This window comes from Lactobacillus sp. ESL0791, assembly GCF_029433255.1.
Taxonomy (GTDB): Bacteria; Bacillota; Bacilli; order Lactobacillales; family Lactobacillaceae; genus Lactobacillus.
The window spans coordinates 2,017,053-2,132,395 of sequence record NZ_JAQTHU010000001.1 but is presented as its reverse complement, the minus strand read 5'-3'; the positions used below and the strand labels follow the sequence as shown (position 1 = coordinate 2,132,395).

General features: G+C 41.8%; 94 protein-coding genes and 2 pseudogenes (2 of these 96 cut by a window edge). 81 read left to right on the top strand and 15 right to left on the bottom strand.

All coding sequences use genetic code 11. The features are described from left to right. The 3 genes in view from PT285_RS10120 to PT285_RS10110 are tightly spaced (at most 8 nt apart) and all read left to right on the top strand, a layout consistent with a single transcriptional unit that may run on beyond the window. Nucleotides 1-560 carry the 3' portion of a PTS system mannose/fructose/sorbose family transporter subunit IID gene (locus tag PT285_RS10120; RefSeq protein ID WP_277150236.1) on the top strand. It extends 283 nt beyond the left edge of the window, so 560 of the gene's 843 nt are visible here — the last part of the coding sequence; its start codon lies beyond the left edge, outside the window; its stop codon occupies nt 558-560. 8 nt (nt 561-568) lie between these two features. Beyond that, the gene (locus tag PT285_RS10115; RefSeq protein WP_277150233.1) at nt 569-1,366 is read left to right on the top strand and encodes an alpha/beta hydrolase family protein; all 798 of its coding nucleotides are present in this window, start codon (nt 569-571) and stop codon (nt 1,364-1,366) included. A gap of 6 nt (nt 1,367-1,372) precedes the next feature. Then, entirely contained in the window at nt 1,373-2,194 is an 822-nt protein-coding gene (locus PT285_RS10110; protein ID WP_277150231.1) for an alpha/beta hydrolase, read from the top strand. Nucleotides 2,195-2,318: 124 nt separating this feature from the next. On the opposite strand, the gene PT285_RS11485 is transcribed toward PT285_RS10110, so the two are convergent. After that, complete coding sequence (locus PT285_RS11485) at nt 2,319-2,591, bottom strand: PTS sugar transporter subunit IIA (RefSeq protein WP_374211477.1); 273 nt, start codon at nt 2,589-2,591, stop codon at nt 2,319-2,321. After that, nucleotides 2,567-2,995 (bottom strand): hypothetical protein, encoded by a 429-nt coding sequence (locus tag PT285_RS10105; RefSeq protein ID WP_277150229.1) that lies wholly within the window; start codon nt 2,993-2,995, stop codon nt 2,567-2,569. Before PT285_RS10105 ends, PT285_RS11485 begins: the two co-directional genes overlap by 25 nt. Before the next feature lie 14 nt (nt 2,996-3,009). Between PT285_RS10105 and PT285_RS10100 the strand changes: the two are divergent. Then, nucleotides 3,010-4,009, top strand: a pseudogene (locus PT285_RS10100) (mannitol-1-phosphate 5-dehydrogenase); the annotation flags it as partial. A 229-nt stretch (nt 4,010-4,238) separates the two neighbouring features. Here the strand turns inward: PT285_RS10100 and PT285_RS10095 are convergent. Continuing rightward, entirely contained in the window at nt 4,239-5,867 is a 1,629-nt protein-coding gene (locus PT285_RS10095) for a peptide ABC transporter substrate-binding protein (RefSeq protein WP_277150228.1), read from the bottom strand. Nucleotides 5,868-5,881: 14 nt separating this feature from the next. Then, the gene (locus PT285_RS10090) at nt 5,882-6,778 is read right to left on the bottom strand and encodes a proline iminopeptidase-family hydrolase (RefSeq protein ID WP_277150226.1); all 897 of its coding nucleotides are present in this window, start codon (nt 6,776-6,778) and stop codon (nt 5,882-5,884) included. A gap of 523 nt (nt 6,779-7,301) precedes the next feature. On the opposite strand from PT285_RS10090, the gene PT285_RS10085 reads away from it, so the two are divergent. The 16 genes and pseudogenes from PT285_RS10085 (at nt 7,302) to PT285_RS10025 (ending at nt 18,848) form a co-directional block, all read left to right on the top strand. Next, nucleotides 7,302-7,856, top strand: coding sequence for a TetR/AcrR family transcriptional regulator (locus PT285_RS10085; RefSeq protein WP_277150224.1), 555 nt, complete (start codon nt 7,302-7,304; stop codon nt 7,854-7,856). Next, nucleotides 7,825-8,886, top strand: a complete 1,062-nt coding sequence (locus PT285_RS10080) for an ABC transporter permease (protein WP_277150222.1) — start codon at nt 7,825-7,827, stop codon at nt 8,884-8,886. Before PT285_RS10085 ends, PT285_RS10080 begins: the two co-directional genes overlap by 32 nt. Before the next feature lies 1 nt (nt 8,887). Further along, nucleotides 8,888-9,562: an ABC transporter ATP-binding protein gene (locus PT285_RS10075; RefSeq protein ID WP_277150221.1), complete on the top strand. Its 675-nt coding sequence runs from the start codon at nt 8,888-8,890 to the stop codon at nt 9,560-9,562. A gap of 901 nt (nt 9,563-10,463) precedes the next feature. After that, entirely contained in the window at nt 10,464-10,598 is a 135-nt protein-coding gene (locus PT285_RS11480; protein ID WP_374211476.1) for a hypothetical protein, read from the top strand. Then, the gene (locus PT285_RS11475) at nt 10,582-10,686 is read left to right on the top strand and encodes a hypothetical protein (RefSeq protein ID WP_374211475.1); all 105 of its coding nucleotides are present in this window, start codon (nt 10,582-10,584) and stop codon (nt 10,684-10,686) included. Before PT285_RS11480 ends, PT285_RS11475 begins: the two co-directional genes overlap by 17 nt. A 398-nt stretch (nt 10,687-11,084) precedes the next feature. Next, nucleotides 11,085-12,287: an SLAP domain-containing protein gene (locus tag PT285_RS10070; protein ID WP_277150219.1), complete on the top strand. Its 1,203-nt coding sequence runs from the start codon at nt 11,085-11,087 to the stop codon at nt 12,285-12,287. A 168-nt stretch (nt 12,288-12,455) separates the two neighbouring features. Beyond that, a complete protein-coding gene (locus PT285_RS11470) occupies nt 12,456-12,683 on the top strand; it encodes a hypothetical protein (protein WP_374211474.1) in 228 nt (75 codons plus the stop codon). Between the two features lie 63 nt (nt 12,684-12,746). After that, the gene (locus tag PT285_RS10065; RefSeq protein ID WP_374211495.1) at nt 12,747-13,508 is read left to right on the top strand and encodes a helveticin J family class III bacteriocin; all 762 of its coding nucleotides are present in this window, start codon (nt 12,747-12,749) and stop codon (nt 13,506-13,508) included. Between the two features lie 8 nt (nt 13,509-13,516). Continuing rightward, nucleotides 13,517-13,658: pseudogene (locus PT285_RS10060) on the top strand (IS3 family transposase); the annotation flags it as partial. 271 nt (nt 13,659-13,929) lie between these two features. Continuing rightward, nucleotides 13,930-14,655 (top strand): hypothetical protein, encoded by a 726-nt coding sequence (locus tag PT285_RS10055; RefSeq protein WP_277150217.1) that lies wholly within the window; start codon nt 13,930-13,932, stop codon nt 14,653-14,655. Nucleotides 14,656-14,889: 234 nt separating this feature from the next. Further along, entirely contained in the window at nt 14,890-15,111 is a 222-nt protein-coding gene (locus tag PT285_RS10050) for a hypothetical protein (protein ID WP_277150215.1), read from the top strand. Nucleotides 15,112-15,231: 120 nt separating this feature from the next. After that, nucleotides 15,232-15,852: a TetR/AcrR family transcriptional regulator gene (locus PT285_RS10045; RefSeq protein WP_277150213.1), complete on the top strand. Its 621-nt coding sequence runs from the start codon at nt 15,232-15,234 to the stop codon at nt 15,850-15,852. 80 nt (nt 15,853-15,932) lie between these two features. Then, the gene (locus PT285_RS10040; protein ID WP_277150212.1) at nt 15,933-16,472 is read left to right on the top strand and encodes an NADPH-dependent FMN reductase; all 540 of its coding nucleotides are present in this window, start codon (nt 15,933-15,935) and stop codon (nt 16,470-16,472) included. Between the two features lie 11 nt (nt 16,473-16,483). Next, nucleotides 16,484-17,032, top strand: a complete 549-nt coding sequence (locus tag PT285_RS10035; protein WP_277150210.1) for an NADPH-dependent FMN reductase — start codon at nt 16,484-16,486, stop codon at nt 17,030-17,032. 84 nt (nt 17,033-17,116) lie between these two features. Continuing rightward, on the top strand, nt 17,117-17,905 hold the full coding sequence (locus PT285_RS10030) for a tyrosine-protein phosphatase (protein ID WP_277150208.1): 789 nt from the start codon (nt 17,117-17,119) through the stop codon (nt 17,903-17,905). Nucleotides 17,906-17,918: 13 nt separating this feature from the next. Continuing rightward, complete coding sequence (locus PT285_RS10025) at nt 17,919-18,848, top strand: FAD:protein FMN transferase (RefSeq protein ID WP_277150206.1); 930 nt, start codon at nt 17,919-17,921, stop codon at nt 18,846-18,848. Between the two features lie 72 nt (nt 18,849-18,920). Here the strand turns inward: PT285_RS10025 and PT285_RS10020 are convergent, their stop codons facing one another. After that, entirely contained in the window at nt 18,921-19,562 is a 642-nt protein-coding gene (locus tag PT285_RS10020; RefSeq protein ID WP_277150204.1) for a nitroreductase family protein, read from the bottom strand. 507 nt (nt 19,563-20,069) lie between these two features. On the opposite strand from PT285_RS10020, the gene PT285_RS10015 reads away from it, so the two are divergent. The 4 genes from PT285_RS10015 to PT285_RS10000 all read left to right on the top strand — a co-directional run bounded on the left by PT285_RS10015 (nt 20,070) and on the right by PT285_RS10000 (nt 24,048). After that, on the top strand, nt 20,070-20,819 hold the full coding sequence (locus PT285_RS10015; protein ID WP_277150203.1) for a CAP domain-containing protein: 750 nt from the start codon (nt 20,070-20,072) through the stop codon (nt 20,817-20,819). Between the two features lie 19 nt (nt 20,820-20,838). Beyond that, nucleotides 20,839-21,720: a C39 family peptidase gene (locus PT285_RS10010; RefSeq protein ID WP_277150201.1), complete on the top strand. Its 882-nt coding sequence runs from the start codon at nt 20,839-20,841 to the stop codon at nt 21,718-21,720. Between the two features lie 72 nt (nt 21,721-21,792). Continuing rightward, nucleotides 21,793-22,851, top strand: coding sequence for a C39 family peptidase (locus PT285_RS10005; RefSeq protein WP_277150199.1), 1,059 nt, complete (start codon nt 21,793-21,795; stop codon nt 22,849-22,851). A gap of 87 nt (nt 22,852-22,938) precedes the next feature. After that, nucleotides 22,939-24,048: a C40 family peptidase gene (locus tag PT285_RS10000; protein ID WP_277150197.1), complete on the top strand. Its 1,110-nt coding sequence runs from the start codon at nt 22,939-22,941 to the stop codon at nt 24,046-24,048. A gap of 118 nt (nt 24,049-24,166) precedes the next feature. Here PT285_RS10000 and PT285_RS09995 read toward each other — a convergent pair whose 3' ends face one another. After that, entirely contained in the window at nt 24,167-25,222 is a 1,056-nt protein-coding gene (locus PT285_RS09995; protein WP_277150195.1) for a C40 family peptidase, read from the bottom strand. A gap of 130 nt (nt 25,223-25,352) precedes the next feature. Here PT285_RS09995 and PT285_RS09990 point away from each other — a divergent pair, with 130 nt between their 5' ends. The 10 genes from PT285_RS09990 (at nt 25,353) to PT285_RS09950 (ending at nt 32,836) form a co-directional block, all read left to right on the top strand. Then, a complete protein-coding gene (locus PT285_RS09990; protein WP_277150193.1) occupies nt 25,353-26,534 on the top strand; it encodes a D-alanyl-D-alanine carboxypeptidase family protein in 1,182 nt (393 codons plus the stop codon). An 11-nt stretch (nt 26,535-26,545) separates the two neighbouring features. Further along, complete coding sequence (locus PT285_RS09985) at nt 26,546-27,115, top strand: L,D-transpeptidase (protein WP_277150191.1); 570 nt, start codon at nt 26,546-26,548, stop codon at nt 27,113-27,115. A 157-nt stretch (nt 27,116-27,272) separates the two neighbouring features. After that, entirely contained in the window at nt 27,273-27,710 is a 438-nt protein-coding gene (locus tag PT285_RS09980) for a hypothetical protein (RefSeq protein ID WP_277150189.1), read from the top strand. A 17-nt stretch (nt 27,711-27,727) separates the two neighbouring features. After that, the gene (locus PT285_RS09975; protein ID WP_277150188.1) at nt 27,728-28,219 is read left to right on the top strand and encodes a hypothetical protein; all 492 of its coding nucleotides are present in this window, start codon (nt 27,728-27,730) and stop codon (nt 28,217-28,219) included. A gap of 310 nt (nt 28,220-28,529) precedes the next feature. After that, nucleotides 28,530-29,069 carry a hypothetical protein gene (locus tag PT285_RS09970; protein ID WP_277150186.1) on the top strand — a complete coding sequence of 180 codons (540 nt, stop codon included), beginning with the start codon at nt 28,530-28,532 and terminating at the stop codon, nt 29,067-29,069. Between the two features lie 44 nt (nt 29,070-29,113). After that, nucleotides 29,114-29,287, top strand: a complete 174-nt coding sequence (locus PT285_RS11465; RefSeq protein ID WP_374211494.1) for a zinc-ribbon domain-containing protein — start codon at nt 29,114-29,116, stop codon at nt 29,285-29,287. Next, on the top strand, nt 29,259-29,516 hold the full coding sequence (locus PT285_RS09965; RefSeq protein ID WP_277150184.1) for a hypothetical protein: 258 nt from the start codon (nt 29,259-29,261) through the stop codon (nt 29,514-29,516). The genes PT285_RS11465 and PT285_RS09965 overlap by 29 nt, the downstream gene beginning before the upstream one ends. 27 nt (nt 29,517-29,543) lie before the next feature. Next, nucleotides 29,544-30,065, top strand: a complete 522-nt coding sequence (locus tag PT285_RS09960; RefSeq protein ID WP_277150182.1) for a hypothetical protein — start codon at nt 29,544-29,546, stop codon at nt 30,063-30,065. Nucleotides 30,066-30,515: 450 nt separating this feature from the next. Then, complete coding sequence (locus tag PT285_RS09955; RefSeq protein ID WP_277150180.1) at nt 30,516-31,562, top strand: SLAP domain-containing protein; 1,047 nt, start codon at nt 30,516-30,518, stop codon at nt 31,560-31,562. A 260-nt stretch (nt 31,563-31,822) separates the two neighbouring features. Then, entirely contained in the window at nt 31,823-32,836 is a 1,014-nt protein-coding gene (locus tag PT285_RS09950) for a serine hydrolase (protein ID WP_277150691.1), read from the top strand. Between the two features lie 76 nt (nt 32,837-32,912). On the opposite strand, the gene PT285_RS09945 is transcribed toward PT285_RS09950, so the two are convergent. Beyond that, entirely contained in the window at nt 32,913-33,449 is a 537-nt protein-coding gene (locus PT285_RS09945) for a CvpA family protein (RefSeq protein WP_277150179.1), read from the bottom strand. 159 nt (nt 33,450-33,608) lie between these two features. On the opposite strand from PT285_RS09945, the gene rsmG reads away from it, so the two are divergent. From rsmG to PT285_RS09900, 9 genes are all read left to right on the top strand, one after another. Further along, on the top strand, nt 33,609-34,331 hold the full coding sequence (gene rsmG / locus PT285_RS09940) for a 16S rRNA (guanine(527)-N(7))-methyltransferase RsmG (RefSeq protein WP_277150177.1): 723 nt from the start codon (nt 33,609-33,611) through the stop codon (nt 34,329-34,331). 13 nt (nt 34,332-34,344) lie between these two features. Next, nucleotides 34,345-35,193: a nucleoid occlusion protein gene (gene noc / locus PT285_RS09935; RefSeq protein WP_277150175.1), complete on the top strand. Its 849-nt coding sequence runs from the start codon at nt 34,345-34,347 to the stop codon at nt 35,191-35,193. Between the two features lie 15 nt (nt 35,194-35,208). Beyond that, entirely contained in the window at nt 35,209-35,988 is a 780-nt protein-coding gene (locus PT285_RS09930) for a ParA family protein (RefSeq protein ID WP_277150689.1), read from the top strand. Next, nucleotides 35,966-36,853, top strand: a complete 888-nt coding sequence (locus PT285_RS09925; RefSeq protein WP_277150173.1) for a ParB/RepB/Spo0J family partition protein — start codon at nt 35,966-35,968, stop codon at nt 36,851-36,853. The genes PT285_RS09930 and PT285_RS09925 overlap by 23 nt, the downstream gene beginning before the upstream one ends. Further along, on the top strand, nt 36,846-37,103 hold the full coding sequence (locus PT285_RS09920) for a DUF951 domain-containing protein (RefSeq protein ID WP_277150171.1): 258 nt from the start codon (nt 36,846-36,848) through the stop codon (nt 37,101-37,103). The genes PT285_RS09925 and PT285_RS09920 overlap by 8 nt, the downstream gene beginning before the upstream one ends. A gap of 20 nt (nt 37,104-37,123) precedes the next feature. After that, a complete protein-coding gene (ychF, locus tag PT285_RS09915; RefSeq protein WP_277150169.1) occupies nt 37,124-38,224 on the top strand; it encodes a redox-regulated ATPase YchF in 1,101 nt (366 codons plus the stop codon). Nucleotides 38,225-38,233: 9 nt separating this feature from the next. Next, a complete protein-coding gene (locus PT285_RS09910) occupies nt 38,234-39,025 on the top strand; it encodes a DUF1129 family protein (RefSeq protein WP_277150167.1) in 792 nt (263 codons plus the stop codon). 134 nt (nt 39,026-39,159) lie between these two features. Next, nucleotides 39,160-40,884 carry an ABC transporter ATP-binding protein gene (locus PT285_RS09905; protein ID WP_277150165.1) on the top strand — a complete coding sequence of 575 codons (1,725 nt, stop codon included), beginning with the start codon at nt 39,160-39,162 and terminating at the stop codon, nt 40,882-40,884. 10 nt (nt 40,885-40,894) lie between these two features. Then, nucleotides 40,895-42,757: an ABC transporter ATP-binding protein gene (locus PT285_RS09900; RefSeq protein ID WP_374211473.1), complete on the top strand. Its 1,863-nt coding sequence runs from the start codon at nt 40,895-40,897 to the stop codon at nt 42,755-42,757. 136 nt (nt 42,758-42,893) lie between these two features. Here PT285_RS09900 and PT285_RS09895 read toward each other — a convergent pair whose 3' ends face one another. Then, on the bottom strand, nt 42,894-43,820 hold the full coding sequence (locus PT285_RS09895) for a LysR family transcriptional regulator (protein ID WP_277150163.1): 927 nt from the start codon (nt 43,818-43,820) through the stop codon (nt 42,894-42,896). A 126-nt stretch (nt 43,821-43,946) separates the two neighbouring features. Between PT285_RS09895 and PT285_RS09890 the strand changes: the two genes are divergently transcribed. The 5 genes from PT285_RS09890 to PT285_RS09870 all read left to right on the top strand — a co-directional run bounded on the left by PT285_RS09890 (nt 43,947) and on the right by PT285_RS09870 (nt 50,190). Continuing rightward, nucleotides 43,947-45,716, top strand: coding sequence for an FAD-binding protein (locus PT285_RS09890; RefSeq protein ID WP_277150162.1), 1,770 nt, complete (start codon nt 43,947-43,949; stop codon nt 45,714-45,716). A 259-nt stretch (nt 45,717-45,975) separates the two neighbouring features. Further along, nucleotides 45,976-46,662, top strand: a complete 687-nt coding sequence (locus PT285_RS09885; protein ID WP_277150160.1) for a response regulator transcription factor — start codon at nt 45,976-45,978, stop codon at nt 46,660-46,662. 3 nt (nt 46,663-46,665) lie between these two features. Continuing rightward, nucleotides 46,666-47,820 carry a cell wall metabolism sensor histidine kinase WalK gene (locus tag PT285_RS09880; RefSeq protein ID WP_277150158.1) on the top strand — a complete coding sequence of 385 codons (1,155 nt, stop codon included), beginning with the start codon at nt 46,666-46,668 and terminating at the stop codon, nt 47,818-47,820. Nucleotides 47,821-47,872: 52 nt separating this feature from the next. After that, a complete protein-coding gene (locus PT285_RS09875) occupies nt 47,873-49,438 on the top strand; it encodes a UDP-N-acetylmuramoyl-L-alanyl-D-glutamate--2,6-diaminopimelate ligase (RefSeq protein WP_277150157.1) in 1,566 nt (521 codons plus the stop codon). Between the two features lie 2 nt (nt 49,439-49,440). Further along, complete coding sequence (locus PT285_RS09870; RefSeq protein ID WP_277150154.1) at nt 49,441-50,190, top strand: aspartate/glutamate racemase family protein; 750 nt, start codon at nt 49,441-49,443, stop codon at nt 50,188-50,190. A 38-nt stretch (nt 50,191-50,228) separates the two neighbouring features. Here the strand turns inward: PT285_RS09870 and PT285_RS09865 are convergent, their stop codons facing one another. Further along, entirely contained in the window at nt 50,229-51,440 is a 1,212-nt protein-coding gene (locus tag PT285_RS09865) for a L,D-transpeptidase family protein (protein ID WP_277150152.1), read from the bottom strand. A gap of 129 nt (nt 51,441-51,569) precedes the next feature. On the opposite strand from PT285_RS09865, the gene PT285_RS09860 reads away from it, so the two are divergent. The 3 genes from PT285_RS09860 to PT285_RS09850 all read left to right on the top strand — a co-directional run bounded on the left by PT285_RS09860 (nt 51,570) and on the right by PT285_RS09850 (nt 53,723). Continuing rightward, nucleotides 51,570-52,370, top strand: coding sequence for a DUF4931 domain-containing protein (locus PT285_RS09860; protein ID WP_277150686.1), 801 nt, complete (start codon nt 51,570-51,572; stop codon nt 52,368-52,370). 135 nt (nt 52,371-52,505) lie between these two features. Beyond that, nucleotides 52,506-53,474: a nitronate monooxygenase family protein gene (locus PT285_RS09855; RefSeq protein ID WP_277150150.1), complete on the top strand. Its 969-nt coding sequence runs from the start codon at nt 52,506-52,508 to the stop codon at nt 53,472-53,474. An 87-nt stretch (nt 53,475-53,561) separates the two neighbouring features. After that, nucleotides 53,562-53,723: a hypothetical protein gene (locus PT285_RS09850; RefSeq protein WP_277150148.1), complete on the top strand. Its 162-nt coding sequence runs from the start codon at nt 53,562-53,564 to the stop codon at nt 53,721-53,723. Nucleotides 53,724-53,774: 51 nt separating this feature from the next. Here PT285_RS09850 and PT285_RS09845 read toward each other — a convergent pair whose 3' ends face one another. Beyond that, nucleotides 53,775-54,620, bottom strand: coding sequence for a hypothetical protein (locus PT285_RS09845; RefSeq protein ID WP_277150146.1), 846 nt, complete (start codon nt 54,618-54,620; stop codon nt 53,775-53,777). Nucleotides 54,621-54,727: 107 nt separating this feature from the next. On the opposite strand from PT285_RS09845, the gene PT285_RS09840 reads away from it, so the two are divergent. The 17 genes from PT285_RS09840 to PT285_RS09760 all read left to right on the top strand — a co-directional run bounded on the left by PT285_RS09840 (nt 54,728) and on the right by PT285_RS09760 (nt 96,912). Then, entirely contained in the window at nt 54,728-56,329 is a 1,602-nt protein-coding gene (locus PT285_RS09840; RefSeq protein WP_277150144.1) for an ABC transporter ATP-binding protein, read from the top strand. A 295-nt stretch (nt 56,330-56,624) separates the two neighbouring features. Then, on the top strand, nt 56,625-57,710 hold the full coding sequence (locus tag PT285_RS09835; RefSeq protein ID WP_277150142.1) for an ABC transporter ATP-binding protein: 1,086 nt from the start codon (nt 56,625-56,627) through the stop codon (nt 57,708-57,710). Further along, entirely contained in the window at nt 57,710-58,576 is an 867-nt protein-coding gene (locus PT285_RS09830) for a carbohydrate ABC transporter permease (protein ID WP_277150140.1), read from the top strand. The genes PT285_RS09835 and PT285_RS09830 overlap by 1 nt, the downstream gene beginning before the upstream one ends. A gap of 2 nt (nt 58,577-58,578) precedes the next feature. After that, nucleotides 58,579-59,403, top strand: coding sequence for a carbohydrate ABC transporter permease (locus PT285_RS09825; protein WP_277150138.1), 825 nt, complete (start codon nt 58,579-58,581; stop codon nt 59,401-59,403). Continuing rightward, nucleotides 59,387-60,682, top strand: coding sequence for an MBL fold metallo-hydrolase (locus PT285_RS09820; protein ID WP_277150136.1), 1,296 nt, complete (start codon nt 59,387-59,389; stop codon nt 60,680-60,682). Before PT285_RS09825 ends, PT285_RS09820 begins: the two co-directional genes overlap by 17 nt. A 48-nt stretch (nt 60,683-60,730) precedes the next feature. Continuing rightward, nucleotides 60,731-62,023: an extracellular solute-binding protein gene (locus PT285_RS09815; RefSeq protein WP_277150134.1), complete on the top strand. Its 1,293-nt coding sequence runs from the start codon at nt 60,731-60,733 to the stop codon at nt 62,021-62,023. Nucleotides 62,024-62,239: 216 nt separating this feature from the next. After that, nucleotides 62,240-63,448: an ATP-binding protein gene (locus PT285_RS09810; protein ID WP_277150132.1), complete on the top strand. Its 1,209-nt coding sequence runs from the start codon at nt 62,240-62,242 to the stop codon at nt 63,446-63,448. A gap of 1,089 nt (nt 63,449-64,537) precedes the next feature. Next, complete coding sequence (locus PT285_RS09805) at nt 64,538-66,067, top strand: hypothetical protein (protein ID WP_277150130.1); 1,530 nt, start codon at nt 64,538-64,540, stop codon at nt 66,065-66,067. 30 nt (nt 66,068-66,097) lie between these two features. Next, entirely contained in the window at nt 66,098-79,096 is a 12,999-nt protein-coding gene (locus PT285_RS09800; protein WP_277150128.1) for a Rib/alpha-like domain-containing protein, read from the top strand. A gap of 330 nt (nt 79,097-79,426) precedes the next feature. Continuing rightward, entirely contained in the window at nt 79,427-79,630 is a 204-nt protein-coding gene (locus PT285_RS09795) for a hypothetical protein (RefSeq protein WP_277150125.1), read from the top strand. A gap of 127 nt (nt 79,631-79,757) precedes the next feature. Then, nucleotides 79,758-79,985 carry a hypothetical protein gene (locus PT285_RS09790; protein ID WP_277150124.1) on the top strand — a complete coding sequence of 76 codons (228 nt, stop codon included), beginning with the start codon at nt 79,758-79,760 and terminating at the stop codon, nt 79,983-79,985. A gap of 27 nt (nt 79,986-80,012) precedes the next feature. After that, nucleotides 80,013-92,471 (top strand): Rib/alpha-like domain-containing protein, encoded by a 12,459-nt coding sequence (locus tag PT285_RS09785; RefSeq protein WP_277150122.1) that lies wholly within the window; start codon nt 80,013-80,015, stop codon nt 92,469-92,471. Nucleotides 92,472-92,579: 108 nt separating this feature from the next. Continuing rightward, a complete protein-coding gene (locus PT285_RS09780) occupies nt 92,580-93,767 on the top strand; it encodes an amidohydrolase (RefSeq protein WP_277150120.1) in 1,188 nt (395 codons plus the stop codon). A 7-nt stretch (nt 93,768-93,774) separates the two neighbouring features. After that, on the top strand, nt 93,775-94,350 hold the full coding sequence (locus PT285_RS09775) for a GDSL-type esterase/lipase family protein (RefSeq protein WP_277150118.1): 576 nt from the start codon (nt 93,775-93,777) through the stop codon (nt 94,348-94,350). Nucleotides 94,351-94,555: 205 nt separating this feature from the next. Continuing rightward, nucleotides 94,556-95,158: a MarR family winged helix-turn-helix transcriptional regulator gene (locus tag PT285_RS09770; protein ID WP_277150116.1), complete on the top strand. Its 603-nt coding sequence runs from the start codon at nt 94,556-94,558 to the stop codon at nt 95,156-95,158. Nucleotides 95,159-95,176: 18 nt separating this feature from the next. Next, nucleotides 95,177-96,607, top strand: a complete 1,431-nt coding sequence (locus PT285_RS09765; protein ID WP_277150115.1) for an MFS transporter — start codon at nt 95,177-95,179, stop codon at nt 96,605-96,607. Then, nucleotides 96,604-96,912, top strand: coding sequence for a hypothetical protein (locus PT285_RS09760; RefSeq protein ID WP_277150113.1), 309 nt, complete (start codon nt 96,604-96,606; stop codon nt 96,910-96,912). The genes PT285_RS09765 and PT285_RS09760 overlap by 4 nt, the downstream gene beginning before the upstream one ends. A 1,118-nt stretch (nt 96,913-98,030) precedes the next feature. On the opposite strand, the gene PT285_RS09755 is transcribed toward PT285_RS09760, so the two are convergent. The 3 genes from PT285_RS09755 to PT285_RS09745 form a co-directional block, all read right to left on the bottom strand. Beyond that, entirely contained in the window at nt 98,031-98,546 is a 516-nt protein-coding gene (locus PT285_RS09755; RefSeq protein ID WP_277150111.1) for a hypothetical protein, read from the bottom strand. A gap of 141 nt (nt 98,547-98,687) precedes the next feature. After that, nucleotides 98,688-99,206 carry a hypothetical protein gene (locus PT285_RS09750; RefSeq protein ID WP_277150109.1) on the bottom strand — a complete coding sequence of 173 codons (519 nt, stop codon included), beginning with the start codon at nt 99,204-99,206 and terminating at the stop codon, nt 98,688-98,690. A gap of 33 nt (nt 99,207-99,239) precedes the next feature. Continuing rightward, on the bottom strand, nt 99,240-100,058 hold the full coding sequence (locus PT285_RS09745; RefSeq protein ID WP_277150107.1) for a hypothetical protein: 819 nt from the start codon (nt 100,056-100,058) through the stop codon (nt 99,240-99,242). Between PT285_RS09745 and PT285_RS09740 the strand changes: the two genes are divergently transcribed. From PT285_RS09740 to asp2, 11 genes are all read left to right on the top strand, one after another. Further along, complete coding sequence (locus PT285_RS09740; protein ID WP_277150105.1) at nt 100,051-100,737, top strand: SLAP domain-containing protein; 687 nt, start codon at nt 100,051-100,053, stop codon at nt 100,735-100,737. The two genes, PT285_RS09745 and PT285_RS09740, sit on opposite strands and share 8 nt — an antisense overlap. A gap of 123 nt (nt 100,738-100,860) precedes the next feature. Next, nucleotides 100,861-101,586: a hypothetical protein gene (locus PT285_RS09735; protein WP_277150103.1), complete on the top strand. Its 726-nt coding sequence runs from the start codon at nt 100,861-100,863 to the stop codon at nt 101,584-101,586. Between the two features lie 12 nt (nt 101,587-101,598). Beyond that, nucleotides 101,599-102,384, top strand: a complete 786-nt coding sequence (locus PT285_RS09730) for a hypothetical protein (RefSeq protein ID WP_277150101.1) — start codon at nt 101,599-101,601, stop codon at nt 102,382-102,384. Next, on the top strand, nt 102,371-103,153 hold the full coding sequence (locus PT285_RS09725; RefSeq protein WP_277150099.1) for an accessory Sec system protein Asp3: 783 nt from the start codon (nt 102,371-102,373) through the stop codon (nt 103,151-103,153). Before PT285_RS09730 ends, PT285_RS09725 begins: the two co-directional genes overlap by 14 nt. A gap of 11 nt (nt 103,154-103,164) precedes the next feature. Next, entirely contained in the window at nt 103,165-104,619 is a 1,455-nt protein-coding gene (locus tag PT285_RS09720; RefSeq protein WP_277150097.1) for a glycosyltransferase, read from the top strand. Next, nucleotides 104,600-105,454 carry a hypothetical protein gene (locus PT285_RS09715; RefSeq protein WP_277150095.1) on the top strand — a complete coding sequence of 285 codons (855 nt, stop codon included), beginning with the start codon at nt 104,600-104,602 and terminating at the stop codon, nt 105,452-105,454. The genes PT285_RS09720 and PT285_RS09715 overlap by 20 nt, the downstream gene beginning before the upstream one ends. After that, nucleotides 105,451-105,648: a hypothetical protein gene (locus PT285_RS09710; protein ID WP_277150093.1), complete on the top strand. Its 198-nt coding sequence runs from the start codon at nt 105,451-105,453 to the stop codon at nt 105,646-105,648. Before PT285_RS09715 ends, PT285_RS09710 begins: the two co-directional genes overlap by 4 nt. A 9-nt stretch (nt 105,649-105,657) precedes the next feature. Beyond that, complete coding sequence (gene secA, locus PT285_RS09705) at nt 105,658-108,009, top strand: preprotein translocase subunit SecA (RefSeq protein WP_277150091.1); 2,352 nt, start codon at nt 105,658-105,660, stop codon at nt 108,007-108,009. Nucleotides 108,010-108,027: 18 nt separating this feature from the next. After that, a complete protein-coding gene (locus PT285_RS09700) occupies nt 108,028-109,239 on the top strand; it encodes a hypothetical protein (RefSeq protein WP_277150089.1) in 1,212 nt (403 codons plus the stop codon). Between the two features lie 35 nt (nt 109,240-109,274). Further along, a complete protein-coding gene (asp1, locus tag PT285_RS09695) occupies nt 109,275-110,741 on the top strand; it encodes an accessory Sec system glycosyltransferase Asp1 (protein ID WP_277150087.1) in 1,467 nt (488 codons plus the stop codon). Further along, entirely contained in the window at nt 110,734-112,290 is a 1,557-nt protein-coding gene (gene asp2 / locus PT285_RS09690) for an accessory Sec system protein Asp2 (RefSeq protein ID WP_277150085.1), read from the top strand. The genes asp1 and asp2 overlap by 8 nt, the downstream gene beginning before the upstream one ends. 285 nt (nt 112,291-112,575) lie before the next feature. Here the strand turns inward: asp2 and PT285_RS09685 are convergent, their stop codons facing one another. Beyond that, nucleotides 112,576-113,763: an MFS transporter gene (locus PT285_RS09685; protein WP_277150083.1), complete on the bottom strand. Its 1,188-nt coding sequence runs from the start codon at nt 113,761-113,763 to the stop codon at nt 112,576-112,578. Between the two features lie 24 nt (nt 113,764-113,787). Further along, nucleotides 113,788-114,708 carry an NAD(P)/FAD-dependent oxidoreductase gene (locus tag PT285_RS09680; protein WP_277150081.1) on the bottom strand — a complete coding sequence of 307 codons (921 nt, stop codon included), beginning with the start codon at nt 114,706-114,708 and terminating at the stop codon, nt 113,788-113,790. A gap of 199 nt (nt 114,709-114,907) precedes the next feature. Between PT285_RS09680 and PT285_RS09675 the strand changes: the two genes are divergently transcribed. Both PT285_RS09675 and PT285_RS09670 read left to right on the top strand, forming a co-directional pair. Further along, entirely contained in the window at nt 114,908-115,210 is a 303-nt protein-coding gene (locus PT285_RS09675) for a co-chaperone YbbN (RefSeq protein WP_277150080.1), read from the top strand. Nucleotides 115,211-115,225: 15 nt separating this feature from the next. Next, nucleotides 115,226-115,343, top strand: the start of a protein-coding gene (locus PT285_RS09670) for an aryl-sulfate sulfotransferase (RefSeq protein WP_277150078.1). The gene runs 1,307 nt beyond the window's last position; 118 of the gene's 1,425 nt are visible here — the first part of the coding sequence; its start codon is at nt 115,226-115,228; its stop codon lies off the right edge, out of view.

Here is a 115,343-nt window from a genome sequence, read left to right as displayed (position 1 = left end):
CTAGGGGACTTGAGGTTCCTGATGAGGCGATTATTGGTACAAAAACTGGATTGATGGGAGCCTTAGCAGGTGTTGGTGACACAATTGATTGGGGAATGTGGCTACCAATAATTTTTAGTTTATTTATCCCTGTAGCTAAGCAAGGAAATGGTATTGCCGGTATTTTACCGGTGCTGATTTTTATGGTAGTTACATTGATTGAAAGCTACTTTTTATTCCACTTAGGTTATAAATCCGGGATGGCTTCAGTTGAAAAGGTATTATCTGGCGGCGCTGTTAATAAGTTGATTAATGGGGCCAGTGTTATGGGTCTATTTATGATGGGTGGCTTAGCTGCATCATATGTTAAAGTGACAACTCCTCTTAAAATTGTTACAGGTGTTAAAACATTAGCTGTACAGAAAAACATTTTAGATGCAATTGCTCCTGGGATTTTGCCATTAATAGTTGTTGTCAGTGTTTATTTCTATTTAGATAAAGTTGATAAAAATATTACTAGGGTAATGTTACTATTAATTGTTATTTGTTTAGTTTTAGGTGGCTTTGGAATTTTAAGTTAGGAGAGAAAATGGCTTTAATTCATGTTGATTTTAAATCAGGTGTTTTAGATAAATCTACTTCTTTATATGCGATAACGCCAGAACCAGCTAAATTGTCAGAATGGGATAATTTTCAAATTTTGTATTTGCTTCACGGTGTTGGAGACGATCATACAAAGTGGATACGTCGCAGTAATGTTGAACAATGGGTAAAACCCTATAAGTTAATCGTCGTTAGTGCCCAATTTGAAAAAAGCTTTTATTCTAATATGGTTTATGGAGAAAGGTATTGGGACTTCTTAACTGAAGAACTTCCGCATGTCATTAACCGCTTATTTCCAATATCTAAAGATCGTGTGGATCATTTTGTTGCTGGGCTATCAATGGGAGGATTTGGTGCATTTAAATGGGCACTTAATTATCCCGAAAAGTTTAGTAATGCTGCCAGCTTTTCAGGTGTGTTAGATCTGCAAGATTATTTTCAAGCTTCTGATGAGATGGTTTTACATAAGCTAAATCACAAAAATATAGCTTCATTTCGCAATATCGGACAAGCAGCTATGGGTGAGGATTTAAATTTAAAAGATTCGATTAATGATTTAGCAGGTTTAATAAAAGAAAAATCGCAGCAAGATTTACCTAAGTTATATCAATTCTGCGGGAAACAAGATCCCATCACTAATTTTAATCAGAAATTTAGACAGGTTGTCCAATCTTATCCAAAGATTCAGTATAAATATTTGGAGAGTGATGGCAATCATGATTGGGACTTTTGGGACAAAAGCTTATTTCAATATTTAAAATCCTTGCCACTTAAAAGGATATGATAAATCATGATACATAAAACTATACCAATTACTATTGGTAATAGAGGAAATGGCGCAACTTTGACCACTTATATTTTAGAAAATTTTTCTGAAATTGATAATTCGCGTAAAAGACCTGCGATCTTAATTTGTCCTGGTGGAAGTTATCGTTATATCACTGAGAGAGAGACCGAAGCTGTAGCGATTAAAATGAATAGTTTAGGGTTTCATGCTTTTATATTAAGATATACTGTTACGCGTGGCGCTTTTCCGCAATCTTTGTATGAATTAGCTGCATCAGTTAAAACAGTTAGAGATAATTGTGTAAATTGGATGATAGATCCTAATAAAATTATTGTTGCTGGATTTTCAGCTGGCGGTCATTTGGCTGCAAGCTTAGGAGTTTTTTGGAAAAATCATTTTTTACAAGCGGAATTGAAAGGTAATGCAGACGCATGGAAGCCTAGTGGCTTAATGTTAGGCTATCCCGTGCTAAGTAGTGGACGCTATGCACATTCTAAATCTTTTCGAACATTGCTTGGAGATAATTATGATAAGTATAAGGAAAAGGTTTCCTTGGAAAAACAAGTGAATTCTGCTGTACCACCAACTTTTTTGTGGCACACAGTATCTGATGCACAAGTACCTGTTGAAAATAGTCTGCTTTTTGCTCAAGCCTTGAGTCAGCATGGTATACCATTTGCATTACATATATTTTCTACTGGTCGTCATGGCATTAGCTTAGCTACCTCTGAAACTAGTCATGACAAAATAGATATTAATTCTGAGGTTCAGATTTGGCCTAGTTTATTTGCAACTTGGGTTAATGAACAATTTAATAAGAGTTAAGTTACAAGATAGCGCGTAAACTTTAGCTGCTTGAATAATGTAAATAGAATTTAACTGAAAAAAATAGCCCTAGCAGAAGGAAAATTTCTGTTAAGGCTATTTGTTTTAAGTTGCCTTTTGTATTTTAATTATCAACATTTTTATAGAAATTGATAATTGATTTCATGAAACTTTCGTAAGTTGAATCTTTTAGAATTTTATTTACTTGTGACTGGTCTTTAATAAGATACGAAAGATATTGCCAAATTTTTAAAGCCTTTTGTGTCGAATTGTCTTTATTGATACATATTAAAAATACTATTTTGATTTTTTCGTTTTCGTTCCATACTATTGCCTTTTTTGGTATACCTACGCAAATATAACTTTTTTTAGTTAATTGTTCATCAGGGTGTGGCATAGCAAATTGATTTCCAAAATAAGAATCAACTTTTTTTCATGTATAAGAACAGACTTAATTAATTGATTATTTGTTGGACAAATTTTTTCTACTTTTGCGCATAAAATTTTTAAGAGCTCATCTTTGTTTTTTACATTACCACAGAAGAATAGACTTGGATCAAAAAAGTTTAAAATTTCTTCTGCTTTTACATTTTTAGTTAAAGCGCTCTTAATTTTAAGACGATCGTTTTCTGTTGGAAATAAGTCTATTAAGATGACATTCGGATGTTGTTGAACGAATTTAGTTTCTGTCGATAAAACAAGAGAATATTTGCTTGCTAAATCTTTGTTATATTTAAAAATATTTAAAAAATCAATTGTTAGAGTGTTGTTAAACCATTGCTGCAATTGCATCTGAATCAAAAAATTATTGCTTCTTCGGTGTTGGCTTCGTTGATGTCAATGAGACCATTATTGGCGAGCTGAATAAGCGCGGTGAATATGAGATTGAGTTAGCGGCGCCGGGCAAGAAGCAGATCCACGTGACGAACGTTGACGGGATTAATAACGGCAAGGAGCCGGAAAAGGTGATCAACGCGATTAAAACAACCGACATGATCACAACTGCTGGATGTGATTGCGTGTGAGAACATGATCGGCGGCTCGCAGCACTTAAAGGAAGATGTCTACAGTCATTTAGATGAAGAAATCAAACCTAAAGTTGACCAGTATATTGGTTTCCCGAATGCCGCTGTTGGCCGGATTGTGCCGATTCAGCATCATGATGATCCGCTCTTTGTTTCGGTTGAAGATTTCAAGGAATGGGTCATTGACAAGAGCCAGATGAAAAATCAAGCGATCATGCTTAAAGGTGTTGCTTATGCGGAAGATTTGGAACCGTATATTGAAAGAAAATTGTTTTCTGTCAATACTGGGCACGCCACGGTTGCCTATACCGGCAAGAACCTAGGTTACAAAACAATTGGGGATGCGATTAAGGATCCGCAGGTTTTGACGCAGGTTAAAAAGGTCTTGAGTGAAACACGGGCGCTTCTTTTCAGTAAGTGGCACGAAATCTTTACGGAAAAGAGCCTGGAAGATTACCACGAAAAGATTCTGCACAGATTTCAGAATCCGTATATTTCGGATGACATTGCTCGGGTGGGCAGGACACCAATCCGCAAGCTTGGCTACGATGAACGGTTCATCCGGCCGATCAGGGAGCTGAAAGAACGCGACCTTGATTACAGTGCTTTGGTTGAAACTGTCGGCAGGATTTATTTGTTTGATGAGCCAAGTGACAGCGAGAGTCAGAAATTGCAGGAGATGCTGCGGGATAAGGACCTAAATCAGGTGATTGTTGCCACGACAGGTCTAAAAGATGATCAAGAATTGGTCAATGAAATCGCTGTGGCTTATCAGAAAGCTAAGAAGTAAAGAAAATATTTTTAAGTTAATATATGAAAAAGTCTATCATTGTAAGTTGTTAAAAACTTGTAATGATAGACTTTTCTAGTTTTTGAGATAAAGAAAATACTTTAAGCGCAATTGCCTTATTTCTCATCAACAGAATTTCTTATAGCATGTCAAGTATTAATTTGACATTCAGCCTAAAAAACAGGTAAAAATTTTTCTTCATCTGTTTTAGTTAGAGAATATTTTAAAATTATTTCAAATAGGCGCGTGTGTAATCATCCTCACCGACTGGATGCCGCAGCACGCCTTTTAATTTAGGATTGACTAAGTGGCTTTCGACCATTTGGTAAAGCGGAATTACCGGCATTGTTTGGTTTAAATGCTGTTGCAATTGCCGCATCTTTTGCCAATAAACCTTAGAGGAGCTGGTCAAACTGGCTGCTTGGTATTCTTCATCGAATTCCTTGTCCTTATATTGACCGTAATTTTGGGGATTAGTGCTAGTTAAAATACCCATGAAACTGATAGGGTCAGAGAAGTCTGCCAGCCACAGTGTCTGTCCGAGGTCAAACTTGCCGGCATGGGATTCGCTGGAACTTGTTTTTTCGGGAACATTGCGGATGGTCACTTTAACTTTAGGCAGGTTCTTTTCCAAGGCATCTTGCAGGAATTGAGCAACGTTTTTGGTAATTGTTTGGTCATCGCCTAGAATTTCTAGGTTAACCGTTTTGGTTAGGTGGCTTTCAGCACATCCACTTCGCCAAAGCTTCTTTGCCTTAGCAACATTGTAAATTTCTTTAGGCATTGTTTCGGTGGCAAAATCTTTCTTAGTGGTTGGATCGACGGCTAGGTCTTTGGAAGTGTAAGTATAAGCGGGCAGGGAACCATCGGCCAAGATGTTTTTGGTTAATGCTTTGCGGTCTAATAATAGGTTGATTGCCTGGCGCATTTTGTTGTTTGTTAATGGTCGACCACCGCGCAGGTTGACCCGCAGATAATAGTTGCCGGCTTTACGTTCATGAACCAAGTTTTTGGCACCCTGCAGTTCTTTGGCGGTTACGCCAGTGATCGTTGCATCGTCCAATTTATTCTGCTCAAATAATTCGTGCGCCGTGTTTGCATCCTTAACGACCAGATACTTCAGGGAAGCTAGGTGAATCTGCTTTTTGGCGTAATAATACTTATTGGGCTTCAAGACCCAGCTGTCATTGGTGCCATCCCACTGTGTAACTTTAAACGGCCCGTTGTAATAAAAATATTGCGATTTGGTGCCAAAACGGGACTTGAACTTCTTTAGTGCAGTTCGGTTCTCTGGGAAGAAGGCGGGCATGACCATCATTTTGTTGAAATACGGCATTGGGTGTTCCAGTTGAACTTGAAGCGTGTTTGCATCTAGAGCTTTGACACCTAATTGGCTTACTGGCTTTTTTCCGCTGGTGATATCATTGGCGTTTTCGATTCCGGAGAAAATGTAGTTATAGCCTGACTTGGAATCGGGTGAAACGGACCGCCGCCAAGATGTAACGAAATCTTGTGCAGTCACGCTTTCGCCATCGCTCCACTTCGCGTTTTTACGTAAATGAAAGGTATAAGTAAGCCCATTGTGGGTCGGCTTAACCACTTTTGTTGCCATTGCTGGCGCTGGTTGATTTTTGCCGTCTGACTTGTATAAGCCTTCCATTGAATTTTCCAGTGTGTTCCAGGTGGTTAAATCGGCATGTTCAGAAACATCTAAGGACAATAGGTCACTGGTTTGCATTAATGTGATGTGCTGACCTGCGTTATTGCTGCTGGTTGTTTTGCTTTGATTACTGCCGCAACCAGCTAGAAAAACCAGTGCTAGGCTGGAAACTAACGGCAAGAATAATTTATGTTTCATAATGTAATTTCTCCTTAAAATCGTCCAGTTTGAACATCAGTTAAAAATTCGCCTAGGGTTTGGAAAAAGGCCTGAGGATTATCAACGCTGTGGCAGTGCCCGCCATCTGGTGTTAAGACAAAGCGTGAATGCTTGATTTCTTTGTGCATCCGTTCAGCTGCATCTAGCGGCATAGTATCGTGATCACCAAAAGTTAAAAGGGTCTTGTTGGTAATCTTGTGCGTGTCCGCGCGGCGGTCCCAATCTTTTAGGATGCCTGTCATGACAAACTCATTGTTGCCCTGGAAGTAGTTGTAGACAGGGGTGGCATTGGTTGAAACAGTATGACGGCCTGAATTTTCGGGGTGACGCATAACATAAACTTTATAAAGTTTAACGACCAGTTCGTTGTATTTGGGATCGTCGAACCGTTCCTGCTCTTCAACTTCTTTCATGTAATCAACTTCGAATTTGGAAAACATCTCGTCGCGCAGACGGTTGATATTGGTGATATATTCGGGAATGTTGTCGACCATGCTCATGATAATCAATCCTTTGAGATGGCTGCCGTATTTCAAGGCATATTCTTGTGCCAATAAACCGCCCCACGAATGGCCCAATAGGTAAAAATTGTCGAGTCCCAACTTTTGCCGTACTTCTTCTAATTCGGATAAGTAGTAATCAATTGTGAGGTACTTTTTGTTAGCGGGATCAGAGAAGTCCGGCTGGTCGGAATAAAAAGATCCTAATTGGTCATACATGGAGACCTGAACGTGATAATTGGCTAATTCTTCGCCAAAATTTTCAAATTCCTCGTGATTACTGCCGGGGCCGCCGTGCACGCATAATAATTTGATATCGCCTTCTCCCACAGTCCGGGTAAATAAGTGAAATCCATTGTCTAAAGTTAAAATTTTGCTTCCTGTTGTCATTTTTCTGTTCTCCTTTTTATTTTTTGATAATAAAAAAGCGCCCCTATTTAAGAATTAATCTTAAATAAGGGTGCGATCGGCGCTGTACCACCTGTTTTTTGCTTTTATAAAAAAGCCTCTTTTCACAAACAGCAATTAACTTGCGATTTGCTGCGAGGATAACGGGTGCATGCCGGCAATGCTTACTATTTTTCAGCTTGCAGCTTAAAAGTGATATTCAACAACCAGCCTTTGCACCTGCTTGCACCAAACCAGGTTCGCTAAGCAAAAACTCGTGTTTACTTACTTTATCGTTGCTTTTTAATTTTATCATCTTTATTTAATGCTGATGATAAAACTAATTTCAAACCTTGTCAAATACTTTTTTAGTGAATATGTAAAAATTATTAAAAAATATTTTTTAATAATAAAAATGTCTAATCGTATGAGTAGCTTATACAATTGCATAAAAATTGACACTGCGTCACTTGAAGAGTAATATTTTGCAAAGTGACGTTCTGTCACCGAAAGGAGCGAATGTAAAATGGTCAAACAAACTTTTATAAATTTACCGGAGAAAAAAAGGCAGCGCGTAACCGCTGCTCTGCTGAAAGAATTCAGTCAATACCCGCTTAAGGACGCTGAGGTTGCGCACATCGTCAGAGATGCGGGAATTGCTCGTGGTGCTTTTTATAAATACTTCATTGACCTTATTGATGCATATCGTTACCTTTATAGGATAGCACTCAGTAAAATACATACTGATGTAAAAATCACCGATACCTTTCAGCCGGAAATCTTTTATGAGCAGGTGGTAAACTTTCTTGATCAGACTGAGCATAGTGAGTATGCGCCGCTAATCAGAATGCACATTCTTTATAATGAGAGTGTACTGCCGCATGCATATAAAAATTTGGCTAAGCTGCACCATTTATCAGCAGAAATCTGGACAGCAATGGTTTTGAGCCATGATGTAATCAGGTTGGTTTTTACAGATCCGAAAAATAAGGACAATGATTTAGCGCGCTTTAAGGAGAGCCTAATGATTTTAAAAAGGGGAAGCGTTAATGTTTTTAGCAATAAAAGAAATCAAGCGTGAAAAGTTGCGCTACGGTCTAATTATTTTGATGATTTTTTTAATCAGTTACCTGATTTTTATTTTGTCATCGTTAGCCGTTGGTTTGGCAAGTGAAAATACGCAGGCATTGAATTCGTGGGGTGCACAAAATGTTGTACTGAACAAAAATTCAAATGTGAGCATGAACCAATCGATTTTGAATAAAACGGATTTGAAGGATGCTCAAATTGGTAAAAATGAGGCGCTGGTGGGGCAAACGGCGGTTGTTGCCAAAAATAGCAAGCGGCAGTCAGTTTCAGCCCAATTTTTAGGTATTAAACACGACCAATTTATTTATCAAAAAGAGGAATTAATCAGCGGCAGGAGGGCCAAGACCAATTCTGAAGTCACGGTTGACCAGGACTTTAAAGTTAAGGGCTATAGACTGGGCGATAAACTGGAATTGAGCGGAACTAAAGGTAAGTATGAGATTGTTGGGTTTGTTAAGAATGCTAAGATCAATATTGCTCCGATTATTTATGGCTCACTAGCTACTTGGAAAAAACTGCGTCAGGAAATGCCCAATATGGAGGCTTCGGCAATTGTTTCGCGGTCAAGCAGTTATAATTATAACCATGAAAATGCGGAAACTTATCCGATTGCCACTTTTATCAAAAAGCTGCCGGGTTATACTGCACAAAATATGACCTTTGAGTTAATGATTGGTTTCCTGTTTGTCATCTCATTAATCATTATTGCCGTTTTTCTGTACATTTTAACAATGCAGAAGATGCACAATTTTGCTGTGATGCGGGCTCAAGGAATTCCGAGCAAGACATTGGTAAACGCGACAATCAGCCAGGCACTAATTCTGGTGATTGTCGGCGTAGCAATCGGTTTGATTGCGACCTGGCTGACGGCCTTGGCATTGCCGGCAGCGGTGCCGATGAGTTTTACTCCTAATATTATTATCAGCGGAACGGTCGGCATGTTCTTAACAGGGGTTATCGGCAGCTTGATTCCGATTAGGTCGATTTTGAAAGTGGATCCAGCAAAGGCAATAGGTGAATAGGATGGCAGTAATTGAATTAAAAAATGTCCAGAAGATTTATGGCAAGGGTTCCGCACAAGTTGCGGCTCTGAAGGATGTCAATTTCACCGCAAATAAAGGTGAGGTGGTTTTAATCATGGGACCGTCCGGCGCTGGTAAGAGTACTTTTTTGACGATTGCGGGGTCCCTCCAAAAACCAACTTCGGGTGAGGTTTTGGTTAATGGCCAAGATATTTCGTCCTTGTCTTCTAAGGAGAGTAATAATCTACGGCTGAATAAAATCGGCTTTGTCTTGCAGGCCTATAATTTGGTTCCCTTCTTAACTGTTCAAGAGCAATTTGAATTGGTTGATAAGGTCAAGAAACAGAATAATATCAGCCAAACGGATTTTCAGGCTCTGCTTAAACAGCTGGGGATAGCTGACTTGGTGAAAAAATATCCGGGTGAATTATCCGGCGGGCAGCAGCAGCGGGTGGCAATCGCCCGTGCACTTTATGCCAATCCGGAAATATTGCTGGCCGATGAACCGACGGCTTCACTTGACAGTAAAAATGTTGATGAAGTGGGTCAGTTATTCAGTTTTTTAGCTAAAGACCGTAACAAAGCTGTTTTGCTGGTTACGCATGATAAACGTCTAGAAAAATATGCCGATCACATCTACGAAATGATGGATGGCAGAATGACAAAAGAAAAATAGAAGAACGAATAATGCTCTCTTTGACGTTTTGATCTGAACCCAAAAATTGGTCAATGTCATTAAGTTAAGCATTAAGAACTGCAATTTTTTAAAGTTGCAGCTCTTTTTAATCTATACTGATTAAAAGCAAGTAGGTAGCTATCATTTTTATTAATTTAAGGTACACTAAATAAGCCCAACATAATTTTATGAATTTTTATGCGATTCGATAAAGAAAACTTTTAAAATAATGTGCTCGTAGCTTTCGTGGTGCTTTTCTGCCAGGTCTAATTGGCGAAAGATATTTAATAAGTAGTTTTGACACCGAGATTGTGCTATTTCTAATAAATTTACGACAAATCTGCTTTGCTCTAGTAAAATTAATTAGATAATCATGCTTACAAGCACTTTTAGCTGGCAATTCAGTATTATTTACCAATTGAGCAGTAAAATTATACAACGTTAATAACATAAGTTTCTTGCATGATTAGATCTATTCTTTGGGAATGTAAATATGCTAGTCCTAAACTATATTTAAGCTCTCTAAAAGAAGTTTCAATTCCCCAGCAAAGGTGATACAGCAGCCCTTTAAGATTAACTGTAGTAAAATCAGTTTTTGACAAATTAGTAATTAAAGTCTCATAAGTATTTTAAGCTACTGCTACTCTGACAATTCGTAACTTAAAAGGAAGAATTTCTTTAAAGCCTAAGGCAAACTGTTGAACCGATAAACAAGAATTGGCTACAAGGCCAGTAATAGTGGATAAGGCTGCCCAACAAGCTAAAGTCCAATACTACGCGAAACTGTTGCAAAAGGTAGGTTCACCATTGAGGTTGAAGTTTAGGTTTTACCTTAGGAGTAGACAAGAACGGTGCTTACCCTAGGCTACATCAGAAATCTAAACAGCGGATCAAGCAAGAATTGAAAAGGTTAACTGAGCCTAACCACGGAGTTAAGCTTGACGTTATCTTGATAGGGATTAAGCGAAAAATGCGTGGCTGGATACAGCATTATTCCATTGGAAAGCTAAAAAGGTTTCTTGATCAATCTAGATAAATGGCTGCGTAGTCGTATTAGGCAATATATTTGGAAGCAATGGAAGAATATAGGCACCAGAATGAAAGCTCTAGTCAGATTAGGTTGAGCAAGAGCCCAGCGAAGACCTTTGCCAACACGCGTAAAGGTTATTGGCACACGGTGCATAGTAAGGCATTGTTAATAAACCATAACAACTAAAAGTCTCAAGCAGCGGAAACTAGTTTCACTAGTCGGGCTGCTTGAGACAATTCAAAGAGTGTAGAATTTGTGGAACCGTATGTACGGTGGTGTGAGATGTCGCTAATGTGAATTACTGCCTATTTAATTTTTAATTTATTGAACAGCTAACAAACTAATTTTATTACGAAACAATGGATGAGTAAAAGAGCATACCCTATTTAAACAAGAGACATCTAAATTTATGATAATAGAATTTATTAGACAATGACTATCTTTACAATTAAAATTAGTTATAAATATCAGAGCAATCTTGAGGTGATTTTAATGAGTAAAAATAGGAAATTTATATTTGAACTAACTGCTGCTATTTTAGCCATTACGCCAGCTGTTTCAATTGCTGCAGTTAATGCAACTAGTGTAGCAGCAAAAGCAGTTAATAATGGGCAAGGTAAATTACGCCTAATTCATAATGCCTATCTTTATAATAAAAAAGGGCAAAGATTATGGAGCTATCAAGGACAAAAAGCTTTCTTTAGAAAAAATACAGCCCCTATTAAATTTGCTGATAAGGCTAAACCGATAACCGATCCGACTAACTATAAATATTCATTTCATGATGATAAGTGGAATTGGTTTTATTTACCATGGAAAACGATTGAAGGGAAAAAGTATTACAGTGTTGGTCATGGCGCCTATATTAAAGTTGCTAATGTTGACGGCATTAATGGGCAACAAACTCTTTATAAGAATTCTGGGAGCGCTACGGCTATTGGCAAAGCACCGATCACTAACCAATATCTCCAATTGACTGGTAAATATTTGAAAAAAGGGCAAAAAATTATTCTTGATCGTGAGACTAGCGATGAAGATTTAATTGAAACAATAACAAGTGGTGGTAATTCGGCAACAACTTTTTATAGGATCAAGGGAACAAATAATTTTGTGGCTGATGGTTGGTTCAAACTAAAATTTGGGCAAGCATTATTGCCTTACAGTAACTATCCGCAAATAAATATTAATGTTAACTCTGATTTATACGATATTAATGGAAATAAGATACCTGGAGAATACCAATTTATTGGCAAAGATCATGAAAATCATGTTGATGAACTTATTTATATTTGGGTGCCGAGTGAACATCGTGCAGAATTATTCTATCGAACTAAGCTGACTGATCCCGCACCGCAAGGCTTTTTTAAAGCTAGTGGAACAAGTTATATGTATGGGATAAAATTGCAGCCAGTAAATACGGCTGAGGAAGCACAAGCAGATATTAGAACTGCTACTGCAGCCGACAAGGAAGAACTAACAAAGGCATTGAACAAATATAGTTTATTTAAAGATACTCCAGTGTACATTAAAGGTGATATTTACGCTAAACAGCAATATGATAATGCCGTAAGTGAAGCGACAACAGCTTTAAATTCTAATACGGTATCAGTTGCAGCTGTTAAGCAGGCAACATGGAGTTTAGAAAAAGCAGTTCAGAGGTTGAATGAACTTGCTAATAGGTTAACCGAAAAATAAAAGTTATTAAATAAGTTAAAGTACCATACTATATCAGTATTGTGTGCTTTTTGTTTGTTATTAAAGTGAACATGTGTTTGCAAAACACATGTTCGAGTGATAATATGATAATAGATTTCGAAATCAAAATAAAAATAATGTTTAGAGTAAAGAAAGAGTTAAAAAAATATGATACCAATGAATTTGAAAATTAAATCATATCAAAATATTACAGTACCTCATAATGTTGTAGTGCAAAAGGGAAATGTTACTGGCAGCAATATATATGCTTTACAGTTACTGAATAAGCAAGTTAATACAGCTATTTACAAAGGATCAAAGGCTACTGGAAATATCACAGATAGCCCGCAACTTTATTTGGCAGGTAATCCTAATACTGCAGGTGGGCATACATAAACTTGGGAGTTTTCTGGCAAATCAGGCTATTGGTTTGTTGGTACTAAGCCAAGAGCCTATACAATATATGATAATGATGGACCTCATACAACTTATTGGGATATTCAAATTGCTAGAGTAAAGTATTCTGCTGGAAGTTATAAGAAGCATACTGAGTTAAGCCGTTTATCTAACTTAGATAGTGCCGGCTGGAATATACCTCGAAACGGAGTTCCTGGGCATGGCTGTAATTATGAAGATTTAGCAACTATGATGAGGACAGAAGCAGCCGTGTCCCCTGATTATCAAAAATTACTTATTGCAACTATTGACACAGTAGGAACAGGATATTTTACTTTATATTATCTGCCTATGATTAATAGTTGGCTTGATGGCCCTGCTGGAACTCTTGTAAAACTTTCAGACCCTGAGGTAACCTGTTTAGCGTCGTTTGTCGTTGAAGGTTTTACAACTAATAGTGAAACAAATGCTAGAGGAATTATTGATTCAGTTCAGGGATATGATATTGACAAAGCTGGAAATATTTTTATTTCTAGTGAGCTTGCGCCTAAAAAAGGGAATCCTGTTCAACATTATAGATATATTTATAGAATACCGTGGGGTGTTAAAGATTCTAGTCAGTGGCAAATGGCTGATCTTTCTAGCTTAAATATGGATGTATCTAATCACATTTCTGAATTTGAAAGTGTACAAGTAGCTGATCCTGATGCTGGAAGTAGCGCTACTAATAACCTTTATTTAACAGTCTCATATCACGATAAAGCTAAGGGGTCTTTGACCTCAAATCGACACCGAATCTATACACTTGAATTTAGGCTTGATTAAGTAAAGATAAAGGAAATTGTCATGACAATGCCCCAGGTGAGACAATCTTTAACTTAATGAAGCGAGAAGCAATTAATCGACTTAAGATCAAATAAATTAAAATACACGACTCCAGTAGAATACCAAAATCGTGTATTAGCAACAATGTAAATTTAAAAATGTCTAACTTTTATGTTACACTTTATGAGTGTCAAAGAAGTTTGACCTGTGATATAATTTTGATACATGCAAAGTCAACCTTTTTATTTTTGCATTGTGGTGATTTAACGATATCAAGGTTGGGACAGAATGTATATGAAAAATTCGCTAGAACTTGAAGGTTCTAACGGATTTTTGCTTTTAGTATCTAGTTTTTTCCCAGACACGGCTAGTCCTAAGATAAAGTTTAATAATCTGTCCTAGTTATGGGGTTCAGATCAAAATGCGGTCAGTTTTATTTTCAACAATTAATAAATTAGAAATAGCTCCAAAGCAGTTAGACGAAATTATTCAAAAACTTACAGACGTTTTTGTGCATATTTATCTGACAATAAGTGATGTGACAGCGCCCGAAATCGCCAAGGCTTTTGCTGGCAAAACTGCTTTTACTTACCAGATTATTCCTAAAAAAGGCGCAGCCGATGCCAGAAGAAAAGCTTTGCGATTAGCACTTGGGGATTCCAAAACGACCACTAATTATTTTTATTGTGATTTTGACAAAGTGGTTGTAGCAATTATGCAGGATAAAGCTGTTTTTGCCAATTTTATTAGGCAGCTAGACGTAACAAATGAATTTTTAATTGTTGGGCGAGATTTTGCCAGCTTTGCTGCCTATCCAGAAACTTGGCAGCGCACGGAGGCAATCACTAATGAAGCCGCAAGCCAAGTCTTTAAGATTAAAAATCTGGACATCACCGCGGGCAGCTGTGCTTTAGGCAAAAAAGCTGCCAAGACAATCTTGCAGCAGTCATCGGAACTGCTGACGGATACAGAATGGCCTGGAATCTGTAGAAACGCCGGCATTCCTGTTAGGTATGTAGCGGTTTCTTTCATTATCTATGATGCAAAATACACTGCTGGCCGAGATGATAATAATTGGCATGGTTATCTTTCGCGCCTGGCTCTAGCACTACAAGGGTTAGAATCGTTAAATAAAATCGATCAATAATATTTTAAAAATTTTCCATTGATAATGGAGAAAGATTGAGTTCTTGTCTTCATTATTTTTGTTAACGATATTAATTTTTATGTTATAAATGACAATTACTGATTAAAATTTGAAATGAAATATGCACTACTTTTTCACAAGTTTTAGTTTTATGCTGTCTATTCTTGGATTATAATTAATTGTAATTTAAAAATTATGAGAGTCTACTACAAATTATTTTAAATGAGGTAAAAAATGACAAAGCAACCGGAAAACAAATCAATTGAATTATCAATGGACTATACAAATAGCCAAATAAATATGCAGTTTTCAGAAAATTTAACAGATGATCGTGAACGTGGCTATATTTTATCTGCTTCTTTCTTTTCTTTTTGCGCAGCTCAGGGTTTAAGCAAGGAAGCAGTTATTGATATGGTGTCTACTCAGTACGATGAATTTCTGAAAATGAATGATTAGAATTGAAGGATTTCAAGTAAAAATAAAAAGTCGTTATTTAATTATTGAATTTGTAATTCAAGAGATATATTATAAATATAATAAAAATGGCAATTGTTAATTTTAGTCGAGGTCTGTTAAATGGCAAGAAAAAAAGAAGTTGGTAAGAATAGGATCCTAGATATTGCCTATCGAATGGCAATTAAAAATGGAATTAAGAGTTTGACAGCACGTAGCATTGCTAAAGCGGGGAATTTTTCAACCCAGCCAATATACTTAGAATTTTCTAACATGACAGAACTACGCGATGAAGTACTTGGACGCATTTCCAATACGTTGAAAACCAAAACGCTTAAAAAGGAATTTACGGGAAAACCGCTAATTGATTTAGATTTAGCCTATATTGATTTTGCAGAAAAACATATTAAGCAATTTAAAGCCATGTTCGTTGATGGCAAATTTGGCAGCAAAATCATTTCCGATACCTTAAGAAGTTTGGGTGCGGAAAAGTTTAAGGAGCAATTTCCAGATGCTGAATACGATGATGAAAAAATTCAAAACATTGTGGTGGCTAATTGGGTGACAACTGTTGGTATGGCTTCTTTAATTATTAATAAGATAGCTACTTTTAGTCAAAAACAGATTATTAATGTTTTAAGCGCAACCATTCATGACGCGGCGGTTAATGATAATTTGAATCCTAATAAGGAAGTAAAATTATTTGAAGACAATGACAATGTTACCCAATCTGATGATGCCTAAATTTGGGGCATAAGTTTATGTAAACGAGTATATTATAAGATATAATGTACTCAGATTAATATTTGAAAGGAAGGTTTTTTATGAAAATCCTTGCACTAACTGGCTCAAATGCCAATAATTCGTTTAATGAAGCTTTACTTAACTTTGTTAGCAAACATTTTGCTGATCGGTATGATTTTACGGCTGCTACAGTTAAGGGCTTGCCAATGTATAAAGAAAATACTGAAATGACCGAGGAAGTTTCCGCATTAGCTAAAAATGTTGAAGATGCAGACTTAGTTTTGATTGGTTCACCTGAGCAGCAGCACTCAGTTACAAGTGCCTTGAGCAGTGCGCTTGAATGGCTGTCTAGCAGCGTGCACCCATTTAAGGATAAGCCGGTTGTAATCATCTCTACTTCACCGATGCCGCAAGGGGCTTCGCGTTCACAGAGCCGCCTGAAGACCCTTTTGTCTGCCCCTGGTTTTAGCGCACGTGTTTTCAATGGTGATGAGTTCATGATGGGCACTGCACCTAAGCAATTTGATGAGAATGGTGATTTGAAAGACAAAGGTACTGTTAAGTTTTTGGACCACTTCTTTGATGAAGTTGATTCATGGTACGCACAGGTTACTAAATAGGAGGGGCAATCATGAAATTATTAGTAATTGTTGGAACAAATGCATCTTTTTCATACAATCGCTTTTTAGCACAATTTGTTGCAAAGCATTATGGCGATAAGGCTGATATTGAAGTCAAAGAAGTAGATGGATTAACGCCATTCTGCAGAACGCAAATGGCTGATGATTCAATCAAGGCATGGATTGAGGATATTAAGTCAGCTGATGGAATTATTATTACGACACCGGAATACAACCATACTATTCCAGCCGCCCTTAAGAGTAGTCTTGAATGGTTAGGTTCACATGCTGGCCCTAATGTGATGAAGATGAAGCCTGTAGCAGTTTTAGGTGCTTCGTATGGTGTTCAGGGAACTAGCCGTGCACAAGAAGATATCCGGGAGATTTTACTTTCACCAGATATGAGTGCCAATGTTTTGCCAGGCAATGAAGTGCTGATTGGTAATGCTGCTTCTAAGTTTGATAAAGACTCAGGCGAATTGACTGATGAAACTGCTGTCGGCCAAATTGACGGCATGATGAACAACTTCATTAAGTTCGTTGAACAAGCATATAAATAATTTTGCCAGTTTATCTAGCAGAGTGTAAAATAACCGAGTAGGAGACTATTCGGTTATTTTTGTTGTCAAGGGAGGCTTGAATAAATGTCGGATCCGGTTATTTTACCAGTAAAGTCTGTCCGTAATCCGCGTGATTTAGGCGGTTATGTTGGTTTTCAAGGTCACAAGATAAAAAGCGGCCGTTTACTTCGAACCGGTAAAATTAGTAGTATAAGTAAAAGTGATCGCCAATTTTTGCTTGATTATGGACTGAAAAAAGTAATTGACCTGCGGTCGCCAAATGAATGCCGTAAAGATCCCGACCAGGAGATTGCGGGCGTCAGTTATTATTCTTTGCCGATTGTACTTGATAGTAGTGTAAAAGGAAACGTCGATACAGAAGCAGCTTTTGCGGAATATCGCCGTAATCAGTATGTGGCAATCAGCAAAATGTGTGAACGCTACGGAATCTACGTTCAGCGAGAAAAAGTACAAAATAATTTTCGGCAGATATTTAAGCTTCTTTTAGAAACAAAAGAGGGTGCGGTTCTCTATCATTGTTCTGAGGGGAAAGATCGTACCGGTTTGGTAACCGCATTGATTTTGTATGTTTTGGGAGTTGATCTGGAAACAATCAGGCAGGATTACTTGTATTCTAATTACATGCTGAATGATTATAGGGCTAAGCGGGATGCGGCTTTTAAGGCAAGAGGCGAAAACATGTGTTTCCGGGCTAACATGCGCATTTTGGGGTCGGTTGCCGATGCCTTTTTGGATACCACATTGATCACAATTGAGAAAAGATTTGGCGGCCTTGACCGTTACGTTGAAAACCAGCTTGGCATAACTGCCGGGATGAAGAATACTTTACGGGAGTTATATTTAGAAAAGTAAGATGAAAGATAATATGATTAAAGATTTAGCGCTTAAACAGGCAGTTGGCTACCACCGTGCTCTTGGGACTTCGATTACCCTGCAAATTTTTGGGACAACCGATGATTTTTTGATTAATGAGTCCAAAGATTTAATTGATCACTATGAAGACCTGCTAACTGTCAACCGTGAGCACTCAGAGGTCATGGACGTTAACGATGCGGCTGGTGACCACGCGGTTCAGGTTTCCAGCGGCACCTATGATTTGATTAAACTGGCTGTGAAGGAAAGCCGTGAAAATTTTGGCTTCAATGCCTTGATTGGCCCGGTTGTCAAGCTCTGGCAGATTGGATTTAAAGGAGCACATGTACCTGGCGATGACCAGATCAAAGAAAAAATGAAGCTGATTGATCCCTATAATGTGGAATTAAATGACCACAATCAATCGGTCTTTTTAACTAAAAAAGGGATGGAATTAGATCTCGGCGGGATTGCCAAAGGATGGATTGCCGATCGCATCCGTGATTTGTGGCGGGCTTATGGTGTTACCTCCGGAATTATCAATCTTGGCGGCAATGTTTTGCTTGTTGGTAATTCGGCTAAACGCGAAAATGGTAAGTGGTCGATTGGCGTGCAGGATCCTAAGGAACCGCGCGGCGAGAATATTGCTACTGTTATGGTTTCGGCCTGCTCTGCCGTCACTAGCGGGACATATGAACGTTACTTAATTGTTGATGGGCACAAATATCACCATTTGATTGATCCGCGCACTGGCTATCCAGTAAAGACTGAACTTGCTGGTGTAACGACCTTCACGAAAGATTCGGTGGAAGCGGAGATTGAATGTAAACGACTATTTTTCGCGGGCAAGCCGATTGCCAATTGGCATGATGATCCTGACCGAGTCGGGGCCGTGTTTGTCTACGATAATGGTCGGGTTGTTTATGACAACTTTGCAAAATAGAGTAATTAAATATAAAAAAAGCCCCACGTTTCAATAAACGTAAGGCTTTTTTTAACTATAAAATATTAATATTTATTCTGCAAAATGGTAAATTTGTTCTACAGGATAACGTACAGTCTTGGTATGTGTTTCTGGAGTTTCCTTACTCTTGCCGATAGCAATTGCCATTACCGGAACATAAAGTTTAGCGTCAAGACCGAAGGTTTCCGCAACTTTAGTAGTGTCGTAGCCGGCAATTGGGTTAGTATCATAACCATGATTGCGGGCAACCAGCATAAATTGCATGGAAGCAAGTGCACTGTCGACAATTGCGTCGGTAGCGCGTAATTGATAGTCGCCGTTTTCATAAAGAGGTAGGAATGTACCTAAAATTTCGTTCAACTTTTCTTTGGTAATGTTACCTTCCTCGTAAGTCTTGGTCCACATTGCCTTATATGATTTATAGGCGTCAACATAGCCGAAGACTTGCACGATTGCTGAAGACGTATCCACTTGAGGGTAGTTAAACTTCATCATGTATTTTCTGACTTTGGCTTTAGTCTCAGGCGTGTCGGCCACTTCAAAATGCCATGCCTGCAGATCACAAGCAGAAGGTGCCGTGATAGTTTCTGCAAACATCTGCTTAAACTCTTCGTGGGAAATTTTAACATCTGGGTCAAAAGTTCTGACGGAATGACGGTTTTGAACTACATCAGTAAAATCATTATTTTTCATAATTACACACTTTCTTAATATTGCTACTTTCTTCACTATTAATTTTACAGTAATTTGTTAGCGATTACATTAATAAAATGAATTTTTTTAGGATTTTTTTGAAAATGAGATAGGTTGAACTTGACGTATAATTTTGAAAAAGAATAGACTTGCTGGAAGTTTAGGAGGACAGATTAATAAAAAAAGCAATTAAAGTTATTTTAGGAGCGGTTGTTGCGGTGTTTCTCGGCGTAACAGCTGTACAGTCAGCATCCGCAATACCAGCAGGGGCGTTAAATATGTAAACTTGCTTTAACCAAATCTGTAATAAAGTTAGCTACTGTTTTGGTAATAGAAGCAATCAGAAACCACAAAATAATTATTATGAGCAGCGACGTTGGTCATCTAATCGTTGTAGTTGCTAATTTATGAGGAAGAAAAAGTGTCTAGTAAAAACTGATCGTTTTTATTTTGCTTGAATGGTATCATAAATATGTAATTAATAATTAGATAAATGAAGGACAAATTATGAAAGAGAATAAATACCGCAGGCTAAATAGAGTGTTAGTGAGTGTTTTCCTGTGTAGTGGGCTACTAGTGACCACTGTTATGCCGAATTCAATTATGCAGGTGTCTGCTAAGAGTAAAACAACGCAGCTTTCGTATCAGCAAGAATTCAAAAAAATGGGTAAGGAAAATAAACGCGCCAAAAAGGCAATCAAAAATGCATCTTTGGCGCAATATCGTGCTACTTTTTTAAAGGAGCTTAATAAAGAACGAGCTAAACGCAACATCAAACCGTTAAAAGAAAAAGCAAATTATGATGCGGCAACCCAGGCGCGCTCTGCTGAATTAAAAGATAACTACAGTCACACTGATAAGGCAGGGCAGACAATCTATCTTAAATACTTCAAAAACGCTGGTATTAATCCGACAGCTTCTGGGGAATGTCTTAGTGAAGAAGGGCATGGCGATTTTCAGTATTATCGTTATCCTAAGAAAGGGATCAAGAATAAAGCAGCGGTTTCAACGGCGGGGATTACCAAGGTAAGTTCAAAATTACTTTTTCATCCTTATAACAGTTATCGGACATGGAAGAAGATTTCGACGGCCGATATTGCTAAGTTAGATCTTTACAAATATATTTATGACGATGCAGCTTCAAATTGGGGTCACCGTGATAATTTGCTTAATAAGAATTACACTAAAATTGGTATTGGCTTAGTGACGGTGGCAAAGGAAGGTCTGGTTAGGACGGCAATAGATCTGTCCAATTAATATGTAAGAAGGATAAACATTGAAGATTAAAAAAGTTAGGAAGTACAGTTTATTATTTGTAATAGGCATGGTGTTTTTGCTTGTCGGCGTGACGAGCAAGGCCCATGCTGCTGAAGATGAAATACCGGTTATCTATTCAGCTCGTACGTATAATTCACGTGTTGTTAAGAACAGTAATTATCAATTGTGGTCAAAACCTCCTTTTCAAGAAGGAGCAAAGGCAGTAGGCAAGCCGGTAAAGCTTCGTAATAAATTAGTGCAAATGGATCAAGTTGTGGTAACTAAAACAGGTAGATATTTTAAAATCAGTCGGAAGAGTCATGTATACGGATGGCTAAATAGTAAAGCATTGATTAAGCCTAAAAAGTATATTTTGCCTTATACGTATACTAGCCAACTTTATCCATTATATGCACCAAATGCCTGTGAAGCGGCTAGTCTTAAAATGGCATTATCTGTCAAAGGCATTGCTTGTCATACTAAGCTGAAAACCATTATTGCGCGCATGCCGCGGAACGCTAATCCTAATAAAGGCTTTGACGGCAACCCGTATAAAGAGAGTCCCAATAATGTTATTTGGACTATTTATCCTAAACCGCTAACGGCTTATGCAAAAAAATATGATAAAAATGCTGCAAATATTACAGGCGCATCGAAAGCTAAGCTGATTACCGAGATTAAGCATGGAAATGCGGTCGTTACAGCGGGCTCATGGCACTATCAAAATGGGCGTCCCTATCATGTGTTGGCATTGGTTGGTTATAAACGTGGAAAGTTTCTTGTTGCGGATCCATATATGAAAAAATCATGGTCAGGTAAAACATTTTGGGTTTCAACTGCACAGTTCATGCATGTATTCAGCGACAAAATGCGTCGGCGTCGTGCTGTTGTAATTCGTTAATTGAAAATTTTTTGTTTACGTATAAAGAATTGTGTTATTCTTTATATGTTTATGAAAGAAGGATATTAGCCAATGAATAAAAAGGTTATCGGAATATTAGCTGTTATTTTTACGGCTGGCAGTTTCGGCCTTGCACAAACCGTTAAAGCTGACACGGCTGCAAGTTCTGCTGATTCCGCAGCAACTCAAAAACAAGATCAGTCGAATGAATCGAATGTATCGCAAGACCAGTCAGATACATCTAATCAAGATCAGACTTCAACTGGTGAGTCATCTGATACGTCTGCCGATTCGAATGCCGCAGATAGCAACACAGCTCCAACTAATGATTCAAATAATCCGACTAAAGACAATAAGAAGAAACCAACACCAGCAAAACCGGTTAAAAAGCCGCCGCTGAAGGAAGGCTGGGTCAAACATAAACAGAAAACATATTATTATAAGGCAAATAAAAAAGTTAAAGGTTTGATGAAAATCGGCGAGCACCATTATTTGTTTAACAAGGCGGGTGTCATGCTCAAAGGCTTGCGAAAAACACCGCATAAATCAACTTATAGTTATTATCGGAATAACGGTCAGCGCAGCGAAAAAAGCATAGGCACTAAAAAAGCTTTTTATTGGATTAAAAAGGGAAAAATAACCGGAATCAAAAACAAGGCCAAGGTTATTTGTCAACGGCCAGAATTACCCACTGGTTGTGAAATGACGGCAGTTACGATGATGCTTAATTTTGCTGGTAAAAAGGTTTCTAAGTTTACGGTTGCTCAAAAGACGCCGCGCAACAGTAATCCTGACAAAGGTTTTATCGGTTCACCTTATCAAAAATATCCCGGCGGTTATTGGGTAACTCCTAATGGTATCAAGGGGGTCGTTAAGCATTATTTAGGCAAGGCCAAGGTGCTGACAGGCAGCGGTCTGATGGCAGTTGAGAAAAAGCTGCTGCATTCGCACTTAGTGGTTGCCTGGGTTAGCGGTGTAGATGGCTTTTCTAATCATGCACTGGCATTAACGGGATATCATAATGGTTGGATTTACTATAATGACCCGTGGACCGGGAAAAAAGCATCAATGAGCCAAGCAAGTTTTATAAATCATTGGAGCGGCGATGCTTACCGTGCTTTGAGTTACTAAATAAAAATTAAAATATTGTATTTTAAACAAGAAAATATATGGTACGCTTAATAAGTCGTAAAATGTTATTTTTTTAAGGAGTATGAAATGAAAAATAAAAAGCATATTTTTACAAGCTTAGCTGCTCTTATGTTGGTTGCCAGTTTAGCTTCAGAAACGGTTGCTCAAGCTGTTGCAACTGATGCTGGTGTGGATCAGACTGATCAGACTACTACGGATCCTAGCCAGACTAATGACACAACTACGCCTAATACTGATAATACTAATCAGCCCACAACTAATGTTCCAAGTGACAACAATACAGAAACAAGTGAGCCAAGTAAACCCAATAAGCCAAGTAAACCAAGTAAAATCAAAACTAACTTTAAAGGCTTAAGTACGAAATACAAGTGGACGGCTGGTGATAAAATTTCAGATGAAGTTTCATTAAATAGCAAGGAAATCCGCAAAGTTTATCTGCAACGCTGGAATGGGAAAAAATATGTTAACCAAAAGACCTACCATACGAGTGCTGCAGGAACTTTTAAAGTAACTTATCCTGCAACTTGGTATCATCATTTGCATACTACCTGGCGCCTGTTTGCACCAGCAACTGATTCTGCAACTCCCGCTAAAAGTGCAAAAATCGGCATTTCGACCGTTAGACGCTACAAAATTCCTAAGGGTTACCGGCAATTGCATATGAAGAGTCTGTATTTGAAGGGTTATTATACAAGTCCATTGGACAAGAGTTTAAACTATGCTTCAAGCAGAGATGATTATGTCAAAGCCTTTATCAAACGTGGTTACCAATACAAGAATGCAGGGACAGCCTGGATTGACTTTACATCTAAGAAGCCAGGTACGTCTGTCGACTGTTCTGGACTAGTTATGCAATGTATGTATGCAACGGGAATTGATCCGTCGCCGGCTAATCCTCGTTGGCACGCAACACATGAATGGGGTTGCCGTTCGTTTGTTCAAAGTAATACTCTGCAAACTGTTAGTTTGAACCACTTAAAACCTGGAGATTTGATTTTCTATGGTCAGCCACAGCCGGTTTGTTACCACGTCGGGATTTATCTTGGCAATAACAAAGTGCTTCATTCATGGCCTAACTGGGGCGTGACGGTTTCAAACGCTAACTTTAGAACTTATTACTATGCTAAGCGGGTCTTCCCAGTTGTTAAGACCCAGACTGTTCACAGCAGAAATTAAAGTTTAAGAATTTGAAGCAAAAGAGCAATAGATTAATTTCTACTGCTCTTTTCTGTATGATAAATTACTTCTGAAATATAATTTCTTTCTGATAAAAACGTGCAAAAAGCGAATATATTTACAGTATTCTTCTGATAATCCCGTCTGGATGATGGACCGAACCATATTTTTTGCTAGATGAGTTCCAGAATGCATCCTGCAGGCTGGAAACGCACACGCCGCCGGTCGCCGTGTATGGCGAATCATGTAAAAATAAGCCCTTGCCTAGATACATGCCAACGTGAGCCAGGTGACCACCGCTTCGATCATCAAAGAAAATCAGATCGCCGCGTTTTTTATGACGATAACTAACGCCGCGCCCGTTGTAGCACTGGCTGAAAGTGGTTGAACCAAGACAATGCCCGGATTTGGTAAAGAGGTAATTCATAAAACTTGAGCAATCAAAGTGGCGGGTATATTCGTTGTAGGTTGAATGACCAATCATTTTTTCACCAGTAGTAATGATGTGTTCCAGATTTTTATTATTACCCTTCAAGGCCTTGAGATTAAATTTTAGATTTTTAGCCAAAATCCAATAGTTGCTGTTGTTAACATTAAAGCGGTAATAAACCTGGTGCAGGTTAGTGTTGGCTGCGGCGTTGACGTGAACCCAGTGATTGAGCAAATTTAGTTTGCCAACAGTTGCAATTTTTTTAGCGCCGTTAGTTGCCGCTGGCTTGCTGTAAAGACTGTCGCTGTGAACGATCTTCATCTTATAGTTCATTTTGCTCTTAGTCAGCAAAAATTGATTGAAGGCTTTTTTATTGAGCCAACCATTTTGGGTTTTAACAAAAATGCCGTGTTTGTTTTTAGCAATTTTGGAAAAAGCAATCGGCTTGTTGGCCCACACTTTGGCCGAATGATTTTTTTTGCCCGGTTTTTTGCCAAAGCCGTAATGTGTTTGGTAGATAACCCCTGTTCCTTTACCTTTATAATAGATTGTTTTCTTTTTATGAGCTGGCTCTTGCTTATTCGTATCTGTGTCTTGGTTTTGCTTGTTGTTCACAACTGTGTTTGTATCAGGAGTGCTGTTGTCAGGTGGCAGTTCATCGGCTTTACTTGTAGTTGCTAAGGCAATGGTGGCAGCAGAAAAAATTAATGCACAAATTATGCCATGCTTGAATTTAGATTTCATATTGAATCCGTTTCTAATTTTTTGAAAATTGTACTTTTTTATTTTTGCTTAATGATTATAATTAAAATGTATACATAATTACTAAACAAATCAAGCATACGACAAAAATGGCGTTTTAGAAAGAGTCAAAATGAAAAAAAGTGTTATTTTTTTATGCAAAAAAATAGGGTACTGTAATTTATTAGGATTGCTGAGTTTAATAATTTTAGTTCCTATTTTTGCATCAAAAGTATCTGCCGACAGCTTTCAGAATCCGAATCAGAATCTCATTGATTCGGTTATGACAAGTAGTCCGAAAAAAGCGAAGAAGCAAAAGATAAAAAAGAAGAAGACGGTGTATAGTCATTCTTCTCCAAGCAGTTTGGGCAGTTATCGTAATTACATTCATAAAAAAAGGCCCAAATTACGAGCTAAAGCGTATATTGCACTTGACCGAAAATCTGGCAATGTGCTGACGCAGAAAAATTCGCACCACAGATATTTAGTCGCTTCAACAGGAAAATTGATGACGATTTATTTGGCTCGGCGCAAGCTGGCTAATCATCCCAAGGCCTGGAAGAAAAAATTAAAATATAGTTCCTCTTTAGTACGGATGGCGCGAAATCCGTCTTTAGATGGCTTTCATGCTCGGCGCGGTCACAAGTATACGCTGCGAACAATTATGAAATCCGCGATCATTGATTCGGACAATAATTCTGCTATTCGTTTAGGTCAGTGGGTCGGCGGTTCCAATAAACATTTTATTTCCATGATGAATAAGCAAGCGCGGTTGTGGCATTTGAAAGCGCGCTTCACTTCCGCTTCTGGATTAGAAAATGACGATTTGGCTCGTTATGGCTTCTGGGTTAAAGGCGGTTACTATTCCGGCAACCTTTTGTCGGCCAAGGATTTGGCTGTGATTGCTTATCATTTGGTTAATGATTATCCGAGCATCATGAAATATTTTAAAACGAAAGTTGCATATGCAAGTGGTCAAAGGCTGGTTAACCAAAACCGGATTTTGCCAGGGCAAAAATATTACATTAGATCGCTGCAGCCTGACGGCTTGAAAACAGGCTATACACCGCGTTCGGGACTTTGCTTTGTTGGCACCTGCAATAAGAAACGCGGCTTGATTACGGTTGTGATCAATGATCCAAATGAATTTTCTGATACGGATAAATTGATGAAGTACACATATAAACACATGCATAAGATAAAAAAGTCAAAAAAGAAAGTTCAAAAACAGACAAATTCGGTAAATAATAACCCAAGTGCGACAGCAACTGATGACCAGAATGCGAATACTTCTGATTCAGATAAGAATAATTAGAAAGACAAATAATGGATAGAAAATTGGGAAATTTATTTTTAACTTTAATTTCGTCAATGCTTTTGGTTAATGGCGGCATGGCTGTCAGTGGAAGTAATGTGCAGGCGATACAAGAGTCTATCACGATGCGCAAACCAATCAGTTACATCAAGTCTTCAGAAATAAAGCCTTATCCTAAGAAGATAAGCGTAAAAAAAGACCGGATCGTCGTGTCATTGAAAGAGCAGCGCGCCTACTTGATGCGCGGCAAGAAACTGCGCTATGAATTTTACGTTTCCACCGGAACCAAAAGTAAAAATCGCCAAACTCCTAAGGGGCATTACCGGATCAACAGCTACCGTGCGCCTTGGTTTTACTCTTATCAGGAACGGGAAGGCGCACGGTATGCCGTGGGCTTTCTTGATGGAGGCTTGTATCTATTTCACGAAAATCCGCGCAATATTAACCACCGGACAATTAAGTCGGTGGCGAAAAAATTGGGCAGAAAGCCAAGCTCACATGGCTGCGTTCATTTGAGTACGCGGGATGCCAAGTGGTTTTACTACCACGCACCGACTGGGTTAAGGGTGATTGTGAAATAGAGTTTATGAGTGGCTTTTGAATTACCAAAAACAACGTAAAAATTTTATAAAAAGTTGTTGATTAAAAATGATGGCGGGCTTGAACTCTCACTAACTGTTTATATTTACCAGATTGAAACAGGGTGAGGTAATTTGTTAATGAAAGGAATACGGAAAAATGAAAAATAATAAAATACGCAAATTTAACAGTAAGTTACTAGTTAGTGCAGCAATTGCAGCGATGCTTGGCGGCGTTGTTGCCACAAGTGCACCAGTCGAATTGAGTATAGTGCAAACTGCTCATGCTGATGGTTACGCACCCGACTCCATAATAATTAGGAAACATACCCATGCCTATGACTTTAAGGGCAGAAAGTTAAGAAAGCCCTATTTTGCTAAAACAGATAGGGGGCGTGAATTGCTAGGCGTTAAAGTAATTAAAGGTAAGAAATATGCTAAGCTAGATAATAGTTATTATGATAAGCATGGTAAATATCATAAGAGATATATGTATATTAAAGCAAAACAAATTGCATTTCCTAAAAAAGATGATTATATGCCACCGGAAGAGGGCTATAAAGCAAGTATGCGGTATCGAAAGATGCTTAAGCAGTAGTGAGAGGAAATAGGCAAATGAAGAATAATAAGATATGTAAGTTTAGCGGTAAGTTACTGGTTAGTGCAGCAGTTGCAGGGATGCTTGGCGGCGTTGCTGCCACAAGTGCACCAGTCGAATTAAGTACGGTGCAAGCAAGTAAGAACAGTAAATTCAGTTTTTCAAATAAGTTGGGTAATGAATACGCTAAAAAAATAACGGGCAATGATTATGGAAATAAACTTTTAAAGGTTAAAGGCTATGTCGTAACTAGGGATAAGGTTTCCATTTTCAATAAAAGATTTGGTTACCAAAAGATTGTCAAAACAATACCGAAAAATAGACAAGTAAAATTTTATGCGTTTGCTCCTGGTAAGGCTGATGGAGTCGCTCTTAAAGTTGGTAAAAATAAATATATTCTTGCAGCAGCAGCTGGTGCAATTAACAACACTGATTTTGGTAAGAAGCAGGAGCCATTAGTGCTTTATGCTCATAAGCAAAAGGGTATTAAAGTCTTTAAAGTGAAGTAAATTCTCTATTTTTGGTAAGCATAAGCAAGGCCGAATTTGTATAAAATCTATAAGAGTTAGAATTGAGATTTTGAAATACATTGACTTAGCAATGAAGCAGTAAGTTACTAGTTAATGCAGCAATTGCGGTGATGCTTGGCGGTGTTGTTGTCACAAATGGAATAGCTGATGATAGGTAAGGTCGGCGTTTGAAAGTTATTGATATTAAGCATATTAGCGTTGACAACGCTAAAGGGATGTTTTATAGCGTTAACTAGGCAGCAAAAAAAGATGCCTAGTCATGATGAAGACGATTAAGAGGTAATCTAAAATGAAACACAAAAAATTAATAATACTGTCTGCTGCTGTTGCACTCGCAGTTGGCGGCACTGTGACAGCAGTAGGTGTTGATAACCAAGTTGTTCAAGCGAAAAGCAGCAATAAAAAATCTGTTTTTCCAAAAAAGGTGCGTGGTTCATGGTATCGCTACTTGGGAAAAGATTTAATAAAAGAAACTTTTACTGCAAAGAAAATGATGTGGTATACAAATGGTAAAAAGCAAGGTTATAGTAATTTGCATGTTTATAAGGCTCATGTTGATCCACATAAGGCCAGCAAGAAATATTTGCGTAAAACACAGCATTGGGTAACTGGCGGTAGCACGGCTAATGGTAGTAACTTTGCTATTATGCCATGGAACTATTATGGTGCAGGAACGCATGAGTTATACGAGGTTGATAAAATGGGCGGACATCAGGTCTTAACAGAGTATACCAGTGTAGGACTTATTACAGGACATTATTATCGTACACCTAAACTAGCCAAAAAATTGCAAAGTAAGCATTATAAGAAATTTAAGGGTCGGTATTAAAAACTTGAGCTATATGAATGAGATAGCTGATCAATAAGTGAAAGATTGAGCCTAGCGGCCATACAATAGTTGAGGTTAAAACCAACCAGTTAAATAAACAGTGGGAAATAAGAAAGTGTCCAAATTGTGGTGTCATGATGGAAACGAGCATTAATTTTTGTACTAAGTGTGGTAGATCTGCAAAAAGTAGTGATAACTTTAACGTTTTATCTCAATAGTAAAAAAACGGGCTATGAAGAAGTGAGTGGCAAGAAGTTTGACCTTCAGCCGTGGGATTATTATGGTGCTGGTGTTCATAATATGATGTATGAAATAGACAACTTGGATGGCAATGAGGTGTTAACTTCATGTAGAAATGATATGACTGGCGTTGACTATCATGCCTATCACACTCCAGAACTAGAAAAGAAGCATTATCAAAAATTTAAGGGCAGTTATCATAATTAGATGTAATTAATAGAAAGGATATTTCAAATGAATTTTCGTAAAATTTTATCAACAGTAGTAGCAATTTTGGGATTAATGGTAACTTTGGGAGTAAGTATAACTAATAAGCCCGATATTGCACAAGCAGCACAATCTAAGTATTCTAATATTGCTCCTAAAACACTTAGAGGGAAATGGTATTATTACAGTTATGATGAAAAGAAGCGTATGACATGGACTATTAAGGCAAATGCTGCGCACCAGCGGTATAAACAAATTGGCAAAAATAAATATAAATATGCTTCCAGTAATCCCGATAGTAAAGTTGATGTATCAACACATGTGAGTACCTTGCTTGTCAAAACAACTAAATTAAACGGGAAAAAGTACCGCATTATCATTCGAAACTTCCATGATTATGGAAACATGTATGAACCAAAGGACGGCTTTTATGACGGTTTTGTTAACCAAAAAGTTTCTAGAAAAAAATTCCTGCAAATTTTTCAACATGCACATCTAAGCAAGAAAATCTATAAGTTAATTGTTGAGCAAAGTACGTATAGAAAATAGTAAAAAGAAAGAACCATTAGTGTTTTATACCCATAACCCCAAGGGAACTAAGGTCTTTAAAGTGAAGTAAATTCTCCATTTTTGTAAGCATAGGCAAAGCCGAGTCCATATAAAATCTATAAGAGTTAGAATTGAGATTTTGAAGTACATTAACTTAGTAATGAAACACTATTTTTTCAAATAATGTTCATTACTTTTTCTTTGTTCTAAAAATTAAAGTAGATCTAAAAATAACCGATAGATAAACCAAAGTTTGTACAATTACTAGCCACTAAATAGTTTAGAAAAATGTTGTTGCTTTTTTAAACAAGGGTTATGATAATTATGTGTAATTTTTATAGAAGATTTGTTAACCAAAAAATTTATAATTTAATTATTGAACAAAGTACTTATAGGTAATTAGTAAAAAAACAGAAGTTATCATAAGTAAAGGAATGGGGGATAAAACTTATGTATCATAACAAATATCGTAAAATTTTAGTTGCAGCAATTGCTGTCAGCAGTGTTTTAGGCAATCTGGCTTTAGCTAACGGTGAAACAGGGGCGCGGACCGTTTCTGCAAAGACAACACTAAAGGTACCAGCTTTATCAAAGAAAGCAAAAATTCGCAAAAAGGCCAAGATTTACAATAAAAAAGGCCACAGAGTAGGCAAAAAATTCCTGAAAAAAGGTAAAAAGCTCACCGTTTATGGCATTAAAAAGATTCACGGCAAAAAGTATTATTCAATTGGTCATGGCCGGTATATTCTTGCAAGCAGTATTACAATTTTACCGCCAAAAGAAAAACCTGCTACCACTGATCCTGTACCTGAACCTAGTACGTCAATCGTAAATAATTCTAGTTCTGAAGATAAAGTTACTGATTCCAACACAACTGATACCACGAATACGACGCCGCAGTCGACTACTAATATGGGTGAAAAAAATCCGGCAACTGGTACAACGACTGTATCAGACATACCAGCTATGTCAAACACAGCAACTGTGCCTGATAATTCAAGTAAGCCTGAAGGAACGACAGTCAAGGATTTTTCAATCAGTGAATTTAGACAAGAGTTTTTAAAAGCGCTCAATGAGGAGCGGGCTAAGCAGAATCTGAAGCCGGTAACAGAAGACACTCATTATGATGATGTCGTTGAAAATCGTTCTGCTCTGTTGCCAAGCAATTTTTCTCATACAGATGCTAGTGGTAATTTTATTTTACAAGATTACTTTGACAAAGCCGGGCTCACTTATACCCATATTGCCGAATGTATTGCAAATTATCCGTGGGGTTGGTACACGAATCACGATACCAAGCAATTGCAGCGAATACCAAATGGCGGGACTTCTGCCGATGTTGCCGATAACACAATTTACGAATATATTTATAATGATGCCGCTTCTGACTGGGGCCACCGGAAGATCCTGCTTGACCCAAGTGACAAAACAATCGGTGTTGGTGCAGCAACTACTGCCGATGGTCGTGTTTATTCAGCAGTGGGCGTAACATATTAGTAATAGTGAAGCCGCTTTTTTGTAAAACTAATGTGACACTACAATAACAAAAAATTAATGCGGGGTGTTGTAGGGAGTTGTATAATAAAAAATACCAAATTGACTAGTTTGGTATTTTTTATTGTATAGGAAGAAAAGTTTTGCAAAAGAGAAAAATTTTAAAAACAGTTATAACGATGATAGTAACACTTGCTGGTTTGTTCGCCGCTGTCTTGCCAGCCAAAGCGGCGCAGGCTGCGACTATTTCAAGTAAATCTGAAATGCGCAAGTTTGTTCGCCGCACGATGGCCAAACACCATGTCCGCGGTTCTGTCGTGGTGGTTAAAGACGGCGTCCCGCAACAGATCAGTTACGGCTATGCCTGGTATAACAAACGACTTCATAATGGAAATCATAAAGTGATTTATCCGACGGGTTCCCTGCAGAAAGTGGTTACCGCCGCAATGCTCATGCAAATAATGAACGAAAAAAAGGGTACGAAAAAAGAATTTAACCAATACACGAAAATTTCCCGCTGGTACCCCAAATTAAAAAATGCTCATAATATTTCTGTTGGCAATCTGCTGACACACACTTCCGGCATTAAGGTTACCAATACGGAGATCAACCGCGGCTATAATTATTCGGAAAAAGGCGCGATCAACTGGGTAATTAGCAATGCAAACTTGGCTGCCTATGACAAAGTAAATGCGTATCATTACAACAACACAAATTATATTTTACTGGCGGGAATTATCCGCAAGCTGACCGGCAAATCGTATAATGCTAATTTTAAGAGCAGAATTGTTAAAAAGCTGGGTTTAAAGCATACATACCTTTATCAGAGTATTCCTAAAGCCAAAACGGATGCGATTTCGTATTATTCCAATGGTCGAAATAATTACCACAATCCCAGCTATGTAACGCGGGACTTTGCATCCCAGATAGTCGGTGCGGGCAACATGTTTACGACACCCAAGGAATATTACAAAATTCAGGTGGGCTTGACTAACGGCAAAATTTTAGATCAAACGAGTTTTAACTATTTAACTAGCTTGGACAGTAAGGTTACCAATTATTCCGGCGGGATGCGCATTAAAAAGGGCGGTAAGCTCAAACTTGCTTACGGCAATCTGCACGGCACGCATTTTGGCATGTGGGTGCAGTTAACAAGTGATAACCAAAACGGAATTGTGATGTTTTTGAACCAGACCAATAATAATGAAAATAGTGAAAAGGCGGTTGGTTATAAAATCTTGAAAAAGATCAAGGCCAATACTTTTGCCTCGAAGTAAATTTAAAGCAATAAAATGCGTAGCAGATGTTAATGAACTGCTGCGCATTTTGCTTTCAAGTAAATTAATTGCTATATTATGCCGCCGTCCGGCTGATGCTGAACAGGCTGTTGAAGATTCCGTTGGATAGGCCCGGTGTATTATAGATGATAAACTGCAAAAATGAAGAGTCAAGTGTTTGCTGGATAAACCAGTTATTTTGGAAAGAATTGCACATTGACAGCATAATGTAGACCACGAAGTAGCTGGCAATAAATGAGACAATTGCTCCTAAAACCCCGTCAAGCAGCGTGCCAAAACCTGTGGCGTGCGGATTTCTAGCCGGTACCCAGCTCTTAAACATTTTTTTGAGCATCTTGCCGATGAAAAAAATGATGAAGAAGGCCAAGAAGCGGAATAGCATTAAGTTGGTGCTGGTTGGCAGGTTTGTCTGAATGTATTGGCCGGTGAATTCGGTATACAGCCAATTACCAAACGGATTTTGCAGGAAGATGGCCACAATAAAAATAATTGCCGAAAAAACCAGATTGACAATCAATTTGGTGAAACCAGTCTGCCAGCCGCGGTAAGTTTTAAGGGCAAGGTAGGCCAAAACAATAAGGGTAATAATCATATTTTTCTCCTTTTGGGTCACATTATAGCTTATTTTTGCTTCTAAGGCTTTGACGATTCCGTTAAAATAATTCATAATTAAAGGGAAGTTTAAGCTTTACAATAAGCTTTATTTAGCGTTAAATTTAAGTGATGTGAAACAAGGTTTCACGGGTGAAAGATGAATCCGGAACAGTTTATCCAAGAACTAGCAAAACATAATTGGCAATTAAGACAAGAGCAAAAAGAACAATTTAAACTTTATTTTAAGGATTTAGTTGCTGCTAATGAGCACGTTAACCTCACGCGCATCACTGCGGAAGACGATGTTTATTTAAAGCATTTTTTTGATAGTATAACACCGCTGCTGGCTTTTCGGGATGTGTTTACGAAAAACGCAACTTTGTGTGATGTTGGTGCGGGTGCCGGCTTTCCGTCTATTCCTTTGAAAATTCTGCTGCCGGATTTGCAGGTGACAATTATTGATTCTTTGGGTAAGCGGCTGACTTTTTTAAAGGAATTAGTTGCTAAGCTGAACCTGACTGGCATTACCCTAGTTCATGGCCGCGCCGAAGATGTCGGCCAAAATAAAACTTACCGGGAACATTTTGATATTGTGACGGCACGCGCTGTTGCCAACATGGCCACACTGAGCGAATACTGCTTGCCCTTTACCAAAAAAAATGGCAATTTTATTGCCCTTAAGGGTCCTAAGGCCGATGCGGAGCTAAAGGACAGCCAAAAAGCAATTTCGGTTTTGGGCGGCAAGGTTCTGGCAGTTAAAGAACTGCAGCTGCCGCATGCTTCTGAAGAACGCACGTTAATTTTAATTAAAAAAGTAAAAGCAACACCAAAAAAATATCCACGTCAGGCCGGGACACCCAACCGCAAGCCAATACATTAATAGGAGGGCTAATATGTCAATTTTTTCTTCTTTACGGCATCATGAGGAGATTCCTAAAGATAAACAAATTCAAGATATCGAATTAAGCAAAATTAAAGCCAACCGGTTTCAGCCGCGGCATAATTTTTCCGAGGATTCGATTAGGGAGCTGGCGTCGACGCTTGACAAGGAAGGCTTGCTTCAGCCGATTATTATTCGTGAATTGGGTGACAACTACGAAATTGTTGCGGGTGAGCGGCGTTATCGTGCAGCCAAAAGTTTGGGCTGGAAAACAATTCCGGCGATCGTTAACAATATGGGTAACGAACAGGCAGCCTCGCTGGCATTAGTTGAGAATCTGCAGCGCGAGGATCTTAACCCGATTGATGAAGCCCAGGCCTATGATAATTTATTGAAGCTAAATAAATTGACACAGACCGATTTGGCACAGCAAATCGGCAAATCGCAGTCCTATGTTGCGAATAAAATGCGTTTGTTAAAATTGTCGCCCAAGGTGCAAAGCTATATAGCGAGCGGACAAATTTCACCGCGGCATGGGCGCTGCCTGGTTAATTTAAATGAACAGGATCAGGGTAGGGTTCTAGACGAGATTTTAGCAAATAACTTGAATGTTCAGGAAACAGAAAAAATTGTCAAGGATGTTCCCGCTTATTTTGCGAACAAGGCTAAGAAAGAAAAAGACCGCGAAAAGCAGGAAAAAAAGAGTCACGTTGTTAACCGGATCCCGAAAGATCTGAAAGTGCAGATCAATACGATTAAGCATGCGGTCAAACTGGCTAAAGAATCCGGCATCAAGGTAAAGGTCAAGGAAAACAATGATCCTGATGATTATACGATTACGATTGAGTTGAAAAGGAAGTAGGAAGGCATGGATGATATGGTAAATGTAATTTCGGTTGCTAACCAAAAGGGCGGTGTCGGTAAGACAACGACGACCATTAATTTGGCGGCCGCAATTGCTGAGCGTGGCTACCACGTTTTAATTGTCGATATTGATCCCCAGGGGAACGCTACTTCTGGTTTGGGAATTGAAAAGTCGGAAATTGAGCAGGACATATATAGTGTGCTGATTAATGATGTACCGATTAAGGAGACGATTTTTCATACTTCCACTAACAGACTTGATTTAGTCCCGGCGACAATTAACTTGTCTGGTGCGGAGACCGAGCTGATCAGCATGATGGCCAGAGAAACCAGATTAAAGTCCGCTCTTGATACTGTCAGCAATGATTACGATTTTATTTTTGTTGACTGTCCGCCGTCTCTTGGCCAGCTTTCGATTAATGCATTTACCGCTTCGGATTCAATTTTAATTCCGGTGCAAAGTGAATATTACGCAATGGAGGGTCTCAGCCAGCTTTTGAATACCATCCGTTTGGTGCAGAAGCATTTTAACAAGGATTTGGGCGTTGAAGGGGTGCTCTTGACAATGCTTGATTCGCGGACCAACCTAGGCGCAGAAGTGGTTAAGGAAGTGCAGGCTTACTTTAACAAAAAAGTCTATAAGACAATCATTCCGCGGATTACTAAGCTGGCCGAGGCGCCAAGCTACGGCCAGTCAATCGGTGAGTATGCCCCTAATTCACGGGGGGCAAAAGTTTACGATGACTTAGCAAAAGAGGTGCTCAAAAATCATGACAAGAAACTCAAAAAGTAAAAGTCCCAAAAAGAAAAGCGGTCTAGGTCGCGGCCTGGAAGCCCTATTTGAAGATGAACCGCAGCTTGAGCAAGCCGATGAAGAAATCCAGGAAATTTCTTTGGCAGAAATCCGGCCCAATCCCTATCAGCCGCGGAAGAAGTTTGATGATAAGACCCTAAAAGAATTATCCGATTCAATTAAAGAAAACGGGGTTTTTCAGCCGATTATTGTCCGCAAGTCGGTTAATGGCTACGAAATTATCGCTGGTGAGCGGCGTTACCGTGCTTCCAAGATGGCAAAGAAAGAGACCATACCAGCAATTGTCCGTGATTTCGACGAAAGCCAGATGATGGAAGTTGCCGTCCTGGAAAACCTGCAGCGTGAGGATTTGACACCTTTGGAAGAAGCCCAAGCCTATGAAATGCTGCAGAAAAATCTGGGCTTAACCCAGGAAGAAGTTTCCAAACGCATGGGCAAGTCCCGGCCCTATATTGCTAATTACCTGCGGCTATTGACACTGCCTTCCAAAACCAAGCGGCTTTTGCAGCATGGTGATTTGTCGATGGGGCAGGCGCGGACACTGCTTGGCCTGAAAGATAAAGAAAAAATTGATGATCTTGCCAAGCAGGTGGTTAAGGAAGGACTGCCTGTGCGCAAGGTCGAAGCACTGGTTGCGGCAATGAATGCGGATAAGCCGCAGAAGAAAACTATTCGCAAGTCGCCGTTTATTCGGGCCAGTGAAAGTCAGCTGGCGGACAAATTTGGTACCAATGTGAATATTTCCGAAACCAAGAAGGGTAAGGGCCACCTGTCGATTGGTTTTGATTCGGTCGCTGACCTGAACAAGATTCTTGCTATCCTAGGTGTTGATTTAGATGAATAAAACGGATGAATACAGCTTGGCCGATACGGTGCAGATGAAAAAGGCTCACGCCTGCAAAAGCAATGACTGGGAAATTTTGCGCTTGGGCGCAGACATTAAGCTTGAATGCATGGGCTGCAGCCGCATTGTCATGATGCCGCGGTCCGAGTTTAACCATAAATTGAAAAAAGTTTTAACTAAAGCAAACGACCCACTCAATGCCAAAAAGAAATTTTATGTTCCTAAAGAGCAGATAAAGCTGCCTAATTAAATAGAAGAAAGAGGTTAAATATGTCGTTAACTGCTGGAATTGTTGGTCTGCCGAATGTTGGCAAATCAACTTTATTTAATGCGATTACTAAGGCCGGTGCGGAGATGGCCAATTATCCGTTTGCCACAATTGAGCCCAATGTCGGCATGGTGGAAGTGCCGGATAAGCGGCTGACGCGGATTCAGGAATTGATTCCGGCCAAAAAGATTGTCCATACAACATTTGAATTTACCGATATTGCGGGGCTTGTTAAGGGGGCTTCCAAGGGTGAAGGCCTAGGCAACAAGTTCTTGGAAAATATCCGGCAAACTGATGCCATTGTCCATGTTGTCCGTGCCTTTGAAGACGGCAACATCACGTCGGTAACCGGAAAAGTCGATCCCGAAGAGGACATCAATACGATCAATTTGGAGTTGGCGATTGCCGACCTTGATGCAGTTAACCGCCGAATTAATAAGGTGAAGAAAATTGCCCAGCAGAATGATAAGGAAGCAAAAGCCGAATATGCAGTTCTGCAAAAGATCAAGCCGGTGCTGGAAGAGGGCAAGGCTGCACGTTCAATTAAGTTTACCGATGATGAACAAAAGATTGTTAAGGGCCTCTTTTTGCTGACTACTAAACCGGTAATTTATGTTGCCAACATTGCTGAGGACTCAATGGCTGATCCTGCCAGTGACAAGTTTTACCAGATTGTTAAGCAGCACGCCGACAGTGAGGGGGCGGAGTGCTTAGGCATTTCGGCCGCAACTGAGGAAGAAATTGCTGGGCTTGACGGCGATGAAAAACAGGAATTTTTGGAAGCCGAAGGCGTAACCGAGTCCGGCTTGGACAAGTTGATTAGGGCGGCCTACCATATTCTTGGCTTAAGAACCTTCTTTACGGCTGGCGGACCAGAAACGCGGGCCTGGACTTTTCATAAGGGGATGAAGGCGCCGCAGGTTGCCGGGGTAATTCACTCGGACTTCGAGCGCGGCTTTATCCGGGCCGAAGTCGTTTCCTATGCTGACCTTGACAAGTACGAAACGATGCAGAAAGTTAAGGAAGCGGGCCGGCTGCGTCTTGAAGGTAAGGACTATGAGGTTCAAGACGGCGATATTATTGAGTTTAGATTTAACGTTTAGGAGAGATTAATGGCTGAAGAGAAAAAAGAAGAAACCACTTCTAAAGTTGATGTTGATGAACAGGAAAAGTTAAAGAATAAGACCGCAGTCGTCAATAAAGACGAAGAAATAAAGCACATGACCGCCAAAGAACTCCGGCCAATGCTCAGCAATAAAAATTCCGACTATGTTTTCCGTCTGCAAAAAGAGCTGGAGGAACAGGGCCAGATGTCCAGTGAAGAAGCTGCCCAAAAAGTTGATGCACACTTAAATGAAATTATTATTGCTCAGCATCACGGACAGCCAGCCGGCACCTTCTATAATATGTCGCCCAAGTTAAAGGCGGCAGCAATCCTTAAACCAAAAGAAATTGGTCCGGAAGACATTCCCACTTGGCAGTATGTTGTTGACAGTGCTCTTCTTTACGTTGCGATCTTTGTCGGGATTTTTGGAGTAATCGGCTTGTTCCAAACCGGCAAGCAGGCGTATAACTCGCAGATGGGTATTCTTAGCCTGGTCAGTGTCGGGGCAATTATTGGCTGGTTTACGGTTAAATATAATGATTGGATTTTGCCGGCCACTTCTGATAAGAGCAAGAAGATTCCGTGGGGCCGGGTGATTGTCAGCATGCTGGCTCTGGTAGTTGTCCTGTTTGCCTGGCTTGGTCTGCTTTCGATTCCTGCGGTACAGGTGATCAACCCAATTTTGCCGGGAATTGATAATATTATTGTTGCTGCCGCTGCTTACGGTATTCGCTGGCTCTTTAGACGGCATTACCACATTAGGTGGTCAACGTTTACCAGAACAACTTCAAGCAAATAGGGTGCTTATTGCGTAAAAAAAGTATATAATGGTTAACTAATGTTAAGTAAAAGATAAATAGGTAAGGTTGCCTATTTATCTTTTTTTAAAGCTTTTTGTGCGTATTAATACGTTTAGAAGGAAGATGTTGTTTAATGCTCAATACGCTACGGAAATCAATTCGGCAGTATAAGAAATTAACGCTCTTATCGCCCGTGTTGGTTACCGGTGAAGTTATTATTGAAATGCTGATTCCATATTTAGTTGGGATTTTGATTGACAACGGAATTATGAAAGGGAATATGCCTTATATTGAAAAATGGGGCTTAATTCTTCTTATTTTGACAGTTTTTTCGGTTGCTTTTGGAATGGGTGCAAGTTATGCGTCTGCCCATGCGGCGGCTGGTTTTGCGGCTAACCTGCGCAAAGACATGTTTTATCATGTTCAGGACTATTCGTTTGAAAATATTGATAAATTTTCTAGTGCCAGTTTGGTAACGCGGATGACCACCGATGTCAACAATATCCAGATAGCCTACCAAATGTCGATCCGAATTGCGGTTAGGGCGCCGATGATGCTGATTGTTTCGGTGGTTATGTCGATCATCATTAGCCCGCGGCTGTCTCTGATTTTTTTGGTTGTTGCACCTGTTTTTGCAATTTTGCTCGGCTTGATTATCAAGGCTGCCTACCCGTATTTCCCGAAAATCTTTAAGGGTTATGACCAGATGAACCAAGTGGTCCGGGAAAATATCCGCGGTATTCGTGAGGTCAAGACTTACGTTCAGGAAAAACCACAAATTAGAAAGTTTGAAAAAGCTTCGGGCTTTATTTACAAGCTGTATGCAACAGCGCAGAAAATTATGTCCTTGAACTCGCTGGTTGTCACGGCGGTTTTAAATATTACCAATTTAGCGATTTGCTGGTTTGGGGCTAAAGAAATTGTTGGCGGCGGTTTACAGCCAGGCCAATTAATTTCCATGTTTTCTTATTCTAATTCGGTTTTGTTCAGCCTGAACATGCTGGCAATGATTTTCACACAGCTGGTTGTTGCTGGTGCCAGCGGCAGGAGAATTGCGGCAGTGATCAACGAAAAGCCGACGATTAAGGATCCAAGAAAGCCGCTGAAGACAGTAAACAACGGTGAAGTTGTCTTTGATCATGTCAACTTTAAATACGATCCTTCTGATAAGGCCTATGCCCTAAAGGATATAAATTTGAACATTCGGCCGGGTGAAACAATCGGGATGATTGGGAAAACCGGGTCTTCCAAGTCCACGCTCGTGGCGATGATTCCCCGTCTGTACGACGTGATGTCCGGGGCGGTGCGTGTTGCCGGGCACAATGTGAAGTCTTATGACTTGAAGACGCTGCGTGATAATGTAGCCATGGTTCTGCAGAACAATGTTTTGTTCTCCGGGACAATCAAGGATAACCTTAAGTGGGGGAACGAGAATGCTAGTGACGAGGAAATTCTTGTCGCTGCCAAAATTGCCCATGCCGATGATTTTATCCAAGAGATGCCTGATAAGTATGACACAGTGGTTGAGCAGGGCGGAAACAACGTTTCCGGCGGGCAAAAGCAAAGAATTACGATTGCCCGGGCACTGCTCAAGAATCCTAAGATTTTAATTCTTGATGATTCGACTTCTGCGGTTGATACCCATACTGAGCGCGAAATCCGTGAAGCGTTAGCCAAAGATCTGCCGGAAACGACCAAGATCATCATTTCGCAAAGAATTGTTTCCATTAAAGATGCTGACCGCATTGTTGTGATGGATGAGGGCAAGATTCAGGATATTGGAACTCATGAAGAATTGATGAAGAGCAACGACCTGTACAGTTCGATTGCTAAGTTCCAAGAAGAGCAAGGAAAGTAGGTGAGCAATTTTGGATAACGCAGTAGAAAATAAAAAAGTAAACATGAAAGGTAAGCACGTCCCAACCTTGTGGCGTTTGCTGAAGCTGATTGTTAGTACCAGCCCGTGGATGCTGATTGTTTCAATGATTTCGGTTGTTTTGGCAGCCGGTGCCAGTGTTGCTGGCTCGCTTTTTATTGAAAAACTGATTAATAACTACATTACACCGTTAACTAAGGAAGCCCACCCGAATTTTGGCCCGCTTCTTGGTGCACTTGAGATAATGTTTGGCGTTTATGCGATTGGCTTTATCTCTAATTATTTGTTTTCTGTTTTAATGAGTGTCCTGGCGCAAAAAGTGCAGTATCGTGTCAGAAATGAAATGTTTATTCACATGGAAAGTCTGCCGATTTCGTACTTTGACCAAAATGATTACGGCGATATCATGAGCCGTTACACCAACGATATCGACACGTTGATGCAGATGATTTCCCAGTCAATTCCGCAGTTCATGAACTCGCTGTTAAACATTGTCTTTGTAATGGCGGCAATGCTTAGCCTGTCTTGGCAGCTGACAATTTTTTCATTAATTGTCTTTGCCCTGTCACTGGGAATTGTTAAGGTTTTAACCGTTAAGTCCAGCCACTACTTCCAATTACAGCAAAAGGAAATTGGTCAGGTTAACGGTTATAACGAAGAAATGCTTAATGGCCTGAAAGTCATTAAGGTCTTCAGTCATGAACCAGATGTTGAAGCTGATTTTGATAAGTACAATGAGTCGTTGCGTGTCGTTTCCGGCAATGCTCACATGTATTCCACAATTTTGTTCCCGATTATGGGCAATATGGGGAATCTGTTATACGTATTGATTGCAGTCATCGGCGGTGCAGCAGCCATTAACCGCTGGGCCCCACTATCGCTAGGAGTTATCGGCGCCTTTTTGCAGCTGTCGAAGCAGTTTGCAATGCCGATTGCCCAAATTTCGCAGCAGTTGAACTCGATTGTAATGGCTTTAGCCGGTGCGAAACGAATCTTTGATTTGGAAGACCAACCGGTCGAGATTGATAACGGCGACGTAACGATTTCCAAGGACCAAAATGTCAAGGGAACTTGGAACTGGAATGTTCCGCAAAAAGACGGTTCGGTCAAAAAAGTTACAGTTAAGGGTCACATTGTGTTTGATCATGTTAACTTCAGCTATGATCACCATAAGCAGATTTTGCACCATATTTCGCTTGATGCTAAACCGGGAATGAAGGTGGCGCTGGTTGGTGAAACTGGTGCCGGTAAGACGACCATTTCCAACATGATCAACCGCTTCTACGAAATTGATTCGGGAAAGATCACCTACGATGGTATTCCGATTAGCCGCATTAAAAAAGATGACCTGCGCCAGTCTTTGTCGATTGTTTTGCAGGATACGCACATGTTTACCGGGACGATTATGGATAATATTCGCTTTGGTAATCCTGAGGCAAGTGATGACGATGTTTACCAGGCAGCGCGCTTGGCCCACGCCGATGAATTTATTCACCAGCTTGATGATGGTTATGAGACAATTATCGATGGTGAAGGCGGCGACCTGTCACAGGGACAGATGCAGCTGCTCAGTATTGCACGGGCAATGATTGCCGATGAGCCGGTCATGATTTTGGATGAAGCAACTTCCAGCATCGATACCCAAACCGAAAAAATGGTTCAGGCCGGGATGGACAACCTGCTGGCCGGTCGGACAAGTTTTGTGATTGCCCACCGTCTGTCAACGATTGTCAATGCCGATTTGATTTTGGTGCTTGATCACGGTCACATTATCGAAGCGGGTAACCATGACCAATTGCTGGCCAAGAAGGGCTACTATTACGAGCTTTATACCGGGAAGAAAGAAATTCAATAAATTGCTCGGTTAATTACTGTAGTATTTTTATATTAATATAGTTTTTCTTATTAAATTAATACCGACCAAAACAAGAGCAGATAGAAGCATATCACTTCTACCTGCTTTTTTATTTAAAATGTTTTGTTGCCCTTTCCTAATCTTTTTGATTATAGAATTTGATAATCAGATTTTTAAGAGTGTTAACTATGCTTTTGATTGTTGAATTACAATTTCGTCGATATGAAATTCCAAAGCTGGCATTAAACAAATTTTGCGGAATAGGAATTAATTTGTACTTACTTTGGGGAATCTGCAAACGCGGTAAAACAAAAGGCAGAGTAATGGCAATTTCTGAACCGTGCAATGCGGTAAGAGTGGCAGCAATGGTATTCGGCACAAAAATTGTTGTATTTATATGAATATTGTTATCAGTAAATAATTGGTTGATGATATCTTGAAAATAAGATCTTCCAGAAAGCCCTATAAAATTGCAATTTTCGAATAAACTTAAATTTTTATTCAGATCAATATTTGATGAAACCTTGGAATAAAGTGAATTTGCTTTAGGAATTAAAATTAATGGCGACTCATTTTTGGTAATTGGTAAGGTTATTATTTCCTTATTAGTAAGAGCTGACCCAATAAAAATATCTGTTTTGTCTTCTAAAAGTGAACGAAGAGCCACATAAGTGGTCTGCTCATTATTATAAAATATAGTATTTGGAAATTCGGCTCTAAGCTTAGTGAATATTTCTGCCCCCATCAGTGTTGCTAATGGCTGATTAAAGGTAATCGATGTAATGTTATTGCGATTCTTGGCATACCAGGACATTTCATCGTTCAGTAAATTTTTTTCGTTGATTAATCGTGTAAGATGCTTAAGCATATGACTTCCTGCAGGAGTTAACTGAATGGGATTTTTGCTTCTTGCTACTAAAGTTACATTATATTTACTTTCAGTAGACTGCAAGATTTGACTGACATACGGTTGGCTGACATATAATTTTTGGGCGACTTGAGTAATGGTTGAGCAGTATTGACATTCAACTAGAATATCAGCTAAAGTTTCGATTTTGGACATTGCTTCTCCTTTCAATAAGTAAACTATTATAACTTTTGTTGAAACAGTAATTTGCTAACTATTGAGCATTGTAACATAATAAATTATATAAAAATAGATAACTAATTGATACAGGAGAAAAAGCAAATGGTAGATTCTTTAAAATGGCAGGCCGTTTATGATGTTGTTGTATTAGGTTTTGGTGGAGCTGGGGCAACCGCTGCCAGATTTGCGGCTGACAAAAATAAACATGTTTTATTAGTAGATGTTGCACCGTTTGGTCATGAAGGTGGAAACACAAGATATGCTGGACAAGGCGTTAATGCGGTTAGTGATTATGACAAAATGATGACATATTATAACTGTTTAACTTATCCAATGACATTGTCAGAAGACGTTAAAAAAACCTACGTTGCTGGCCTGGTTAATAATGAAGATTATTTCAGAAAATATTTAGGGATAGAGCCAGTTAGTCCAACAGATCCAAAATTGAAAAGTCAGGTTGTTGAATATCCAGAATTCCCAGGTCATGAAGTGAATAATGCGCTCACTGTACATAGCGGTGCATTTGATGCTGCTTTATGGAAAGTTCTGCGGCAAAAGGTTATTGATAGAAGAGATAATATTGATGTTTGGTTAAATTCACGAGCACAAGAACTTATTCAGGATACTGACCAGAGAGTTTTGGGTGTTGAAATTAAAAGAGATAATGCAATTATTAGGGTTGGTGCGCGAAATGGTGTTGTATTAGCCATGGGTGGATTTGAAAATAATAAGGAAATGATTCAAAGCTACCTAGGTGAAGCATATTTGTCACCAATGGGCTCTTTGTATAATCGTGGTGATGGAATTTTCATTGCACAAAGAGCCGGAGCAAAAATGTGGCATATGAATAATTATGAATCTTACAGTATGATGCATGGCCTATATTTTGCAATACCTAATGCTAAGAGAAGTAGACAAATTTATTGGGAAGCAGGTCCTAATGACGGTGGGGTTGTCGTTGTTGGCGATGATGGTACACGTTACTTTAATGAGGCTGAACATGCGCGGCATGGACACATCTATAGTCATGGAACCTGGCGTCATGCGCCATTAAGTGTGAAACCATATATGATTTTTGATCAAACGCAATATGAAGAATTTAAAAAACATCCTTTTAAAGGTGTTGATTTAGATAAATTGCTGATAAAAGCTGATAGTATTTCTGAATTAGCCCAAAAACTGACTTTATCAAATAAAAAATTGAATCAAACGGTTAAGACTTATAATAAATTTGCTAAATTAGGTATAGACTATCAATTTGGCCGCGCACCTGAAACTATGCGGCAACTAGATCGGGGACCATATTATGCTGTTAGAATGGTGAACACAGTTTTAAATACACAAGGTGGACCTCAAAGAAATGGCAAAGCGGAAATTATTGGCCAGGATAATCAGCCTATTGAACATTTATTTGGTGCTGGGGAATTAGGTGGCATAACCGCTAATTTGTATCAAGGTGCAGGCAACTTAGCTGAATGTCTTATTTTTGGTAAGATTGCGGGCGAAAATGCTGCTGCGACAGATGCAATCCAATTACATGCGGATGATGATAATTATCAAAATATTAATGATTTAATTAACGAGGAACAAGTAAAAAAGGTGCCTTTATTGGATCACCAGTATCTTGGTGAGTCTAGTAACGGTATTGGTGGGAAAATAATTGTAAAAGTAACATATGATAATGATACAATCAAGAAAATTAAAATAGTTCAAAGTCATGAGAGTGAGGATATTGGCTTAGCTGCCCTTGAAACTCTGCCAAAGGAAATGGTTGCTAATAATACAACGGATGTTGATGCTGTAAGTGGAGCTACTGCTACTAGTCGTGCACTTAAAGAAGCAGTCCAAGATGCCATTTCCAAAAGCAAGTAATAATATCTAAATAATTAAAGTCCCCAATTAATGTTTGGCTAAGGACTGGCTTCTGAAAGTTAATCAGCGCCAGTCCTTTTTGCTACAATTTCAATTGCTTAATTTTGCATATTGAAAGCGGTTGAAGTATGACTTTTTTTAATAAAGAGTCGTACTTTATAGTTTATTTTTGTAAAAATGGTTAAAATGTAAGTATTAAGGCTAATTTTTGGTCCGCACGAAATTTACTAAGAACCCATGAAAGAGAGGGATTTTCTCTATGAAAATCTTAGTTGTTGATGATGATAAAGAAATAGTAGAGTTGCTCAGTATTTACCTTAAAAATGAAGGTTACGAAGCAGTCACGGCTTACAGCGGCAAGGAGGCCATCACTAAGCTGACCACCACGCCGGACATTGCGCTGATGATTTTGGATGTCATGATGCCCAACATGAGCGGGATTGATGTGATTAAGGAAGTCAGGAAGGATTCAGACATTCCGATTATTATTGTGTCGGCCAAAACCGGTGACATGGACAAAATTCAGGGCCTGATTACCGGTGCCGATGATTATGTTTCTAAGCCGTTCAACCCGCTGGAAGTGATGGCACGTGTGCGCTCGCTTCTGCGGCGCAGCCAAAAGCAGGTAAAGGATGAAAAACCGGATGTGCTGGAAGTGGGGCCGCTGATTATTAATCGGGATTCGCATGAGGTTAAAACGATCGACGGCAAAGATATTCAGTTAACCGCCCTTGAATTTGGTATTTTGTACCTGCTTGCGAGCCATCCGAACCGGGTCTTTTCAGCCGATGAAATTTTTGAGCGTGTTTGGCAGCAGGAATCGGTTGTATCGGCCAAAACCGTCATGGTTCACGTCTCTCATTTGCGCGACAAGATTCAAAAGGCCACCGGCGGCGAGGATGTTATTCAAACCGTTTGGGGCGTTGGCTATAAAGTTGAGGCCTAATTAATGGCAAAACAGCGTGTGAAGCTAACTGCGGCCGAGAAAAGCGAGCTTTTTGCCGAAGCAGTCATTACCATTGTTTTGCTGCTTCTGCTGGACTTGTCGGTTGTCATTCTGATTTATTTGACCGTTTTGCAAAATAAAAACCTGGTTAACGGGATTTTTTTCCTAAAAAAGACGATCACCTTTGCCGGCGGGCATCATTTATGGTCGTGGCATAATATTTTTATCGGCATTATGGCCGTGGGGGACCTGCTGGTTTTATACTGGCGCCTGATTCGTCGCTACCACCAAATGCAGCTGCGCCACGTTATTTCCGAGCTGCACTATATCGCTAATGGTCACTTTGATCACACCATTTCTTTTAAGGTGAAAACAGACCTGCAAAAAGTGATCGATTCGATTAATTCTCTGGTGGATAGTACGGTCACCGCAATGAACGAGGAAAAAGCGATTGAAAAGTCGAAAGATGAGCTGATCAGCAACGTTTCGCACGATATCCGCACGCCGCTGACATCGATCATTGGCTATCTTGGCCTACTTAAGTCGGGGATTAGCGACCTCGCAGACCAGCAAAAATACATTGACATTGCATACAGCAAGGCAGAGCAAATGAAGTCTTTGGCGCACGATCTGCTGGAATACACCACCTTGCAATCGACAACAACCAAACTTAATTTGGCGCCGCTGCACCTCTATTCAATGCTGGAACAAGTGGAAGCCGGGTTTGAATTAGAGGCCGAAAAAAAGCAGATTGGTTTTAACATTGAAGTGCGGCCAAAAGATCTGACAATCCAGGCCGATCCGGAAAAATTGGTGCGTGTTTATAACAATTTAATCACCAATGCCTTGAAATATGGCAGCGGTGCAACCCAGATCAACCTGATTGCTAATCTAGTTAACAAGTCGCAGGTAGAGTTGCGCGTGGAAAATAATGGTGCGAAGATTCCGGCAGATTCGCTGAAGAAGATCTTTGACCGCTTTTACCGCGTGGAAACCTCACGCAATACTAAAACCGGCGGTACCGGCCTGGGCTTAGCGATCACCAAAAGTATTGTCGATTTGCATCACGGCCAAATTCGCTGTGAATCCGATGATAGTTGGACGCGCTTCATCATAACTTTGCCGCTGGGCTCAAGCAAGGCAAAAAATACGGCTTAGCTGTGGTATAATTTTGACAGAATGATAAAGTCTATTCAAGGAGTATAGCAGCATGAGTATTTCTTTAAATACCTGTATTTTAATTTTAAAAGAGCACCACTTGCTTAAGTCAAGTGCGGTTCAGGATGCACTCGCGACCAAGATGGAATACGTCTCGTATGATTCGCGCGACATCCAGACTAATACCCTCTTTTTCTGTAAGGGTGCGGGCTTTCGGCCGACATATCTATCAATGGCCAAAGATAATGGAGCAACCTGCTACGTGGCCGAGCAGCCCTATCCTGAGGGCAAGGGCATGCACGCGTTAATTGTGCGCAACGTTTCTAAGGCGATGGCTTTGTTGTCGGCGGCTTTTTTCCGTTTTCCGCAGGATGATCTGTTTGTGGTTGCAATCACTGGAACCAAGGGCAAAACGACGACGGCATATTTTTTAAAGGGAATGCTCGACCGGCTTAACGGCGGGAAAACCGCGCTGATTTCTTCGGTTAACGATGTGGTTGGGACTAAACCCGAGGATAATTTTAAATCCAGTCTAACAACACCGGAATCGTTGGATTTATTCCGTGATATGCGCCGGGCCGTTGACAATGGCATGACTCACCTGGTGATGGAAGTTTCCAGCCAGGCCTATAAGAAGAACCGAGTTTTTGGGTTGACGTATGATTTGGGCTTTTTCCTGAATATTTCACCCGACCATATTGGGCCAAATGAGCATCCTAACTTTGCCGATTACCTGCACTGCAAATTGCAGCTGCTGGTCAATTCGCGCAAGTGTATTATTAATGCGCAAACCGATCACTTTGCCGAAGTTTATGCGGCGGCCACTACAACTACGCAGCCGGACAGCATCTACCTGTTTTCCGAAGAGGGCTATGCTAATCCTGCTTTGCCCCAGCCGGTTGATTTTCAGTATTCAGCGCAGGAAACAGACATGACCGAAACCCGCTTTAGTCTGCTGTGTGCCACCGATAAGGCGCGTCAGGTTAAAATTAATGGCGATTATACCTTGCAGATGATTGGGGATTTTAACGAGTCAAACGGAACGGCCGCAATCATTGGTGCCGGTCTTGCGGGAATGGAACATGATGAGTGTGCCAAGGGTATTCGCCACGTGACAATTCCAGGCCGAATGCAGACTGAAAAAACCAAAGAGCACGGCATTGTTGTTGTTGACTATGCCCACAACAAGGCGTCGATGGTTGCGCTGATGAGTTTTATGCGGCGCGAATTTAATGATCCCAAAATCATTGTGGTCGTTGGTTCTCCCGGCGATAAGGGGGTATCACGACGGGCTGGCTTCAGTGAAAGCTTGAGCGGCTATGCCGATAAGGCTTTCTTAACAACTGATGATCCCGGATTTGAAGATCCGTTGAGTATTGCCAAAGAAATTGATGCTGGAATCGACCATTCCAAATGTGATGTAACGATTGAGTTGGACCGGGAAAAGGCAATTCGTGATGCCATCAGCATGGCAACTAAGGATGATGTTGTCTTAATCTGTGCAAAAGGTGCCGACAGTTTCCAAAAGATTCGCGGGGTTAATACACCGTATCCGTCAGATATTGTTGTTGCCCAAAAGGTGATTAACGAGTTGGAAGGCGAAAACGGCCACTTTTAATTATGAAACATTTTTTTAGTATTATCGGCGGGATGGGGACGATTGCCACCGAAAGTTATGTGCGCTTGCTCAATCACCGGGTAAAAATCACCTGTGATCAGGACTACTTGAATTATATTTTGGTCAATGACGCGCAGGTCCCGGACCGGACGGCCTACATCAAGGATCATTCTCAGCCTAATTTTTTTAATGCCTTGCGGGATGATGTCCTGGGTCAGACCAAATTGGGGCCCGACTTTTTCGTAATGCCGTGCAACACCGCCCATTATTTTTATAATGATTTAACAGCGTTAACCGATATTCCCTTTTTGCATATGATGCGTATCGCAGTTCATAAATTTGTTGAAGATTATCCTAATGAAGAAAAAATTGGCTTGATCGCTACCGAGGGCTCAATTTATGATCACTTATACGCAGATGAGATTGCGGCAGTGGGACGAAAGGCCGAACTCGGCGGTCCGGAGATTCAGCCCTTGGTGACTAAGCTGATCTACTCTAATATTAAGCAAAAAGGTAAGGTTGATCCTAAGCTTTACCACCAAATTTTGCAAAAGATGCACGATGATTATGGCTGCAAGGTGATTTTGCTGGGCTGCACGGAATTATCGCTGGCGCAGGAAAAAGCACCGGATCATCCGTATAACGTGATTGATCCCCAGTCAATTATTGCTGATGTCGCAATTGAATTAGCATTAAAGATTCGCGGCGGGATGGATCCGAAAGTGGCGACAAAAAAATATCTGTATAAGTAGCTGACTGCTTATGCAGATATTTTTATTTATTCCTCATTTTAATCGTAAACAATCACCGGGTCGTGGATAAGTACATTCTGCCAGACCAGGTAAATTTCGCTCGGCTTAATGTTGATACAGCCATGAGAACCACCGCGCAGATAGGCCGTTTTGCTCCAATCGGTCCGCCAGTTTGCATCGTGCAAGCCGCAGCCGGTCAGAGTAAAGGGCATCCAATATTCAACCTTCGAAGCATACTTGGAGCCGTCGCTGTTGCGTCCGCGCAAGACGGCGTGTTTCTTTTTGTAGTGAATGTACCAGACACCGACCGGGGTGCGGTTGCCCTTATTGTCGTTTTTTGTGCCAGTGACGACATCATTAAGGTGAACAGCGATTTTATTCTTTCTGATAATCCATAACTCCTGTCTTTTAAGTGAGACAACGATGTAATTTTGGCCGATGCCCTGGTTTGGCTCATTGTAACCTAAGCCGTACGTGCTGTAACCCAGACCGTAGATATAATCTTCGCCGTCTAGTGTTTTGGTTCCATCCAAAAAAGCCCGCTCTACGGCTTTTACCGCCTTATCGACATTAATGCCCCAGCCGTAACTTTCATTTTTAATTGTGATGGTTTTGCCCTTGATCTTATCTCCGACTGGAACCGCAAACTTATAGCTTTTGTGCAGCGTGGAAACATCCTTATCGATTTCACTGAGTTTATCGGTTAGATTTTCGACATTTGAAAAAAGATATTTGCCGTCGCGAAATTTGGCTTCATTGATTAGCTTGCTTGCCTTTAACTGATACTTTTTGTTTGCAACCTTGTAGGTTAGACTTGCCCGGCTGATCTTTGTCAATTTTGCTTTGGCATCAAGCAATGCTGTATTTGTGAACTTGTAATTTTGTTTGCTCGGCTGCTTGGTGTGCTGCTTTTTAAAATAATCAGCGGTGGCTGTCTGCGTAATCGTGCTCACCGAATCATCATGTGCCAGGCTAACGGTGCCGCTTTCCAGCAAAACAATGTTATTTGCTTTGCGGTTAATTTTTTTTGTTGCCTGCTTCACCGTTAGGTTGCCAACGGCAACACCGTAAATGGTCACGTTAGGATTAAAATGGTTAGTGGCGAACTGCTCGGTCTTTTTTTGTTCGGCTGCGTTGTGATTGGAAAGAAAAAAACCTAAAATCAACGCTAAAATGAGAATTATTCCGCCAATAATCAGATATAAAGTATACCGTTTGTTTTGCTTTCTTAATTTTTGTTTTGCGTGCATGATTTGCCTACCAATATGTCAGTTTGACGAATAAACTTTGCATATTCCAGTTTATCATTTATTATATATTAGTAAAGAAGCTAGAGGGATAGCAGTTTGGTCAACTTTAAAGAAGGTTAAAAAATGGCAATGGATAATGAACCAATTGTTTTTCAAATGAAGATTGCTAAAAGTAAGCCGCATTCATATCGTCCGGCCGCAAAGGGTGTCACCAAAAGATGCCCTTTTTGTGACGTTGCGGGCTTGACGGATATTTACGAACAGCAGGGTGAGATGATCTGGCTGCATAACAAATTTCCGACTTTGCGTGACACCTTGCAGACGGTGTTAATTGAAACTAGTGATCATGAAGGCGACATCGCCAATTATTCAGTGGCTGCTAACCGTAAGTTAATGCGCTTTGCCTTGACCTGCTTTGAAAAAGTAAATAAAAGCGGCCACTTTGTGTCCGTTGTCTGGTATAAAAATTTTGGCCCCAATTCCGGCGGCTCATTGGTCCACCCGCACATGCAGATTGTTGGTTTTGAAAAAGTAAATGCGTACAAGTACCTTCATCCCAATAATTTCGAAGGTAAAACCCTCTTTAAAACCACGGAAGTTGAGGTTAATATTGCTGAGTACCCGGTTCAGGGCTATACGGAACTAAATATTAACCTGCTGGATAAGCGGGGGCTGAGTTTGTGGGCGGATTGGATTAGGAGCGGTGCGCGTTACATGCTTAACGTTATGTTTAATGGTCGCTGTGATTCCTATAATTTGTTCTTTTATCCCAGGCAGGACGGCGGCATCTGTGCCAAATATATTTCGCGCTTTGCGGCACCGCCCTATTTTGTCGGTTATAAGTTATCACAGGTGAATGATGAAGTGACACTAATGCAAGAGGCACACCGCTTTCGCCAGTTTTTTGCTGATGGGTCAAAACTGGAATAGTTGTTTTAACTGGTTACAGCAATAATTACTTAAGATTTTCTAATGTGTTTGAAACCGTCAATTTTTCGTGCTAGCATTATTATCTATAAAGCGCTTTCTTAATAAATTTTTTTAAAAAGTAATAGGAGAAAAACAATGACGCAAAATCGTGTTAGTGAAATTTTAAATATCAAATACCCGATTATTTCTGCAGCAATGTGGGGCTTAACCAATGCCAAAATGGTTGCTGCCGTTAGTGATGCAGGCGGTCTAGGAGTTCTTGGGCCGATGCCGGGGCAAAAGCCAAGTAATGGTCTGGACGAAGCTGGTGAAGTGATGCGCGAGCAGATCAGGGAGGTCAAAACCTTAACTGATAAGCCGTTTGCGGTAAATATTATTGCCGACGACAGCGGCGCTAATTCCGGTATTTCCAGTGATTTGTTTGCCGTTTACTTGGATGTGATGATTGAAGAAAAGGTCCCTGTGGCCTTGGTAGTTGGTCATTTATCCAACCATGAATTTTTTGACAAGCTTCAGAAAAATAATATCAAAATTATTTACCGGCCAAATGAAGCCGATCCGAAGTTGATCAAGCAGGCAGAAGAGATGGGGCTTGATGCGATTATTGCTACCGGACTTGATGAAGGCGGCGGCTTGCCGATTAATCCTTGGCTGGCCGGAACTTTTTCGGTTGTGCCGCGCTTTGTCGATGAAGCAACGATTCCGGTAATTGCGGCTGGCGGAATTACCGATGGGCGCACTGCCAAAGCGGCAGTGGATCTGGGAGCAGAGGGTCTTTATATTGGAACCCGGTTCTTAGTTACTAACGAGAGTCCGCTTGCTGAAAATGTGAAAGACTTGATTGTAAAATCGAAGCTTGAGGATTTGGTCTACCTGCCGGATCCTACTTCGGAAACGATTCGGGCAATTAAGACGCCAAAATTGCCTGAGATTATTAAGCGGATCAGCAGTGGTCAAATCAGCGGCACTTCCACTTTGCTTAACGGCATGTTAAAGGGTGATTTGGACAATGGCACCGTGGTGACAGATACTGGTCTTTCGCTGATTCATTCGGTGAAGTCGGTTAAGGAAGTAATTGATGAGCTTAAAGTAGCATTTGAATAATTGGTTTTGCTAACAAACTTAGCGTGGATAAAGTACCGTTCATTATTAATTTAATGGATGGTATTTTTGCAAAAGAAGGTGCTAATTATGGAAAAGTTTGAATGGATGAAGCGTTATATTCAGGCTGCAGACGGTACTGCAGAAAAGGGCATTGCTGAAGATAAGCTTACGGAATTAGGGATTATCCCGGCACAGCCAATTGTTGATGACAGTAATTGGGATGATTTTTGGAATCAATTTAAAAGATAAATGGACTAATAGACAAAAGTTGTTGAAAAAGTAAAATTTTCAACAGCTTTTTTATTTTTCAAACAAGTAATTGTAGCGTTCAATTTCCATTTTTAAAATTGCGGCGCTTTTTTTATCGCCCATTTCTGCCATCAACCTGATTTGGTCTTCAACCTTTTTGCGGTCGCCTTGGCACAGAGCAATACGGTATTTGATGAAAACCAGTTGGTCATATCGGTTTAATTCGATTGCTAAATCTTCCGCCAGGTGCAGGTTTTGCAGTGCCTTGGTTAAGTCGCCGCCGCGCATCTGCACAAAGGCGGTGTTGATAATAAAATTGAGCTTTAGTTCTTGCAGGAAGGGATACTTCTCGTTGATGGTTTTGACTGCCAAATTGGCAATTTTCCGGGTGGTATCGTCGTCAAAGATAAAAAAGACGCCGTTTAGCATGTATAAATCTAAGATGTTCCAGGTTTCTAGCTTAGACAAATAATTTTGCCATATGGGAATGATCAATTTGCGTGCATTTTCGATGCCGCCGGACTTGTTTAAATTGTCGTCGTTAACGGCAAAGATGATGGTGCTGATGCGGTCAACATCGGGATCGCCTGCTAGCTTAGTACATTTAGCTAAAATGTCGTTAACAGTAGCACTGCCGCGGTGGTTAAAGTAATTGATGAAAAGATAAATGATCTCGGCTTTGGGGCTAAGCCGGTAATTGCCGCGGATATACTGAAATTCGTCTTGGGACAGGCCCATTCTTTCAATTAAAAAGACCGCTTCGTTATAAGTTAATTCTTTGGCATCGTGTTCGATTTTAGAAATGGCGCTTCTGTCAAAAGAATTGCCGGCAATCGTTTTTTGCGTGATGCGGCGCGCGATGCGGACGTCGTGAATGGCCTGACCTGGTGTTTTCATTGTTTCACCTCAATGTGTGCGATATTGGCACAGAATAAGAATAATGCCTTTTTCTAGCTATTATAACAATTAACAACTGTTAAATCGTTAGAAGGAAGTTAAAAAAAATGAAGTACATGTGGAAATATCTCAAAATGGAACCGTGGCGGGTTAGCCTAGTGGTTGTTTTGCAGGCCGTCTGTTCGCTATTTCGGATCGTTAATGCCCTGTTTAATGTCTGGATCCTGAACGCATTAGTTAAATTAGACTTGCGCGCTTTTATCACCAATATTCTGTTGAATATCGCGCTGTTTGCGGTGATGACCGTTTTTCTAGTTTTTAACATGATTGAACAGGTCAAAACCGTGCAGTATCTGAGCCTGCATTTGAAGCAGGATATTGTGCGCCATCTTGCCTCTTACCCTATTAAAAAATTTCAGAAGCAGGATACGGGCGTCTATGCTTCTTGGCTAACCAATGACATGAACCTGATTGAAGAGAGAGGCTTTACCAATTTATTGCAGTCGGTGCAGCTGGTGACAGACCCCCTGTTTGCAATCATTGCCCTGATCAAATTCAACTGGACCTTCCTGCCACTGGTTTTACTGATGACCATCTTGACCGTTTTCTTACCGCAATTAGTCAAGAAACGGCTGGCCGAGAGCAATTTATCGACCACCAAGGAAAGTGAAAAGGTGGTTAATACCATCAATGACGGCCTGCGTGGTTTTTCTACCCTGGCAATTTTTGGGATGGAGCACCAGCTGGAAGAGCGGATTACTAATGCCACCTTGAAATTAATCAAGGCCAAGGTCCACCAGGTCAAATATGAGACTTGTGCGACTTCGCTTGCGGAAATGAGCAATATTATGGGTCAGATGGTGATTGGATTTTGGACGGGACTGCTTGTTTTCCAAAAAGCAGTCTCCATCGGCGTCTTCTCGTCAGCTTCTTCATTATCATATGATGTTTTCAATTCACTGGCGGTTGCTGCCCCGGTTTTAACCCAGATGCGGTCGTTAGACACGATTTTTGCCAAATATCATTTAGAAGAGCCAATTAATGAGGACACTGCGGTGACAGAATTAGAGCCGGTTGAACTTGCTGCTAAAGGCTTGCAGACTTCGTATCGTTCAGGACAAAATGTTTTTCAAAAAGCCTTGTCGTTTACAATTTTGCCAAAGCAAAAGGTGGCAATTGCCGGCGATTCCGGCAGCGGCAAAAGCACGCTCCTGAAATTGTTGTCGGGGCAGCTTCGGTCTTATTCCGGCCGACTGACCTTTGCCGGCCGCGAGATGAAGATGCTAAATTACCGCTCAATCAAGGAAAAGCTGGTTTATGTCGACCAGACACCATATTTGTTTGACGACACCATCCGCTATAACTTGGAGCTGGGACAGAAGTTTACTGATGAAGAAATCAATGCTGCGCTTGCCAAGGCCGACTTGCTGACATTTGTGAATAGTTTGCCGGAAAAATTAGCTACCCGTGTTGGTGAGGGCGGTGCCAGTTTATCCGGTGGGCAGAAACAGCGTCTGGCACTAGCCCGCGGCTTTCTGCGTCACCGTGAACTGTTCCTGCTGGATGAATCAACCAGCAGCTTGGATAAGGAAAGTGCAATCAAGATTGAAAATGATTTTTTACGGCAGCCAGACATCACGGTCGTGTTTGTCAGTCACCAATTACACGCAGAAAATAAAAATAACTTTGACCAAATAATTCGGGTGTGAGAATTGTTCGGATAATCTCTTACACACAAAATAACGGGTGCGGTTTATTATAGTAAAGCGTGGCCCGTCATTTTTGTCCATAAGCTTACTTTAAAGAAAAACACGAACATTTATGTTTGAATTATTTTCTTAATTTGTAAGAACGCTCATAAAGGCGAATAATTTGCTTTTTTTGCAGTTTAATCTATCCAAAGACCGAATTTTTTAGATCAAATAAATTTGTGCTTTATCCTGGTTTATCATAAAATTAAAGGAGAAATTTAACGGTGAGTACAAGATATAGTGGTGCGAATGTATGAATGATGACAAATTTGTTGAAGTGAAGAACCTCAGAAAGGTCTATGACAACGGTCATGAAGCCATTAAGCAGGTTAGTTTTGCGGTCAAGAAAGGCGACCTTGTTTGTCTGCTGGGTCCATCGGGCTGCGGCAAGACGACGATTTTGAATATTCTTGCCGGTCTGCTGAATCCAACCAGCGGCGACATCCTTTTTGGCGGGAAATCGGTCGTTAAAACGGCACCCAAAGATCGGCAAATCGGCTATGTTTTCCAAAACTATGCCCTGTATCCTCATATGTCGGTTTTGCAAAATGTCATGTTTCCCCTAATCGTCGGTAAGCATAAAAAATCGAAGGATGAGGCGGCCAAAATTGCCCAGAAATATATGAAACTGACGCAGATCACGGATCTGGCCGACCAAAAGCCGGGCAGCCTCTCCGGCGGTCAGCAGCAGCGGGTGGCAATTGCGCGGGCACTTGTCCAGGAACCGCAGATTCTGTTAATGGATGAACCCTTGAGTAATCTGGATGCGCGCCTGCGTTTGAAAATTCGTGAAGAAATTCGGTCACTGGTCAAAAGAATTGGCATTACGACCTTGTTTGTAACTCATGACCAGGAAGAAGCACTGTCAATCGGCGACAAGATCATCCTCTTTAATGAGGGCGTGATCCAGCAGGATGATTTAGGCCAAAATTTTTATCTTGAGCCCAATAACTACTTTGTTGCCAATTTTGTCGGCAACCCCGTGATTGACAATTTTAAGGTGGAAAAAAACGGTGATAAACTGACCGCATCCGACTTTGAAATTGCGGTCAGTGATTTAGACCCCAGCCGCTTTAAACGGGAACTGCCGGATGGCAAGTATATTTTGTCTGTTCGTCCCGAAAACATCACGCCTAATCCCGCCGGTCAAATAAAAGCGCACGTTGATGATGTCGAGCTGATCGGCCGGGAACGGATTTTAAAGTTTAGCCACAACGGTGTTCAAGCCCGCAGCCTGGTTGGCTTGGAAGATCCGGTTCAGGCCGGCGATGAGGTTAACTTAAAGATGCGCTTAGACCGGATCTTTCTCTTTACCGAGCAGGGGGAGCGGGTTTACTAATGAAGACTAATCAAAAAAAGGCGTGGCTGTTTCTGGCGCCAACAATTATTTTTGTAACACTGTTTAGCATTTACCCAATTTTGCGCGCCTTTATCATGAGTTTTCAAAGCGGCTCGCTGATCAATCTGTCGTGGACCGGCTGGAATAATTATCAGTATATTTTTCAGGATCCGGAATTTTGGCGGGCCATCAAGAATACCTTTCTGTATGCGGTGATTTCGGTGCCGGTCGGCCTGATTATCTCGGTGCTGCTTTCCTGGTTGATCTTCAGCAAGGTGCGGCACAAGTCCTTTTTTGAAACCACCTTTTTTATGCCTTACGTAACCTCGACGATTGCGATCGGGATTGTTTTCCGCTATATCTTTAATGGCGATTACGGCCTGCTTAACTTCCTGCTGCGCAGCCTGCATTTGCCCGCGCCTAACTGGATTGACGACCCCAGCATGTCGCTTACTACGATCATTATTTTTGGCATTTGGACCTCGCTGGCCTTTAACATTGTCATTTTAATGGGGGCCCTGCGCAATATTGATCCTAACTATTACACGATTGCTGACATGTACGGTGCCTCGGGTTCGGAAAAATTTTGGAAAATTACTATGCCGGAATTAGTGCCGACCTTGGCCTTTCTGCTGACAATGAACGTGATTAGTGCCTTCAAAATCTACACTTCGGTCTACGCCCTGTTTAATGGGCAAGCCGGTGTCGGGGATTCCGCGACCACGGCGGTCTTCTATATTTACAATAAGTTCCAAATTGTCGGTACTCCGGGGGTCGCAATGGCTGCCACCGTTGTCTTATTCCTGATCATTTTATTTGTGACCTTCCTGCAGCGTAAAATGATGAAAAAGATTGGAGATAGATAATCATGAAGAAAATTCGCTGGAGCGTTGTATTTGGCTACATTATCCTAATTATCTTCGCCATCATCACGGTTTTCCCGTTTGTTTATATGATTCTGGGCGGCCTGATGAGCTTTCAGGAAACAACCTCGCTGCCGCCGACCATTATCCCCAAGCATTTGCAATGGGGCAACTATGCCAAGGTGTTTGCCCAGGCACCGTTTGGCCGCTACTTTTTCAATACCTTTTTGACAGCAACGGTTACAACGGTGGTCAGCTTGTTCAATGCGCTTTTAGGGGCTTTTGCCATGGTTAACCTGAAATTTAAGGGCAAAGGGTTCGTGCAGATTATCCTTTTGTCCCTTTTGATGGTGCCGGGCGAGGCAATTATTTTTACCAATTACAACACGATTGCGCAGATGGGCCTGCTGAACACCTATATTGGTTTGGTGTTGCCGTTTCTAACCTCGATCTTTTACATGTACTACCTGCAAAGCTACTTTGGCTCGATTTCTTCGACGATTTATAAGGCGGCCATGATTGATGGCGCCAGTGATTGGGAGTATATTTGGAAAATTCTGGTACCGATGTCCAAGGGCGGTCTGTTTACTGTCGGCCTGCTCAGTTTTATTTCCGGCTGGAATTCATTCTTGTGGCCGCTGCTGGTGACCAATGAGGACAGCATGCGGCTGCTCAACAACGGTCTGTCCGCCTTTGCTTCCGATGCCGGCAGTGAGACCCAGCTGCAGTTAGCGGCAGCAACACTAACGGTGTTGCCGATTCTAGTTTTATACTTTATCTTTAGAAAACAAATTATTCGGGGAGTTGTGCGCAATGACATCAAAGGCTAAAACGACGGTTACTTTTTATAATGGGCTGACTACGATTGGCGGGCCGATGATTGAGGTTGCCTACAAGCAGTCGCACCTTTTGTTTGACTTGGGGGAGGTTTACCGTCCCGAGCTGGAGCTGCCCGATGAGAGTTACCACACACTAATTAAGAACCAGTTGATTGGGGATGTGCCCGATTTCTATGATCCCGCACTTACCGGTAAGGAGATTGATACTGGCAGGTGGCAGCACGCGGCGGCTTATATTTCGCACCTGCACCTTGACCACAGCAAGGCGTTAAACCTGCTGGCGCCGACAATTCCGCTTTATGCGGGGCCGATCACGGCCCAGATGCTGCCGGCCCTAAATGAAGACGGTACTTTTTTGCTGCCGGCGGCCAATCATGCTAAAAATTACACGCGGCCGATTATTGCCGCCGAGCTGCGGCAGCCGCTCCGGGTTGGCGACATTACTTTTACCGTGTGGCCGAGCGACCATGATGCCTACGGGGCAACCGGTCTGATTGTGGAAACACCGGACAAGAAAATTGCCTTTACCGGCGACATTCGTTTGCATGGCTATCATCCTGACTGGGTGCACCAATTCTTGGCGGCGGCTAAGGGCTGCGATATGCTGATTATTGAGGGCACGGGGGTTTCCTGGCCTGAAGAAAAGCATGATGATCAGAGCGAGGAGTTTACCGGGCCCAAGAATGAACGGGAGCTGACTGCCGCAATTGTTGACCTGCAACGGGACAACCCTGAACGGCAGATCACTTTTAATACCTATCCGACCAATGTTGAGCGGCTTTTACGGATTATTAGTGACTCACCGCGCAAAGTGGCCCTGCATGCCCAGCGGGCACACCTGCTTAAGGAAAGCCTCGCTAAAGATTATCCTTATTATTACTTGCCAGGGGAGAAAATATTTAGCGATCTAAAACCGGAGCTGGCAATTCCTTATCAGGAACTGCTGCAGGATGATCATAAATACCTTTGGCAGGCAGTGGCTAATTTTACCGACCTGCAGCCGGGTGGTCTGTACATTCATTCTAACGCCGAGCCGTTAGGGGAATTTGATCCCGCATACCAGCCCTTTGTAGCGCAGTTTGCGGATAAAAAAATTGAGTTCAAGGCGCTGCGCTGTTCCGGACACGCCGATGAAAAAGAACTCAAGGAAATTATTTCTGAGGTTGAACCAGCTATTTTGGCACCGGTGCACACATTGTATCCGGAGCTGGAAGAAAACCCATTTGGTGAACGGATTTTACCTGAGCGCGGCCAAACGGTTACGCTTTAGTGAATCAAAAAATTGTTGTTTAGTTTTTATTTTGGGAGGATATACCAAATGAAGTTTAGTAAGAAACTCGCAATGGCGTTTGTTGCCGGCTTGGCCTTGATGGGCACGGCCGCTTGTTCTAAGGGCAATAGTTCTTCATCGTCTAGTTCCGATAAAATTCCAACTAAGATTACCAAGAAAACCACGGTGGTCTTTTGGCACGGGATGACGGGAGTGCAGCAGTCAACGCTGCAGAAGCTGACGAAGGAATTTGAGGCCAAGAACCCGAAGATCACGATTAAGCTGGAAAATCAGGGTGCTTATAACGATCTGCAGGCAAAGATCAATTCAACCCTGCAGTCGCCCAATAATTTGCCGACAATCACCCAGGCCTACCCGGGCTGGCTCTGGAATGCGGCCCAAAATAAGATGCTGGTTGACCTGAAGCCGTACATTAGCAACGAAGATATTGGCTGGGGCAGTGCCAAGGCGTCGAATATCAGGACGGAATTGCTCAAGGGCGCTACAATTAACGGTGTTCAGTATGGGATCCCGTTCAACAAGTCCATTGAAACTTTGACCTATAATGCCGACATGTTTAAGAAGTACGGCATTCAAAAGGCTCCGGCAACAATGGAGGAATTGAAGAAGGACGCGCAGCTAATTTATGAGAAGAGCGACCACCAGGTCGTTGGTGCCGGTTTTGATTCCCTGTCGAACTACTATACTTTAGGGATGAAAAATGAGGGCGTAAACTTTACTGATAAGATTGATTTTGCCGGTCCTACTTCCAGCAAGGTCATTAATTATTACGCTGACGGCATCAAGAAGGGCTACTTCCGGGTTGCTGGTTCAGAGCACTACCTGTCAGGTCCGTTTGCCAACAAGAAGGTGGCAATGTACATTGGAACTTCTGCCGGTGAAGGCTTTGTTAAGCAGGGTGTCGGCAAGAAGTTTACTTATGATGTTGCGCCGCGTCCGGGCAAGTATACAATGCAGCAAGGAACCGATATTTACATGTTTAAACATGCAAGTGCCGAGCAAAAGACGGCTGCCTTTGAATATATCAAGTTCCTAGTTTCAAAATCCAGTCAGCTTGAGTGGGCTAACGCTACCGGCTATATTCCGGTTAACGAGGATGTTGTTAAATCTGCCAGCTACAAAGCCAACAAGGAAACTAAGCTGCCGGCAAAACTGGAAAGTGCAATGAAGTATCTCTACAGTGTGCCGGTTACCAAGAATTCCAATGCTGCTTACCAGCAGCTGAATTCCATCATGCAGAACATTTTGCAGAAGCAGGCTAATGTCAAGAGTGCTATTAAGGCGGGCAAAGCTAAATTCGATTCTGCTTGGAAACAGTAAAGACTAAATAACAGAAAATAATTAATTAAGATCTAATTGGCATCATTGTGCTGGTTAGATCTTTTTTACGGTTGAGATCGGCATGAATTTTAAAATGCGGTTCTCAAATAAACGAAAATTAAAATTTGCAAATTTTATTTATTCTAAGAAATAAAAATGTCAAAAAATATATTTTATATATTAGAATAAATATAGAATTAATGAAAGAGATAAAAAATGAATACAATAATCAGACGTCCCCGATACATCAAGTTTCTCTTTAATTTTAAAGATTCAGAATTCATTAAAGTGATTACTGGTGTTAGACGTTCCGGCAAAACTTATCTAATGAAGATGTTTATTGCGGCATTAAAAGACAATGGTGTACCAGCCGAGCAGATAATTCATCTCAATTTTGAAAGCTTGGCGAATGCCGAATTAACCAATGCGCAGGCTCTATGGAATTATGTATTGCAACATGTACTTAAAAATAAAAAGATGTACCTGTTTTTTGATGAAATTCAAAATGTAGAGCATTGGGAAAAGGCAATTAACAGTTTGCGGATTGACCTTGATGCGGATATCTATCTCACTGGCTCCAATTCTAACTTATTATCTGGTGAATTGGTAACGCTTCTTTCGGGGCGTTATGTTGAATTACGAACATATCCAATTTCTTTTAAGGAATTTTTTGATTTTAAAAAGGGGCAGGGTCAGCAGTCAGAAAACTTATTTAATGAATATTTACAGGTTGGTGGCTTTCCCAATGCGATTTTGGCACCTAATACTGATTTCCGGGTTGCCGTTCAAGAAGATATCTTAAATACGATCATGTACCGTGATATTGCACTTAGGGCAAATGTTAAAAATGATCAGGCAATTAATGCTATTACTGAATACTTGATGAGTGAAATTGGCAATCCGGTTTCTGCTAATAAAATTGCTAAAGTTTTGCAAGCAACTGGATTTAAAACGCAGACCAAAAGCGTAATTAATTATATGGAACTTTTGGGAGATGCCTTTATTTTTTATAAGACCCGGAAATACGATATTCGCGAGAAAAAATGGCTGAATACATTAGCCAAATATTATTTCATCGACCCCAGCTTGCGTAATACCCAGTTAAATAGGTCATATAAAGACAACTTGGGACATCAACTGGAAAATATTGTCTATATTGAGCTGCTGCGTCGCGGGTTTAAAGTTGATGTAGGCAGTTATGATAATAAAGAAGTTGATTTTGTTGCCAGAAAGGGCCAACAGGTTGAATATTATCAGGTTACGCTGCAGCTGTCGCAATCTAGTACTAGAGAAACTGATAATTTACGTTTTATTCCGGACGGCTATCAAAAAACAGTTTTGTCGCTGAAGCCAGATGATCGAGGCACAGTTGACGGAATTAAAATAAGCTATCTTGTTGACTGGCTATTAGTAGATGATTATTAGCTCTAAAATTTCATTTTAAAAAATTCAAGTTCTTGTTTCAAATTAGCGGCGTGTGTTAGAAAGAAACATAAGTTATTAGATCTTTCATATTTCTTAACAACTCAAAAAGCATTACTAAGATTGTGGCTTAGCAATGCTTTTTTCACCCAAAATAAGGCATTGAGTGTCACAGGTGATCACCACTTGCGATCATGGGATTGAGCGTGATAATTTCTCTAGTAATCGATTTATTAGCCAGGTGACTATTTTGTCCCCGATTACGAGCGCAATTTCTACTTTATAAAATTATTTTCATCTATAAAAAACGCTTTCATTATTTTGAAAATCTGTGTTATACTTATTACATAAACGTTTGAAGTTTCCTGATTATTCTTATGAAAAACATTTCGAACGCTTATATCTTATTTTTATATTATATCTATATATTAAGAAGTGTGCTAGTTTTATTTTTTGCAGATATTGAGAGTCCTATATTAAATAATTTTGTGCACTTTTAAATAAGCCAGAGAGTACTAGCAAGTTTTTTGTTAGTGCTTTTTGGTGTTTTTAAGACTGGCAAGTAAATTATAGACAATTGCTTATTTACAAGTTAGATGCAGCTTAATAAATGGCTCAAGTTCGTTCAAAACAGTTCAAATTCGTTCATTTTAATCTGCTGTCTTTATGCAAAAAATTATTTTAAACGGCAGTATGGGTTAAATTTTTTGGGTCACAGATTGAAATTTTATGATAACAATCACTACTTAGCAGTTGATCACAGTGCCTATACTTACAATTAAGAAGAACAATTTTCCGCCTGGAGCTAAGTAATATTGTTCATCGTCAGGAAACGCAGCAAATAAATGAGAATAGTTTGATCATCCAAAAGTGATCAAGCTGTTTTTTACGCTTAAGTGTTTGCAAATATTTATTCAGATTGAAAGATCTGCATATTGCCTGGTAATAATCTGCAATTAATAATTTGATATGTAAATAATCTTTTTCATTACAAAGAATATTTGATTTTCAAGAATAGTAAATAATTTTTGGTACAAAAAAATGTTTAAAAGATAACAAACTATAATAAAATAATTATTAAGGGAGGTCCTGATGAATACAAGAATATATAAATTTATCTCTTTGTTATTAGAAAGACCAGATATGAATATTCATTCGCTTAGTCATGAGCTAGGCTTATCTAAGCAGCAAACGAACTATACATTAACACTGATTAATGAACGCTTACGTAAACTGAATTTGCAGCCGATTACTAAAACAAATTCGGGCTATTTGATTTTTTCTAAGAGCATCGGCAAGTTACTCCAAGAAAATGACTTTTCTGAAGCCGATTATAGTACTGAAGAGCGGGAACAAATCATTTTGATCTATCTGATGATCAATTCAAATTATGTTTCATTGCGGCATCTGGTACACGCTCTGCAATACAGCAAAGGAACGATCGTCAATGATATCAAGCTTTTGACGGATAAGGTGCAAGAATTCAACTTAACTATCCACTATAACCGGAGGTCTGGCTACTATGTTGCAGGATCAGAAGATGAGATGTTTCGGGCAGTTACCAAAATGCTGTTTGCGGACTCGATGAATCTTAATTGCATAAGACCAATAAATGTTTTTTTTAGTAAAAAGGTAAAGCAGATGTCTCTTTACTTGTTTAGAAAAATTGAGGCGGAGATAAAGGTGACCTTTGCGGATAAAACCTTTGTCCCATTGATAACGGCGCTGCAAGTTATTTTAACTAGGGGTCTGATTAACCAAAATAATAATGAGCAGGTTGAAGAATTCATCCATGCAACGGCGGAATACCAAAAGCTGAGAGGGGACCAAATGCTTAACGAATTTGATAATCAGCATGTTAAGTGGCTGGCATTAGAGTTCTTAAGCACGGCGATTTTTAATAAAAAGACGGTGTTTGCTCAGCAGCAAGCGGATCCGCTGAAAAAGTATATTCAACAGATTGCTGCGGATTTTGAGAAGGCCGAATCTTTGACCGTTAAAAAGCACGCGAAATTTCTAAATCGGTTATATAACTATTTGCGCCCGGCTGCTTATTGTGCCAAGTATGATTTGCGTCCTAAAGCAAAAGCGAGTCAGCAGGTTAGTAAGAGCACCAACAGGTTGCTGCATCCCTTAGAGTCTTATTTGGGAACCAGATTTCCTGCTGGGGCGGCAGTAGGGCTGGAACATTACCTTGACGGAATAATTGCCGCAACTAACAAAAAAAAGCAGTGTGTTTATCACGGTATATTGGTTTGTGATGAAAATGAACTCATCTGTGCGGTTTTAAATGAAAAATTGCGCAAAATGTTCCCAATGATTAAGTTTTCAGAGCCCCGCTCTATTAGGGATTTTGTTCAGCTTAGCCGTAGTTACGAAATCATTTTTTCTACGGCGCCCCTGCGAACCAATACGCTGAATATTGTTGTTAAGCCGACAATGACCCAGGCAGAGTGGATTGTTGTCGAATACTGGGTGCTGCGGAAATTGGGCATCACGAAGCTGACCAATCAAATAGAAAGCCTGATTAAACTGTTTGAGCAGGAAACAGCGAGTTTAGATAACCACCATTTACAGGAAAAAATTGCCCAGATTTTGTTGTGTGATTCGGTGGATGATTAATAAAAATTATTTTAGAAAAGAGGAAGACAAATGTTAGGAAGAAATAATTTTAACGAACGTTTACGCAAGTTAGAAGGCCAGAATAAAAAAGAGCGGTTCTCTATTAGAAAATTAACCGTGGGTGCGGCCTCGGTGTTGCTGGGCTTCAGCTTTATGGGCTTAAGCAGTCAGAAAGCGCAGGCCGAGACAACGGATCCTAATGAGGATGCGGCGAAGACGGAGCAGAGTGCCCAGACTGTTGCTGATGGCAAGAAGGATGCTGGTGAGGTGGCGTCTAATGCTGCCCAAAACGATCAGGTTAAGCAGCAAAAGCCTGCCAGAAAACCGCAGCTGTCGACTTTTGCGGGATTGACGGCATTCTTGCGTTCGGAAGAAGAACCAGCAAGTGACAGCGGCAGCACCAGCTCGACTGGAACGGAGTCGTCCAATGCCAGTTCCAGTTCGAGTTCAACGTCTAGTTCAAGTTCTAATGCCAGTTCGAGTTCAACATCTAGCTCCAGTTCTGCACCTAGTTCAGCAGCTACTGATGAGCAGGGACACGATACAACTGCATCAGCTGCATCGAGTAGCGGGCAAGATGAGCAGCAGGCTGCTAATAGTGACCCAAAGCCTGATGAAGACATTATTAAGGATGATGAACAGCAAAAGGCCAAGGAAAAACCGGTGGTCGGACCGCAAGCTTCAGCAGCAGCAGATTTGCAGGATTCGATTAATAATGCAAACAGCTTTAAAAATAGTGATGCTTACGCACTAGCAGTGGCAGGACCGAAGCCAGCCTTTGAGGCGAGCCTGATTAGTGCGCAAAATTTGCTCAACACGTACAATGCCAATCATGCTTCAGTGACCGATGAACAGTTGACTAGTGCCAAAACTGATTTGGATACAAAAAATGCGGCTACTCGCAGTTTTGAAGTTAGTACATGGAATGAACTTACTTTAGCAGCAAAGAGTACTACTAAAGGTCTTCAGACTATATCGCTAAAAAATGATATAAGGGGTTTGAACGATTTGTCGTTTGCTGGTGGAACTTGGGGTGGATTAACCACTGTAATTGAAGGCAATGGCTATACACTTTCAGTATCAAGCTTTTCAAATAAAGGATGGCTTGGCAGTAATGGACTTGTTTTAAGAAATCTTATGGTAGTGGGTACCAAAAAATCAGAATCTTCAGAAGCTACAGTCACATCTAATGACATTACTTTGGAAAATGTTACTGGTCAAAATGCCTCTTTTAATATAGCTGGCTCTTCTGGCTATAATAATATCAAATTAAAGGGAACCGATTCTTTTATTAATAATGCGGCTGATAGTCTCTATTTATTCAATCAAGCAGGTCCTGATTATCATTTAATAGTTGAAGATGGAGCTAAGGTGAATGTAAATGCCACTGGAATGTCGCTTAGTAAGGCTCATTATAATGGAATTGATGTTGGTAAGAATGCCTCTATTACTTATAATTTAACTCAGGGTAATATTATCCAAGGTGATAATGGCCTGTATTTTAACGTTGCCGAAGGCGGTTCCTTAAAGATTAATTTACATGGTAATACTGGTACTACCAACAACAAAATATTGAGCCTGATTGCTTCTAAGCCTAAAGCAGTTCAGCTGACATCGGATAATCCCGGCGATACTTTTTCTTTTGGCACGTTAAATATTGATGGTGAGAGGCTCGGCCTGAGCGATGGTACGCACAAGTGGATGTTTGACCGTGCAGGTGACACTAGTGCGCGGCCACTTGATTTACTTGGCAATAAAACCAGCTTTAATATGGCATTGATGGATAATCAAACCCCTATTAGTGATATTCCCAAAAAAGGTAAAGCGAGTGCCAATTATACAAGTGTTAACGGCACAGCCAGCGATGCGGACACTTTAGCTGCTGACATGCTCACAGCTAATCAAAATAAAGGCGGAACAGGTCTGCCTTCCTTTTTATTAGGGCCAGATCTATATGGTGGCTCAATGTCTAGGGCCGGTGTTTTGAATATGTGGGCTGATGGGATAGCAGCACACAAAGGTCAGGTCGCACTTGGCTCAGCCGTGAAGTATCTTCAAGCTAATAACGATCGTGATGGGGTTCCAGAATCAATTAGTAATTTGCAGAACAACCATATCATTACTGATATTTCTTGGCTTCCTAACAAGGCGATGGATCCAGCTGGTAATTTAACTGACAATGGGATTATTAAAACCGCAGATGGCGGGGTTCTGAATGATTCCATGGTCGGCCCGACTCCTGGCGATCTGGGCAATACCGTGATTAGGGTTAAATACGATGACGACACTTATGATGATGTTCCGATTAAGGTGACGGTTGTTGAAGCAAAGGCCAAGTTTGGCTACCGGGCAACAACTGCTTCCGGTGTTGTTCCAACTTCCAGCCAAGCTGAAGACGCGCTTTCCTTCCTTGATAGTAACGGTGATGATGCGGAAACTACGGTTTCTACTAATTGGCACATGAATTATGAATGGGTCCACGCGGATCCGGATGAACATGGCAACTATACACCGTTAACTAGTGATGATGTTCAGGCTTCTGGTAGTCATAACGTTGCCATCATAGCTCATTATCTGAATAATGCGGGACAAGATGACGGGCAGCAGTTGATTAAATTGCCGTTGATTGTCAATCCGTACAGTATGAATGGTAATACGATTATAGCTGATACTACAAGACCGCTTACGGTTCACCTGCGTGAACCGGCGAGCGTTGATGGCTTTGCAGTTAACACCCCTAGTGATTTTACTACTGCCAGCAAGATTGATGATTTAATTACAATTAAAACGCCTAGCGGCACGCCCGTTACACCGAGTGATGTGGTTAGGGACATTGAATGGTTCAGTGTGCCGAGCGGAATTGGCGATCGTCAAAACGCACAAGTTAGACTGCATTATAAGGATGATTCGTATAGCGAACCGTTGGCAATCAAGATTAATCTGGTTGGCGGGATCAGCACAGGAGTTGATACGGCTCTTGATCGCGGCAATGCCGGTGATCTGACCGCAGAAAGTGCTAAAGCTGCCCTGACCCCTGCCAGTGTCAGCACGATTGAAGCTGCCTATCCAGACAAGATTTCTTACAGCTGGGCGGCAAATAAACAGGGGACAGGTAATATTGATGTTAATCACATCGATAATATCGGCAGTCATAGTCCGGCTTACGTGGTGATTGAATACGGTGATGGCACCAAACAATTTGTTCAAGTTTACCTGCATGTGCGCGGCAATGCCGAAAAGTATTTCTCTAACATCAGTGTCGCAACCATTACTTCCCATGTTAATGCCGGTAACTCTGAGCTGAATGATTCTTTAGCAAGTGCCACAACTGTCGGCACACTTACACCGGGAACGGACTTTACTACTAGCTGGACTGACTACCCTAAGGTTAACCAAGGCGGTTTAATTGCCGGTATCATGAAGCAGACAGGGAAAGCCCAATTTACTTTTTCTGACGGTTCTGTTGCTGAAAAAGACGTTGAAATCAATGTTGTTGGTGGTCAAAGCAACAATAAAGATACGGTAATTAACCGGGGCGCAGAATTGACTGCTGCCCAAGCGCAAGCAGCTTTGACACAAGACAGTATTGACCGTATTAATCAGTATTATCCGCATAATGTTACCTATTCATGGGCTGGTAACGCTGATGGCAGCGGGAATCCAGATGTTAACAGCAGCGATATAGTTGGCCAGCACCATACCGCTTATGTGATGATTGATTTTGGCAACGGCGGGCAGAAGCAGGCAGTTGCGGTTAACCTGCACGTGCGCGGCAAAGCCGAGCAGGCGGAAGCTGAAGGCAAGATTAAATATCAGTCAATTACAACACACGTTAATGCCAGTGCCAACACCCTTGACGATCAGTTAAAGAGTGCTTTATCAGTCGACGGTTATACCACAAGTGATTACACGGTCAGTTGGTCTCACCGGCCGGAAGTAACCACTGCCAATCTGGTTGGCGGCAAAAAGCAGTCAACGGGGCAAGCCACTATCTTCTTTAATGCGGATCATTCCCAAGTCACAGAAGATATTGTGGTTAATGTTGTTGGTGGTGAAGCTGTCCAGCAAGTAGTTCCAATTAATTGGGGCACAGCTGCGGATGTTGCATTTACGCAAGATACGGCGAAAGCCGCCTTAACCAATACCAGTGTGACTAATGTTGCTGCAAGTTATCCTGGGGCAACTTATAGCTGGTCTAAGGATGAGTTTGGCAGCAGTTTGCCGAATATCAGCACAGCGGATGCTGCAGGCGTAAACCACACCGCCTATATAATTATTGACTTTGGCGACAGCACCAAGCAGGCGATTCAGGTTTCTTATCACGTTAAAGGTTACCAAGAGCAATTTGCCGGAAAGATCACAGTTGCCGATCACTTTAAGATGCACGCTTCTGATGATGCACCGCAGCCGCCGGCAAATATCAAAGATTTTACTGATGCAGACCGGATTAAAACTTTGATTAAGATTCAGGATGTAGCCGACTCAAGTAAGGTCATTAAAAGGATCATTTGGGCTGATGCTGCCGACACCCCGGTCAGCACCAGCGGTCAGGCAGGTCAAACTCAAAGCGGCAAGATTAAACTTGTTTATCTAGATGATTCAGAGAGTGATGCTATCAGCGTTAATGTTGATATTGTGGGTGCCAAATTAAAAGGAAACCGGACATTCTTCACGGGGATAATCCCGAAAGCCAAGGATATGGTTGATAATCCGCAGGATTTGCAGGGATTTGGTGTAACCGACAATGACTATAGTTGGGTTAACCCGGATACACACACGCTGCTGCAAGATACCGATTTTACTCCCGGCGCACATGATATTGCACTGCGGGTTGAGTATCCTGATGGAACGACGCAATACGTCAAACTGACAGTTACTGTTTCCACCATGAAGGAGCAATATAAAGATAAAATAAGTATTTCCAAGATCACAACGCATGTTGGTGCAAGTATTAACCAGGTGCTTAAGGATGTAACAAGCGTTACGGACCTAACTCCCGGCACGGACTATACGGTTAGCTGGCGGACTGCGCCAGATATCACGGATGCAGATTTAGTTGATGGCAGTAAGGACTGTGCTGGCTGCAAAGCCTACATTACTTATCGTGACGGCAGTGTCAGTGATGATAAGGACGTTACGGTTAAAGTAGTAGGCGGCCAGGCCAACATGGAAGGTGTCGTAGTTGACTTGAATGCTGCGCCAACAGAAAATGATGCCAAAGCAGCGTTAACGGCAGATAGTTTAGCTAAAATTGGTACATTGGTTGATAGTTATACTTGGACCAGAAATTCAGATGGTTCGGGTACGGTTGATACCGCGCATCCGGGAGACAATAATTCTGCTTATGTAGTAATTCACTATTCTGATGGGACCACCCAGAAAGTTCATGTCAAGCTGCATGTCAAAGGCTTGAGTGAACAATATTCAGATGTAAGTAGTATCAGTTCGATTAATACACACGTTGGTGCTGATCTTAACAAAGCGCTTAAAGAAGCAACAAGTGTTACCGGCTTAACTTATGGCTCTGATTACACTGTTTCTTGGAAGCCTTCTGATACGCCTGATATTAGTGCAAATTATTTAGTTAACGGTACCAAGACAATTAGCGGTACAGCGATAATTACCTATCGTGATGGCAGTGTCAGTGCTGATAAGACTGTCAGTGTTACGGTCGTTGGTGGGCAAGCTAATCAAGCCGGGGTTACTGTCGGCGTCGGTGCAGTTTTGACAGAAAATGATGCCAAGTCGGCTTTATCGCGGGAAAGTCTGAACGCAGTTAGCTCACAGGCAGCTAGTTACTCCTGGGCTAGGAATAGTAATGGCACGGGAGACGTTGATACCAGTCAATCTGGGAATAATGATTCTGCTTATGTAGTAATTCATTATTCTGATGGGACTACGCAGAGTGTTAAGGTCAATCTGCATATTATTGGCATGAGCGACATGTATGCAGATAAAATTACTGTTAATGCAATTAACACGCACGTCGGCGCAGATATCAATGCGGCGCTAGCACCCGCAATAACAGTAACTGGCTTGACAAGCGGCACTGATTATCGGGTAACGTGGAAAACATCTGCTCCAGATATTACTGAAGCCGACTTAACTGATGGTGCCAAAATTGTCACGGGCACAGCAATAATTACTTATCGTGATGGCAGTATCAGTGCTGATAAAGGCGTTACAGTTAATGTTGTCGGCGGTCAGGCCAATACCGGAGGTATTACGGTTGATCTCAATGCTGAATTATCTGAGCAAAATGCCAAAGATGCTTTAACTGCGAAAAGTTTAGGTAAAATCGGCAGCCAAGCTTCTAGTTATACTTGGGCCAAGAATCCAGACGGTTCGGGCGTGGTTGATACCAGTCATCCTGGAGATAATGACGTTGCTTATGTGGTAATTCATTATTCTGATGGCACCACGCAGAATGTTAAGGTTAAGCTGCACGTCAGGGCGCTAAATGAACAATACGCGGATAAAATTAGTATTGCTTCAATCAACACGCATGTCGGTGCAGATATCAATGCGGCGTTAGCAGCTGCAACAACAGTAACTGGCTTGACAAGCGATACTGATTATCGGGTGACGTGGAAAACATCTGCCCCAGATATTACTGAAGCCGGCTTGACTGATGGTGCCAAAACTGTCACAGGCACAGCAATAATTACTTACCGTGATGGCAGTATCAGTGCTGATAAGGATGTTACGGTTAATGTTATCGGCGGCCAGGCCAATACTGGAGGCATTACGGTTGATCTTAATGCTGAATTATCTGAGGAAAATGCGAAAGCTGCTTTAACTGCAAAAAGTTTAGGCAAAATCAGCAGCCAAGCCACTAGTTTTACTTGGGGAAGAAACCCAGACGGCTCAGGCGCAGTTGATACCAGTCATCCTGGAGATAATGACTCTGCTTATGTGGTGATCCATTATTCTGATAGCACCACGCAGAATGTTAAGGTTAAGCTGCACGTTAAAGGGCTAAGTGAGCAATATGCAGATAAAATTAGTATTACGCCAGTCGACACGCATGTCGGCGCGGATATCGATGCTGCATTAACAGCTGCAACAACAATAAATGGCTTGACAAGCGGCACTGATTATCGGGTGGCTTGGGAAACTCCTGCTCCGGATATTACTGCACCTGAGGATGGCCTACCTGGTGGTGCTAAAGTTGTCACGGGCACAGCAAAAATCACTTATCGTGATGGCAGTACAAGTGATGGTAAAGACGTTACAGTTAATGTTGTCGGTGGAGAAGCTAATTCATCAGGTGTCACAGTTGATTTAAACGAAGTTCCAACTGAACAAAATGCGAAAGCTGCTTTGACTCTGCAAAGTTTAGGTAAAATCGGCAGCAAAGCCACTAGTTATTCTTGGGCAAGAGTTTCTGACGGTTCAGGCACGGTTGATACCAGTCATGGTGGAGATAATCCATCTGCTTATGTAGTAATTCATTATTCTGATGGGACTACGCAGACTGTTAAGGCCAAGTTGCACGTTAAGGGACTAAGTGAGCAATATGCAGATAAAACTAATATTGCGACTATTAATACGCATGTTGGTGCAGACATCAATGCTGCATTAACGAATGCAACAACAATAACAGGTTTGACAAGCGGCGCTGATTATACAGTGGCATGGAAGACGACCGCTCCAGATATTACCGCACCTGAGGATGGCCTACCTGGTGGTTCCAAAGTTGTCACAAGTACAGCAATAATTACTTATCGTGATGGCAGCAGAAGCGATGATAAGAATGTTACGGTTAATGTCGTTGGCGGGCAGGCAAGCGCTGAAGGCGTTACGGTTGCACTCAACGCATCCTTAACTGAGGAAAATGCGAAAACTGCTCTGACTACGGAAAGTTTGGGTAAAATCAAAGACAATGTCACTAGTTATTCTTGGGCGAAACGTTTTGATGGCTCAGGAGCAGTAGATACCAGTCAATCTGGTGATAATAACTCTGCTTATGTGGTAATTCATTATTCTGATAACACCACGCAAAGTGTTAAGGTCAAGCTGCATATTAATGGTATGAAAGACCAATACGGAAACAGTATCCGCATTGCGCAAATTAATACGCATGTTGGTGCGGATATCAATGCCGCATTAACAGCTGCAACAACAATAACAGGTTTGACAGGCGGTAGAGATTATACTGTGACATGGAAAAACCCAGCTCCTGATATTTCTGAAACTGGTTTGACTAACGGCGCAAAGACTATCACTGATGGGAAAGCCGTTGTTAGGTTCAGCGACGGCAGTATTAGTGATGATCAGTCTGTTACGGTCAATGTTGTTGGTGCAATGGCTTCTGCAACAGGTGTGACAGTTCCTTTGCGTACCACTCTAACTAGTGCTAATGCGCAAGAAGCCTTGACAGCTGCCAGCCTGGATAAGATTCACTCGTTGGTTTCTAATTATTCTTGGTGTTCATCTCGTGATGGTTCAGGAACGGTCGATACTAGTCATCCTGGAAATAACGACTCTGCTTACGTCAAGGTTAAATATTCTGATAATACTACACAGATAGTTAAAGTTAAATTAACTGTTAAAGGGATGAATGAGCAATATACTAATATTGCAGTAAGTAACATTAGCACCCACGTTAACGCTGTTGCTGGTGATGCGCTCAGAGGCAAAGTGACGGTGCCAGGTTTAACAGAAGGCAATGGGGCTGGTCAGTATAAAGTCAGCTGGCAAACACCGCCTGATCTTAGTGCTACTGGTTTAGTTAACGGTGTTAAGAATGTTACAGGAACGGCATTAGTGACATTTGGTGATAATACCACAACTACAGAGATAGTTAACGCTCAAGTAGTCGGCGGTCAGCCCGGTGAAGACATCACATTGAATGCAGGGACGGAATTAGGTTTAGCTGAAACAGGTGTGTCTCTTACTAGTCGAAATCAGATTGCGTCATTTTTGGACAGTCATGATGTTTATAAGTGGGCCGCAACTATTGACGGTAGCGGTAGTCCTGATATTACCACTCTTGGCAGTCGCACTATTTACGTCATAATTGCCTATAATGATAGTACCAAGCAGGCTGTGCCAGTAAAACTGACGGTTAAACCGGCCGCACTTCCGGCCGCTAGTCACGCGGTTAAGCAAACTAACAACATTAAGATGCACGCAGTAACAGGTGAATATGAAAATCAAGGCGAGCTTGGTAATTACGATGGTTACTTAGCTAATACCGGTTCTGATGATGCATTATCCCATATCAGCGGTGTTTCTTGGATTAATCGGCCTAGTTTAAACGTGCCAACCCAAACAACCGCAACTGCACCTAATGGGAGAATTAAAATTACATTTAACGATGGCGCAGCAGAACAAGAATTGGCTGTTAAAGTTGACGTTATCGGCGGTGTTGCCAATGGCAACAAGGTTAATTACACAATTGGCAGAGCATTAACCGTAGATGATACTAGAGGTGTGCTGACACAAGAAAGTCGTGATTTAATTAATGAGAATTATGGCGGTCGAGCTAGCTATTCTTGGGCGAAGGAATCGGATGGTTCTGGTGTCCCAGATACGACTAGTCTGGATGAACACACTGCCTATATTGTGATTGATTATGGCGACGGCAAAGGTAAACAGATTATTCCGGTTGCCATTCACCCGAAGACCGATGCGAATCAATATGACGGTCAAATCACTGCTGCTGATACGCTTACCCTCCATGCTAAAGGGCTTAGCAATGATGTTGCTAGTCAAATTGCGTTTAAGGATCCAGCTTTTATTAATAGCGTAATTACAATTCCGGGGATAAGTCCAAGCAGTGTCATCAATCATTTGGAATGGACAAGTCAGCCGATTAATACTGGAAATGAGATTAATAATGGCACGCCTCACGATATAACAGGGAAATTTGTCGCAGTCTATAATGATACTTCGAAGAGCAAGGAGTTTACAGCTAAGATTAACTTAATCGGCGGACGTAAAGGCGTTAATGTGGTCAATGTTAACCAGCGAGACACGATGCCAGCGGGTAGAGACCAACTGACACTGGACAGCTATAATGCAATTAGTGCAAGATATCCTAATGCTACTTATTCTTGGAGCACGAAGATAGATGGCAGTATTGCAGCTCCTGATACCACTAATTACGATGAGCCGGGCACAAACAAACCGATTTATTTGGTAATTAAATATGCAGCAAATGATAATGATGTGCAAATTGTTCAGTTTAATCTACATATCAAAGGAATAGCCGAGCAGAATAAGGATAGTATTCATGTTTCTTCAATTAAGACCCACGTCCATGCGTCAAGTTCGGAATTAGCAACGGATTTGGCTGCTGCAATTAGTGTTCCTGGACTAAATTATGGAGATTATCAACTCGCTTGGGGAGCTGGTGAACCTAATGTGACTGCTGCTAGAGAGGTTAAAGATTATGCCGTTAATGTTACCTTTACTGGTTCTTCTTCGCCTATTTCTGTGACAGTACCGGTCTCCGTTGTTGGTGGTCAGAGCAATGGTCAACCATTACGTGTTAATCGCGGGGTCCAATTAAATAATACTACACATGTAGCTGCCGTACTGACCTCGGACAGCCTTAGAGATTTAACTAATCTGCCTAACCATAGCGTTACTTATAGCTGGTCTGATTCAGCTGCTGGTACTTCTCCGGCTACCACAAATAATAGTCATCCTGTTTACTTAATCATTAATTATGGTGATGCCACTCAGGCTGTTGCGGTTAATCTGTATGTAGAACAGGCGGCAATTACGGCATCATCGATTACGACGCATGTTAATGCGCCGGATATCGATAATAAGTTAGCCGCTGCAGTTACCGTCCCCGGCCTAAATAATGGTAGTGACTATACTGTTAGTTGGGTTACGCCTCCAGATTTAAGTGCAGATGGATTGGATTCTTCAGGTAAAAAAGTACAAAACTATCAGGTTAAGGTTCATTATAATGATGAAAATATTGATAAATTTGTGAGTGTTGGTGTTACGGTTAAAGGTGCTGTGGCTAATACTAATCCGTTTGCGGTTGATCAAGGTAACATCGCTGCCTTTACTGATCAAAATGCCAAAGCTGCCTTAACAAATGATTCCGTTAACGCTATTACTTCGCTAGTTGCTGGTTATAGCTGGTCAAAAGATGGCGAGAGTAGCGAATTGCCAAACATTGCCGTTGGTGATGGGGATGAAAATGCCACCCGTCCGGCTTATGTCATAGTTTCCTATCTTGACGGTACTAAGCAGGCGGTTCGGGTTAAACTGCATGTTAATAAAGTGGTTAACGGTGATGGCAGTGATGTTCAAGTTAAGGACATTACGGCGCACGTGGGCACTTCCGCTCCGCAACTTGAACAGTTACTTGATGATAATATAAAGCTGCCTAGTTCTGTTACGTCTCATACGGCTCACTGGCAAACCCTTCCGAACGTAACCGATACTGGCTTAATCAACGGGCGTAAGCAGGTAACGGGGACCGCTGAGATTACGATTAACGGTACCACGCACATTACCCGCCTGGTAACAGTTAATGTTGTGGGCGCCCAGGCGACTGGTAATGCAATTAAGGTCAACCAGAAGCGGGTCTTAAGTTCTGGCACAATTGTGGATAGTTCAGAGATTGAAGGTTGTCTCAATACTAGTTCAATTCAAAGTTTCACCCCAATTTATACTTGGAGCGGTGGTATTGATACAACGGCAAATGGTACGGCCCCAATTGTTGTTAACTTCAATGATGGTGGAACGCAAATTGTCTCTGTTCCACTGCAAGTAATAATCCCAATCGGCGGTACCATTGAAACTTATCAAGGAGCTAGCCTAAGTTCAGCTGATGCCCAGCGTGCAATCAGTAATTATGGTGACTTAATCAAGGCGACTGGCTGCACTTGGGCCAAGACACCAGACACAAGCACCCTTGGTACTCATTCGGAAACTGTTCACCTTACCTTTGGTGACAGCACCCCTGAAGGAAATGTTTCAGTATTAGTTAATATTACTAGCAGGCCAAGCAGCAATTCGATGGCGGACAAGAATCCAGCAATCGGCGGTAGTATTTCAGTTCCGCAGTATACGGACTTAGCTTCAGACACGAGTTACGCTGCCCGCGGCATCAGCAATAGCAGCTCGCTGGTAGGAGCGACCTACCGTTGGGACACTTCCAGCCTGCCGAATACTTCGGCACCTGTTGGTTCTAAGTTTAACGGTTTTGTTAATGTTTCTTATCCAGACGGGTCAGCTGCTTCTGTTGGTGTAGGGGTGACAATTGTTGCGCCAATCAATAATAATGTAGTGATTGGGCACGATACACCTGTTTATGATCCTAGCGGCAAGACTGACGGTACGATTATTGCTAGCGGTTCAGTTGTTCCGACTCAAGGCAGTAAGGTAATTAATGGTGAGAACACTGTTAATATCAGCCATAGCAATGATTACATTCCGTCAAGCAACGTCACAGGCACCAAGGTGAAGCTGATCCATAATGCTTATATTTATAAACGCAATGGCAAACTAAAAGATAAGCATGTTCTTCCGAGGGGCATGGAGGTCACGGTTTACGGCGAACCGGTAACAATTCGCGGCAAGCAATATTTCCAAGTAGGGAAAAATCAATACATTAAGAAGAATAATTTCCCGCCAACAGGAGAATGGAAGACACCGCTGCCGGCACAAAATGAGCCGGAGACAATCCCGGCAGTTGAAAAGACCCTGATGCATGATTCCTACCGGTATGACGGTACGGGCAGTCAGCTTGATCAGGTGCTGCTGCGGGCTGGTTCTCAGATTAAGACTTACGGCAAAGCAACGATTAATAAAGAATCTTACTATGTTGTTGATGACAACGTTTATTTACCGGCAGAAAATATTGATGCCAAGAAGCGTAAACTTAAGCGCAATGCCTGTGTGTACGACCAGGATGGTGACCGTCTAAAGAAGAAGCTGAAGAAGGGCAAAAAAGTTAAAACTTACGGCGATACCGTGATGATCAATGATAAGGAATATTACATCATTGGTAATAAGCAATATGTAAGGAAAGGAAATTTTGGACGTAAAAAATAAATAATTTGTAAATCACAAACAAGTGTCTGAGAAAAAACAGATACTAAAAGTAAAAAATCCGTTAGAACCTTCAAGTTCTAGCGGATTTTTCAGTTTGACCAGGCAGAAGTGATCAAGCTGTTTTTACGCTCAAATTTTTGCAAATATTTATTTAGATTAAAGCGTCTGTGCTGTTGTTTAATAATAATCTGTAATTAATAATTTGATATTTAAATAATCTTGCTCATTACAAAAATTATTTGACTTGTGAGAATAGTGAATAATTTTTAACATCAAAAGAGGTTTAAAAAATAACAAACTATAATAAAATGATAACTAAGGGAGGTTTTGATGAATACAAGAATATATAAATTTATCTCTCTATTATTAGAAAGACCGGACATGAATATTCGATCACTTAGTCATGAATTAGGCTTATTTAAGCAGCAAACAAATTATACGCTGACAATTATTAATGAACGTTTACGTAAGCAAAACCTGGAACCGATTACCCAATCCAGTTCTGGAGCACCATTTGAAGGCCAAGTTTTCTAATAAAACAGTTGCCGGTTTGGATCATTATTTTGACGCAATGCTTGTGGTCGTCAAGCGAAAGAAGCAGTGGACATACCAGGGGGGGTGCTGGTATGTGATGAAAATGAATTTACCGGTGCGATATTAAATGAAAAGTTATGCAAGATGTTTCCGAAGATTAAATTTTCACCGCTTCGGTCCCATAGAGATTTTGTTCAGTTTAACTGCAATTACGAAATTGGGCATCACGGAACTGACCAATCAAACTGAGGGAATGATCAAATTGTTTGAGCAGGAAACACCGAACTTAGAGAACCGCCGTTTACAAGAAAAAATCGCTCAGATTTTGCTGTGTGATACGGCGGATAACCAATAAAAATTATTTTAGAAAAGAGGAAGACGCATGTTAGGAAGAAATAATTATAACGAACGCTTACGCAGGTTAGAGGGCCAAAATAAAAAAGAACGCTTTTCCATTAGGAAATTAGCTGTTGGTGCAGCATCAGTTTTGCTGGGCTTCAGTTTTGTGGGCTTAAACGGCCAGAAGGCGCAGGCTGAAACAACTGATGCAGGTACAGATGAGGCAAAAACGGCCCAGGCCGCTCAAACTGCCGCCGACAAAAAAGATACCAGTACCGACCAGGGTGCGCAGGCTAAACAACAAAAAACGGTCAAACCGCAACTGTCCACATTTTCGGGGTTGACCATGTTTTTGCGTTCGGGAGAAGAAACCGCAAGTAGTGAAGGAAGCACCAGCTCAGCGGGCACGGAATCGTCCAGTTCAAGCTCAAGTTCGGATTCCACACCAAGTTCTGCGGCCGACACAGGGCAGCAGGAACACGGTGAAACTGCGCCATCTGCGGCGAGTTCTGGTCAAGATGAGCAGCAGGCTGCTAATAGTGATCCTAAGCCTGATGAAGATATCAATAAAGATGATGAGGAGCAGCAAAAAGCCAAGCAAAAGCCGGTGGTTGGGCCGCAGGATGCGGCTTCGGCAGCGGCAGCTTTGCAGACTTCGATTAATAATGCTAATGACTGGAAAGGCCAAAATGTTTATCGGTTAGTAGCGGCAGCAACGAAGGCCGACTTTGAGACAAGCCTGACGACAGCACAAAATTTGTTAGACACCTACAATGCTAATAATGCGGCAGTGACTGAAGAACAATTAACTGCTGCAAAGACCGACTTGGATGCAAAAAACTCGGCTGCCCACAAGGTTGAAGTCAGAACGTGGAATGACTTCACTACAGCATTAAGCAATAGTAAAGTTAGCATTGTCTCTCTTCAAGAAGATTTAACAAGCTTAAGCGATATTAATCTGGGTAATAATCGACAGGTAGTAATTGAAGGCAATGGTCATTTGCTTTCTGTCAGACAACTTGCGGCTTATCATTCGTACTATGGTAAGAGTAGTATAACTTTGAAAAACTTGCTGCTAACTGGTACAGATAAAACACGTCCGACGATTTGTACCAATAAAATCATTTTAGAAGATGTTACTGGTACCAATGCATCTTTTCAGGCATATTATAGTTCTTACCACGGAGCACTTGATATTGAGTTGAAGGGGAGGGATATTTTTACTAACGATAAAGATAATAGTATCTATTTGTTTTATGAAGGTGATACTACTCATCATTTAACAATTGATGATGGGGCTGAAGTGGTTGTTAATACCACTGGAATGTCAATTGGTAACGATCCAAATTCAGATCATTATAATGGTATCGACGTTGGTAAGAATGCCTCTATTACTTACAATATGACTAAGGGTAATATTACCCAAGGCAACTCTGGTGTATATTTCAAAGTTGCTGAAGGCGGTTCTTTAAAGATTAATTTACACGGCAATACTGGTACTCACATTAACACATTAAAGAGTCTGGTTGCTTCTCAGCCTAAAGCAATCAGTTTTACATCGGATAATGACCGCGATACTTTTTCTTTTGGCGTTTTAGACATTGATGGCCATAAGCTTGGCTTAAGTGATGGTACATACAAGTGGATGTTTAACCGGGCAGGAGATGGTAGTAGCAGCCCGCTTCATTTGCTTGGTGATAAGATAAACTTTGACTTAGAATTGTTGGACAATAACACCCCTTACAGTCAAATTCCAAGTAAAGGCAAGGCCAGCTCTAATTACACAAGTATCGATGGCAGTGTTAGTGATAAGGATACGTTAGCTGCTGTCATGGACACGGCTAACCAAAATAAAAACGGCACAGGAATTCCTTCATTTTCCTTAGGTTCAGATCTATACGGTGCCGAAATGTCCAAAGCCGGTATGTTGGATCTGAGTGCTGCTGATATAGTAGCACACAAGGATCAGACTGAACTGGGCTCAGCTGCAAAGTATCTTAAGGCTTGGAACAGCCGTGATGAGGTTCCAGAATCAATTAGTAATTTACAAAACAATCATACTGTTACTGATATTTCTTGGCTTAAAAATAAGGCGATGGATAAATCCGGTAATTTAACGGATGACGGGATTATTAAGGGAGTAGCTAGCGGTGCGCTAAATGATTCCATTGTTGGGCCGACCTCTAATCAGTTGGGTAATGCCGTGATCAGGGTTATCTACGATGATGGTACCTATGATGATGTTCCAATTAAGGTAGGAGTTATTGAAGCAAGACCGAAATCCAATTATCGTGCAACAACTGGTTCGGGTGTGGTTCCAACAGAAGAACAAGCTAAGGATGCAATTTCTTTCTTTGATAGTGATAATAAGGATGCGGCAGAAACAGCAGCTGCTAATTGGAAGCTGCATTACGAATGGGTACGTAGAGATCCGGATGAGCACGGCGACTATCAGCCATTAACCAGTGATGATGTCCAGGCTTCCGGCAGCCATAATGTTGCTATCATGGTTCATTATGTGAATAATGAGGGTCATGACACTGGACGGCAGCTGGTTAAAGTGTCGCTGATTGTTAATCCATATAGCATGAATGGCAGTACTATTACATTTAATCAAGCGAAAACAGTGACGGCACACCTGCGTGAGCCAGACACGGTTGATGATTTCGTTATCAATACTCCGACAGAATTTACCAGTCCTAGTGAAATTGATAATTTAGTTACGATAACACATTCAGGTGCCCCCATTACGCCAAGTACCGTGGTCAAACAAATTGAATGGTTCAAGGTGCCGACCGCAATTGGCGATGCTCAAGATGCACAGATCAAATTGCATTATAAAGACGATTCAATTAGCGATCCGGTAGCAATCAAAGTTAATGTTATTGGCGGAATAAGTAGTGGAACTGATACTACCTTAGATCGCGGTAATGCAGGCTATTTAACTGCTGAGACTGCTAAAGCAGCTCTGACTCCTGCTAGTGTAGCTAAGATTGAGGCTGTCTATCCAGGCGCAATTTCATACAGCTGGGCAGCAAATAGTGATGGAATGGGTGTAATTGATTCTACTCTGGTTGATAGTATCGGCGAGCATCACGCTGCCTACGTAGTGATCAATTATGGTGACCACACTAAACAAATTGTCAAAGTCTACCTGCATGTGCGCGGTAACGCGGAAAAATATCAAGGTAATATTACTATCGCGCAAATTAATTCTCACGTTAATGCCAGTCAAGCTGAATTAAATGCTTCTTTAAATGCTGCAGTATCGATTGGTTCACTTATTTCAAGTGGGCCGACTCCCGATTATACAGTTCAGTGGTCGAACTATCCGGATGTTAACCAAAACGGCTTGATTGACGGGATCATGAAGCAGACAGGGAAGGCTAAGATAACTTTTTCTGATGATTCTATTGCCGAAGAAGATGTAGAAATTAACGTTGTTGGTGGTCAAAGCAATGATAAAGACACAGTGATTAATCGCGGCGCGGCATTAACCGCTGTTCAGGCAAAAGCGGCTTTAACACAGGCCAGTGTTGATCGGATTAACCAGTATTATCCAAGTAATGTTACCTATTCGTGGGCCGGCAATGCTGCTGGTAGCGGGGCCCCAGATGTTAACAGCAGTGACATGGTTGGTCAGCACCACACCGCTTACGTGGTAATTAATTTTGGCAATGGCAGACAGCAGCAGGTAGTTGCGGTTAACCTGCATGTGCGCGGCGCGGCCGAGCAGGCGCAAGCTGAAGGCAAGATTCATTTTGGCGCAGTTACGTCGCATGTTAACGCCAGTGCCAACTTACTTGATGACCAGCTTGCCAGTGCCACAACGATTGATGATTTTTCAGCAGGTGATTACACGGTTAGCTGGAAGACGCGGCCAGACGTTACCATCGCCGATCTGAGTGGCGGTAAAAAAACAGTTACGGGCAAGGCAACGATTTTCTTTAATACCGATAATTCACAAGTGACACAGGACGTCACGATTACGGTTGTTGGCGGTGAAGCTATCCAGCAGGTGCTTCCGATTAATTTGGGCACAACCCCAGCTGCCACATTCACACCGGAAACAGCAAAAACTGCCCTAACCAATACTAGTGTGGCAAATATTACCGCTGCGTATCCTAGCGCAACTTATAGTTGGTCTAAGGATGGTATCGGCAGCGACCTGCCGGATATCAGCACGGCAGATGGTCAGGACCACGTTGCTTATGTAGTAATTAATTATGGCGACAGTAATAAGCAGGCGGTCCCGGTTACTTATCGTGTTAAAAATTACCAAGAACAGTTTGCCGGGAAAATTACGGTTCCTAATCACTTTAAGATGCATGCTTCCGATGATGCACCGCAGGCGCCGGCAAATATCAAAGATTTTACTGCTGCAGACCGGATCAAAACCTTAATTAACATTCAAGGCGTGGCTGATTCCAGTCAGGTTGTTAAAAAGATTATTTGGGCCAATCCCGCTAATACCCCGATCAGTACCAGTGTGCATTCAGGTCAGACCCAAAGCGGGAAGATTAAGCTCGTTTATCAGGATGATTCAGAGAGTGAAGCTATTACCGTCAATGTTGACATTGTGGGTGCAAAATTAAAAGAAAATCGGACATTTTTCAAGGGGGCAATCCCGAAAGCCAAAGATATGGTTGATAATCCGAATGATTTGCAGGAATTTGGTGTAACTGACAATGACTATAGCTGGGTTGATAAGACTAGTCATAATCTGTTGCAAGATGCCGATTTTACTCCCGGTGTGCACGATATTGCACTGCGGGTCGGGTATTCCGACGGAACGAAGCAATATGTTGAGCTGACAGTCACCGTTTCCACAATGAAGGATCAGTACAAGGACCAGACAACTATTTCTAATATTAGCACGCACGTTGGTGCCAATATTAACAGGGTGCTGAAAGATGCGACACGGGTTGTCGGATTGGAGTATGGTACAGGCTATACGGTTAGCTGGCAGAGCGCACCGGACATAACAGAAACAGGTTTAATTAATGGTGCTAAACCTACTGCTAATTGTACAGCTAAAGTCACTTATAGTGATGGTACTACTAGTGATCTGATAAGTTTTACGGTTGATGTTGTTGGTGGTCAAGCCAACATGGAAGGCACCGTGGTTAATTTGGGTGAAGCGCCGACTGCAGATGATGCGGCGCTGGCGTTAACGGATCAAAGCAAGAGCAAAATCAGTACGTTAGTTGCTCCAAATGCATATACTTGGGCGAAAAATGTCGATGGCTCAGGGCCGGTGGATGTCAACCACTTCGGTGATAATAATTCTGCTTACGTGGTAATTCATTATTTGGATGGAACTATCCAGACAGTCAAGGTTAAGCTGCACGTTAAGAGCATGAGTGAGCAATACGCAAATAAGGTTACGGTTACTCCAATTGATACGCATGTTGGTGTAAATCCTACTCAAGTGCTTAAAAATGCAATTAGCGTCACTGGTTTGACTTATGGTACTGATCGTGATTACACCGTTATTTGGAAACCTAGTGATACACCCGATTTTGGTGCTTATTATTTAGCTAATGGTACTAAGTCAATCAGCGGCACGGCAATAATTAATTATCATGATGGCAGTAGCAGTGCCGAGCAGACGGTCTCTGGAACGGTCGTAGGTGGTCAACCGCTTCCAGCCGGAATTACCGTTGACGTGAATGCGGCTTTGACATCAGATGATGCTAAAGCGGCTCTGACACCAGAAAGTGTGGCTGCGATCGGCTTAAAGGCGACAAGTTATTCCTGGTGTGCAGCTGCTAACGGCACAGGCAGCGTTGATACCAGCACCCCAGGTGCTAATAACTCTGCTTACGTGTTAATTGAATATACTGACGGTATTAAACAGGCAGTTAAAGTCAATTTATATATTAAGAGCATGAGTGAGCAATACACGGATAAGATTAGTGTTGCGCCAATTAATACGCACGTTGGTGCCGACATGAATGGCCTGCTTGTGGATAAGGTGACAGTTACTGGTCTTGCTGATAATAAATATACTGTCAGCTGGCAGACTCCGCCGGATATAAATGATACCGGTTTATCGCTAGCGGGCAAAAAGGATGTAACTGGTACGGTCTTAATCACTTTTTCTGACCATACGACCGCAACTAAGACGGTTAATGTCAATGTGATCGGTGGTAAGGCACGGGACACCAAAACTACCGTTAGTTTGAATTCAGCTCCAGGAGAAGATGAAGCAAAGGCGGCTTTGACAGGTGAGAGTTTAGTCACAATCAGCTCAGAGGTAACAGCTTATTCTTGGGTTAGGAACAGTGACGGCACGGGCAATGTTGATACCAGCCATCCGGGTGATAATGACTCTGCTTACGTTGTAATCAAATATAAAGACCATACTCAGCAAGTGGTTAAAGTTAAACTGCACGTTAGAGGCATGAGTGACCAATACGGCAGTGCAATCACGGCTGCTGCGATTAATACGCACGTTGGTGTCGCCGTCAATGGACTGCTGACAGGTAAGGTGACAGTCGCTGGTCTTGCTGATGATAAATATTCTGTTAGTTGGCAGACTCTGCCGGATGTAACTGGAACCGGCCTATCAACGTCGGGATTTAAGACTGTAACCGGTACGGCCCTGATTACTTTTACAGATGATGGAACAACTGCAACCAAGACGGTTAATGTCAATGTGATTGGTGGTTATGCCGCCACGGAAGGTATTGCTGTTGACTTGAATGCTTCATTGTCTGAAGGGGATGCAAAGGCGGCTTTAACCAATACAAGTGTAGATAAAATTAAAGATTTGGTTACTAGTTATGCGTGGGCCAAGAATAGCGATGGCACGGGTTCTATTGATACCAGTCACCCTGGGGATAATGACTCTGCCTATGTGGTAATTAAATATAATGATGAGACCAAGCAAGCGGTCAAAGTTAAGCTGCATGTTAGGAGCCTAGCCGATCAATTTGCGGGCAAGGTTAATATCGCCGGCCCCCTTGCGACGCATGTCAACGCCAATGCCGCCGCTCTCTTAACGGGCAAGGTAACCGTGGCTGATTTTCCGCAAAGTGGAGCAACTTACAGTGCAAGCTGGCAAACGGGGCCAGACCTTTCTGATACTGATTTAGGAATTGATGGCAAAAAGACGGCTGTAGGCAAAGTTTTAGTTAGCTTTAGTGATGGCTCTAGCATCACAACTGATAATGTGGAGGTAAAGGTTGTCGGGGCCAAGGCCAGTCAGGAAGGCACTAGTATTAACCTCAATGACAATTTAACCGCGGAAACGGCTAAGCAGGCTCTGACTGACGGCAGCAAGGAGAACATTGCTGCACTAGCTAACAGCTATACCTGGGCCAAGAATAGTGACGGCTCGGGTACTGTGGATACTGGTACTGCTGTTGACCGGGGCTCAGCGTACGTGATAGTTGGTTATACTGATGGTACTAAACAAGCGGTTAAAGTTGTATTAACAATTAAAGGTTTGAGTGACCAGTACGCAAATAAGATCAACGTGAAGCCAATTACGACACATGTGAATGCGCAGGCTGATAGTTTACTGCTGGGTGACGTGGTGACGGTTGACGACCTGGATGCAAGTAAATATACGGTAAGCTGGCAATCGAAGCCCGACCTTTCCAAGAATGATTTAGGCACAGGCACCAAGACCGTTTCTGGGACAGTTTTACTTATGTTTAACGACCATACGACGGCAACTAAAGAAGTGACCGTGAAGGTAGTCGGTGCTGTGGCTAATAGCTCGGGGGCAACGGTGACAGTCGGCACCGACCTGGCTGCGCCAAGCGTAAATGCCGCTAATAAGGCACAAACGGCTTTGCTGGATGATAGCCTAACGGCAATTAATTCTTTCGTTAGCAGCGCAATTGATAATTATACGTGGTGCAAAAATGAAGATGGTTCCGGCACGGTAACTACTAGTGCGGCTACGACTGATAGTTCTGTTTACGTGAAGGTGAAATATACTGACGGTACCAGCCAAACAGTTGCGGTCAAGCTAACGGTTACGGGCCTTAGCGATAAATATGGCGGTAGTATTGTGGCCAATACTATTAATACGCATGTTGGTGCCAATATTGATCGGGCTTTGTCCGGGCAAGTGACGGTTACGGGCCTAGAGCCAAATAAATATGAAGTTAGTTGGAAAACTAGCCCGGATATATCTGCTACCGGCTTAGAAGCTGGGAGAAAGCAGGTAACTGGTCAGGCACAAGTTAAGTTCTCTGATAATTCAGTAGCTTATGTAGATGTTCCAATCAATGTTATTGGCGGCCAAGGTGTTAGCGGCGGGGTGACAACCACTGCAGGTATGTCATTAGGTGCAGCTACAACAGGGTTGACATTACCTAGTTATAACGTGATTAATGCTTCTGTTACTGATTATGCCTGGGCGGCAACCCCGACTGGGAGCGGCGCGCCAGATGTCACGACTTTAGGCACCAGGACCATTTATGTCATGGTTAACTATAAAGATGGAACTAAGCAAGCAGTCGCGGTGGACCTGACAGTTGAGCCCGCCTCCGCTCCGGTGATCGTTCATAAAGTGAAACAGAAGGCTCACATTAAGATGCATGCGGTCACTGGCACATATGCCGATCAAGGCGAGTTAGGGAATCCGGCCAGTTTTTTAGCTGATGAAACCGATTATGAGGGTTCTGTGACAAAGATCAGCGGAGGAGCTACTTGGAAAATCCGGCCACTCTTGACTCAGGCAAATACGACCCAGAGCGGGACCATTACTGTAAAATTTAGTGATGGAGCTGCTGATCAAGATCTTGAAGTAGCGGTTGATGTTATCGGCGGTGTTGCTACTGGCAATGCTACTGCTTACACTATTGATGGCCCTGCCCTAACAGAGTCTGCTGCCAAGGCGGCATTAACCCCGGCCAGTCGTGATGCAATTGCTGCTGCTTATAGTTCAGCCAGTTATCGCTGGGCCAAAAATCCGGATGGGAGCGACACACCGGATTTGACAGCGACTTCTGCGTTCACGGCATATGTGGTAATTGACTATGGTGATACCGGGATCCAAGCGATTCCAGTTCTCCTGCAGCCGGAAAGGATGGCCGATAAATACAATGGGAAGATTTCAGCTCTAAGCCCGATCACCCTGCATGTCAAGGGTCAGGGGACGGTCATTAGTACATTTGATTTTACCGATAAAGCGGGAATTGATCGTATGGTCAGGATTACCGGTGTGGCTAAACCAAGTGATAAAATTAAAAGTTTGCGCTGGGATACGCCACCTTCTGCCCCCAAAATTACCAATGGCTTGGTAGGGAATTACTTAGACGGTAAAATTGTTGCGGTTTATGAAGATGATTCTGAAAGTACCATGCTTCCTGTCAAAGTCAACCTTGTTGGCGGTGTCATGAAGGGAGAAGGTGATAATCAGGATTTAATTACCGTTAACCAAAATGCTGCCTTGCCTCTGGCGTTTGATCAATTAACGGCGGCAAGTACTAATGCCATCTTTTCTACTTACACTACTGCCACCTATTCTTGGTGTAAGAATGCTGATGGTACGGGAAATGTACCGGACACAGATCATGCTGATAATATTGGTGACACGACCCCGATATATTTAAAAATAAAATATGGAACAGATGACAATGATGTTCAGATTATCCGGTTTAGGCTGCACGTTAAAGGTGAAGCGGAGCAAAATAGTGATCGAATATATGTTGATCCGATCGTTACCCACGTTAATGCCGATATCAATGCTGCCCTGGCAGCGGCCGTGCATGCTCCAGGTATGACAGGTTATAGTGCAAGCTGGTCAGGCACCGGCCCAAACGTAACGGCGAATGGTCTGGATGACACTGGTGAAAAATCAAATAACTTCGATATTAATGTTGTCTTTACTAGTCCTGCCTTGACTGTGACTAGAAATGTTAACGTGAGAGTAATCGGCGCCCAAAGTAAGGGAACAGCTCTTGGGGTGAAGCGTGGTGGACAATTGAATCGCAGTAAAGTTAGTGAGGTATTAACTTACGGCAGTTACAGCAAATTAAACGGGTTAGTTAGCTATGGTTATCCGGTAAGTTATCGCTGGGCAGCAAATGCGACTGATAATGGGTCAGCGACACTCGCTGTTCCTGAAAATTCTGAAGCTTATTTAATAGTTGATTATGGTGATCAAACTAAACAAGTCATTAGAGTGGACTTGAATGTCCAAAACCAAGCGCAAGAAAATGAAGGGAAGGTTACGTCTAGTGCAATTGAGACCCACGTTGGTGCCAGAGCGACTGATCTTGATCGCAAATTAAAAGATGCAGTTACTATCGGCTCTATCGGCGCATATTTGGTCAATGGTGTTGATTATACCCTTAGTTGGGTTACTCAGCCTGATTTAACGGCAGCAGGTCTGAATTCTACAGGTCTCAATGCAAAGGATTATCAAGTCAAGATCAGCTATACCGACGGCTCAATAGCTTATACGAATGTACGGCTTAAGGTATATGGTGCCGTAGCTACAGGAAATACTACAAATGTAGATCAAGGTAATCCTGCAGGTTTTACCCAAGGTAAAATTACGGATGCGGTGACGATTCCTAGTGCTATTTCTGGGCAAGTAGTTGATACAACTTGGTCTAAAGATGGCAGCAGTAATGATTTACCTAACATAGCTGTTGGGGATGAAAATGCTAATGATACCCGGCCCGCTTATGTTGTTGTCCATTACAATGACGGAACCATGCAGGCGGTGCGTGTCAAACTGCACGTTAACAAATTGGGCGGCAGTACCGGTGATATTCAGATTAATGACATGACGACCCACGTTGGTGCCGAAAGCATGCTGGACGAGCTGCTGCAAGATAATGTAACGGTGAGTTCTGGTGGTAATTTCACTACGCAGTGGCTGACGCCCCCGGATGTGTCCAGCACGGGCTTAATTAACGGTCGTAAACAAGCGCTTGGGCAAGCTAAGATTACGGTTGGTGGTCTCAGCACAGTTCGACCGGTGGTGATTAATGTTGTCGGTGTCAAGCCGTCGGGAAGCAGTGTGAAGGTCAATCAGGGCCGGCCGCTTGCTCCTGATACAGTAATTGACAGCAGCGTTGACCCCGCTGTTTTAAGCTGTCTTGATCTAGGATTAGTGCAAAACTACGGTCCGTTTGTTTATCAATGGTCAGGGACTAATAGTACTAATGCAGATGGGTATGTTAATATTGCTGTTACTTACCGTGACGGTGGAACGCAGATTGTCTCTGTTCCGCTGCAAGTAATAATCCCAGTAGGCGGCACTATTAATACTTATCAAGGTGCTAGCTTAAGTTCAGCCGATGCCCAGCGTGCAATCAGCAATTACAGTGAATTAATTAAGGTAATTGGCTGCACTTGGGGCAATCCACCAGACACAAGCACGCCTGGTATTCATTCAGAGACTGTTCGCCTTACTTATGGTGATGGCACTTCAGAAAAGAATGTCCCAGTATCAATTAATGTTACTAGCAAGCCAAGCAGCAGTTCGATGGCGGACAAGAATCCGGCAATCGGCGGTAGTATTTCAGTTCCGCAGTATACGGACTTAGCTTCAGACACGAGTTATGCTGCCCGCGGCATTAGCAATAGCAGCTCGCTGCCGGCAGGAACAACTTATCGCTGGGATACTTCCAGTCTGCCGAATACCTCGGCACCTGTTGGTTCTAAGTTTAACGGTTTTGTTAATGTTTCTTATCCAGACGGGTCAGCTGCTTCTGTTGGTGTAGGGGTGACAATTGTTGCGCCAATCAATAATAATGTAGTGATTGGGCACGATACACCTGTTTATGATCCTAGCGGCAAGACTGACGGTACGATTATTGCTAGCGGTTCAGTTGTTCCGACTCAAGGCAGTAAGGTAATTAATGGTGAGAATACTGTTAATATCAGCCATAGCAATGATTACATCCCGTCAAGCAACGTCACAGGCACCAAGGTGAAGCTGATCCATAATGCTTATATTTATAAACGCAATGGCAAACTAAAAGATAAGCATGTTCTTCCGAGAGGCATGGAGGTCACGGTTTACGGCGAACCGGTAACAATTCGCGGCAAGCAATATTTCCAAGTAGGGAAAAATCAATACATTAAGAAGAATAATTTCCCGCCAACAGGAGAATGGAAGACACCGCTGCCGGCACAAAATGAGCCGGAGACAATCCCGGCAGTTGAAAAGACCTTGATGCATGATTCCTACCGGTATGACGGTACGGGCAGTCAGCTTGATCAGGTGCTGCTGCGGGCTGGCTCTCAGATTAAAACTTACGGCAAAGCAACGATTAATAAAGAATCTTACTATGTTGTCGATGACAACGTTTATTTACCGGCAGAAAATATTGATGCGCAAAAGCGTAAACTTAAGCGCAATGCCTGTGTGTACGACCAGGACGGTGACCGTCTAAAGAAGAAGCTGAAGAAGGGCAAAAAGGTGAAGACTTACGGCGACACTGTGATGATCAATGACAAGGAATATTACATCGTTGGTAATAAGCAATATGTAAGGAAAGGAAATTTTGGACGTAAAAAATAAATAATTTGTAAATTACAAGCAACCCCAGCTAGTTTCGGCTAGCTGGGGTTGTGCGTTTCAAGTGGGAACATACAGTGATAAACTAAAAGTGTTTTGGAGGATCAAAAAATGGAGATACAAGAAGAATTAATGAAGCGGCTAGCAGATGACGAAGAAGAAATGATTAAGATTCGGCGGCATTTGCATGCCCATCCGGAACTGTCAAACCAGGAGAAGGCAACGCATGATTACATTAAAAACTTTTATCAAGGTTTAGACTGCCGGGTTAGCGACTGCGGGGACAGTTACGGGATAACAGTCGATATTGACAGCGGGAAACCCGGTCCTAAGCTCGCCTTGCGGGCTGATTTTGATGCGTTGGGTATTCAAGAAACGAATGATTTACCGTTTAAATCGCAGAATCAGGGTGTGATGCATGCCTGCGGTCACGACGCGCATACGGCATACCTGCTGGTGCTGGCGAAAAATCTGATTGCGCTTAAAGATCAGCTGCGGGGCTCAATTAGGATTATTCATCAGCCTGCCGAAGAAAAGGCACCTAGCGGAGCGCTCAGCATGATTGCCGGCGGCGTATTAGACGGGGTAGATAATGTCATCGGGATGCACGTAATGTCGACCATGCCTTTGGGTGCGATTGGCTATCACAGCGGTGATAGCCAAACCGGCCGTTCCAACTTTACGGTTAAATTTATCGGTAAGGGTGGTCACGGCTCAATGCCGCAGCTGTCCAACGATGCAATTGTGGCCGGCTGTTATTTTGTGACGGCCCTGCAGACCATTGTTTCCCGCAGAGTTGAACCAGCGGCGCATGCCAGCATTACTGTCGGTTCATTTGATGGCCTGGGGACCAGCAATGCGATCAAAGAGGCGGTTACCCTTAAGGGCGACATCCGGATCATGGATGAAGATACGCGGACTGTGATTCACGACCAGCTTGAGCGGCTGATCAAGGGAACAGAAGCAATGTTTGGCGTAAAGGCTGAATACGAGATTGTTAAGGACGTGCCGGTTCTTTATAACGATCCGGCATTCACGAAGCAGGTTGTCACGGGCTTGAAGTCAGTCACAATTCCCGAAATCACGCAGGTGACCGATTTTGGTCCGCAGGATCCGTCGGAAGATTTTTCCTATTATGCGTTAAAAAAATCGTCCACCTTTTTGTATGTTGGCTGTGACGTTGCCGATGGCGCGGTTCATCCGCACCATAGCCCTAACTTTATGCTGGATGAGCGCTGCATGTTAATCGCGGCTAAAGCAGCAGGTACGGCTGCCCTGCAATATTTATTGCGGGATTAAACTAATTATGAAGCTGCTTTTAACCGGTGACAGTATTATCGCGCGCAAGGAAGGGCTGCAGGAACTGTACCTTAACGTGGATTTAAGAAAAAGGCTGCCCGCTCTTGAAATAATTAATACGGCGGTTTCGGGAATTAATTCCGGAGCCTTTTTTGCGCGGCTGAATGAGTTGGTATTTCAGCAAGAGCGTTGTGATAATATTGTGCTGCTGCTTGGAACCAATGACTTGGCACGGCACAAGCAAGTGCCGTTAACGCAATTTGGGCAAAATATGGCATTAATTGTTTCAAGTATTATCTGTTTATATTATCCGCAGCATATATTTTTGGTATCACCGCCAGCGGTTGACGAGCAGAAGCAAACAAGCCGCACCAATAACTTAGTTGCGGCTTATAGCGGACAGGTTCAGCAAATTGCATCTGTTTACCATTGTCATTTTGTTAATCTCGCTCAGGCAATGCTAACTCATGGTGACTTGACTAATTTATGCTGTGGTAGCCTAAATGATGGCCTGCATTTTGGGGCGGAAGGATACAACTTGCTGGCGGATCTGCTTGCGCGGGGATTGCTGAAAAGCAGCTAGTTAGCGTTAAATCTTTTTCTTAATTCTAATAATTCGTAAAAATCAACGTTTTTTGTAAATAGAAGTCATCAAGCAATTTCTATTTGCTAAAAAGCGCCTTTTTTAATGTTTTCAATAAATTTTCTTTCTTCTTGACAATTAGTTAGGTACCGAACTATAATCTAAAACAAAAAATAATAAGGTACCTAACAAAAAGGAGTACAAGATGGAAGAAATGAATCAACAATTGTTGGGGCAATTACGCTTCATCAGCCGCGCAAGTAATTATTTTATGTATCAGCATCAGCAGGGCTTCAACGGGCAGAAACGTGTTTTAGCGGTGCTCAAGCTTGAAGATGGGCTAACCCAGAATTATCTGGCCAAAATTTTGGCACTAAGCCCGGGATCACTTGCTGAATTATTGAAGAAGCTTGAAGATAAGGGAGAGATCCGGCGCGAGGTTGCCAAAAACGACCGCCGCAGCAAGAAGATTTACCTGACAGAAGTCGGACGCAAGTTGGCTGATCAGCAAGCGGCGGCGATGAAGGAAAATAGCGGCGCGGACTTTTTTGCCGGCTTGACCGCCGATGAGCAGGAGCGCCTAAGCGAACTTTTGGTGAAAATCCCATCCGGCTGGGATGAAGAGTTTAAGACCAAGACCGACAAGTTCGTTGAGCCATTTGACCGGATGGAGCTGATGCGCAAGTACCGTGGAAAATGGCGCCACCATGACTTTTCGGAAGAAGAAATCAAAGAGTGGCGGAAAAAATACGGCCGGCATCATTTTCATGGCAATTGTCACTACGGTGATTCTTGGTGTGGGAAATAGTTATTGGGAGCATTGCAAATGACACAAGCAAGTTATCAAACTGATAAGCATGTGCAAAAGACCCGCTGGTGGATTTTAGTTGCCGTGGGCTTATTTACCTTTATGTCAACGCTAGACGGGACAATCGTCAATATTGCCCTGCCGGTCATCAGCAAGGATCTGCGGATCCCAATGAGTCAAGCGGAATGGGTGGTTTCCCTATATTTGATTATTGTCTGCACCTTTATCCTCTTTTTTGGGAAGTTAGGCGATATTTTTGGTAAAATCAAAATCTTCCGCCTGGGAGCAATCTTCTTTATTGCCGGTTCGCTCTTGTCCGGGATCAAGGTTAACCTGGCATTTCTGTTGGCCGCACGGACACTTCAGGCCGTCGGGGCGGCGATGACAATGGCCACCAATAACGGGATTATTACGGAAATTTTTCCCAATTCCGAACGGGGCAAGGCATTGGGAATGATCGGATCATTCGTTGCCCTGGGTTCGATTGCTGGACCGGGGCTTGGCGGAGTTATCCTGACCCATTTATCCTGGAGCTATATTTTCTGGTTGAACGTCCCGGTGGGAATTGTGGCGGCAGTCATCGGCGGCCTGGTGCTTCCGAAAGACATTACCTTTAGTAAAAGCTCGCTTGATAAAAAAGGGGCATTTAGTTTTGCACTGGGGATGCTCACTCTGTTTGGCGGTATTTTCCTGGGACAGCAGGTCGGTTTCACCGCGCCGCTTGTCCTAGTTTTGCTGGTACTCGGCATTCTGAGTTTTGTCTGGTTTGGTTACACGGAAGAGCACGAGCAAGCACCGCTCCTGCAGTTTAAATTGTTCAAGAATCCAGACTTTTCGGTCAGCCTGCTGTGTGCACTGCTCATTTTTATCACCAACTTTTTCTTTAACGTTGTGACCCCCTTTTATTTGGAAAATGCACGGCACCTGCCGCCTAGCCAGACAGGCTACCTGTTGATGATCCTGCCGGTGGTCCAGCTGGTTGCGGCTCCGCTTGCCGGGACGGCTTCGGATAAAATTGGCCCGAAACTGATTACGTTTATCGGCCTGCTCTTGCTATTAGTCAGCCAAGTCGGCTACCTGCTTTGCAATTTGTATTCGCCAATCTGGCTGTTTGGTGTCAGCATTGCGATCATGGGTCTGGGCAGCGGGATTTTCAGCTCACCCAACAATTCGCTGATTATGGGATCGGTGGAACAAAAGGACCTGGGAATTGCCGGCAGCATCAATTCCTTGTCACGGAATTTGGGGATGGTAATCGGCATTTCGACGGCCACAACAATCCTGTTTTCAGCCATGAGTCATGCCAAGGGCGCGTGGGTAACTGGATATTTGCCTAAGCAGCCAGAAATTTTTATTTACGGAATGCATGTGGTTTTCATCATTTCGGTTATAATATGCTTAGTTACCGTAATTTTGAGCGGTTGGCGGCTGATTAAAAAGGAGAAATGATGTTAAAAATTATCACTGAGGTCATAGTTTACCTGTATGCCGTGCTGTTTTTGGGCAGCAACTGTTATTCCTATTTTAAAGTAAATAAGGGCAAAACACCGGCCTGGCTCTTGGTTTTGAACTTACTTGCTGGTGTCCTAATGCTTCTGCAGCAGGTTAATGTTTACTCGTTGGTTGCTGGCCTGGTTTTAATGCTGCTTGCAGGCGTTCTGAATGGCAAACTGGTGCTGGGCAAGATTAACTGGAGTCATTTTCTGATAAAACTGCTGCTAGTAGTGCTTGTCATTTGGCTGGAATTTAAATAAAAGGTAAGCTAGAGAGAAACGTAGTTTTGCTTTAAATTTTGTAGTTTAGATGGAAAATCAGCAAATTTTCAACAATAACTGCCAGTATTTTTAGGTCGGCGGCTGTAAGTTTGTGCCAACTTAATTGAGGTATTATAATAAAATTAATTCAAATAAATATAGCGAATTTGCTTTTATAAAATTATTAGTAATTAAAAAAACTTAATAGCTTGTTATTCTTTTATTTACAACGCACGACATGAACGATTGTTGCATCTATGCTTCATAGCGTTATAATAGATTAGACAAGTACAGTTAGTTACGTAATTTAAATATTTAAGATATTTATTAAGTGAACTATATATAAATAGCAGTTTAGTTTTAACTGCTAATAAGTAATAGGCAGCAGCTAACGGTCGTTGTTTCGGGTTGTGGGTAGAAAACATGAAGAGTTCAGATCAAGAAAGAAAGTCAGAAGAACAGCTAATTGAAAAAAATAAAGCTGAAAAAGCAAATGCGTCTGGACAGGACGTATTAACCGCTAACATCGCCGATCTTGACAGCCTATCGGACGGTCTTATTAGTCATCCCCTGAAACCTACATATGTTGCGATGGGCACGCCAAAGGTACAACCGCCGTATGGTGAGCACTTGCTAGATAATGGACAAGCAGCAACTATTCCTACATCTGAAAATACCCAGCCAATGTTTGTTACTGAATCATTTGTAGAAGAAGTTGACACGACTGTTGATGACAATCAATCAATGAATATGTCTGCTTCGTCCGCTGCAACGCAGTCGGCAGCATCCTCTAATTTGTCTTCGATTACGGGTAATAATGTGAGCGTCAGCCACACATCTTTTAATGATTTTGTTCCAAATTCAGAAACTAAAAATCCTTTGGGTAATACTAATCATTCTTCTGTCGCCACTTCTGCAATTGCAAGTATGAGTGCATCTAGTTTTGCAAGTAAAAATTATTCTGAGATGACTTCACGCGGCATCGAATTAAGCCAATCCAACTCTTCGCTGCGTGCAGCTATATCAAATCTTAATGCTAGTTCTTTGTCGTCTGACTCAACAATGAATGCAGGTATTGGAAGTTTACCTGGAGATAATTCACGGTCTTCTTTATCTGACTATTCATTAAGCACTAGCCGAAGCTCAGCTTTGTCAAGTGCGGCTGATTCCTTAAGTTTGGCATCAAGTTTAAGTTTGAACTCGTTGCTGTCTAGTCTGTCATCTTCAGTGTTATCCTCAAGTTTGTCCAGTTTTAGCTTAATGAGTTTATCGTCTAGTTTGAGTTTAAGTTTGTTAAGTTCGAAGTCCGCAGCTGCGTTATCTAGTTTGAGATCCTCATTATCTAGCCTGGCTTTGAGCAGTTCATTAGCATCTTCCCGTCGATCCAGCTTGCAAGCAAGCACTGAATTATCGATTGCGCTAAGCAGCTTATCGTCGCAAATTGATTCCTTAACTGCTTCGTCTAGTTTAAGTTCGTTTTTGTCTAGTTCAATTTCAGACAGTTTTTTAGCATCTTCCCGTTTGTCTTCAGCAGCTTTAAGTTCATTGAAGTCGTATTTATCATCTTCTGCTATGTCATCAAGCCTGTCAAGTGCAGTCAGCTCTAGTTTATTGAGTTCGAGTCTCTCAAGCATATCATCCAGTCTGACTGCATCATTGTCGGCTAGTTCATCAACTTCAGTAATTGTGTCTTTGAGTCTTTCCTCCAGCCTCTCCAGTTCATTTAGCTCATTGAGTTCAAAGCAAAGCTCTAGTTTACGCTCACTTTTATCAAGTCAATCTTCGGCGGCTTTATCTTCTAGCCTTTCAAGTATAGCTAATTCCAGTTCACTAAGTTTGTTATTGTCCTCTCTGGTCAGCAGCCTATTATCGCAGAGTGCCGCAGCGGCATCATCTGATAGTTTGACCAGCGGCTCAAAGAATCCAACCAGTTCCCAGCTCAATTCTAAGACAGGTGCTGGTGCTAGTTTACAATTGTCGAGATTATTTAGTTCATCGGCCGCTTCCAGCTTGCAAAGTGTCCAGCCGCAAGCTGATCTGTCATCTGCCTTAAGCAGTTTATTAGCGCAAAGTGCCATAGCTGCATCATCTAACAGTTTGGTCAGCGATTCAAAGAATTCAGCCAATTCCCAACTCCGTCTAAAGACTAGTTCTAATGGTTCCCAGCTAGCGGAATTGTCTAGTTCTTCAAACTTGAGTTCCAGTTTGTCCAGTGCAAAAACAACAGTTGATCTGTCATCTGTGTTAAGCAGCTTATCCCTGGAAAATAGTATCTTAACTGCTTCATCTAGCAATTTGGCCCGTGAATCAAAAAACTTAGCCAGTTCTCAGCTTAGTTTAGAGACCAGTGCTGGTTCCCAGTTGTCGAAAATGATCAGTTCTTCCAATTTGAGTTCCAGCTTGACCAGTTCTTCAACCGTTTCCAGTTCGCTAAGTGCACAGTCAAAAGTCAATCTGTCATCTGCCTTGAGTGACTTATTATCACAAACTGATTCATCTGCGTCATCTAGCAGTTTGACTAGCGGCTCAAAGAATCCAGCCAGTTCCCAGTTAAGTTCAAATACCAGTGCTAGCGATAATTCCCAGTTGCCGAAACTGACCAGTTCTTCAAATTTAAGTTCCAGCTTGTCCAGTTCGTCAACCACTTCCAGTTTGCTGAGTGCACAGTCAAAAGTCAATCTGTCATCTGCCTTGAGCGGCTTATTATCACAAACTGATTCATCTGCGTCATCTAGCAGTTTGACTAACGGTTCAAAGAACCCAGCCAGTTCCCAGTTAAGTTCAAAACCCAGTGCTAGTGCTAATTCCCAGTTGTCGAAACTGACCAGTTCTTCAAGTTTGAGTTCCAGCTTGTCCAGTTCGTCAACCGCTTCCAGCTCGCTGAGTACGCAGTCAAAAGTTAATCTGTCATCTGCATTAAGCGGCTTATCTTCGTCAAAGAGTATTTTAACTGCCTCATCTAGCAATTTGGCCCGTGAATCAAAGAACCCAGCCAGTTTCCAGCTCAGTTTAGCGGCCAGTTCTAGTGCTAGTTCCCAGTTATTACGTCTGTCATATTCAAAACTGTTCTCAAGTTCATTGAGTTCTTTTCTATCAAGTTCGGTTTCCAGTTCAGCGGTGCTGAGCCTGGCTGCATCCTTGAGCAAAGCGACATCAACCAGTGCCAGTAGGAGCTTCAGTCTAAGCAGTGCTACAGATAATAGCAGCGCATATTCGGCGACTGATTATGGGTGCAATAATAATTGCAGTACTGTCACAAGTTCCAATACGGCTGCTGCTAAGGGCACCATTAGAAAGTTGCATCACAATGCAGGTTTCTATGATCAGCTGGGGAAAAGGATTGGGACGTTAATTTTGGCAAGGAATTCACTTGTTAAGACCTATGGCGAGAAAGTATTAATTAATGACAAGTATTTTTACTACATTGGTAATAGCCAATATGTAATTGCCAGCAACTTTGTGGGGTCTGAACTAATACTGAAGCATGATGCCTACGTTTACGATGCGGATGGTAACCGAATAGAAAGAGAAGTACTTAAGAAAGGCGAGAAGATTAAGACCTACGAAACGGTTAAGATCGCTGGCCGTGAATTTTACAGTATTCATTTTGGCAGGTATTTGGCCACTGGCAACTTTGTTGGTTCCGAGCTTGAGCTAGCGCATAATGCTTATGTTTACAGTGAACGGGGCGTGCGCATCGGAACTGAAGTGCTGGAGAAAGGCAGAAAGATTAAGATTTACAGTACAAGATTAATTAACGGCGAAAAGTACTATCATGCTGGACACGGTCGTTATATCTTGGCTGCTAATTTTGAGAAAAAGTAAATTAGTTTATTTAATGATAAAATAAGCATAAGTGTTTGTTAGAGCTGATGGATTTGCAAAGACATTCTCAATAAGTACATTTGAGAATGTCATACACAAATAATTTAAGAAGTAGAGAATATTATGAAGAATGTAGTTATTGCCGAATATCTTACTAATATGGTTGATTCACAATATACCATTGTGCATAAAGAAATTAATATTGCGGAAATTGCGCAAAAGGTAATAGATTCAGTAAGACGTTTCAATGTTGAAACTGATATCCTGATTAATTTCCAAAATGAGCAGAAGCTGCCGCCGCTGGTTAAGGCCGTTTATTGTCCGCGCTTTGCTCGTTATCCCCAGGCCAAATTGATGTTTGGCAAGTGGGAGATTGTTTACGAGTATCTGCTCAAAAATAGTGATATCGATAAAGTGGCGCTGGTTGATCTGGATAATGTAGAGATGCTGAATTATCCCTTTGCAGATATTGAGGACAATATTTTGTATATTGGCGACGAATTTAATGATCTCAATAATTCAGTTATCACTAGCAAGCAGGATCAGCCGGATTACCTGATTGATTTTAATAATCGCAATAAATACTTGCAGCTGTTGAATTCGGGCGTGCTTGCCGGCACGCGGGAAACACTGCTGGAATTCTTAGGTATTTTTATCAAGCTGTATACCGATGACACTGTTCAAAAGTATTTGGATCAGGGAAATATTCGCTTTGCGGGCTTTGAAGTGGCACTGGTTAATTACATCGCCTATAACTACTTTAATAACCGCTTGTGTCATGGGCGCAAAGTAACAACCAAATTTATGTATAATGATACGGCCGTAAAATCCTGGTTTAAATTTAAATAAGCAGAGGTGAGAATGATGACTGAGGAAGAGATGTTGGCGCTTTGCGCTGACCATGATTTTATTTATAAAACCGGTAAAGAAAAAATGATGATTTGCATGGGAGACAATAGCGACGCTATTTTAATCATCAGGCTTAACCGTGATCATACCTTGGGTTTTCCGTCAAATATCGGTTTTTATCCGGAAGAGCGGTGCTGGCACTGGGATGAAAAAAATCAGAATCTGCTTTTTACCGATGCAACAGATAAGAATATTGTGGCCAAATATGCCGCTCCTGTGGTTGAGGAAGGAAAATATTTGGTTTTGCGGAATTTGACCAAAGCCGATACCTGGTATGTCAGCTACATGGCATTCAACATGGAAAATCAGGTTCAGGTTCGGGCAAATTTGAGCAAGCAGTCGATCCTGATGGCGAGCGGCATGCACACGGATGATGAGCAGGTCCAGGTAGATGCTTATGTGATTTATAAACAGGCCGAAGTTGTCTGGCTTGAAGCCCAAACCGATTGGCAGCTAATCAATGCTGCCTGGCAGAAAATTGTACAGGATAGTGAACTGCAACGAACATGCGTTGTTCTGCATGGTCTGCCCAGTATAACGGAAGACGTTTTCCCAGCCAAATTAAAGTTAGAATTTGGTGATGAAACTGGTCTTCAATTAATTGCTGGTCCGCGTCGGAATGTTCTTTCGGTTTTGTCGCAGCTGCTAATCGAACATAACCGGGAAATTTTATCGGTTGAAGAGTGCCTGCCGCCTGCCAAACTGATTCAGGACATTTACGTTGATGGCAGACGATAAAAAACTGACGGCGCACTTTTTTTTCCGGCCACAGAATATGAGCTATGTTTATTTATATGGTGCTCAGGTCAGCTTCGCTGGTGAAGATCTTTTGTATAAAAATGCAATTGTTTCGCCGGGGAAAGCACTTGTTTCCTGGCTGTACTATCCGGTTGTGAGCGGTGAGCATATTTCAAGTCTATCCTTACCTAAATTGTTGTTTACAGTTGATTACCAGTTTAAGCTTGAGAGTGAGGAAGAGCCTAAAGGCTCTCTTGCCTTAGCTTTGACAACGTATGATGACAGGCACCAACAATTGGGTTACAAAATCTTTCCGGCAAAAGATGGTACTTTTCATCTTCCGCGGCAGACTGCTAGTTATCAGTTTGACTTAGTTAGTTTAAATAATCAGAAAATGCGCTTTAAAGTTTGCTTACTGGCCGAAGCGCCGATTCTCGACCATTACACTTTTGTGGTCGAAAATATTGCCGGAATTCGCATTATTAAGGTTTGCTTTGCTGCACGGAAAAGTAACCGTCTGAATGTTCATCTTCAAAATTATACGTCAACGATTCAAACAGTTAGTTTTACCGCACAAGAAGATCATTTGTTTATTTTCATTCCGGTCCAATATACCGGTGAAGGTAAATTTAGTACTGAACAATTAACGGCGCTGGCAAGATATTTGAATTCTTTTCGCAGAAATGGAATTATTTTGCAGATTGATAATAGTTATATAGCAACCGAATTGCTTGGAGCATTACGGCATGATATTGGTAAAAATAAGTAATAGAGGATAAAATGGATTTTTTTGTTAATCAAGCGATGGGCATGGGAAATTCTGGAATTGAACATGCCGAATTTTATCGTGCTAAAAGTTTTGCGCGAGCCCAAATTCCCTATCGGTTTGTTTTTCTGGGTATGGTGCCGGAATTGCATGAAGCAATGACCAAGTGGCGCTTGAAAAGCCAAAATGTCATTAATATGTGGGAATATTTTGTCTGGGGCGATGATTATTTAAAAAAAGGTTTGACCAAAACTTTCCCTGCGAAAAAAGTGCGCTCTTTAGTCGACAGCACCAATACCGTGCGGATGAACGAGCAGTACGCCTCTTCCGGCTTGCGGATTGTCAATCACTTTGTTAAAGGCAAAAATAAGCAAAAGCCGGAAAGCAAACTTTTAATGGTTAGAGCATACCGTACGCAGATTTTTAACAGCCAAACAGGTGAGCTCAAGGTTGCCTTCGAGACGCTTGACAATGCACATGAACAGGCGCGAATGCAAAATATCCATCTGTACTCGGAGCACGGAGAGCACCTGTATTTTGCCAATATTGTTCGGTTATACCACTATTTTTTTTGCCAGCTGGATCGTTTCTTTGGCAGCAACAGCAATTTTTACATTGACCGTGGCGATTGGGCCGATGAGGCGTTAATGTACGACGAGATTCCGAACGCGAAGATTATCTATCTGATCCATGCTGATCATTTGGCTGACCGGGTGGACCCGAAAAAGCCGTTTTGGAATAATTATTATGAATACCTGCTGGATCATTTGAACAAGGTTGATCGGGTAGTCGTTTCCACCGAGCAGCAGCGTCAGGATTTGCTGATCGATTTCCCCAAAGAAGGAGACAAGATCTGGGCTATTCCTGTTGGCGGGATCAGTGACCGCAGCAAAGTGATTAAGGACCGGCAGCCGGACGGCTTGCGCTTTATCACGGCCTCGCGCCTGGCCAAGGAAAAGCATATTGACGTTGCGGTTAGGGCTGTGGCCCAGCTGCATGATGCGGGTTATAAGATTAGTTTTGATATTTATGGTCAAGGCGAAGAAAAGAAGCATTTGGAGCAAATGATCAAGGACTATCATGCTGAAGATTATATCCGTTTGCGCGGCTTATCGCAGCATTTGGAAAAAGTATATCCGAAATATGATGCCTTTATCTCAACTTCGTTTTCTGAAGGTTTCGGTTTAACTTACATTGAGGCACTAAATGCCGCTTTGCCGGTGGTGACGTTTAATGCCCGCTTTGGGGCAACCCAATTGATTCGTGACGGTGAAAATGGCTTTGTGCAGGAATTAAAGCGTGAGGATGACGATTTCAACGTTGCCCAAATTAAAGAAGGAATTGTTCGTCTGTTTAATGCGGATTACGTTCAGATGCGGCGGAATACACAGGTCGGCATTGATGAGTATCGTGACAGCGCAATTGCCAAGAAGTGGAGGAAACTGGTTGATGGATTACGAACTAGTTAATGAAACTGTTAATTTAAATCCGGATGTTTTTAAGGCGGTCAAAACGCGGCTGCAGAAAAACCATGGCCAGCTTCTTTGTTTGACGTCGATGCCGAACATGCGCAATTTTTTGCAGGCGAACGACATTGAGGGTACCACACTGATTGACCACATTACGGGCCGGACTTATGACCCGGCAAGCTACCGCTACTTTAATGAAGTCAATATTCCTGCGATGGATTATGTGCAGATGCAAAAGGACGGCAGCATTTTTGTTGATGATCAGGGGATTTTCATTGCCCGTGAATATCTTTTCCCTAATACTAGGCGAGCAACGCAGGATATTCGCTATCTGAATCCCGATGGCAGCCTTGACTATGTTGAAGAGTATGTTTCTGACGGCAAAGTCTACAGTCATCTGTATTATTCAGACGGTCAGCTGCAAGAGATCGAATTTGTCAACATGGAAGGCCAACCGGTCATTAGGTATTTTTATTATGACGGCGCACTTAATTTTGTCACGGTTGAGAACCCGGCAACGCATGAAGTAACCAATAGATATAATAATTTGGTTGATTTTTACGTTGATCAGATTAGTAAAATGATGCGTCCGCAAGATACCGTCAGTATTAATTATCTCGGGGTTGACTTGTTCGCCCTGCGGGATGCTAAATCGACCAATAAATATTATTTAGCAGAAGATCCCGTTGATGACACGGGCAAGCTTCGTGGCAATTTGGACGGTATTTTGGCAAACCGGATTCCGTACGTTGCGGAAGTTCATGTTACTAAGCCGGCTTACGAAAAATTAAAGGGTTTTGATGTACCCTTGGATAAAGTGAGGGTCAGCGAATGACTTTTAAAAAAGTATTGATGACAGATTCGCTCACAAAGAAAATTTGTGAAGATTTGGCGCGGGAAAAAGAACAGTTGCTGCCAGCCGAAGAAAATCACAGGAGTAAAACGGAATGGCTGATAATTTCGCTGAGCGGAGTGTTTACTCTGATTATCATCATCGGAATGATTCTTCCGTTTCTTAAGTTAAAATGATGAAGTAAAATGCACATCAAAAATCATCTTTATTGGTGCAAAACCGCTGAGATTATTAAATTAACAGATAAATATAAAAAATTAAGCGATGATAAATTGCGTGCTAAAACTGCAGAATTTCGGCGGCGTCTGCGGCAGGGCGTTTCCCTTAATTCCTTACTCGTGGAAGCTTATGCCGTTGTGTGTGTGGCGGATTCGCGGGTTATTGGCCTCACACCCTATCCCGTGCAAATTTTTGGGGCCGTAGCGATGCAGTATCATAATGTAATTGAAATGAAAACAGGCGAGGGCAAAACCCTGACTGCTACCATGCCAATGTATCTGCACGGGCTCACGGGCAAGGGCAACTTTTTGATCACCGCCAATCTGTATTTGGCGAAACGCGATGCACTCAATGTGGGACGTGTTTATCGCTGGCTGGGCCTAAAGATCGGTTATAATTTTTCACAGGAAAGTAAAGAAGAGCGTGATAATGCCGGTAAGACGAAGAAAGGGCTCTATGCCAATGACATTGTTTATACTGATGGGGGAACTTTTGGCTTTGATTATTTAACCAATAATCTAGTCAGTTCAGTCAATAAGCAGTATATGCCGCCATTTCGCTTTGCTCTGATTGATGAGGTGGATTCAGTGCTGCTGGATTTAGCAACAACGCCGCTGGTGATCTCTGGGCGGCCGGAGGGAAAATCCAATTATCCGGGCCTAGCTGATAAGTTTGTCAAAATTTGCCAAGAAGATGTTGATTTTGCCCTGAATTCTAATCGCAAAAAAGTTTGGTTCCTGCATGAAGGCATTCTGCACGCTAATGAATTTTTTGGTGTCCGCGATATTCTCGATAAAAAATATGCGGATTTATACGGCCACCTGGTGTTTGCACTGCAGGCCAGCCAGTTATATCAACGGGACCGCGATTATTTGCTTGAAAAAAATAAATTGGTCCTTATTGACACCAATAGCGGGCGTAAACTGCTCGGAATGGAGATGTCAGCCGGCATCCACCAGGCCATCGAAACCAAGGAGGGACTGGAGACAAGCCAAAAAGTTCAGGTAATCGCCACGATTACTTACCAAAACTTGTTCCGTCTCTTTCCCCAACTGGCAGGAATGACCGGAACCGCGATGGGTGACAAGCGCGAATTGATGCGGGTTTATAATCTAAATGTAGTTGCCGTTCCGACCAACCGGCCGAATATCCGCCGCGATGAGCCTGACCGGGTTTTTTATACGGCGAAGGCAAAATTATATGCCTCCCTTGAGGTGGTTAAGAAAAATTATCGCCGCAAGCGGCCAGTTTTGATCGAAACCGGCTCGCTTACCTTGTCAAACCTGTATTCGGAAATGCTGCTGCAGGAACATATTCCCCATAACCTGCTTAACGCACGCTCGACAGCACAGGAGGCGGAAATGATCAAGATTGCCGGTCAGTCGGGGATGGTGACCGTTTCTACTTCACTTGCTGGCCGCGGTGCCGACATTATCTTGTCGGATAGAGCCAGAAGAGCAGGCGGATTGCTGGTCATTGGAACAGAAAAAATGTCGCTTAAGCGGATTGATGACCAGCTGCGCGGCCGGGCCGGCCGTCAGGGAGATCCGGGCTCAACCGTCTTTTTTACCTCTTTGCAGGATAATCTGGTGCGGCAGTTTCCTTCAAGAAAGATCAAGCACACCCTTGCGCGTCATGCCAAGGATCGCAGGCAGGAAATCGGCAGAGGCCGGCGGCGCTACCAACGGCTTTTTGCCCGTCTGCAAAATAATATCAAGTATCATGAACAGAGCACCCGTTTCATGGTGTTGGAATACGGTGAGATTGCCCGCCTGCAGCGGGAGGCTGTCTACCGTGTGCGCGGTGAAGTCATGCAGATGAACCAGGAACTGGAGCAGGTTGTGCTTCACAGCATCAAGAAGGCAATTATCACGTTTGTTTCTGACAACCGGATGAGTGCTGCGACGGTGAATGAATACATTTGCGATAATATTACGCCTGATTATGTGAATAAAAAGACCAGGTTATCGTCGGCTGCGGCCAATATCCGTTTCTTAAATAAAATTGCCATGCAGGCATTCAAAGAGAAAAAACGGCAAATTGTTAATGAAGATGCCTGGCAGTATTACCAGCGCTTAACGATTGTGAAGGCAATTGACGATGCTTGGGTCGATCAGGTTGACAATCTGGAGACATTGCGCATAGTTACCGCCCAGCGTGCAACGGGACAGAGCAATCCATTATTTGAATACCAAAAAGAGGCCCTGGCAAGTTTTGACCGTATGAAGGCCGATATTTCTCGGCAAATCATGCGCAATGTTCTCTGTTCGGAAGTGACCGGCAATAATGTTAAAGGAATGCAAATCTATTTTGTTTAGGGAAAGGAATTGGCTGCGGTGAAGGCAAATTTTTTACAAAAACGAATGCTGTGGACAGTGCTGCTCCTAATGGTCTATCTTTTCGGGCAGTTTCTGCTGATTCCATTTGTTAGGCCCAAAGCCGCTATGGGCTACCTGAAAGGCAACCCGTTGATTAGTGTGCTGGGAATGTATACGGGCGCGCAAACTAGCCGGCCGTCACTGTTCATGCTGGGTATCGGTCCCTATATGACCGCTAACATTGTCTTGCAGGCGGTCAATTCGCTGGATCTAAAAAGCCTAAGGCAAGTATCAAGTTATTTTTGGGGCGTGGTGACCAATTTTTGCAGTTTGCTTGTTGCAATTTTACAGGCATTTTTTTACACTTATAATTTTCGTGGTGCCCTTTTGCCCGTCTATTTCAAAGGGGCTAACATCAGTTTTATGCTGACACTGCTGCTGCTGGTGAGTGGGGGCATGGCCTCAGTTTTTATTGCCAACTTAGTTTCTGAATACGGGGTTGGCGGCTCCTCTGTCTTGATGGTGCCTCAGCTGATCATTTCGCTGCCGGCGCTGTTGATTCGGGGCTGGGGTAATAATAAATTTGAATTCACTTGGCTTAATATTATTTTTCTGGTGTTGGCAGTTATCGTCACCTTGACGGCTGGGCTTGCCTTGGTGCAGGCCGAAGAGCGGATTCCGATGAGTGATCCCCAGCTTGACAATGTTTATGCTAAATTATATTTTCCCTTGAAATTATTGATGGCGGGGGCGATGCCGTTTATGTTTTCAACCTCGCTCTTTATCTTTTTGCCGCTGCTGCTGGTGAAAAGTTCGTTTGGCTGGAAAAAACAGCTTCTGCCGTTGTTGGCAATTAATCAGCCGATTGGCATCCTGCTCTACATTATTACCATTATTTCTTTAAACTTTGTTTTTGGGCTGATTATGCTTCAGCCGAGTGTGCGGGCAAGGGAACTAAAAGAAAACGGCAGTTATTTTTATAATATCATTCCGGGAACTGCCACGGAAAAATTTATTATGAATAAATTTGTGCGCCTGACTTGGCTCAGCAGCTTTTTCCTGATTTTGCTGAGTGTTTGGCCGCTTTTGTTAGGACTCTGGCATCCAGACCTAGCCAACTTGACCCCCTTTATTGGTAATTTGTTTATTTTATTGACCATTGTTTATATGATTGTGCAGCAGTTTCGTACGCTGCACAGTGAACAAAGATACGTGATTAATTTAAAGTAATCGTTGAGTTGATTTGAGGTAGAAGCGATAATAAAATGTTGACACTAATTCCTGACATGCGCTTGAGCAATAATTTTTATCATCAAAATACACTGTTGAATCTGGCAGAATATTTTCGCGAAGCAGGCGTTGCTACCCAGCTGCTGATTACCACGGAAGAGGCGGATAAATACTATGATCAGCTTGCCCGCAGCGGGCAAACGGCAGTCTATCTTTTTGACGAAATTTTAGCTGTTAATTCAAGCGGTTCTGCTCTAACTGTTGCCGATTTGCATATTCCTGATAAATATGTTGTTGAAGAAATTATCTACTTTAACGGGATTGGCTTGCAGATATACGATGGTGAAAAATATGTGATGGACGTGCTGCTGGATCCAAATGGACAAGTCACCCATGTCAGCTATTTTCGCAGTGCAGGAAAGATTGTTGATGATTATGATTTGCGGGGCTTTCGCAGGAGCCGCAGCTTTTTTAATCAAGAAGGTGCTGTGATTAAAAAGCAGTGGTTCAATCCTGCTGGTGACCTGGTCATGACGCTGAAAGATTATCGGGTGACGATTGCCTCAAGCCAGAGCTTTCGCTTTAAGCAAAAGAAGTATGGTAGTTTAGCCGAGGTGATCAGTGAATTTGCCCTGCGTCATTTAGCAGACAAGGGCAAGGCGATTGCTGAACCAAGCTCAGAGACATTGGCGCTGCGGCATTTTTTGCTGCAGACGCAATTTTATTATTACTTTACTGAGCAACAGCAATTATTAAATAATGATTTTAGTTCAATCATGGGCCAGGATTATTATTTGTTTCAAAATGAAACGCAGAAAAATCTTTTTCTTGAAAAAAGCAGGGAATGCGGCATAAGATTTATGCCGATTTGTCACGTGATTAAGCCATACTTCGCTGAATTTGCCTTGGGTACGAGCATGGAATTTGAACAGAGAACGATTTACTGGCATGTGGGTCAGGTTAGTGATGCCGCACTAAAAAGTATTTTTAGCCAGTTGATGAAGCTGCTGGGAGAAAATCCCAATTATAATCTGTTTGCCGATGCTGCTGGCGAGCAGGCAAAATACCTGCAAACACGCAAGCGTAAATTTCTGGGAAAATATCAGCAAAAACTGGAACAGCCGGATAAGGATGACCAGCAGCAAGTAGACGTGATTAAGCGTTTTTCTTGTAAAGAGCAGCTAAATTATGAACAAGAAGCTGTTTTGCTCAAAAAAGCTTACCTCTTCTTAGATACTGCTGTTTATTCTGATTATAATTTGCAGTTGGAAGCCGTCAAGACCGGTATTCCTCAGATCGTGCGGCAGGGCAATGGCCTGGTTAAAGTCGGTGAGAATGGCTTTTTGCTTGAAAAAGATGCCCATTTAGATAAATTGCTGCTGCCGTTTTTGACGGATTTGTCCAAATGGAATTCGGCCGTAGTAGAAAATGTTAGGTTGATTGAACAGCTTTCACCAGGGAAGATTATAGATAAATGGAAGGCGGTAGTTCTCAATGAATAAAAAACGGTGCCTGTTTCATAGCGGAAAAAAAGCATTGGAGCTATCCGATAAGGCATTAACTGACTGCACTTACCTGTGGGCTGAGCCGGCTAATCTTGCCAGCCACCACTTGGCGCCTGTTTTTAAAGACAAGGTCTTTAATTTCGATTATAGTTTTGAATATTTTGTTCTTGACCAGACTTCGCCTTGGCTGACCCAGCCGCAGCTGCTGCGGCAGCTGCCTGCCCACCGCATCTTGTATACCGATGATGCAGTGGTGACGGACGAAATCCAGGAAATTTTGGATTTTCGCGGTGCTGTTAAGATCAAACTGGGAAATTTGTTGATGGAGATTAACCATTATTTTTATCCGATTAACAATGGTGGTCTCCGCGGTAAAATTCTTTCGTTGGAAATTCCTTCAGAAATGCAAAATAACATTTCCTATTTTGGCAATAATTATATTGATGTGACATGTTCCTTTGATAATTGGCATTATTTAGGCAGGCTGACATACAGTGTCTTTGTGCCCCACGATTTTGTCACAGAAATTGCACTTGAGTTTAAGGAATTTGAGCAAGCGGAGCTAAAGATTGAGGTTTGTTGCTTTTCTGTTAACGACACGCACAAGCTGCTTGCCAAGTATTCGAAGAGTGGTGCAGATTTGCGGGCAAGTCATGGCAAGATTGAGGTCACGGGACTAGCAGACGGCTATTATTACAGTGTGCGTTATTATGTAAGAGGAACTGGTCATGTGCACTTGGGAACAATGCACCAGCGCAGTTCGCGCGGCAAATATGGCTTGATTGAACTGGGCGGCCAGTCACTGATTGACCAAAATTATCTTGGCGGTGAGATTGCTTACCTGTTTAATCCCGGCAATATGAAACCACCCTTGACCGTTTACTTTGGCGGTTACCATACAGCCGAAGCGATTGAAGGTACGGGAATATTGCATAAAAAGGGTGTACCCTACCTGCTGCTTTCCGATTTGCGGGTTGAAGGCGGCTGTTTCTATCTTGGTGATCAGGAATTGGAAGACAAGATAAAAGGGCTGATTAAGGATTGCCTGGCTAAGCTGCACTTCACGGTGAAAGATTTGGTATTGTCGGGGATGTCGATGGGTACCTATGCAGCAATGTTTTACGGTGCCCAGCTCAATCCTGGGGCAATCGTGATTGCCAAAATCCTGCTGAATTTGGGCACAATTGCTGAAAATCTTCGAATTAACCGGCCAGATGACTTTCACTGTGCTAGTGATATGGTCATGATGCTCATGGGTGACAACAAGCTAGCTTCTTGTCAAAAGTTGGACCAAATGTTGTGGGATACCTTAAACCAAGGCGATTTTAGCAATACTTCCTTTATGCTTGGTTACATGAAAAATGATGATTATGATCAGCTGGCATATTCGCAGCTGATGGCTTTTTTACAAAAAAACTATTCGCACCAGCATGTGGTCTCAAAAGGTTATTCCGGCAGGCATAACGATGACACTGAAGCGATTGCCGGTTGGTTTACGCGACAGTTATACAGCGTGCTGAAGAAAAAATACGGGCAAAAATTTTAGAATTAAAACGGCTTTCCAAAGAAACGGGAAGCCGTTTTTGTTCAGTAAAGACCCTATGGATCTTGTTTGACAGGATATTATTTTGCTTGAAATGCAAAAAGAGGACAGCTAAAACTATCTTCCCTAATATCTGTTAATCAACTATACTCTTTTGATTTTTCTTTTAAATTTTTGATAATAAAAAAGTCATAAAGATCAAATTGCTAATTATTTACCCTGATAATAGAAGGGTGGGTCTTTGATGGCTTTAATTAATTCTTGATATGTATACTAATCAGTCGCTACTTATGCCTTAACCCTCTTTTTACTGTAAAAGTAATTGATTACGGCAATGATTGCTAGGCAAAAGTCCCCGCATGCACAAATTACCATGATGTTACGCGGCGAAGCTGACCCCATAAGCTGATTAATCCCATTAACGATTTTAGGGGAGAGAACAGTTCCAATATTCAGGGCAATCATCAAGATCGACTGTCCCATAGTTGCCGTATCAGAATCGGTTAGTAGCGCCATCCAGTTATAGATAAACGGCATGCAGAAGCTGTTGCCGATACCGATACAGATCAGGGCAAAAAGCAGAAACAGAATATTAGTTGCTCGTGAAGTTAAAAAGTAACCGATAGTAATAATTGTAAAACCAATTGGAAAAACAATCCGGCCAACATGCTTCATCATGTAACCAAATAGGGAAGCTGTTGCCATTGTAGCTAACTGAATGACGCCCGCAACTATGCCCGCGGTGCTCGCGGTTCCCAGATTTTCTTGAATAATTAACCGCGGCAGGGTGAAATTGATCGGCATGTAAAAAATTAGTGTGGCCAACATGAAAAAGCAGACCAGAGCCATTTCGCCGGTAAATTTAAACTTGGTTTTGTTTTTTTGCTGTGAATGCTTTTTTTCAACTTTTTCTGGTTCGTCAATGGTAACAAAGACACTGAATAAAATTATAGGGACAATCGGAATTAAGTAAACAAGAAATGCCTGGTGCCAGCCCATTGACACTAAGCTGCTGACAGTAAATGAACCTAAAGCACTGCCTAAAGTCTGTGTTGTATTTTGATAGCCCATCATGTGTGCCATCGTGTTTTTGTCCGTATGATAAAGTTGGACGATTAAACTGGTACATAGGGGCATGAAAATACCGAACGCTAATCCGACTAAAATTCTGGCGGCCAGGATAACTTTGTAGGAATTACTAAAGAAAGGAATGATTCCTAAAACAATAATTCCGGTGAGGCCTGTCAAAATGATTTTCTTCTGGCCAAAAACACGAATTAAAAAAGGACAAAACAAAATGCCGAAAATTTTTGCCAGATTGGGAATGGTTGACAGGGTGTCAATCTGTGCCTTGGAGACACCCGGGAAGTGCATTAGTGGCAGCGCGGGTGAAATTGTGGGTGCAAGCATTACTGCTAATGAAATTGATAAAACAGAAATCTTAAAGATAATACTTTTATGTGAAATGTTTTTCATAATAGTTCTCCGAAGTTAGTGTTCTTAGTGTGTTGCGATGTATTTTTGTGCCGCTGCTGCCGCAATAGCACCGTCGCTGGCAGAAGTTAATACTTGGCTGAGATAACGCTTGCGGGTGTCGCCGATTGCAAAGATTCCGTCATCACCAGTACTCATATCTTCCTTAGTGTGGATGTACCCTTGACTGTCAAGTTCAACAAGATCTTTAACAATTGCAGTTGCTGGCATCATACCGAGGAAGAAGAAAACACCATCGCAAGGGAGATCAGCAACTTGGTTATTTGTGAGATTCTTAATTTTTATTCCTTCAACGTTCATCTCGCCATAAATGCTTTCGATTGCAGTATTCCAGATAAAATGCATTTTTGGCTCTTTTTCAGCGCGTTCCTGATTGGCCTTGCTGCAGGTCAGGCTGCCTTCAGGTTTGTTGACAATAACATCGACTTCACTTGCAAACTTGCAAATTAAGAGTCCCTCATTAATGGCTTCGTTATTGTCACCAACAACTACCACTTTTTGATCTTGGTAAAAGTCCGCGTCACAAGTAGCACAGTAAGATACACCCATCCCAGTAAATTCTTTTTCTCCCGGGATTCCTAATACACGTGGTGTCATTCCAGTGGCAATGATTAGGGTTTTAGCACGGTAATCAACTTTTCGTGTATGCACAATTTTTAAGTTGCCTTGAATTTCAATTGATTTAGGTGATTGCATTTTAATAATGGCACCGAATTTTTCAGCATGTGCTCGCATCTTAGCAATCAAATCCTTACCTGAAGATTCTAAAATTCCGGGGTAAGTGGTGATCTTGGTAATCTGGTTAGCCCGACCACCAACCTCATCTTTTTCTAGAATTATAGTTTTAAGACCGTAGCGGGCGCTAAACAGTCCAGCTGATAAGCCAGCAGGGCCGGCACCTAAAATAATTACATCACAATCTTCCATGATATTTTCTCCTTAATAAATAATAAATACTAAAAAATAAAATATTTCACTGTTACGTTAAGGATATAACTTTTGAAATATTCTTATACCATATGTATTTTTTATATAACATAAGTTTTTGATATGAGATAAATCTCTTACTTATGTATTAAAATTTAATTGTGAAGAAAATAATAATATTGAAAGGAAGAATCAAATTATGAAGACGATTAATGCTGAGTATTTTGATGAAGTCGTTGAAGACGACGGTCAAAAATGCTTGATTTTGTTTTCACGCAAGACTTGTCCGGTGTGTCAAAAGGTACATCCTAAGATTGAAGACCTAGATGACGAGTTCCCGAATATTCCGTTTTACAACGTTGATGTCGAGGAGAGTCCGGGTCTGCAGGCTAAACTGCGTTTGAAGGGAGTGCCCCATGTCATTTTGTTTGATGACGGTAAACCGGTTAAACGACTGAGCGGCAATCATGATGAAGATGAATATGCTGATATGCTTTCTTAATTAGTAAAGGAGAAAATGATGGGAATAAGTGTTTATCCAACAGGAACGGTTAGGTACAATCCAGATAAAACATGGAGCGGCTATACATTGTTCAATGCGTCAGACGTTGGGGCAGTTTTAATTGATATGTCAG

Bases quoted from the DNA above. Each gene is read 5' to 3' on its own strand.
- PT285_RS10115 (WP_277150233.1), top strand. From the start codon at position 569: ATGGCTTTAATTCATGTTGATTTTAAATCAGGTGTTTTAGATAAATCT.
- PT285_RS10110 (WP_277150231.1), top strand. From the start codon at position 1,373: ATGATACATAAAACTATACCAATTACTATTGGTAATAGAGGAAATGGC.
- PT285_RS11485 (WP_374211477.1), bottom strand. From the start codon at position 2,591: ATGCCACACCCTGATGAACAATTAACTAAAAAAAGTTATATTTGCGTA.
- PT285_RS10095 (WP_277150228.1), bottom strand. From the start codon at position 5,867: ATGAAACATAAATTATTCTTGCCGTTAGTTTCCAGCCTAGCACTGGTT.
- PT285_RS10090 (WP_277150226.1), bottom strand. From the start codon at position 6,778: ATGACAACAGGAAGCAAAATTTTAACTTTAGACAATGGATTTCACTTA.
- PT285_RS10085 (WP_277150224.1), top strand. From the start codon at position 7,302: ATGGTCAAACAAACTTTTATAAATTTACCGGAGAAAAAAAGGCAGCGC.
- PT285_RS10080 (WP_277150222.1), top strand. From the start codon at position 7,825: ATGTTTTTAGCAATAAAAGAAATCAAGCGTGAAAAGTTGCGCTACGGT.
- PT285_RS10075 (WP_277150221.1), top strand. From the start codon at position 8,888: ATGGCAGTAATTGAATTAAAAAATGTCCAGAAGATTTATGGCAAGGGT.
- PT285_RS10070 (WP_277150219.1), top strand. From the start codon at position 11,085: ATGAGTAAAAATAGGAAATTTATATTTGAACTAACTGCTGCTATTTTA.
- PT285_RS11470 (WP_374211474.1), top strand. From the start codon at position 12,456: ATGATACCAATGAATTTGAAAATTAAATCATATCAAAATATTACAGTA.
- PT285_RS10055 (WP_277150217.1), top strand. From the start codon at position 13,930: ATGCGGTCAGTTTTATTTTCAACAATTAATAAATTAGAAATAGCTCCA.
- PT285_RS10050 (WP_277150215.1), top strand. From the start codon at position 14,890: ATGACAAAGCAACCGGAAAACAAATCAATTGAATTATCAATGGACTAT.
- PT285_RS10045 (WP_277150213.1), top strand. From the start codon at position 15,232: ATGGCAAGAAAAAAAGAAGTTGGTAAGAATAGGATCCTAGATATTGCC.
- PT285_RS10040 (WP_277150212.1), top strand. From the start codon at position 15,933: ATGAAAATCCTTGCACTAACTGGCTCAAATGCCAATAATTCGTTTAAT.
- PT285_RS10035 (WP_277150210.1), top strand. From the start codon at position 16,484: ATGAAATTATTAGTAATTGTTGGAACAAATGCATCTTTTTCATACAAT.
- PT285_RS10030 (WP_277150208.1), top strand. From the start codon at position 17,117: ATGTCGGATCCGGTTATTTTACCAGTAAAGTCTGTCCGTAATCCGCGT.
- PT285_RS10025 (WP_277150206.1), top strand. From the start codon at position 17,919: ATGATTAAAGATTTAGCGCTTAAACAGGCAGTTGGCTACCACCGTGCT.
- PT285_RS10020 (WP_277150204.1), bottom strand. From the start codon at position 19,562: ATGAAAAATAATGATTTTACTGATGTAGTTCAAAACCGTCATTCCGTC.
- PT285_RS10015 (WP_277150203.1), top strand. From the start codon at position 20,070: ATGAAAGAGAATAAATACCGCAGGCTAAATAGAGTGTTAGTGAGTGTT.
- PT285_RS10005 (WP_277150199.1), top strand. From the start codon at position 21,793: ATGAATAAAAAGGTTATCGGAATATTAGCTGTTATTTTTACGGCTGGC.
- PT285_RS10000 (WP_277150197.1), top strand. From the start codon at position 22,939: ATGAAAAATAAAAAGCATATTTTTACAAGCTTAGCTGCTCTTATGTTG.
- PT285_RS09995 (WP_277150195.1), bottom strand. From the start codon at position 25,222: ATGAAATCTAAATTCAAGCATGGCATAATTTGTGCATTAATTTTTTCT.
- PT285_RS09990 (WP_277150193.1), top strand. From the start codon at position 25,353: ATGAAAAAAAGTGTTATTTTTTTATGCAAAAAAATAGGGTACTGTAAT.
- PT285_RS09985 (WP_277150191.1), top strand. From the start codon at position 26,546: ATGGATAGAAAATTGGGAAATTTATTTTTAACTTTAATTTCGTCAATG.
- PT285_RS09980 (WP_277150189.1), top strand. From the start codon at position 27,273: ATGAAAAATAATAAAATACGCAAATTTAACAGTAAGTTACTAGTTAGT.
- PT285_RS09975 (WP_277150188.1), top strand. From the start codon at position 27,728: ATGAAGAATAATAAGATATGTAAGTTTAGCGGTAAGTTACTGGTTAGT.
- PT285_RS09970 (WP_277150186.1), top strand. From the start codon at position 28,530: ATGAAACACAAAAAATTAATAATACTGTCTGCTGCTGTTGCACTCGCA.
- PT285_RS09960 (WP_277150182.1), top strand. From the start codon at position 29,544: ATGAATTTTCGTAAAATTTTATCAACAGTAGTAGCAATTTTGGGATTA.
- PT285_RS09955 (WP_277150180.1), top strand. From the start codon at position 30,516: ATGTATCATAACAAATATCGTAAAATTTTAGTTGCAGCAATTGCTGTC.
- PT285_RS09950 (WP_277150691.1), top strand. From the start codon at position 31,823: ATGCGCAAGTTTGTTCGCCGCACGATGGCCAAACACCATGTCCGCGGT.
- PT285_RS09945 (WP_277150179.1), bottom strand. From the start codon at position 33,449: ATGATTATTACCCTTATTGTTTTGGCCTACCTTGCCCTTAAAACTTAC.
- rsmG (WP_277150177.1), top strand. From the start codon at position 33,609: ATGAATCCGGAACAGTTTATCCAAGAACTAGCAAAACATAATTGGCAA.
- noc (WP_277150175.1), top strand. From the start codon at position 34,345: ATGTCAATTTTTTCTTCTTTACGGCATCATGAGGAGATTCCTAAAGAT.
- PT285_RS09930 (WP_277150689.1), top strand. From the start codon at position 35,209: ATGGTAAATGTAATTTCGGTTGCTAACCAAAAGGGCGGTGTCGGTAAG.
- PT285_RS09925 (WP_277150173.1), top strand. From the start codon at position 35,966: ATGACAAGAAACTCAAAAAGTAAAAGTCCCAAAAAGAAAAGCGGTCTA.
- PT285_RS09920 (WP_277150171.1), top strand. From the start codon at position 36,846: ATGAATAAAACGGATGAATACAGCTTGGCCGATACGGTGCAGATGAAA.
- ychF (WP_277150169.1), top strand. From the start codon at position 37,124: ATGTCGTTAACTGCTGGAATTGTTGGTCTGCCGAATGTTGGCAAATCA.
- PT285_RS09910 (WP_277150167.1), top strand. From the start codon at position 38,234: ATGGCTGAAGAGAAAAAAGAAGAAACCACTTCTAAAGTTGATGTTGAT.
- PT285_RS09905 (WP_277150165.1), top strand. From the start codon at position 39,160: ATGCTCAATACGCTACGGAAATCAATTCGGCAGTATAAGAAATTAACG.
- PT285_RS09895 (WP_277150163.1), bottom strand. From the start codon at position 43,820: ATGTCCAAAATCGAAACTTTAGCTGATATTCTAGTTGAATGTCAATAC.
- PT285_RS09890 (WP_277150162.1), top strand. From the start codon at position 43,947: ATGGTAGATTCTTTAAAATGGCAGGCCGTTTATGATGTTGTTGTATTA.
- PT285_RS09885 (WP_277150160.1), top strand. From the start codon at position 45,976: ATGAAAATCTTAGTTGTTGATGATGATAAAGAAATAGTAGAGTTGCTC.
- PT285_RS09880 (WP_277150158.1), top strand. From the start codon at position 46,666: ATGGCAAAACAGCGTGTGAAGCTAACTGCGGCCGAGAAAAGCGAGCTT.
- PT285_RS09875 (WP_277150157.1), top strand. From the start codon at position 47,873: ATGAGTATTTCTTTAAATACCTGTATTTTAATTTTAAAAGAGCACCAC.
- PT285_RS09870 (WP_277150154.1), top strand. From the start codon at position 49,441: ATGAAACATTTTTTTAGTATTATCGGCGGGATGGGGACGATTGCCACC.
- PT285_RS09865 (WP_277150152.1), bottom strand. From the start codon at position 51,440: ATGCACGCAAAACAAAAATTAAGAAAGCAAAACAAACGGTATACTTTA.
- PT285_RS09860 (WP_277150686.1), top strand. From the start codon at position 51,570: ATGGATAATGAACCAATTGTTTTTCAAATGAAGATTGCTAAAAGTAAG.
- PT285_RS09855 (WP_277150150.1), top strand. From the start codon at position 52,506: ATGACGCAAAATCGTGTTAGTGAAATTTTAAATATCAAATACCCGATT.
- PT285_RS09850 (WP_277150148.1), top strand. From the start codon at position 53,562: ATGGAAAAGTTTGAATGGATGAAGCGTTATATTCAGGCTGCAGACGGT.
- PT285_RS09845 (WP_277150146.1), bottom strand. From the start codon at position 54,620: ATGAAAACACCAGGTCAGGCCATTCACGACGTCCGCATCGCGCGCCGC.
- PT285_RS09840 (WP_277150144.1), top strand. From the start codon at position 54,728: ATGAAGTACATGTGGAAATATCTCAAAATGGAACCGTGGCGGGTTAGC.
- PT285_RS09835 (WP_277150142.1), top strand. From the start codon at position 56,625: ATGAATGATGACAAATTTGTTGAAGTGAAGAACCTCAGAAAGGTCTAT.
- PT285_RS09830 (WP_277150140.1), top strand. From the start codon at position 57,710: ATGAAGACTAATCAAAAAAAGGCGTGGCTGTTTCTGGCGCCAACAATT.
- PT285_RS09825 (WP_277150138.1), top strand. From the start codon at position 58,579: ATGAAGAAAATTCGCTGGAGCGTTGTATTTGGCTACATTATCCTAATT.
- PT285_RS09820 (WP_277150136.1), top strand. From the start codon at position 59,387: ATGACATCAAAGGCTAAAACGACGGTTACTTTTTATAATGGGCTGACT.
- PT285_RS09815 (WP_277150134.1), top strand. From the start codon at position 60,731: ATGAAGTTTAGTAAGAAACTCGCAATGGCGTTTGTTGCCGGCTTGGCC.
- PT285_RS09810 (WP_277150132.1), top strand. From the start codon at position 62,240: ATGAATACAATAATCAGACGTCCCCGATACATCAAGTTTCTCTTTAAT.
- PT285_RS09805 (WP_277150130.1), top strand. From the start codon at position 64,538: ATGAATACAAGAATATATAAATTTATCTCTTTGTTATTAGAAAGACCA.
- PT285_RS09800 (WP_277150128.1), top strand. From the start codon at position 66,098: ATGTTAGGAAGAAATAATTTTAACGAACGTTTACGCAAGTTAGAAGGC.
- PT285_RS09795 (WP_277150125.1), top strand. From the start codon at position 79,427: ATGAATACAAGAATATATAAATTTATCTCTCTATTATTAGAAAGACCG.
- PT285_RS09790 (WP_277150124.1), top strand. From the start codon at position 79,758: ATGAAAAGTTATGCAAGATGTTTCCGAAGATTAAATTTTCACCGCTTC.
- PT285_RS09785 (WP_277150122.1), top strand. From the start codon at position 80,013: ATGTTAGGAAGAAATAATTATAACGAACGCTTACGCAGGTTAGAGGGC.
- PT285_RS09780 (WP_277150120.1), top strand. From the start codon at position 92,580: ATGGAGATACAAGAAGAATTAATGAAGCGGCTAGCAGATGACGAAGAA.
- PT285_RS09775 (WP_277150118.1), top strand. From the start codon at position 93,775: ATGAAGCTGCTTTTAACCGGTGACAGTATTATCGCGCGCAAGGAAGGG.
- PT285_RS09770 (WP_277150116.1), top strand. From the start codon at position 94,556: ATGGAAGAAATGAATCAACAATTGTTGGGGCAATTACGCTTCATCAGC.
- PT285_RS09765 (WP_277150115.1), top strand. From the start codon at position 95,177: ATGACACAAGCAAGTTATCAAACTGATAAGCATGTGCAAAAGACCCGC.
- PT285_RS09760 (WP_277150113.1), top strand. From the start codon at position 96,604: ATGATGTTAAAAATTATCACTGAGGTCATAGTTTACCTGTATGCCGTG.
- PT285_RS09755 (WP_277150111.1), bottom strand. From the start codon at position 98,546: ATGCTTGAGAGACTCGAACTCAATAAACTAGAGCTGACTGCACTTGAC.
- PT285_RS09735 (WP_277150103.1), top strand. From the start codon at position 100,861: ATGAAGAATGTAGTTATTGCCGAATATCTTACTAATATGGTTGATTCA.
- PT285_RS09730 (WP_277150101.1), top strand. From the start codon at position 101,599: ATGATGACTGAGGAAGAGATGTTGGCGCTTTGCGCTGACCATGATTTT.
- PT285_RS09725 (WP_277150099.1), top strand. From the start codon at position 102,371: ATGGCAGACGATAAAAAACTGACGGCGCACTTTTTTTTCCGGCCACAG.
- PT285_RS09720 (WP_277150097.1), top strand. From the start codon at position 103,165: ATGGATTTTTTTGTTAATCAAGCGATGGGCATGGGAAATTCTGGAATT.
- PT285_RS09715 (WP_277150095.1), top strand. From the start codon at position 104,600: ATGGATTACGAACTAGTTAATGAAACTGTTAATTTAAATCCGGATGTT.
- PT285_RS09710 (WP_277150093.1), top strand. From the start codon at position 105,451: ATGACTTTTAAAAAAGTATTGATGACAGATTCGCTCACAAAGAAAATT.
- secA (WP_277150091.1), top strand. From the start codon at position 105,658: ATGCACATCAAAAATCATCTTTATTGGTGCAAAACCGCTGAGATTATT.
- asp1 (WP_277150087.1), top strand. From the start codon at position 109,275: ATGTTGACACTAATTCCTGACATGCGCTTGAGCAATAATTTTTATCAT.
- asp2 (WP_277150085.1), top strand. From the start codon at position 110,734: ATGAATAAAAAACGGTGCCTGTTTCATAGCGGAAAAAAAGCATTGGAG.
- PT285_RS09685 (WP_277150083.1), bottom strand. From the start codon at position 113,763: ATGAAAAACATTTCACATAAAAGTATTATCTTTAAGATTTCTGTTTTA.
- PT285_RS09680 (WP_277150081.1), bottom strand. From the start codon at position 114,708: ATGGAAGATTGTGATGTAATTATTTTAGGTGCCGGCCCTGCTGGCTTA.
- PT285_RS09675 (WP_277150080.1), top strand. From the start codon at position 114,908: ATGAAGACGATTAATGCTGAGTATTTTGATGAAGTCGTTGAAGACGAC.